109 protein-coding genes and 1 other RNA gene (1 of these 110 cut by a window edge) are annotated in these 113025 nt (G+C 61.3%); 41 read left to right on the top strand and 69 right to left on the bottom strand.

Annotation, left to right across the window (positions count from 1 at the left end; translation table 11 throughout):
- The 6 genes from HJ536_RS08785 to HJ536_RS08760 form a co-directional block, all read left to right on the top strand.
- Nucleotides 1-338 carry the final stretch of an ABC transporter permease gene (locus HJ536_RS08785; RefSeq protein WP_177157448.1) on the top strand. The gene continues 469 nt to the left of window position 1, outside the view, so only the last 338 of its 807 coding nucleotides appear in the window; its start codon lies beyond the left edge, outside the window; it ends in the stop codon at nt 336-338.
- 82 nt (nt 339-420) lie between these two features.
- On the top strand, nt 421-1755 hold the full coding sequence (locus HJ536_RS08780) for a glutamine synthetase family protein (protein ID WP_177157447.1): 1335 nt from the start codon (nt 421-423) through the stop codon (nt 1753-1755).
- 48 nt (nt 1756-1803) lie between these two features.
- Entirely contained in the window at nt 1804-2487 is a 684-nt protein-coding gene (locus HJ536_RS08775; RefSeq protein ID WP_177157446.1) for a type 1 glutamine amidotransferase, read from the top strand.
- Nucleotides 2484-3842: a glutamine synthetase family protein gene (locus tag HJ536_RS08770; protein ID WP_176853488.1), complete on the top strand. Its 1359-nt coding sequence runs from the start codon at nt 2484-2486 to the stop codon at nt 3840-3842. Before HJ536_RS08775 ends, HJ536_RS08770 begins: the two co-directional genes overlap by 4 nt.
- A complete protein-coding gene (locus tag HJ536_RS08765) occupies nt 3839-5140 on the top strand; it encodes an NAD(P)/FAD-dependent oxidoreductase (protein WP_177157445.1) in 1302 nt (433 codons plus the stop codon). The genes HJ536_RS08770 and HJ536_RS08765 overlap by 4 nt, the downstream gene beginning before the upstream one ends.
- A gap of 96 nt (nt 5141-5236) precedes the next feature.
- Entirely contained in the window at nt 5237-6454 is a 1218-nt protein-coding gene (locus tag HJ536_RS08760) for a DegT/DnrJ/EryC1/StrS family aminotransferase (RefSeq protein ID WP_177157444.1), read from the top strand.
- A gap of 75 nt (nt 6455-6529) precedes the next feature.
- On the opposite strand, the gene HJ536_RS08755 is transcribed toward HJ536_RS08760, so the two are convergent.
- From HJ536_RS08755 to HJ536_RS08740, 4 genes are all read right to left on the bottom strand, one after another.
- Nucleotides 6530-7498: a LysR family transcriptional regulator gene (locus HJ536_RS08755; protein ID WP_177157443.1), complete on the bottom strand. Its 969-nt coding sequence runs from the start codon at nt 7496-7498 to the stop codon at nt 6530-6532.
- Between the two features lie 4 nt (nt 7499-7502).
- The gene (gene phaR, locus HJ536_RS08750) at nt 7503-8054 is read right to left on the bottom strand and encodes a polyhydroxyalkanoate synthesis repressor PhaR (RefSeq protein ID WP_176853492.1); all 552 of its coding nucleotides are present in this window, start codon (nt 8052-8054) and stop codon (nt 7503-7505) included.
- Nucleotides 8055-8185: 131 nt separating this feature from the next.
- Nucleotides 8186-8641, bottom strand: coding sequence for a phasin, PhaP (locus tag HJ536_RS08745; RefSeq protein WP_176853493.1), 456 nt, complete (start codon nt 8639-8641; stop codon nt 8186-8188).
- A 130-nt stretch (nt 8642-8771) separates the two neighbouring features.
- On the bottom strand, nt 8772-10565 hold the full coding sequence (locus tag HJ536_RS08740) for a PHA/PHB synthase family protein (RefSeq protein WP_177157442.1): 1794 nt from the start codon (nt 10563-10565) through the stop codon (nt 8772-8774).
- A 102-nt stretch (nt 10566-10667) separates the two neighbouring features.
- Between HJ536_RS08740 and phaZ the strand changes: the two genes are divergently transcribed.
- Entirely contained in the window at nt 10668-11924 is a 1257-nt protein-coding gene (gene phaZ, locus HJ536_RS08735; protein ID WP_176853495.1) for a polyhydroxyalkanoate depolymerase, read from the top strand.
- 64 nt (nt 11925-11988) lie between these two features.
- Here the strand turns inward: phaZ and HJ536_RS08730 are convergent, their stop codons facing one another.
- The 4 genes from HJ536_RS08730 to HJ536_RS08715 all read right to left on the bottom strand — a co-directional run bounded on the left by HJ536_RS08730 (nt 11989) and on the right by HJ536_RS08715 (nt 16312).
- On the bottom strand, nt 11989-13017 hold the full coding sequence (locus HJ536_RS08730; protein WP_177157441.1) for a LysM peptidoglycan-binding domain-containing protein: 1029 nt from the start codon (nt 13015-13017) through the stop codon (nt 11989-11991).
- On the bottom strand, nt 13017-14063 hold the full coding sequence (locus HJ536_RS08725; RefSeq protein WP_177157440.1) for a transporter substrate-binding domain-containing protein: 1047 nt from the start codon (nt 14061-14063) through the stop codon (nt 13017-13019). Before HJ536_RS08725 ends, HJ536_RS08730 begins: the two co-directional genes overlap by 1 nt.
- Before the next feature lie 178 nt (nt 14064-14241).
- Entirely contained in the window at nt 14242-14994 is a 753-nt protein-coding gene (locus tag HJ536_RS08720; RefSeq protein ID WP_177157439.1) for an alpha/beta fold hydrolase, read from the bottom strand.
- Nucleotides 14995-15049: 55 nt separating this feature from the next.
- On the bottom strand, nt 15050-16312 hold the full coding sequence (locus HJ536_RS08715; RefSeq protein ID WP_177157438.1) for an MFS transporter: 1263 nt from the start codon (nt 16310-16312) through the stop codon (nt 15050-15052).
- Nucleotides 16313-16424: 112 nt separating this feature from the next.
- Between HJ536_RS08715 and thrS the strand changes: the two genes are divergently transcribed.
- Both thrS and HJ536_RS08705 read left to right on the top strand, forming a co-directional pair.
- Nucleotides 16425-18371: a threonine--tRNA ligase gene (gene thrS / locus HJ536_RS08710; protein WP_176853500.1), complete on the top strand. Its 1947-nt coding sequence runs from the start codon at nt 16425-16427 to the stop codon at nt 18369-18371.
- 91 nt (nt 18372-18462) lie between these two features.
- Entirely contained in the window at nt 18463-18873 is a 411-nt protein-coding gene (locus HJ536_RS08705) for a hypothetical protein (RefSeq protein WP_176853501.1), read from the top strand.
- A gap of 8 nt (nt 18874-18881) precedes the next feature.
- Here HJ536_RS08705 and HJ536_RS08700 read toward each other — a convergent pair whose 3' ends face one another.
- Nucleotides 18882-19193: an ArsC/Spx/MgsR family protein gene (locus HJ536_RS08700; RefSeq protein WP_177157437.1), complete on the bottom strand. Its 312-nt coding sequence runs from the start codon at nt 19191-19193 to the stop codon at nt 18882-18884.
- A 207-nt stretch (nt 19194-19400) separates the two neighbouring features.
- On the opposite strand from HJ536_RS08700, the gene HJ536_RS08695 reads away from it, so the two are divergent.
- Nucleotides 19401-19607 carry a cold-shock protein gene (locus tag HJ536_RS08695; RefSeq protein WP_176853503.1) on the top strand — a complete coding sequence of 69 codons (207 nt, stop codon included), beginning with the start codon at nt 19401-19403 and terminating at the stop codon, nt 19605-19607.
- An 82-nt stretch (nt 19608-19689) separates the two neighbouring features.
- On the opposite strand, the gene HJ536_RS08690 is transcribed toward HJ536_RS08695, so the two are convergent.
- The 3 genes from HJ536_RS08690 to HJ536_RS08680 form a co-directional block, all read right to left on the bottom strand.
- A complete protein-coding gene (locus HJ536_RS08690) occupies nt 19690-20043 on the bottom strand; it encodes a hypothetical protein (protein WP_177157436.1) in 354 nt (117 codons plus the stop codon).
- Between the two features lie 139 nt (nt 20044-20182).
- The gene (locus tag HJ536_RS08685) at nt 20183-20662 is read right to left on the bottom strand and encodes a dihydrofolate reductase (RefSeq protein ID WP_177157435.1); all 480 of its coding nucleotides are present in this window, start codon (nt 20660-20662) and stop codon (nt 20183-20185) included.
- Nucleotides 20659-21438 carry a thymidylate synthase gene (locus HJ536_RS08680; protein ID WP_177157434.1) on the bottom strand — a complete coding sequence of 260 codons (780 nt, stop codon included), beginning with the start codon at nt 21436-21438 and terminating at the stop codon, nt 20659-20661. Before HJ536_RS08680 ends, HJ536_RS08685 begins: the two co-directional genes overlap by 4 nt.
- A gap of 126 nt (nt 21439-21564) precedes the next feature.
- Between HJ536_RS08680 and HJ536_RS08675 the strand changes: the two genes are divergently transcribed.
- Nucleotides 21565-21993, top strand: a complete 429-nt coding sequence (locus HJ536_RS08675) for a VOC family protein (RefSeq protein ID WP_177157433.1) — start codon at nt 21565-21567, stop codon at nt 21991-21993.
- 84 nt (nt 21994-22077) lie between these two features.
- On the opposite strand, the gene HJ536_RS08670 is transcribed toward HJ536_RS08675, so the two are convergent.
- From HJ536_RS08670 to HJ536_RS08660, 3 genes are all read right to left on the bottom strand, one after another.
- A complete protein-coding gene (locus HJ536_RS08670) occupies nt 22078-22575 on the bottom strand; it encodes a MarR family winged helix-turn-helix transcriptional regulator (RefSeq protein WP_176853508.1) in 498 nt (165 codons plus the stop codon).
- A gap of 96 nt (nt 22576-22671) precedes the next feature.
- Entirely contained in the window at nt 22672-22899 is a 228-nt protein-coding gene (locus tag HJ536_RS08665; protein WP_177157663.1) for a succinate dehydrogenase assembly factor 2, read from the bottom strand.
- Nucleotides 22900-22940: 41 nt separating this feature from the next.
- Complete coding sequence (locus HJ536_RS08660; protein ID WP_176853509.1) at nt 22941-23330, bottom strand: helix-turn-helix domain-containing protein; 390 nt, start codon at nt 23328-23330, stop codon at nt 22941-22943.
- A gap of 88 nt (nt 23331-23418) precedes the next feature.
- Here HJ536_RS08660 and HJ536_RS08655 point away from each other — a divergent pair, with 88 nt between their 5' ends.
- Together HJ536_RS08655 and HJ536_RS08650 are read left to right on the top strand one after the other, a co-directional pair.
- Nucleotides 23419-24621: a pyridoxal phosphate-dependent aminotransferase gene (locus tag HJ536_RS08655; protein WP_177157432.1), complete on the top strand. Its 1203-nt coding sequence runs from the start codon at nt 23419-23421 to the stop codon at nt 24619-24621.
- 12 nt (nt 24622-24633) lie between these two features.
- On the top strand, nt 24634-25068 hold the full coding sequence (locus tag HJ536_RS08650) for a hypothetical protein (RefSeq protein ID WP_177157431.1): 435 nt from the start codon (nt 24634-24636) through the stop codon (nt 25066-25068).
- A gap of 3 nt (nt 25069-25071) precedes the next feature.
- On the opposite strand, the gene HJ536_RS08645 is transcribed toward HJ536_RS08650, so the two are convergent.
- Together HJ536_RS08645 and ppk2 are read right to left on the bottom strand one after the other, a co-directional pair.
- Nucleotides 25072-26472 carry an MATE family efflux transporter gene (locus tag HJ536_RS08645; RefSeq protein WP_177157430.1) on the bottom strand — a complete coding sequence of 467 codons (1401 nt, stop codon included), beginning with the start codon at nt 26470-26472 and terminating at the stop codon, nt 25072-25074.
- A gap of 96 nt (nt 26473-26568) precedes the next feature.
- Nucleotides 26569-27534, bottom strand: a complete 966-nt coding sequence (gene ppk2 / locus HJ536_RS08640) for a polyphosphate kinase 2 (RefSeq protein WP_176853513.1) — start codon at nt 27532-27534, stop codon at nt 26569-26571.
- A gap of 193 nt (nt 27535-27727) precedes the next feature.
- Between ppk2 and HJ536_RS08635 the strand changes: the two genes are divergently transcribed.
- The 3 genes from HJ536_RS08635 to HJ536_RS08625 all read left to right on the top strand — a co-directional run bounded on the left by HJ536_RS08635 (nt 27728) and on the right by HJ536_RS08625 (nt 30920).
- Nucleotides 27728-28156 carry an EamA family transporter gene (locus tag HJ536_RS08635; protein WP_228028678.1) on the top strand — a complete coding sequence of 143 codons (429 nt, stop codon included), beginning with the start codon at nt 27728-27730 and terminating at the stop codon, nt 28154-28156.
- 155 nt (nt 28157-28311) lie between these two features.
- On the top strand, nt 28312-30270 hold the full coding sequence (gene parE, locus HJ536_RS08630) for a DNA topoisomerase IV subunit B (RefSeq protein ID WP_177157428.1): 1959 nt from the start codon (nt 28312-28314) through the stop codon (nt 30268-30270).
- A complete protein-coding gene (locus HJ536_RS08625) occupies nt 30270-30920 on the top strand; it encodes a hypothetical protein (RefSeq protein WP_177157427.1) in 651 nt (216 codons plus the stop codon). The genes parE and HJ536_RS08625 overlap by 1 nt, the downstream gene beginning before the upstream one ends.
- A gap of 752 nt (nt 30921-31672) precedes the next feature.
- Here HJ536_RS08625 and HJ536_RS08620 read toward each other — a convergent pair.
- The 4 genes from HJ536_RS08620 to proS form a co-directional block, all read right to left on the bottom strand.
- Complete coding sequence (locus tag HJ536_RS08620; RefSeq protein WP_177157426.1) at nt 31673-32347, bottom strand: ABC transporter ATP-binding protein; 675 nt, start codon at nt 32345-32347, stop codon at nt 31673-31675.
- Entirely contained in the window at nt 32340-33626 is a 1287-nt protein-coding gene (locus HJ536_RS08615; protein ID WP_176853518.1) for a lipoprotein-releasing ABC transporter permease subunit, read from the bottom strand. Before HJ536_RS08615 ends, HJ536_RS08620 begins: the two co-directional genes overlap by 8 nt.
- A gap of 54 nt (nt 33627-33680) precedes the next feature.
- Nucleotides 33681-34181, bottom strand: a complete 501-nt coding sequence (locus HJ536_RS08610) for a DUF2937 family protein (RefSeq protein ID WP_177157425.1) — start codon at nt 34179-34181, stop codon at nt 33681-33683.
- A gap of 232 nt (nt 34182-34413) precedes the next feature.
- The gene (proS, locus tag HJ536_RS08605; RefSeq protein WP_176853520.1) at nt 34414-35769 is read right to left on the bottom strand and encodes a proline--tRNA ligase; all 1356 of its coding nucleotides are present in this window, start codon (nt 35767-35769) and stop codon (nt 34414-34416) included.
- Nucleotides 35770-35926: 157 nt separating this feature from the next.
- Between proS and HJ536_RS08600 the strand changes: the two genes are divergently transcribed.
- Genes HJ536_RS08600 through HJ536_RS08585 form a run of 4 tightly spaced genes read left to right on the top strand, consistent with a single transcriptional unit; the run spans nt 35927 to nt 41493 of the window.
- Complete coding sequence (locus tag HJ536_RS08600) at nt 35927-36994, top strand: AI-2E family transporter (protein ID WP_176853521.1); 1068 nt, start codon at nt 35927-35929, stop codon at nt 36992-36994.
- A gap of 3 nt (nt 36995-36997) precedes the next feature.
- The gene (locus HJ536_RS08595) at nt 36998-37675 is read left to right on the top strand and encodes a P-loop NTPase family protein (RefSeq protein ID WP_177157424.1); all 678 of its coding nucleotides are present in this window, start codon (nt 36998-37000) and stop codon (nt 37673-37675) included.
- Nucleotides 37676-37711: 36 nt separating this feature from the next.
- Nucleotides 37712-39886, top strand: coding sequence for an RNA degradosome polyphosphate kinase (locus HJ536_RS08590; protein ID WP_177157423.1), 2175 nt, complete (start codon nt 37712-37714; stop codon nt 39884-39886).
- 59 nt (nt 39887-39945) lie between these two features.
- A complete protein-coding gene (locus HJ536_RS08585) occupies nt 39946-41493 on the top strand; it encodes a Ppx/GppA family phosphatase (protein ID WP_177157422.1) in 1548 nt (515 codons plus the stop codon).
- Here HJ536_RS08585 and HJ536_RS08580 read toward each other — a convergent pair.
- The 4 genes from HJ536_RS08580 to scpA all read right to left on the bottom strand — a co-directional run bounded on the left by HJ536_RS08580 (nt 41490) and on the right by scpA (nt 45379).
- The gene (locus HJ536_RS08580) at nt 41490-41894 is read right to left on the bottom strand and encodes a hypothetical protein (RefSeq protein ID WP_177157421.1); all 405 of its coding nucleotides are present in this window, start codon (nt 41892-41894) and stop codon (nt 41490-41492) included. The genes HJ536_RS08585 and HJ536_RS08580 overlap by 4 nt on opposite strands.
- Nucleotides 41895-41935: 41 nt before the next feature.
- Nucleotides 41936-42619, bottom strand: a complete 684-nt coding sequence (locus tag HJ536_RS08575; protein ID WP_177157420.1) for a tellurite resistance TerB family protein — start codon at nt 42617-42619, stop codon at nt 41936-41938.
- A gap of 43 nt (nt 42620-42662) precedes the next feature.
- A complete protein-coding gene (locus HJ536_RS08570; RefSeq protein WP_177157662.1) occupies nt 42663-43139 on the bottom strand; it encodes a GNAT family N-acetyltransferase in 477 nt (158 codons plus the stop codon).
- A 110-nt stretch (nt 43140-43249) separates the two neighbouring features.
- Complete coding sequence (scpA, locus tag HJ536_RS08565) at nt 43250-45379, bottom strand: methylmalonyl-CoA mutase (RefSeq protein WP_177157419.1); 2130 nt, start codon at nt 45377-45379, stop codon at nt 43250-43252.
- A 108-nt stretch (nt 45380-45487) separates the two neighbouring features.
- Between scpA and HJ536_RS08560 the strand changes: the two genes are divergently transcribed.
- Nucleotides 45488-45925: a DUF4174 domain-containing protein gene (locus tag HJ536_RS08560; RefSeq protein WP_176853529.1), complete on the top strand. Its 438-nt coding sequence runs from the start codon at nt 45488-45490 to the stop codon at nt 45923-45925.
- A gap of 44 nt (nt 45926-45969) precedes the next feature.
- Here HJ536_RS08560 and HJ536_RS08555 read toward each other — a convergent pair whose 3' ends face one another.
- The 7 genes from HJ536_RS08555 to HJ536_RS08525 all read right to left on the bottom strand — a co-directional run bounded on the left by HJ536_RS08555 (nt 45970) and on the right by HJ536_RS08525 (nt 51756).
- Nucleotides 45970-47970, bottom strand: coding sequence for an acetyl-CoA carboxylase biotin carboxylase subunit (locus HJ536_RS08555; protein ID WP_176853530.1), 2001 nt, complete (start codon nt 47968-47970; stop codon nt 45970-45972).
- 141 nt (nt 47971-48111) lie between these two features.
- Nucleotides 48112-48318, bottom strand: coding sequence for a hypothetical protein (locus HJ536_RS08550; protein WP_177157418.1), 207 nt, complete (start codon nt 48316-48318; stop codon nt 48112-48114).
- Nucleotides 48319-48649: 331 nt separating this feature from the next.
- Nucleotides 48650-49015, bottom strand: coding sequence for a hypothetical protein (locus tag HJ536_RS08545; RefSeq protein ID WP_177157417.1), 366 nt, complete (start codon nt 49013-49015; stop codon nt 48650-48652).
- Between the two features lie 87 nt (nt 49016-49102).
- The gene (locus HJ536_RS08540; protein ID WP_176853533.1) at nt 49103-49249 is read right to left on the bottom strand and encodes a hypothetical protein; all 147 of its coding nucleotides are present in this window, start codon (nt 49247-49249) and stop codon (nt 49103-49105) included.
- A 220-nt stretch (nt 49250-49469) separates the two neighbouring features.
- The gene (locus HJ536_RS08535) at nt 49470-49868 is read right to left on the bottom strand and encodes a DUF6497 family protein (protein WP_176853534.1); all 399 of its coding nucleotides are present in this window, start codon (nt 49866-49868) and stop codon (nt 49470-49472) included.
- Nucleotides 49868-50212 carry a hypothetical protein gene (locus HJ536_RS08530; RefSeq protein ID WP_177157416.1) on the bottom strand — a complete coding sequence of 115 codons (345 nt, stop codon included), beginning with the start codon at nt 50210-50212 and terminating at the stop codon, nt 49868-49870. The genes HJ536_RS08535 and HJ536_RS08530 overlap by 1 nt, the downstream gene beginning before the upstream one ends.
- Before the next feature lie 11 nt (nt 50213-50223).
- On the bottom strand, nt 50224-51756 hold the full coding sequence (locus HJ536_RS08525; protein WP_176853536.1) for an acyl-CoA carboxylase subunit beta: 1533 nt from the start codon (nt 51754-51756) through the stop codon (nt 50224-50226).
- A 192-nt stretch (nt 51757-51948) separates the two neighbouring features.
- On the opposite strand from HJ536_RS08525, the gene HJ536_RS08520 reads away from it, so the two are divergent.
- Both HJ536_RS08520 and HJ536_RS08515 read left to right on the top strand, forming a co-directional pair.
- Complete coding sequence (locus HJ536_RS08520) at nt 51949-53139, top strand: multidrug effflux MFS transporter (protein WP_176853537.1); 1191 nt, start codon at nt 51949-51951, stop codon at nt 53137-53139.
- Between the two features lie 55 nt (nt 53140-53194).
- On the top strand, nt 53195-54586 hold the full coding sequence (locus tag HJ536_RS08515; protein ID WP_176853538.1) for a helix-turn-helix domain-containing protein: 1392 nt from the start codon (nt 53195-53197) through the stop codon (nt 54584-54586).
- Between the two features lie 94 nt (nt 54587-54680).
- Here HJ536_RS08515 and HJ536_RS08510 read toward each other — a convergent pair whose 3' ends face one another.
- The 6 genes from HJ536_RS08510 to HJ536_RS08485 form a co-directional block, all read right to left on the bottom strand.
- A complete protein-coding gene (locus tag HJ536_RS08510; RefSeq protein ID WP_176853539.1) occupies nt 54681-54929 on the bottom strand; it encodes an HP1242/YdcH family protein in 249 nt (82 codons plus the stop codon).
- A gap of 107 nt (nt 54930-55036) precedes the next feature.
- Nucleotides 55037-56692, bottom strand: coding sequence for a choline dehydrogenase (gene betA, locus HJ536_RS08505; protein ID WP_177157415.1), 1656 nt, complete (start codon nt 56690-56692; stop codon nt 55037-55039).
- A gap of 10 nt (nt 56693-56702) precedes the next feature.
- Entirely contained in the window at nt 56703-58157 is a 1455-nt protein-coding gene (betB, locus tag HJ536_RS08500) for a betaine-aldehyde dehydrogenase (RefSeq protein WP_177157414.1), read from the bottom strand.
- Nucleotides 58154-58789, bottom strand: coding sequence for a choline-binding transcriptional repressor BetI (gene betI, locus HJ536_RS08495; protein WP_176853542.1), 636 nt, complete (start codon nt 58787-58789; stop codon nt 58154-58156). The genes betB and betI overlap by 4 nt, the downstream gene beginning before the upstream one ends.
- Nucleotides 58790-58966: 177 nt before the next feature.
- Nucleotides 58967-59290 carry a hypothetical protein gene (locus HJ536_RS08490; protein ID WP_177157413.1) on the bottom strand — a complete coding sequence of 108 codons (324 nt, stop codon included), beginning with the start codon at nt 59288-59290 and terminating at the stop codon, nt 58967-58969.
- Nucleotides 59291-59509: 219 nt separating this feature from the next.
- Complete coding sequence (locus tag HJ536_RS08485) at nt 59510-59881, bottom strand: 2Fe-2S iron-sulfur cluster-binding protein (protein ID WP_176853544.1); 372 nt, start codon at nt 59879-59881, stop codon at nt 59510-59512.
- 189 nt (nt 59882-60070) lie between these two features.
- On the opposite strand from HJ536_RS08485, the gene HJ536_RS08480 reads away from it, so the two are divergent.
- From HJ536_RS08480 to HJ536_RS08465, 4 genes are all read left to right on the top strand, one after another.
- Nucleotides 60071-60892 carry a TIGR00282 family metallophosphoesterase gene (locus HJ536_RS08480; protein ID WP_177157412.1) on the top strand — a complete coding sequence of 274 codons (822 nt, stop codon included), beginning with the start codon at nt 60071-60073 and terminating at the stop codon, nt 60890-60892.
- Between the two features lie 131 nt (nt 60893-61023).
- Complete coding sequence (locus tag HJ536_RS08475; RefSeq protein ID WP_338082424.1) at nt 61024-62802, top strand: SLC13 family permease; 1779 nt, start codon at nt 61024-61026, stop codon at nt 62800-62802.
- A 96-nt stretch (nt 62803-62898) separates the two neighbouring features.
- Nucleotides 62899-63639 carry a YebC/PmpR family DNA-binding transcriptional regulator gene (locus tag HJ536_RS08470; RefSeq protein ID WP_177157411.1) on the top strand — a complete coding sequence of 247 codons (741 nt, stop codon included), beginning with the start codon at nt 62899-62901 and terminating at the stop codon, nt 63637-63639.
- 162 nt (nt 63640-63801) lie between these two features.
- Entirely contained in the window at nt 63802-64704 is a 903-nt protein-coding gene (locus tag HJ536_RS08465; protein WP_176853547.1) for a DMT family transporter, read from the top strand.
- Here HJ536_RS08465 and HJ536_RS08460 read toward each other — a convergent pair.
- Nucleotides 64701-65258, bottom strand: coding sequence for a 5-formyltetrahydrofolate cyclo-ligase (locus HJ536_RS08460; protein WP_177157410.1), 558 nt, complete (start codon nt 65256-65258; stop codon nt 64701-64703). The two genes, HJ536_RS08465 and HJ536_RS08460, sit on opposite strands and share 4 nt — an antisense overlap.
- A complete protein-coding gene (mgtE, locus tag HJ536_RS08455) occupies nt 65255-66649 on the bottom strand; it encodes a magnesium transporter (protein ID WP_177157409.1) in 1395 nt (464 codons plus the stop codon). The genes HJ536_RS08460 and mgtE overlap by 4 nt, the downstream gene beginning before the upstream one ends.
- A 123-nt stretch (nt 66650-66772) precedes the next feature.
- Between mgtE and guaD the strand changes: the two genes are divergently transcribed.
- Entirely contained in the window at nt 66773-68065 is a 1293-nt protein-coding gene (gene guaD / locus HJ536_RS08450) for a guanine deaminase (RefSeq protein ID WP_177157408.1), read from the top strand.
- A gap of 78 nt (nt 68066-68143) precedes the next feature.
- Here guaD and HJ536_RS08445 read toward each other — a convergent pair whose 3' ends face one another.
- From HJ536_RS08445 to HJ536_RS08435, 3 genes are all read right to left on the bottom strand, one after another.
- A complete protein-coding gene (locus HJ536_RS08445; RefSeq protein ID WP_177157407.1) occupies nt 68144-69487 on the bottom strand; it encodes an 8-oxoguanine deaminase in 1344 nt (447 codons plus the stop codon).
- A gap of 109 nt (nt 69488-69596) precedes the next feature.
- Nucleotides 69597-70412 (bottom strand): inositol monophosphatase family protein, encoded by an 816-nt coding sequence (locus HJ536_RS08440; protein WP_176853552.1) that lies wholly within the window; start codon nt 70410-70412, stop codon nt 69597-69599.
- Between the two features lie 56 nt (nt 70413-70468).
- Complete coding sequence (locus HJ536_RS08435; protein ID WP_176853553.1) at nt 70469-70843, bottom strand: helix-turn-helix domain-containing protein; 375 nt, start codon at nt 70841-70843, stop codon at nt 70469-70471.
- Nucleotides 70844-71148: 305 nt separating this feature from the next.
- Here HJ536_RS08435 and HJ536_RS08430 point away from each other — a divergent pair, with 305 nt between their 5' ends.
- The gene (locus tag HJ536_RS08430; protein ID WP_177157406.1) at nt 71149-72108 is read left to right on the top strand and encodes a zinc-binding dehydrogenase; all 960 of its coding nucleotides are present in this window, start codon (nt 71149-71151) and stop codon (nt 72106-72108) included.
- Here HJ536_RS08430 and HJ536_RS08425 read toward each other — a convergent pair whose 3' ends face one another.
- A complete protein-coding gene (locus tag HJ536_RS08425; RefSeq protein WP_176853555.1) occupies nt 72109-72963 on the bottom strand; it encodes a LysR family transcriptional regulator in 855 nt (284 codons plus the stop codon).
- Between the two features lie 121 nt (nt 72964-73084).
- Here HJ536_RS08425 and HJ536_RS08420 point away from each other — a divergent pair, with 121 nt between their 5' ends.
- Both HJ536_RS08420 and HJ536_RS08415 read left to right on the top strand, forming a co-directional pair.
- Nucleotides 73085-73303, top strand: coding sequence for a DUF1127 domain-containing protein (locus HJ536_RS08420; RefSeq protein WP_177157405.1), 219 nt, complete (start codon nt 73085-73087; stop codon nt 73301-73303).
- A 129-nt stretch (nt 73304-73432) separates the two neighbouring features.
- Nucleotides 73433-74191 (top strand): Bax inhibitor-1/YccA family protein, encoded by a 759-nt coding sequence (locus HJ536_RS08415; protein ID WP_176853556.1) that lies wholly within the window; start codon nt 73433-73435, stop codon nt 74189-74191.
- A 72-nt stretch (nt 74192-74263) separates the two neighbouring features.
- On the opposite strand, the gene HJ536_RS08410 is transcribed toward HJ536_RS08415, so the two are convergent.
- From HJ536_RS08410 to HJ536_RS08375, 8 genes are all read right to left on the bottom strand, one after another.
- Nucleotides 74264-74779 (bottom strand): GNAT family N-acetyltransferase, encoded by a 516-nt coding sequence (locus tag HJ536_RS08410; RefSeq protein ID WP_177157404.1) that lies wholly within the window; start codon nt 74777-74779, stop codon nt 74264-74266.
- 124 nt (nt 74780-74903) lie between these two features.
- Nucleotides 74904-75071 carry a 50S ribosomal protein L33 gene (rpmG, locus tag HJ536_RS08405; RefSeq protein ID WP_007814563.1) on the bottom strand — a complete coding sequence of 56 codons (168 nt, stop codon included), beginning with the start codon at nt 75069-75071 and terminating at the stop codon, nt 74904-74906.
- Between the two features lie 124 nt (nt 75072-75195).
- Nucleotides 75196-75570: RNase P RNA component class A (rnpB, locus tag HJ536_RS08400), an RNA gene on the bottom strand.
- Nucleotides 75571-75582: 12 nt separating this feature from the next.
- Nucleotides 75583-76218: an N-acetylmuramoyl-L-alanine amidase gene (locus HJ536_RS08395; RefSeq protein ID WP_338082423.1), complete on the bottom strand. Its 636-nt coding sequence runs from the start codon at nt 76216-76218 to the stop codon at nt 75583-75585.
- 35 nt (nt 76219-76253) lie between these two features.
- Complete coding sequence (locus tag HJ536_RS08390; protein WP_176853559.1) at nt 76254-76988, bottom strand: hypothetical protein; 735 nt, start codon at nt 76986-76988, stop codon at nt 76254-76256.
- 32 nt (nt 76989-77020) lie between these two features.
- Entirely contained in the window at nt 77021-78502 is a 1482-nt protein-coding gene (gene gatA, locus HJ536_RS08385; RefSeq protein WP_177157402.1) for an Asp-tRNA(Asn)/Glu-tRNA(Gln) amidotransferase subunit GatA, read from the bottom strand.
- A gap of 4 nt (nt 78503-78506) precedes the next feature.
- The gene (gene gatC / locus HJ536_RS08380) at nt 78507-78794 is read right to left on the bottom strand and encodes an Asp-tRNA(Asn)/Glu-tRNA(Gln) amidotransferase subunit GatC (RefSeq protein WP_176853561.1); all 288 of its coding nucleotides are present in this window, start codon (nt 78792-78794) and stop codon (nt 78507-78509) included.
- A 175-nt stretch (nt 78795-78969) separates the two neighbouring features.
- The gene (locus HJ536_RS08375) at nt 78970-79419 is read right to left on the bottom strand and encodes a nucleoside deaminase (RefSeq protein ID WP_177157401.1); all 450 of its coding nucleotides are present in this window, start codon (nt 79417-79419) and stop codon (nt 78970-78972) included.
- Nucleotides 79420-79482: 63 nt separating this feature from the next.
- On the opposite strand from HJ536_RS08375, the gene HJ536_RS08370 reads away from it, so the two are divergent.
- The 8 genes from HJ536_RS08370 to dtd all read left to right on the top strand — a co-directional run bounded on the left by HJ536_RS08370 (nt 79483) and on the right by dtd (nt 87697).
- Entirely contained in the window at nt 79483-80400 is a 918-nt protein-coding gene (locus HJ536_RS08370) for a pseudouridine synthase (RefSeq protein WP_176853563.1), read from the top strand.
- Between the two features lie 424 nt (nt 80401-80824).
- Nucleotides 80825-81706: a 5-bromo-4-chloroindolyl phosphate hydrolysis family protein gene (locus tag HJ536_RS08365; protein WP_177157400.1), complete on the top strand. Its 882-nt coding sequence runs from the start codon at nt 80825-80827 to the stop codon at nt 81704-81706.
- 32 nt (nt 81707-81738) lie between these two features.
- On the top strand, nt 81739-82935 hold the full coding sequence (locus HJ536_RS08360) for a toxic anion resistance protein (RefSeq protein WP_177157399.1): 1197 nt from the start codon (nt 81739-81741) through the stop codon (nt 82933-82935).
- Nucleotides 82936-82956: 21 nt separating this feature from the next.
- Nucleotides 82957-83940, top strand: a complete 984-nt coding sequence (locus tag HJ536_RS08355; protein ID WP_177157398.1) for a DUF2927 domain-containing protein — start codon at nt 82957-82959, stop codon at nt 83938-83940.
- Between the two features lie 21 nt (nt 83941-83961).
- Entirely contained in the window at nt 83962-85095 is a 1134-nt protein-coding gene (locus HJ536_RS08350) for an SPFH domain-containing protein (protein ID WP_177157397.1), read from the top strand.
- A gap of 80 nt (nt 85096-85175) precedes the next feature.
- Complete coding sequence (locus HJ536_RS08345; protein ID WP_177157396.1) at nt 85176-86276, top strand: TFIIB-type zinc finger domain-containing protein; 1101 nt, start codon at nt 85176-85178, stop codon at nt 86274-86276.
- A gap of 60 nt (nt 86277-86336) precedes the next feature.
- Entirely contained in the window at nt 86337-87257 is a 921-nt protein-coding gene (locus HJ536_RS08340; RefSeq protein ID WP_177157395.1) for a carbohydrate kinase family protein, read from the top strand.
- A complete protein-coding gene (gene dtd, locus HJ536_RS08335; protein ID WP_177157394.1) occupies nt 87254-87697 on the top strand; it encodes a D-aminoacyl-tRNA deacylase in 444 nt (147 codons plus the stop codon). Before HJ536_RS08340 ends, dtd begins: the two co-directional genes overlap by 4 nt.
- A gap of 90 nt (nt 87698-87787) precedes the next feature.
- Here the strand turns inward: dtd and HJ536_RS08330 are convergent, their stop codons facing one another.
- The 6 genes from HJ536_RS08330 to aroQ form a co-directional block, all read right to left on the bottom strand.
- A complete protein-coding gene (locus HJ536_RS08330) occupies nt 87788-88963 on the bottom strand; it encodes an HlyD family type I secretion periplasmic adaptor subunit (RefSeq protein ID WP_176853571.1) in 1176 nt (391 codons plus the stop codon).
- Between the two features lie 4 nt (nt 88964-88967).
- Complete coding sequence (locus HJ536_RS08325; RefSeq protein ID WP_177157393.1) at nt 88968-91250, bottom strand: ATP-binding cassette domain-containing protein; 2283 nt, start codon at nt 91248-91250, stop codon at nt 88968-88970.
- Nucleotides 91247-92542, bottom strand: coding sequence for a TolC family protein (locus HJ536_RS08320; RefSeq protein ID WP_176853573.1), 1296 nt, complete (start codon nt 92540-92542; stop codon nt 91247-91249). Before HJ536_RS08320 ends, HJ536_RS08325 begins: the two co-directional genes overlap by 4 nt.
- 104 nt (nt 92543-92646) lie before the next feature.
- Nucleotides 92647-95076 carry an Ig-like domain-containing protein gene (locus HJ536_RS08315; RefSeq protein WP_177157392.1) on the bottom strand — a complete coding sequence of 810 codons (2430 nt, stop codon included), beginning with the start codon at nt 95074-95076 and terminating at the stop codon, nt 92647-92649.
- A gap of 728 nt (nt 95077-95804) precedes the next feature.
- Nucleotides 95805-96689, bottom strand: coding sequence for a formyltetrahydrofolate deformylase (gene purU, locus HJ536_RS08310; RefSeq protein ID WP_177157391.1), 885 nt, complete (start codon nt 96687-96689; stop codon nt 95805-95807).
- A gap of 390 nt (nt 96690-97079) precedes the next feature.
- Entirely contained in the window at nt 97080-97514 is a 435-nt protein-coding gene (aroQ, locus tag HJ536_RS08305) for a type II 3-dehydroquinate dehydratase (RefSeq protein WP_176853576.1), read from the bottom strand.
- A gap of 235 nt (nt 97515-97749) precedes the next feature.
- Between aroQ and HJ536_RS08300 the strand changes: the two genes are divergently transcribed.
- Nucleotides 97750-99393 (top strand): methyl-accepting chemotaxis protein, encoded by a 1644-nt coding sequence (locus HJ536_RS08300; protein ID WP_177157390.1) that lies wholly within the window; start codon nt 97750-97752, stop codon nt 99391-99393.
- Here the strand turns inward: HJ536_RS08300 and HJ536_RS08295 are convergent, their stop codons facing one another.
- Nucleotides 99394-100509: a THUMP domain-containing class I SAM-dependent RNA methyltransferase gene (locus HJ536_RS08295; RefSeq protein WP_177157389.1), complete on the bottom strand. Its 1116-nt coding sequence runs from the start codon at nt 100507-100509 to the stop codon at nt 99394-99396. It abuts the gene before it with no gap.
- 55 nt (nt 100510-100564) lie between these two features.
- Here HJ536_RS08295 and HJ536_RS08290 point away from each other — a divergent pair, with 55 nt between their 5' ends.
- Nucleotides 100565-100942 (top strand): VOC family protein, encoded by a 378-nt coding sequence (locus HJ536_RS08290; protein ID WP_177157388.1) that lies wholly within the window; start codon nt 100565-100567, stop codon nt 100940-100942.
- A gap of 45 nt (nt 100943-100987) precedes the next feature.
- Here the strand turns inward: HJ536_RS08290 and HJ536_RS08285 are convergent, their stop codons facing one another.
- From HJ536_RS08285 to HJ536_RS08240, 10 genes are all read right to left on the bottom strand, one after another.
- Nucleotides 100988-102235 (bottom strand): saccharopine dehydrogenase family protein, encoded by a 1248-nt coding sequence (locus tag HJ536_RS08285; protein ID WP_177157387.1) that lies wholly within the window; start codon nt 102233-102235, stop codon nt 100988-100990.
- A 62-nt stretch (nt 102236-102297) separates the two neighbouring features.
- Complete coding sequence (locus HJ536_RS08280) at nt 102298-103389, bottom strand: carboxynorspermidine decarboxylase (RefSeq protein ID WP_176853634.1); 1092 nt, start codon at nt 103387-103389, stop codon at nt 102298-102300.
- A 174-nt stretch (nt 103390-103563) separates the two neighbouring features.
- Nucleotides 103564-104754, bottom strand: coding sequence for an acetyl-CoA C-acyltransferase (locus HJ536_RS08275; RefSeq protein ID WP_177157386.1), 1191 nt, complete (start codon nt 104752-104754; stop codon nt 103564-103566).
- A gap of 168 nt (nt 104755-104922) precedes the next feature.
- Nucleotides 104923-106179, bottom strand: coding sequence for a TRAP transporter large permease (locus HJ536_RS08270; RefSeq protein ID WP_176853582.1), 1257 nt, complete (start codon nt 106177-106179; stop codon nt 104923-104925).
- Between the two features lie 11 nt (nt 106180-106190).
- A complete protein-coding gene (locus HJ536_RS08265; protein WP_176853583.1) occupies nt 106191-106763 on the bottom strand; it encodes a TRAP transporter small permease in 573 nt (190 codons plus the stop codon).
- Nucleotides 106763-107722 carry a TRAP transporter substrate-binding protein gene (locus HJ536_RS08260; protein WP_176853584.1) on the bottom strand — a complete coding sequence of 320 codons (960 nt, stop codon included), beginning with the start codon at nt 107720-107722 and terminating at the stop codon, nt 106763-106765. The genes HJ536_RS08265 and HJ536_RS08260 overlap by 1 nt, the downstream gene beginning before the upstream one ends.
- Nucleotides 107723-107794: 72 nt before the next feature.
- Nucleotides 107795-108547 carry an SDR family NAD(P)-dependent oxidoreductase gene (locus HJ536_RS08255; protein WP_176853585.1) on the bottom strand — a complete coding sequence of 251 codons (753 nt, stop codon included), beginning with the start codon at nt 108545-108547 and terminating at the stop codon, nt 107795-107797.
- Between the two features lie 53 nt (nt 108548-108600).
- A complete protein-coding gene (locus HJ536_RS08250; RefSeq protein WP_177157385.1) occupies nt 108601-109638 on the bottom strand; it encodes a transketolase family protein in 1038 nt (345 codons plus the stop codon).
- A complete protein-coding gene (locus tag HJ536_RS08245; RefSeq protein ID WP_177157384.1) occupies nt 109635-110489 on the bottom strand; it encodes a transketolase in 855 nt (284 codons plus the stop codon). The genes HJ536_RS08250 and HJ536_RS08245 overlap by 4 nt, the downstream gene beginning before the upstream one ends.
- A 218-nt stretch (nt 110490-110707) precedes the next feature.
- Complete coding sequence (locus tag HJ536_RS08240; RefSeq protein ID WP_177157383.1) at nt 110708-112783, bottom strand: sensor histidine kinase; 2076 nt, start codon at nt 112781-112783, stop codon at nt 110708-110710.
- Nucleotides 112784-113025 lie beyond the last annotated feature (242 nt).

Raw genomic sequence — 113025 nt, 5'->3', positions numbered from 1 at the left:
GCTGGCCGCGCTTCAAGCGGGTGATCTGGCCGACCATGCTGCGACTGGCGTGGCCCGCCTACACGAACGAAGCGATCTTTCTGTTCCACGCCACCGCACTGGTCTATTTCAGCGGCTTTCCGGCGTTCAAACAGATGGGCGATGCGCTCTACTATGCCAGTTATTTCGCCGACAAAACGTTCAACCCGTTCATCCCCTACCCGATTTTGGCTGGCTACTTTATCCTGCTGACCCTGATCGTTACGGGCATTTTCGGGCTGATTAACAAACGGTTGAACCGACACCTGCCCCAGAACCAGCGCCAGAAGCTGCGTATTCGCCCGCGTTTGATCCGCTAAGAATTTCTCTTGCTTTACGCCTGCGGGCACGGGAGAATGAATTTGATCAAATTCGCCCGACGAACGGGCAGACAGGTGAAGTATGAAGAACTGGCTACGCAAGCACCCGATGGTGCGCACCATCCGTGTGGCCGCGGCAGATTTGAACGGTCAGGCCCGCGGCAAACGGGTGCCTTCCCGATTTGCAGACAAGGTTGTTGAAAGCGGAACGCGTTTTCCCATGTCTGTGATGAACCTCGACATCTGGGGCGAGGATATCGACGACAGCCCACTGGTATTCGAAAGCGGCGACCGCGACGGCGTTCTGCGCCCGACCGAACGCGGCTTCATGCCCATGCCGTGGCTCGAGGCACCGACCGCCCTCCTCCCCCTCTGGATGTTCCACGAAGACGGCCGCCCCTTTGACGGCGATCCCCGTCAGGCCCTGCGCCGCGTGCTGGAACGCTATGAGGAAAAGGGACTGCGCCCCGTCGTCGCCGTGGAACTGGAATTCTATCTGATCGACGACTCGGGCCGAAGCCTGCAAATCCCCGCCAGCCCCCGCTCGGGCAAGCGCCGCAAGGCCGCCGAGATCCTGTCGATCCGTGCGCTCGACCAGTTCGACGCCTTCTTTACCGACCTTTATGACGCGTGCGAGGCGATGGACATTCCCGCCGACACCGCCATTTCGGAATCGGGCCTCGGCCAGTTCGAGATCAACCTTATGCACACCGACGACGCCCTGCGCGCCGCCGATGATGCGTGGCTGTTCAAGATGCTGCTCAAGGGGCTGGCCCGCCGTCACGGCTTTGCCGCCAGCTTCATGGCCAAACCCTACGAGGATTACTCGGGCTCGGGGATGCACACCCACTTCTCGGTGGTGGACAAGAACGGCGCGAATATCTTTGACGATGGTAGCCAGCAAGGCAGCAACTATCTGCGCCATGCGGTCGCCGGATGTCTGGACGCCATGGCCGACAGCACGCTGATCTTTGCGCCCCACGCAAACAGCTATGAGCGTATGATCCCCGGCAACCACGCCCCCACCAGCATCTGCTGGGGCTACGAGAACCGGACCGCCGCTGTGCGCATCCCCTCGGGCGATCATCGCGCCCGCCGGATCGAGCACCGCGTCGCGGGCGGGGACGTGAACCCCTATCTGATGATTGCGGCGATCCTCGGGGCGGCGATGAACGGCATCGACGACCACGCCGAACCGCCCGAACCCATCACCGGCAACGCCTATGATCAGGAACTGCCGCAGGTGCCCAACACGTGGCCCGACGCGGTCGAGGCCTTTGCCGGCAGCGACGTGATGGCCCGCATCTTTGCACCCGATCTGATCCGCAACTACATCGCGACCAAACGTCAGGAGATGTTCTATATGGCGGAACTTGACGCGGCAGAGCAGATGGAAATCTACTTGGATACGGTCTGAGGCGGGCTAACTGCCCCCTCAACCCCTTTAAACTTTACACGGTGCCCTATGAAAATCGGTATCCTGCAGACCGGCCACACTCCGACCGAGATGGCCGACATTGCCGAAGACTATGCGATCCTGTTTCGGACCATGCTGGGAGAAGGCAACTTCGAATACCAGACGTGGAACGTGGTCGACGGCGACTTCCCCGCCAGCGTTGATGCGGCGGACGGCTATATCATCACCGGCTCGCGCCACGGCGCCTACGAGGATCACCCGTGGATCCCGCCGCTGGAGCAACTGATCCGCGACATCCACGCCGCCAAGAAGCCCCTGTTCGGGGCCTGCTTCGGCCACCAGATCATCGCGCAGGCCTTGGGCGGAAGGGTCGAGAAATCCCAGAACGGTTGGGGTGTGGGCCTGCACCACTATGATTTCGACGGCAAAGAGATGAAGCTGAACGCATGGCATCAGGATCAGGTCGTCGACCTGCCCCCCGAGGCCCGCGTTGTGGCCTCCAGCCCCTTTTGCAAATATGCGGCGCTGGCGTGGGGGGATCACATTTTCACGACCCAGGCCCATCCCGAATTTCAATCAGTGTTCATCAAAGGTCTGATAGACTATCGCGGTAAGGGTGTTGTACCGGCTAACCTGCTGGAGACGGCTGAAAATCACCTTGCCGAAGAAAATGACAATGCGCAGCTCGCGGCGACAGTAACCCGTCTGATGCGCGGAGAGGGAATTGCATGACTGCACCGCTGAGCGATCTACCTGCGGCAGTACAATCTTATTTGGGCGATAACCGTCTGGACGAAGTCGAGTGTATCATCTCTGACCTTCCCGGCATCGCCCGCGGCAAGGCTGTGCCTGCCTCGAAATTCGCGCGTCAGAACCATTTCTACCTGCCGGATTCGATCTTTTACCAGACCATCACCGGGGAATGGGCCGATGCCGCCGGAGAAGAGGGCTTTATCGAGCGCGACATGATCCTGCGCCCCGATATGACCACCGCCACCGCCGCGCCCTGGACTGCGGACTTTACCCTTCAGGTGATCCACGACGCGTTCAACCGCGCCGGCGATCCCATCCCCTTTTCGCCCCGCAACGTGCTGAAGCGCGTGTGCGAACTGTATCGCGCCCAAGGCTGGAAACCGGTCATCGCCCCCGAGATGGAGTTCTATCTCGTGGCGCCGAACACCAACCCCTCCAAGCCGATCGAGGCGATGATGGGCCGCTCGGGCCGCCCCGCTGCGGCGCGTCAGGCCTATTCGATGTCGGCGGTGGATGAATACGGCCCCGTGATCGACGACATTTACGATTTCGCCGAAGCGCAGGGTTTTGAAATCGACGGCATCACCCAAGAGGGCGGCGCTGGCCAGCTAGAGATCAACCTGCGCCACGGCAACCCCGTGAAGCTGGCGGACGAAGTGTTCTACTTCAAACGCCTGATCCGCGAGGCCGCTCTGCGCCACAACTGCTATGCCACCTTCATGGCGAAACCGATCGCGGACGAGCCCGGCAGCGCCATGCACATCCACCATTCGGTGATCGATTTAGAGACGGGCGAGAATATCTTCTCTGGTCCCCAAGGGGGCGAGACGGATGCGTTCTTCCACTTTATCGGTGGTCTGCAGAAATACCTGCCTTCGGGGATTGCCGTGCTGGCGCCCTATGTGAACAGCTACCGCCGCTACGTGAAAGATCACGCCGCGCCGATTAACCTTGAGTGGGGCCGTGACAACCGCACCACCGGCATCCGTATCCCGATCTCGGACAGCCAGTCGCGCCGCGTGGAAAACCGCCTCGCTGGGATGGACTGCAACCCCTATCTGGGGATCGCCGTGTCGCTGGCCGCTGGTTACTTGGGTCTGATGGAGAACGTCCGCCCCTCCAAGCAGTTCAAGGGCGATGCCTACGAAGGGGACGGCGACTTTGCCCAGACACTGGGTCAGGCGCTGGACGAATTCGACGACTGCACCAAGCTGCACGACATCCTCGGGCCGGAATTTGCCCGCGTCTATTCGATCGTCAAACGGGCCGAGTATCAGGAATTCCTGCAAGTCATCAGCCCTTGGGAACGTGAACATCTGCTGATCAACGTATGAACCTGCTTTTCGCCAACGACCGCCAAGGGCAGTATCCGCAAAGCTGGTACGCCGATGCTGTAACCCTGCCCGATGCCCGCCCGCCCCTGCGCGGCGAGGCATCCGCAGATGTGTGTATCGTGGGGGCTGGCTATACCGGCCTGTCCGCCGCATGGCAGCTGGCCGCCAAAGGCCTGTCCGTCATCGTGGTCGAAGCACATCGCGCGGGCTGGGGGGCCTCGGGGCGCAATGGCGGTCAGGTTGGCAGCGGGTTCAACAAAGGTCAGGAATGGCTGGAAAACCGCGTGGGCGTGGACAACGCCCGCGCCCTCTGGTCCATCGCCGAAGAGGCCAAGGCGCAAGTGCGCGCTCTGGCGTCCGAGGATGAGACCATCGCCTATCGCCCCGGTGTCGCCCATGCCGAATGGCACGAACGCGATGTGCCGGACACGCAGGCCGACGCCGACTATCTGGCGCAGAACTACGGCTATGATCAGGTCCAGAAGCTGGACCGCGACGAAATGCAGGCCCTGATCGGCAGCCCCTGCTATCAGGGCGGCTCGGTGGATTGGGGCGCGGGTCATGTGAACCCGCTGGCCTTGGCGCTGGCTTTGGCCCGCAAGGCCGAGGCCGCTGGCGCCGTGATCCACGAGAATACCTTGGTCCACCGTGTCGAACCGAGCGCCAACCCCGTGGTCCGCTGTGACAAAGGGTTCGTGCGCGCCAAACACGTGATCCTTGCGGGGAACGGCTATTTGGGGCGGCTGGTGAATGGCGTTGCCTCGCGCGTGATGCCGATCAACAACTTCATCGCCGCGACCGAGCCTTTGGGCGACCGCGTTCCCAGCGTTCTGGCCCGCGACATCGCCGTGGCCGACAGCAAGTTCGTGATCAACTACTTCCGCCTGTCCGCCGATGGGCGTCTGCTGTTCGGGGGCGGCGAGTCCTATGGCTACAAGTTCCCGTCCGACATCCCCGCCACCGTCCGCAAACCGCTGGAAACCGTGTTCCCTCAGCTAAAGGGCGTGAAGATCACTCACGCTTGGGGCGGCACCTTGGGCATCAGCGCGCAGCGCCTGCCCGTGTTCGACCGCCCTGCACAGGGGCTGTGGGCGGCCTCAGGCTATTCGGGGCACGGTGTCGCACTGGCCAGCTTTTCTGGCACGATTCTGGCCGAGGCGATCGCAGGTCAGATGGGGCGGTTCGATGTGCTGAACGCCCTGCCCTCGCCCCGTTTTCCGGGGGGCGGCGCGTTCCGCTCGCCGCTGCTGGTCATGGCGATGAGCTGGTACGCCCTAAGGGACAAGCTGGGTATCTGACGTAGGGATCGGGACCAAAGTCTGAAAAAAGTCTTGGTGCGTGCGCGTAAAACGTTTAGCAATTCCGAAAAGAGTTTTCAGAAAAGCTACAGAATTATGACACAAGCGCCCAACGTCTACGATGCAGAGCCCATCCCCGCCGCAGCCCGCGCTGAAATCGAGCGCCTTCTGACCACCGGCGATCTGTTCCGCTATACCGCCCCCGACAACGCCCCCGTGGCGCTGCTCGAGGCCGAATTCGCGGAACTGCTGGGATCGAAATATGCGCTGGCGGTGTCGTCGTGTTCGGCGGCGCTGTTCCTGTCGCTCAAGGCGCTGGACCTGCCCCGTGACGCCCGCGTTCTGATCCCGGGCTTTACCTTTGCGGCGGTGCCGTCCTCGGTGATCCATGCGGATTGCGTGCCGGTTCTGTGCGAGGTCGGCGAAAACTACCGGATCGACATCAAGGATTTCGAAGCCCGTCTGGACGACAACATCAGCGCCGTCATCATCAGCCACATGCGCGGTCACACCAGCGACATGGACGCGATCATGGCCCTGTGCAACGCCCGCGGCATCCCCGTGATCGAGGACGCGGCCCACTCCTTGGGCACCACCTGGCATGGCAAGAACATCGGCACCATCGGCAAGATCGGCTGCTTCAGCTTCCAGTCCTACAAGCTGGTGAACGCGGGCGAAGGTGGCATCCTGATCACCGACGACGCCGATCTGGTGGCACGCGCCGTGATCATGTCCGGTGCCTACGAGCACAACTGGAAAAAGCACAAATCCCGTGCCGGTGACAACACCACCGAACTGGCCGAGGCCTTTGCCCGTCACCAGAACCAGCTACCCCTCTATAACCTGCGCATGTCGAACCTGTCGGCCGTGATCATCCGCCCGCAGCTGCCCGAAGTGGCCCGCCGTGTGCGCGACGGCCGCGCCAACCACGACTATGTGGCGGATCAGCTGAACCAGTCCCCTTGGCTGGACGTCCCCGCCAAACTGGCCCCCGAAGAGCGCGCGCCGGATTCGATCCAGTTCAACCTGATCGGAATGGACACTGAGGAGGCCAAGGTCTTTGCCCGCCTAGCCAAGGAAAACGGCGTCTCGGTTCAGGTGTTCGGTCAGTCCACAGACAACGCCCGCGCCTACTGGAACTGGCAGTTCATGCCCGAGATGCCTGACCTGCCCCAGACCCGCGCCATGCTCATGAACGCCTGCGACGTGCGCCTGCCTGCCCGATTGAAGAAGGACGAGCTGGACTATATCGCCTCGGCGCTGGTGAATGCCGCTGCGGGCGCCAAGGAAGAGGCGTTGGCCTACGGCACCTGATGGGGCTACGGCTGAACCGTCGGAATTTGAGTATTTTTACAAAGAAGAAAGAGGGTTCGCGCCCTCTTTTTTCGTTCAGGGGCGCAGGGTAAGCGCGCCCGCCAGCCACGGGTAGTCGCGGATCGCGGGGGTCACGATGTGGCTGTCCAACAGGTCTCGTAGGTGAGCGGCCATCTGGGCTGGCATTTCGCCCAACAGTCCGTTTCGCGCGGTCAGCGAGATGTTTCGCGACAGGGGCTCGAACGGCAGGGGCAGTACATCCACGCGGTCCAGCCAGCGGCGGGCGCGCATCAGCGCCAAGGGCGTCAGGATGGACCAGCCCCCCTGCTCTGCGACCAGGGCCAGCACGGAATGGTAGCTGTCGATCTCGAACCGGTGAGAGAGCTTGAGGTTCTGGCGCACCAGATGCGCGGCGATCATCCGCCCCATCGCCAGACGGGCGGAGTACTGGATCAGCGGCATGGTGCGAAGTTGGGCCAGCACATCGCCTGCGGGGTCAACGAGGCCCTTGGGCACCGCGATCACGAAGGGTTCGGTCAGGAGGGGGTGGACCTCCATCCAGTCGGCCTCTGCGCCCATTTCAGCGGCTACGACCACGTCTAGCGCACGATCGTCCAGTTGACCGTAAAGCGCGTGGGACGGCCCTGTTTCCAGCAGGAACTGGCAGCCCGACATATCCGAGGCAAGGCGGGTCAGAAGCGCGGGCGTGACGTCCGATTCCAAATCCTCGATCATCCCAAGACGCAGGCGCGTCAGGGTGGATAGATCCGACATGGCCAGTTCGGCACGGGCCAAGGCGGCCTCGTTCAGGATGGCGCTGGCACGGCGGCGAAAGACTTCTCCGGCGGGGGTCAGGGTGATGGGGCGGGCGTTGCGCACCATAAGGGTCGCACCCAAAGCCGCCTCGAGTGCCGTCAATTGTTGGGACACGGTGGAGGGGCTGGTCGCCAGCCTGCGGGCGGCGGCAGAGATCGCGCCCTCTTCGGCGGTGGCGACGAAGACTTCGATCCCCCAGAGGGTGATCCTTCCGGGGGAATCGACCATATGCTTATTTTCTCATTTTCGAGAGTTTGGTCTGCAGTTCGGCCAGCTGCTTTTTGATCTCGTCCAGATCCTCGTCGCCGCCTTCTTCGCGGGTCGGAGAGCTGCTGCCCCAGTTGCCGGCCAGACCGCCGGTCATCGCCTTGATAAAGGCCTGCTGCTGCGCCTGCATCGCCTCGAACCCGGGCATTTTAGCCAGCGGGTTCATGGCGGACATGTTCTCGACCATCTTGGACTGGCCGTCCTGAAGCATCTCAAAGGACATGGCCAGAAACTGCGGAACGACGCTGGTGGCCTGCGTGGTATAGCTGCGGACCAGATCGTTCAGAACCCCCAAAGGCAGGACGCTTTCGCCCTTGCTTTCGTGCTCGGCAATAATTTGAAGCAAATACTGGCGGGTCAGATCGTCACCGGATTTCAGGTCGACAATCTTTACCTCGCGCCCACCGCGGATGAACCCTGCAATGTCTTCCAGCGTAACGTAATCGCTGGTCTCGGTATTGTACAAACGACGGCTTGCGTAACGTTTGATCAATAGCGGTTTATCGTTATCCGACAAGGACTCCCCTCCCAATGCTGCATCGCTGCAAAAAGCCTAAGTCGGAAAAATAAAAAAAGAAAGGGCAGGCTTTCGCCTGCCCTTAACTTACCGGACCAAGGGCGGGAGGGCACCCTATCTCCGGGCCTTTATTACTTCGCAGCAGCTGCGGTTGCCTTCTTGGCAGTCGCGGTGACGTCTGCGGTTGCTTTCTTAGCAGCAGCAGTCATCTCTTCGCTCATGTCCTTGCCGGCGGCCATCAGCAGCTCAACGGTGTCGGTCTGAACTTTTTTCGCGACTTCAGCGAAAGCAGCCATGTGCTCGGCAGCCATTTCGGCCGATGCGCTTGCGAAATCGGTCATTGCTTTGGCGTAGTCTGCGGGCTCTGCCTTTGCTTTGGTCAGGTCGCTGATTTTCGACAGAGCGTCTTTGGTCCACTTGGTCGAGATCTCGGTCGACTTCTCGGCTGCGTCCAGCGCAACTGCCGACAGTTTCTCCGACAGAGCGGCCTGCGACTTGAACTGGCCTTCCATGGCCGACATGTCCATCGGGAACGCGCCCATCATGTCTTTGATCATTGCGGTGAAATCAGGTGTCTTCGCGGTCATAATCCAAATCCCTTGGCTTGCTGTGTTCGGGCCCACCCCGTTGATCAGCTAAGTTCAATATGAATGCTGCGGTGCAGAAAATCAAGTTATTTTTCTGCACCGCAGCAAAAAGGGAAAAGGTCACGCAGCGTCAAGCACTTGCGCGCATGACCACATAGGTACCGGGCGCATCGGCCAATACAGGATGGGTAGAATCACCGTGTTCGCGGGCCGGAACCTGCTTGCCGGAACGGTTGGCAAGCCACTCGTCCCAACGTGGCCACCACGACCCGGGGGTGAATTCTGCCTCGGCCATCCACTCGTCGGGGCCCATGCTCATCTTGGGGTTCGTGTAGTGCCCATACTTGCCCTTGGAGGGCGGGTTCACGATGCCCGCGATGTGGCCCGACTGGGACACGATGAACGTCTTGGAGCGGCTGCCCATCTGACGCACACCGTTGTAGCTGGATTTCCACGCGGCGATGTGGTCGGTCTCGCAGGCGATGGCGCAGATCGGGACGGTGACGTCCTTGATGTTCAGAACCTCGCCACAGATTTCGATGCCGCCGTCGACGAACTTGTTCTTCTGGCACAGGTCCCGCAGGTACTGGATCGCCATGGCGCCCGGCAGGTTGGTGCTGTCGCCGTTCCAGAACAGCAGGTCGAACGCGGGCGGGGCCTCGCCCTTCATGTAGCGGTTGATGGCCGGACCATAGATCAGGTCGTTCGAGCGCAAGAAGCTGAACGTGCGCGACATGAAGAAGCTGTTCAGGTAGCCCTCGGCCATCGCCTCTTCTTCGATCCCGTCCACGAAGTCGTCCCCGAGGAAAACCGTGAACTCGCCCTGATCCGAGAAGTCGGTCAGCGTGGTGAACAGGGTCGCCGATTTGATCGGTGTCTCACCCCGTTTCTTCAGCAGCGCCATGGTCAGTGACAGCGTGGTCCCTGCAATGCAGTACCCCACCGCGTTCACCTGCTTGACGTTGCAGATGCCCTGAACCTCTTTGATCGCGGTCAGGTAGCCGTCGGTGATATAGTCATCCAACTTCACGTCGCGATAGGACGGGTCCGGGTTGATCCAGCTGACCACGAACACGGTGTAGCCCTGCTCGACCGCCCACTTGATCATCGAGTTCTTGTCCTTGAGGTCGAGGATATAGAACCGGTTGATCCACGGCGGGAAGATCAGCAGCGGGATCTCGTGCACGGTTTCGGTGGTCGGCGTGTACTGGATCAGCTCGAACATGTGGTTGCGGAAGACGACCTTGCCCTCGGTCGTTGCAATATTGCCGCCCACCTCGAATGCTTTTTCGTCGGCCAGAGTCACCAGAAGGCGCCCGTCATTGGCCTCCAGATCGCGCACCAGATTCTCCAGACCATCGACAAGGCTCTGCCCCTCGGTCTCGACCGCGCGCTCCAGCGCGTCGGGGTTGGTGGCCAGAAAGTTGGTCGGCGCCATCAGGTCCACAATCTGCTGCGAGAAATAGCGCAGGCGTTTGCGGTCCACATCATCCAGATCGGCCACATCGTCGATCGCTTTGGTGATTGCTGCCGAATTCAGCTGATATTGCTGTTTGACGTAATTGAAATACGGATGGGTGTCCCACAACGGATTTGCAAAACGCTTGTCCCTGGGGCCGGCACTTTCGCCCGATGCGAGCTCGCCTTTGGTAAGTGCCTTTTGCGCTTCCATGTAATGCTGAAGTGATTTGCCCCAATACTCGACCTGATGCTCCAGTATTTTGGCTGGGTTCTGCACCCATTCGGCCCAATAACCGACCGCCGCTTTCATGTATAAGTCCTGTCCTGGACCCTGTAGCGCCGGATTGATCGCCTTATAATGCGAAAGTGCTGTAACAAGACGCTTGGAAAGTTCTTCAATTTTCGAGATGTTTTCGTTCAAACGGACCAGTTCAGTTCCAGTATCGCCGTCGTGCGTTGTCATGCCTGCGATTCCCCCCTACTCTCCTTGCAGCATAGCGTTGCAGGCCGGAGGGGGCAAAGTGACGATTTGAACCGGCCCGACCGGCAACCGAAGGAGAACTACATGCGCTATATGGCGACATATGATCTGATGGAGACGGTTCGCAACACGAACCAGTGGCTTGGCGCGACCGCCAAAGCCATCGCGGGATATCCTACCGTCGCCATGTGGCCCAACCCCGTTTTCCAGTGGATGGGCGCTTGGGGTGAAGTCACCGAACGCAGCTTTGCACGTATGGTAGCAAAGCCTGACTGGGGTATTCATTCGTATACCTGCGAAGACGGCCGCGACCACATCGTCACTGTGGACACCGTCGTCGAAAAGGCGTTTGGCGACCTGATCCATTTCCACGTTCTGGGCCGCCCCGAAAAGCCGCGCAAAGTGCTGCTGGTCGCGCCCATGTCGGGACATTATGCCACACTGCTGCGCTCGACCGTCGTCAGCCTCCTGCCCGACTGCGAAGTGTACTGCACCGACTGGCACAATGCCCGTGATATCCCTGTTTCTGCAGGGAAATTCGACGTCGAGGATTACACCCTCTACCTCGTGGACTTCATGAAGCACCTTGGCCCCGACACCCACGTGATCGCTGTGTGCCAGCCTGCCCCGCTGACCCTTGCCGCCACCGCCTATCTGGCCGAGGAAGACCCCGCCGCGCAGCCTTCGTCGCTGACCCTGATCGGCGGCCCGATCGACCCCGAGGCAGCCCCCACCGAGGTGACCGATTTCGGCAACCGCGTGACCATGGGCCAGCTCGAGGAAACCATGTGCCAGCGCGTTGGTTTCAAGTATCCGGGCGTGGGCCGTCAGGTCTATCCGGGCCTTCTGCAGCTGACCTCTTTCATGGCGATGAACGCGGAAACCCACTCCAAAGCGTTCATGGACCAGATCCTGCGCGCCGCCAAAGGCGAGGCCCGCGACAACGACCGTCACAACCGTTTCTACGACGAATATCTTGCTGTGATGGACATGCCGGCCGAGTTCTATCTCTCGACCGTTGAGCGCGTGTTCAAGAAATGCGAGATCGCGAAGAACAAATTTGTCGTCGCCGGCAAGCGTGTGGACATCGGCAAGATCACCGATGTGGCCGTGAAAACCGTCGAAGGCGCCAAGGATGACATCTCTGCGCCCGGGCAATGTGTCGCAGCCCTGCGTCTCTGCACCGGCCTGCCGGACAGCATGAAAGCCTCACATCTGGAGCCCGATGCAGGCCACTACGGCATCTTCGCGGGCAAGAGCTGGCGCAACAATATCCGCCCGCTGGTGCTGGAATTCATCGACGCGAACCAGCGCACCAAGGCCAAAGCCGCCGCGGAATAACGTCCAAAACCGTTAGCGAATCATACAGGTCAGGCACCCTCGGGCGCCTGACTTTTTTGTTGGGTCAGTTGAGCTGCGCCCAAAAAAACGCCAACTGACTTTGCAAAATCGCCTCATACTCGCCTGATGCGTGTATTTTCTCTAGGCCGGCGTTCACTCGATAGAGTTGCGCCGTCGCCCGCCAGTGCTGTTTCGGGATCGCCACCCGCAAGGATTCCGAGGATGTGGGCGTCGCAACCGCCCCGATCCGGTCCTCGAACCCGCCGCGATACACCGCCAGCCAGCCCGAAAACTCGTCCACGGACACCGCATCCACCTGCGCCATCATCAACAGTTCCAAGCAGTCAGACAGCAGCCGCGGCTGCACCAAGCGCACCCCGCCCGCACTCATCAACGGGCGTTCGGGGCGCTCCAGATCGGTGATCGGCAGGCCCTTGGGACGGCACAGGATGCGGCCCTCCAGATCCTCATCGGTTTCGTACTCCAGCGGGGCATCCACGCGGGAAAACAGCACCATCGCCACATCGAGCACCGGATCGGACCAGTGATAGGCCGCACAGCCCCCCTCGGCCCCGGCGCTCTGGCAATCGGGGCGGAACCCGGCCAGCCCGAAATCCGCCTGTGCCATCGACAGCTGCGCCCGCCAACTGTCCCGATCCGGCGCCCACGCCAGATCATAGGGCTCGGGCTTGGGCGCATTCTCCAGAGCGGCGGTCACCAGTTCGGTCACCATTCCGCCCCCCAGCCACCCTTCGGCGCTGTAGGGGGCGTTGTCGGCCATCGCCAGCACCGTCACCCCTGCCCCCGCCTGATGCAGCGGGGTGGGTCGGGCCTCCAGCCCCTCGACCTGTTTCAGCACGGTCTTTTCGGCGGCCAGACAGGGGATGAACAGCTCCGTCCCCTCGGCCAAGGTCTGATCCGCGCCGATCTTGGGCAGGTTGGCATAGTAAATGGCCTGCCAATTCCCGTCGCCCTCGTAATACTGCTCGGCCAGAGTGCGCAGCGTGTCCCCCGCATGAACGCGGTGGGTCACATCGCACTCTGCCGCCGCCATCCCGCCCCACAGGCACAGCACCGCAATCAATGCCCGCATCACTGCCCCTCCCAGAACAGGGCGAGGTGCTGCCCGACGATCCGCTGATAGGTCCCGTCTTGGCGAATACGGGCCAGCCCTTCGTTCAAGGCGGCGATCATCTGCTCGCCCTGCGGATGGCTGCGCGCCACCACCGCGTGCAGGGTGACCAGCGACACCGGCCGCGCCTCCTCGACCCTGATCCGGTCGGCCAGCCCCATTTCGCGCAGCGCCGCACGGCCGGTAAATTCGTTCACCGCGACCGCGTCCACCATCCCCTCGGACAGCAGTTGAAAGCAGTCCTGCACACTGCGCGGACGGATCAGGCTGATCTTGTGATCGCGGATCCAGTTGCGCCCGCCCTCGTCCAGATCATGGGTCGCAAAACCGGCGGGACGGCAGATCGACCGCCCCTCAAGATCGCCGTCATGGCGGAACGGCACCGGCCGGTCATTGCGCGAAAACAGCAGGACCAGCATCTCGAACAAGGGATCAGAGAACAGGAATGTCGCGCATCGCCCCGCATCAGGGTCCGCATCGCAGTCGGGTTTCTCCCACGGAAATCCCATATCCAGCAGAGCGTTAGACAGCAGCGGGTCCAGATGGGCGGCCCAGTCGTTCACCCAGATCATCTGATAATTGGTGACCTGCGGCGACACCGACAGCGCCCGCAGCACCACATCGGTCACCATCCCGCCATTCAACCCGTCCCGATCCGCAAATGGCGCATAGTCGTCCCCCGACAGCACATTGATCGACAGCCCCGAGCCGCCGCTCAGGGGCGCGCGGGGCAGCGCGGCGGTCGCGGGCTCTAGCCCAACAGGTTTGCCATCAACGCAGGGCGCCAGCAGGGTCTGCCCCAGCTTCAGCCGCCCCGGATCGATCCCGATACGGTCCAGATTGGCGTCGTGCAGCACCGTCCAATAGCCGAAATCACCGTACAGACGCTCGGCCACCACGGTCAGGGTATCGCCGGACTTGACCCGATACAGCCCGCCGCAAGCCGACGCCGCATTCGTTAGCAAAACGAACATCGCCAGACAGGCGGGCAAAAGTTTTCCCAACATGCGCGTTAACCGAACCGGACATTAACCCCAAGGTTCAGCCAGTATATCCACCGATCCACAGGGGAAAAACCACTAAATACCGATGAACCAATAGAGTTTTATCGATCCGGTTAAGGATTTCCAAAATCCATGCACCGAGTTATCCACAGGTGCGGATAACCTCAATCCACGCAAAGACTTACAGGTTTGCCCGCGCCAGAACCTCGAGGATCGAGGTCCCCACCAGCTCCAGACAGTCCGCGTCCGAGAAGGAATGGTTCGCCCCGTCCACCAGCGTCAGACGCATATCCGCCCCCTCCGCGTGGTTCAGCAGACGAATAGCCGTGTCGACCGAGACCGAGGTATCCGCCGTCCCCTGCAGGAACCGCACGGGGAACGGCAGAGGCAGCGGCCTGCGCAGGACCAACTGTTTGCGGCCATCCTCGATCAGGCGCTGGGTGATGATGTACGGCTCGTCGTAATCCGAGGGCAGCGCGACCTGCCCGTCCGCCTCCAGCGTGGCCTTTTGCGCTTCGGTAAAGCTGGCCCAAAAGCCGTCCTCAGTGAAATCGGGGGCGGCGGCGATGGTCACCAGACCGCACACCCGCGCCGCGATCCGCTGGGTCATCAGAAGGCTGATCCACCCGCCCATGCTCGAGCCCACCAACACCAGCGGGCCGTCCGTCAGGGTCTCGATCGCCTCTTGGGCGTCAGCGGCCCAATCCCCGATGCAGCCATCCACGAACGCCTCGGACGACTGGCCGTGACCGGAATAGTCGAACCGCAAGAACGCCCGCCCCTGCGCCTTGGCCCATGCCTCCAGCCAGACGGCCTTGGTCCCTTCCATGTCGGACTTAAAGCCCCCAAGGAACACCACCGCCGGCGTTGCGCCTTGGGTCAGGTGATAGGCGATGCGGCGGCCGGTCGAGGTCTCGAGGTAACGGGCGGTCATGGGGCTCTCCTTGAACTTGCGGGGCTACCATAGGCAGGCCCGCAAGAGGCGGCAACTACTCGACTTCGTCCAGGGTATAGGCCGCCACGGCCCCGCCTACAGACATCGCCCCGAACACCGCCAAAGCCGCCTGCGCCGAAATAAGCGACGCCAGCCCCCCACCGATCCCCGCGATCAGCAAAAGCGTCCCGATCACCGTATTGGCCAGCGCGGCATAGGCCGCTTTCTGGTCCTTGGGCGCCATATCCACCAGATAGGTGGACCGCCCCTGCCGCACCCCGTGATAGGCGATCATCAGGATGAACAGCACCGCAGGCATCACATAGGGCACCCCGCCATAGCCCGCCTGCGCCAGCCCGATCCCCGCGAACAGCGCCACCGCCGCGACGATCCCCGCCAGCATCAGCACCTTGCGGCTGGACCGGTCCGACATCCGCCCCCAGACATAGGAACTCAGCAAACTGGCCGCCGCGCTGGCCACGATCAGGGCGCCCAACTGGTCCAACTCGGCCCGCTCTGAAATCACCACCAGATAGGGCGGCGCCAGCGCCGTGCCGACCAACAGCCCCCGCGTGATGATAAAGCGCAAGAAATTGCGGTCCTCCCACAATAGGCTCAGCCGAGGCATCCCCCCGCGATCATCCGTCTCGCTCGGTTCCTCGTTCAGCGTGGCAAACAGGCCCGCCGCGCAAATCCACAGCACCGCCGCCAGACCGATCGCCCCGATCACCAAAGGCTGACTGCTACCCTGCCAGATCAGGATGCCCGCAAACACCAACACCGCCGCCGAACTGGCCGACCCCGCCGTGCCTGTCACAGCCCCCCGCCGCGATTTGCCGACGGTTTTGCCCAGAATTTCCTTGAAGCTCACAGAGCACGCCGCCCGCGACACCGCCAGCACCGCCAAGGCCGCACAGATCAGCCCACCGGCCAAGCCGCCCTCCATCGTCAGCGCGACCAAGGCGATCACCGCCGCCGCGCTCCCCTGCCCCAGACTGCCCACGACCCAAGCCCATTTCTTGTGCCGCAGACGCCCGACCCACGCCGCCAGACCCAATTGCGGCAGCAGCGCCCCTGCCTCGCGGATCGGGACCAGCATCCCCACCAGCACCGCAGGCGCGCCCAAGGCCTGCATCAGCCAGCTAAGCACCAGTTTGGGGTCGATCAGCCCGTCCGCCACCTTGGTCATGCTCAGGCTGGCGGTGTGGCGCAGGCCATTCGCCCCTTCGGCGCGGGCGGCCGTTTCGGACAGATCCGCCGCTGGACCGTCCGCCCCTGCCAGTGTCCGGAAGACACCCTCTGAAAATTCGTTTCGCATCAATCCTAAACCGCGCTTGACTAAAAACCTACAGGGGGTCACATAGCCCGCGAACCATAACCCGCAACCGGGCGTCCCGTAGGCGCCAAACCGACGAGGAGCATCAAGGCCCATGGCCCAGATTTCCCTGACCTTCCCCGATGGAAACTCTCGCGATTACGACGCAGGTGTCACGCCCGCGCAAGTCGCTGAATCGATCTCCAAGTCACTGCAGAAAAAAGCAATCAGCGCGACCGTCAATGGCGCGCACTGGGATATGCAGTGGCCTATCAATGAAAACGCACAGATCGCCATCCACACCATGCAGGATGACGAACAGGCTCTGGAACTGATCCGCCACGATCTGGCGCACATCATGGCCCGCGCCGTGCAGGAAATCTGGCCCGACGTCAAAGTCACCATCGGCCCCGTGCGCGACAACGGCTGGTTCTACGACTTTGACCGCGCCGAGCCCTTCACCCCCGAGGACCTTGGCCAGATCGAAGCCAAGATGAAGGACATCATCAACGCCCGTGACGACGTGAAAACCGAAGTCTGGGACCGCGAGCGCGCGATCAAGTACTACGAAGACCGCGGCGAGCCCTTCAAGATCGAGCTGATCAACCGCATCCCCGGCAACGAAGACCTGCGCATGTACTGGCACGGCGACTGGCAGGACCTTTGCCGCGGCCCGCACCTGCAAAGCACCGGTCAGGTTCCCGCAGATGCCTTCAAGCTGACCCACGTGGCCGGCGCCTACTGGCTGGGTGACAGCACCCGCCCGATGCTGCAGCGCATCTACGGCGTGGCGTTCAAGAACCGTCAGGACCTCAAGGCATGGGAAACCATGATGGAAGAGGCCGCCAAGCGCGATCACCGCAAGCTTGGCAAGGACATGGACCTGTTCCACCTGCAAGAAGAGGCCCCCGGCCAGATCTTCTGGCACCCGAACGGCTGGCGCATCTACACCACCCTGCAGGACTACATGCGTCGTCAGCAGGACCGCGATGGCTACGTCGAGGTGAACACCCCGCAGGTCGTGGACCGCAAGCTGTGGGAAAAATCCGGCCACTGGGAAAACTATCAGGAAAACATGTTCATCGTCGAAGTGGACGAAGACCATGCCCGCGAAAAGGCGATCAACGCCCTCAAACCCATGAACTGCCCCTGCCACGTGCAGGTGTTCAATCAGGGTCTGAAATCCTATCGCGACCTTCCCCTGCGCATGGCCGAGTTCGGCTCGTGCAACCGTTATGAACCCTCGGGCGCTCTGCACGGGATCATGCGCGTGCGCGGCTTTACTCAGGACGACGCGCACATCTTCTGCACCGACGACCAGATCGAATCGGAAACCAAGAAGTTCATCAAGTTCCTGTCGAAAATCTACGCGGACCTCGGCTTCGAAGGTTGGACCATCAAGCTGTCCACCCGCCCCGAAAAGCGGATCGGTTCCGATGAATCGTGGGATCGCGTCGAAGCGGCCTTGGGCAACGCCTGCCGCGCCGCCGGTCATGACTACGAGATCCAAGAAGGCGAAGGCGCGTTCTACGGCCCGAAACTGGAGTTCACCCTGACCGACGCGATCGGCCGTGAATGGCAGTGCGGCACCCTGCAGGTTGACCCCAACCTGCCGAACCGTCTGGACGCGAACTACATCGGTCAGGACGGCGCAAAACACCGCCCCGTCATGCTGCACCGCGCAGTTCTGGGCTCGTTCGAGCGTTTCATCGGCATCCTGATCGAGAACTCGGCAGGCAAACTGCCCTTCTGGCTGGCCCCGCGCCAAGTGGTCGTGGCGTCCATCGTGTCGGACGCGGACGGCTACGTACAGGAAGTGGTTGATGCGCTCAAAGCCAAAGGCGTCCGCGCCGAGGCCGACTTCCGCAACGAGAAGATCAACTACAAGGTCCGCGAGCACTCGCTCGGCAAGGTCCCTGTGATCATCGCGGTCGGCATGAAAGAAGTCGAAGAGCGCACCGTCTCGGTCCGCCGCTTGGGCGAAAAGCAAACCTCGATGGCCACCTTGGACGAGATCGTCGTCCAGCTGTCGGGCGAAGCTACCCCGCCGGACCTGAAGTAAGCTTCAAAACGTCAAAGGCCGCCCCACTCGGGCGGCCTTTTCGTTTAAACAACGATCCATTTCAATTCTATGAGTTTCTTTTGGAAATCCGATGCTCAGAAAACTATCGCATCAACTGGCCGGTGATCTCGGTGAGCAACTTGCACTCGCAAAGTTCATTTCCCTGGGGTTCGCTGCATATATCAGCCCCCCTGGTGCTCCTGGCCATGACTTAATGATCGCAACACCTGACGGAGCAAAATCCATCGAGGTCAAAACGCGGCAATATCTCAGTCGGCCAAGTGAAATTGGGCGGTGGCCTGTCGACATGCGCACAAAGGGAGATGCAGACTACTTTCTCTTTGTAGAATTGAACCTGAGCACTTTGGCGCCAACCTTCTATTTGCTGACGAACTCCCAAGCCCATGAGATCCACAAGGACTATAATGGAACGGGAAACTGCCCGCCCCATTTGGTCAGAGAGACTTCAGTCGCAAATGACTTCAGCGCATTGTCGCGTTGAAGTTGGAATTAAGCCAGTTCTGCCTGCACATCCTTGGTCCAACCCAGCCACATCTGGCCGTCCCGTGTAATCAGCGGGCGCTTCATCAGGGTCGGATGCTCTGCCAGCAGCTCGAGCGCAGGGCGGGCACGCTCTGCCTCGTCCAATCCGCGCCATGTGGTGCTGGATTTGTTCACCAGCTTGTCACCGAACACGTCGTAGGCTGCGGACAGCACTTCGGCGGGCACGCCATCCTTGCGGACGTCGATGTAGTTCGCATCCGGCAATGCCTTGGCCGCCTTCCGGCAGGTGTCACAGGTCTTGAGGCCATAGAGGTTCATCACGTTCTCCTGTTTTTTGGCCACTGTCGTGATTGTGAGTCTGATTACAACTGTGTTTTGCTTGATTTTTACAGTAGTCATGCAACGCTGGAGTTGTGACCACCTCGAAGCAGCCGAAACCTCGGAGCGAGTCGTTTGACTGTCGCGTGGAACGTTACGCAAAGGCCCTGCGCAGGCAGGAAAGACGACTAGAAGGAGTAAGGGGCAATGCCCACAGGAACCGTCAAGTGGTTCAACACCACCAAAGGATATGGCTTCATCGCACCTGATGGGGGCGGCAAAGACGTATTCGTACACATCTCTGCAGTAGAGCGGTCGGGGCTGACCGGTCTGGCTGACAACCAGAAAGTGGGTTACGAACTGAAAGAAGGCCGTGACGGCCGTCAGATGGCCAGCGACCTCACGCTGATCTGATCTTTTCAGGCATGGCATTGCCACCCGAAGAATTTTAGCCGAGGCGTCGTTTCGCCTCGGTTTTGTTTTTTGTAGCGGGCGCTTAACTGGCGGGGGTCGCCAGACGCACGCAGTTTTTCGACAGCTGGACCTGACGGATGGTGGCCACCTGCCCCTTGTGCAGGGCGACCTCTTCGTGGGCGTCGCCGGTGAATTTCGACACCGGAATAAAGGCCAGTCCGACCCCAACCGCATCCGCCGCCACGGCCTTGTTCTGGCGCTTTTCGGCGTCGGCCAGTTTGGTGGCGGCCTCGTCGTATTGGGCGGTCAGTTGCGGGCAGGTCAGCTGGGTGTAGGCGTCTGCCAGAACGGGCGTCGGCTCGATCTTGGCGGGCGGGGTCGCACAGGCGGCCAGCAGGCTCAGAGGGATCAGAAGGGCGGAAATCTGTTTGGGCATGGTCAACTCATGGATGAATGGTGGATGGGGCACCGATGGGCCAATCGTGACAGGCGATATGCAAACGGGCGGCCATTTGGTGGGCCGCCCGCAATTTATTGGGTATTTTTGCCAAGATGAAAAGGCTGATGGTTGCGCCCTATCCCCGACGCAACAGTTCGCGCACGGCGCAGCGGGGCGCCTCGGTCCTCAGGAGGGTCGTGCCGATCAGCCGCCAATCGTCCGCGGACACTTCGGGGAAGAACGTGTCAGGGTCGGTGACCTCGGTGTCCACCTCGGTGATCAGCAGGCGGTCGGCGTGGGCCAGCATCTCGCGGTAGATGCCCGCGCCACCGATGCCGTAGACGCGGCGGTGGCCCGCAGCGTGGGCCATATCGAGCGCGTCCTTGACCGATGTGGCGGTGTGTTCTGCGCTGACCTCTTGCGAGGTCACGACGATGTTCAGCCGGTTTTTCAAGGGCTTGAACGGCAGGCTTTCCCACGTGTTGCGGCCCATGATGACCGCAGCGCCATTAGTTTCGCGCTGAAAGAACTTCAGATCCTCGGGGGCTTCCCACGGGATGGTGTTGTCCTTGCCAATGGCGCCGTTTTTGTCGCGGGCAACGATCAGAGTAATCATACGGCCACCGGTGCTTTGATTGCGGGATCAGGGTCATAGCCGACGACTTCGAAATCCTCGAATTTGAAGTCGAACAGCGAGGTCACATCGCGGGCGATGTTCAGCTGCGGCAGCGCCTTGGGCGTGCGAGAGAGCTGCAATTTCACCTGCTCCATGTGGTTGGAATAGATATGCGCGTCGCCGATGGTGTGAACGAAATCACCGGCCTCGTAGCCCGTGACATGGGCCAGCATCTTCAGCAGCATCGCATAAGACGCGATGTTGAACGGCACCCCAAGGAACATGTCCGCCGAGCGCTGGTAGAGTTGCAGGTGCATTTTGCGGCCAATCACGCGGACCTGCCACATGGTGTGGCACGGGGGCAGCGCCATGTTCGGTACGTCCACGGGGTTCCACGCGGACACGATCAGGCGGCGGCTGTCGGGGCTGGTTTTGATCATCTGAACCAGGTTCTCGATCTGGTCCACACCGCCGAAATCGCGCCACTGCTTGCCATAGACCGGGCCCAGATCGCCCTGTTCGTCCGCCCATTCGTCCCAGATCGAAACACCATTGTCCTTCAGGTACTTGATGTTCGTATCGCCCGCCAGAAACCACAGAAGTTCATGGATAATCGACTTCAGGTGCAGCTTCTTTGTAGTGACCAAGGGAAACCCGTCGGCCAGCGAATAGCGCTGCTGCATCCCGAAATAGCTGATGGTTCCGGTGCCGGTGCGGTCCGACGATTCCTCGCCCTGATCCAGAATGGTCTGCAGGGCCTCAAGATACTGGCGCACGGGGGCCTCCCATTTCGCTGCGTGTTTGCGGTGTGTTGTATCGGCGCAAATCGGGAAATGCCAGTTAAGGCTTTGATCCCGGCTGCCCCCACCCTACGTTAGCGCCCAAAGACATCAGGAGTTATTATGGCTGTCCGTTATTTGCACACCATGGTCCGCGTTCTGGATCTGGAAAAAACCATGGCGTTCTTTGCCCTGCTCGGGCTGAAAGAGACCCGCCGCATCGACAATGAAAAAGGCCGCTTCAGCCTTGTTTTCATGGCTCCCGAGGGGCAAGAGGAATGCCCCGTCGAGCTGACCTATAACTGGGATGGCGACGAAGGGCTCCCTTCGGACAGCCGCCATTTCGGGCATCTGGCCTACCGCGTGCCCAATATCTACGAGATGTGCCAGCACCTGATGGACAACGGCGTCACCATCAACCGTCCGCCCCGTGACGGGCACATGGCCTTTGTCCGCTCGCCCGACAATGTGTCCATCGAGCTGCTCCAAGAGGGCGACGCCCTGCCCCCCGCCGAGCCGTGGGTCAGCATGGAAAACACCGGCCATTGGTAACAAAGGAAAAGGGCCTCGGGGAAATCCCCGAAGTCCTTTTCCATTTGGCAGACAAAACATCCCCCCGGCGTTTGTCGGTCGATTTCAGTAGATGTAGCGGATCTGGTCGGTCCAGTACCGTTCCACGCGCTTCAGCGCGCCCGCGATGGTGTCCACACCGTCCATGTCCAGCACGGCCTTGGTTTGCAGACCGTCCGCATGGCGCAAGAACAGGTCCGACACCACATCGCGCACATTACGCCCCCGCTCTGTCAGACGCACCCGCACCGAGCGGCGATCCATCGCGCAGCGTTCGTGGTGCATGTAGCCCATGTCCACCAGCTTTTTCAGGTTATAGCTGACGTTGCTGCCCTGATAATATCCGCGGGATTTGAGTTCGCCCGCCGTGACCTCGTGTTCGCCGATATTGAACAGCAACAGGCCCTGAACGGCGTTGATTTCCAGAACGCCCACACGCTCGAACTCGTCCTTGATGACGTCCAACAGCAGGCGATGAAGGCGCTCCACCAGCGACAGGGTGTCCAGGTAGCGCGCCATGAAGTTCTGATCGGCCGTACGGGCCGGAGGCGAGTGCATAACCATCGATTTCAGTCTCCGCAGTATTTTCTTCAAAACGGAGACTGAAGGGATAATGCCGAATATTCGGTTAAATGCCCAAGAAGATGGCTAAAATCTGCCTTATTTTGTGAACTGGGTCAGACCGCGCGCGATGTCGGTCACCAGATCCAGATACCGGGCGGGGGTTGCCCCCTGTCCGCTGACCCACTGATACAGGTCGTGGTCGTTCTCCTCGAGCAGGTCCTCATAGAGGTCCAGCTCGTCCGCCGACATCTCGGTCAGGCGGCGATCGGCATAGCCTTTCAGGATCAGATCCATTTCCTTGATCCCCCGATAGTTGGAGCGCATGATCAGGCGCTTCAGTCGGGTTTCGTGGGTCTCGGTCTGGGTCACTGTTCGATCTCCTTCAGGGTCAAACGCAGCTTTTTCTCAAGGCGGGCCAGCCGTTCGGCCCCTTGGGTCATCTGCGTCTTCAGGTCCCGCATCTCGGCCAGAATGTCGTTGATGGCCGTGGGGACGTTGCTTTCCTCTACGGGGCCTTCTACGCCATCCCCCTCGCCATTCAAGAGCCACATGATGGATACGTTCAGCAAACCCGCCATCATCTGCAATTTGTTGGCGCGCGGCTCTTTGGTGTCTTCTTCCCAGCCCTGCAAGGTGCCCAGTTTGATCCCCAACCGTTTGGCCAGCTGGATCTGGCTCATGCCTGCCTTTTCACGGGCGGCGGCGACGCGATCGCCAAAAGTTGCGGCTTCGGGGCTATACCAGTTGTCTGCCATCAGACTCCCTTTCTCGGATGTGTCTTGATTGGTCATCGCGCCAAGACTAGGACAAGCGGAACCGCTTTTCAAATGACCGAGGTTAATGATGTCCTTTCTGTCGAACGCCCTGGCGCGCGTGAAACCTTCTCCGACCCTCGCCGTCACACAAAAAGCACGGGAACTGGCCGCACAGGGGCGCGACGTCATCGGACTTGGCGCCGGAGAGCCCGACTTTGACACCCCGCAGAACATCAAGGACGCAGCAAAAGCGGCGATTGATGCGGGAAAAACGAAGTACACCGCCCCCGATGGCATCCCCGAACTGAAGCAGGCCATCTGCGCCAAGTTCGCCCGCGACAACAATCTGGGCTACACGCCCGCGCAGGTCATCGTCGGCACCGGCGGCAAGCAGGTTCTGTATAACGCCCTGATGGCGACCCTGAATCCGGGCGACGAGGTGGTGATTCCCGCTCCCTACTGGGTCAGCTACCCCGACATGGTGCGTCTGGCGGGCGGCACCCCCGTCACCATCGAATGCGGCATTGAAAACGGCTTCAAACTGACGCCAGAACAACTGGACGCCGCCATCACCCCGAACACCAAGTGGTTCATCTTCAACTCGCCCTCGAACCCCACCGGCGCGGGCTACACCCATGACGAGCTGAAGGCCCTGACCGACGTGCTGCTGCGCCACCCCCATGTCTGGGTGATGTCCGACGACATGTACGAGCACCTTGTCTTCGACGATTACACCTTCTGCACCCCTGCGCAGGTGGAACCCCAGCTTTATGATCGCACCCTGACCGTGAACGGCGTGTCGAAGGCTTATGCCATGACCGGCTGGCGCATCGGCTATGCCGCTGGCCCCGAGATCGTGATCAACGCCATGCGCAAGATCCAGGGCCAGTCCACCACGAACCCCTGCTCGATCAGCCAGTACGCCGCGCTAGAGGCCCTGAACGGCCCGCAGGACTTCATCGCCCCGAACAACGAGATGTTCAAACGTCGCCGCGATCTGGTTGTGGCCGGCCTGAACGCCGCTCAGGGCATCACCTGCCCCGTTCCCGATGGGGCGTTCTACGTCTATCCGAACATCGCGGGCTGCATCGGCAAAACCACCGCAGCGGGCACCAAGATCGAGAATGACGAGGATTTCGCCACCGCTCTGCTCGAGGAAGAGAACGTTGCGGTTGTGTTTGGTGCAGCCTTCGGGTTGTCTCCGAACTTCCGGATCAGTTACGCTACCTCCGACGAGGCGCTGGCCGAAGCCTGCACCCGTATCCAGCGTTTCTGCGCCACCCTGAAGTAAGAGCGATTATCCATGTCCACCGAACTGCCCCCCTATTTCTTTCGGATTCGTGAAAACGGGGCTTTCGTGTTTCGCGTGGACACGGAAAACCGGATGCGCCGGATCGAGATGGACCAGATCGCCGCTGTGAACATCCGCAACGGCGAAATCAAACCTCACGGCGATCGCGACCTGACCCCCGAGGATCTGGCCGCCATCGCCGACTGGATGCGCGAGCGGAACGAAACTCTGGCACAACGCCAGATCGACGACATCCTGCGCACGGTGGATCACCTGAACCTGACCGCACATTGGGCCCAGACCAAGGCCACCGACGAGCAGCTCGAACAAATCTCGGACTCGCTGCTATTGGCCATGCACGACCTGCGCAGCGTCCTGACCCGCAAGAAAGCCGACCGTCTGCTGGCCTCCCAAGGCGGCGCGGCCGCAGACGACAGCGACGACTGATCCTCAGGCCGCTTCGGTGGCCTCAAGGGGCAGCGCGGCCTCTTCTTCGCGGATGCGCGGCAGACTGAACAGCCAGAACCGCCCCATCAGCAGCACCGCCGCGCTGGCCAGCCCCAGCACCAAGCCCATCCACACGCCCTGCGCGCCCCAGCCCATCTGCATGCTCAGCAGCAGGCCCATCGGCGCGCCCACAATCCAATAGCTGAAGCCCGCGAACCACATCGGTTTCGTGGTGTCCTGCAATCCGCGCAACAGGCCAATCGCCAGCACCTGCGTGGCGTCCACAAATTGGAACAGCGCCGCCATCCCCATCAGGGTCACCCCCACGGTCAGGATGGCCTGAATCTGGACCTCGTCCTCGCGCATGAACAGCATGATCAGCTCTTCGGGGTAGATCAGCATCGCCAGCACGGCCACCACGGACACGCAGAACGACAGGCTCATCGCTGCAATCGCCGCCCGCTTCAGGTTGGCGCTGTCCTTGCGGCCAAAGGACGTCCCCGCCCGCACGGTCGCCGCATTCGACAGCCCCATGTGGATCATAAACGTCGCCGTCGCCACCTGCAGCACGATCCCGTGCGCGGCCAAGGGCACCGCCCCCAACCAGCCCATCACCACCGCCGCAAAAGCGAACAAAGCCACCTCGCTCAGCGCCGTAAAACCAATCGGCACACCCAGCTTGAACACGGTCAGGAACACATCCCAATCGGGCCGCCACATCCGCTGGAACAGAGCGTGCTGGGGCAGAACCACCCGCGCATACCACACGCACCCGATCAGCGACACGACCTGCACCAGAACCGAGGCCACAGCCGCCCCGCGCACGCCCATCTCGGGCGCGCCCCAGTGGCCGAATATCAGCGCATAGTTCACCACCGCATTGGTGAGCGCCGCCGCCACCGTGATCCACAAAACCACCGCCGTGCGCTCCAGCGCGGCCAGATAGCTTTTCATGACGTTCACGAAAAGGCCTGGCAGAATGCCCCAGCCCGCGATCCGCAGATAATCCTGCGCCAGCGCCGCTAGGTCAGGCTCCTGCCCGATCGCCACCAGAATGGGCTTCGACCAGATCAGCGCAGGCAAACAAGCCAGCCCGAACAGGGTGCTCAGCCACAGACCCATCCGCGTCTGCCGCCGCACCGCCACATCGTCCCCCTCGGCCTGAGAGGCCGCCACCAGCGGCATCACCGCCCACGCAAACCCCGACCCGAAAATGAATAGCGTCATCATCAGGGACGTGGCCAGCACCACAGCCGCCAGTTCCTCGACCCCGTAGCGCCCGACCATCAGCGTATCGGTCGCCCACACGGCAAACTGTGCCAGATGCCCCCCGATCAAGGGCAAGCCCAGCAGCAAAGTGGCCCGGAAATGGGTGGAATACGGAAGTGCAGGATTTTTGATCATATGGTCGGAATAGAGCGCCCCACCCCATCGGGCAAGGGATTTCCCCTGCCCGACCGCACACCCTTTCTTGCGTTTTTACAGGGGCGTTATTCCGCCTTACCCGTCCTCGGCCACCCGCCGGTGATCGGGATGCAAGGCCGTGCCCAGAATATGCTCGGACCGGTGGATCACATGACTGGCCCCGCCCACGATCAAGGGATCGGGCGCCTTGACGATCTTCCGGTCTTTGTCCGGATAATCGATGGTGCTCAGGAAGTGGCGCATACAGTTGATCCGTGCGCGCTTCTTGTCGTCGGATTTCACGATCGTCCAAGGCGCATCGGCCGTGTCCGTGTAAAAGAACATTGCCTCCTTGGCCTCGGTATAGTCGTCCCACTTGTCCAGACTGGCCTTGTCGATGGGTGACAGTTTCCACCGCTTCAACGGGTCCGTCTCGCGCTGCTTGAACCGGCGGCGCTGCTCTTCTTGCGTGACCGAGAACCAGTATTTGTAGAGCCGGATCCCCGATCGCACCAGCATCCGCTCCAGATCGGGGGCCTGCCGCATGAACTCCAGATAGTCGTTGGGCTCGCAGAACCCCATAACCCGCTCGACGCCCGCACGGTTGTACCAACTGCGGTCATAGAACACCATTTCCCCCACGGTCGGCAGCTCGCGCACATAGCGCTGGAAATACCACTGTCCCTGCTCCTCCCACGTGGGCTTGTTCAAGGCCACAACGCGGGCCGCCCTCGGGTTCAGATGCTCCATAAAGCGTTTGATCGTGCCGCCCTTGCCCGCGGCATCGCGCCCCTCGAACAGCACCACGAACCGCTGGCCGGTCTCTTGGGCCCACAGCTGCACCTTCAGCAGTTCTGCCTGCAATTTGGCCTTCTCGTGCTCATAGGACACCCGCGACATCTTGGTGTCATAGGGGTACTCGCCGGTCTCAAAGGCCCGCCGCACCTCCTCGGTTGTCGCCACATGAGGCCGCCGCACCACCGGGGCCACCGGCTCGGACACCACATCCACCGGCGCCACCTCGGCCGAAGTTTCAACAATATCGATCTGGCTCTCGGTCATGCGGCTCTCCTTTTTTGGTTCGGACAAATCCTGAACCCGCAGGGCACCGCACACCTTGCGCTACGTCAAAGAGCGCGGCCCATTCTAACACGACCACCCGTGCAAAAATGCAGCGCCCCGCAATTCGGCCCCCTCTGGCCCCCATTTGCGGAAACCGCCTGCCCTGCGCCCCAGAAATGTAAGTTTCAGGGTCATGGTTTCCCGACCCTTGGCCCTTTGCATAACAAACCCGTCATGGGGTCGTGCTAGGGTATCCCCATCAATCACAAGCAATTTCAGGCCTCCTATGACCATGTTCTGGGGATATTTCCTGTGTGCGATGGCGACCTGCGTCATCATCGCCGGAGATTACTATTTCAAACTCGCCATCGAAGACGGCGACACGCTTCTGTCCGGCAGGGCCCTCCTCGGCGTCGCCCTTTACGCCGCGTCCGCCGCGCTGTGGTTCGCCTCCATGCGCTTCATCACCCTTGCCCAAGTGGGCGTGGCGGCCTCGATCTTTACACTGCTGGCACTGACCGCCCTCGGCCACGTCTTCTTTCAGGAAAAGATCGCCCACCGCGACGTCATCGGCATCAGCCTCGCCATCGGTGCGGTGCTCGTCATGGCCCGCGCCGTCTGACCCTGCCGCCTCATTCTTTCTGCTTTGCCTAAATACTCACGGCACCACGCCTCGGCCTGTGGTCCCTATCCATTTCCCCGTGCGCCCTCCGCTTGCAGCAGACCCACAAGCTGCTGTATCTCTAGCCCCCAAAGCTACCAAAGAAAGCGAGCAGCATGGCCGACGATCTTCTCAACGGGACCGAAGCGGAAACCTATGACGCCTCCTCCATCGAGGTTCTCGAAGGTCTGGAGCCCGTGCGCAAGCGCCCCGGCATGTATATCGGCGGCACCGACGAACGCGCGCTGCACCACATGGTGGCTGAAATCCTCGACAACTCGATGGACGAAGCGGTGGCCGGTCACGCCAACCGCATCGAAGTCGAGCTGCACCAGGACTTCTCGATCACCGTCCGCGACAACGGCCGCGGCATCCCGATCGACCCCCACCCCAAATTCCCGGGCAAATCCGCGCTCGAGGTCATCCTCTGCACCCTCCACGCGGGCGGCAAATTCTCGAACAAGGCCTACTCGACCTCCGGCGGTCTGAACGGCGTGGGCTCGTCCGTGGTGAACGCCCTCTCGGACCTGATGGTCGTGCAGGTCGCCAAAAACAAAGAGCTTTACGAACAGCGTTTCTCGCGCGGCGTCCCCCAAGGGCCTGTCGCCAAAATCGGCGCCGCCCCCAACCGCCGCGGCACCACCGTGACCTTCCACGCGGACCCCGAAATCTTTGGCTCGCTCAAACTCAAACCCGCCCGCCTCTTCAAGATGGTCCGCTCCAAGGCCTACCTCTTTTCGGGCGTCGAAATCCGCTGGAAATCCGCTGTCAACGACGGCGAGACCCCGACCGAATCCACCTTCCACTTCCCCAACGGCCTCTCGGACTTCCTGAACGAGACCCTGACCAACGCCTCCACCTACGCCGACCGCCCCTTCGCGGGCAAAGTCTCCTTCGTCGAGAAATTCAACGTCCCCGGCTCTGTGGAATGGGCGATCAACTGGACCCCCAGCCGCGACGGCTTCATCCAGTCCTACACCAACACCGTTCCCACCCCCGAGGGCGGCACCCACGAAACCGGCTTCTGGGCCGCGATCCTCAAGGGCATCCGCGCCTACGGCGAACTGGTGAACAACAAAAAAGCCGCCCAAATCACCCGCGAAGACCTGACCACCGGCGGCTGCGCCCTCCTGTCGATCTTCATCCGCGAACCCTCCTTCGTCGGCCAGACCAAAGACCGCCTCTCCACCGAGGAAGCCGCCAAATGGGTGGAAAACTCGGTCCGCGACCACTTCGACAACTGGCTCGCCGCTGACACCAAATCCGCGGGCGCCATCCTCGACTACCTCGTCCTGCGCGCCGAAGAACGTCTCCGCCGCCGTCAGGAAAAGGAAACCGCCCGCAAAACCGCCACCAAGAAACTCCGCCTCCCCGGCAAGCTGGTGGACTGCTCCGCCTCGAACCGCGAAGGCACCGAACTCTTTCTGGTCGAGGGCGACTCGGCAGGCGGCTCGGCCAAAATGGCCCGCGACCGCAAGACCCAGGCCCTCCTGCCCCTGCGCGGTAAAATCCTGAACGTCCTTGGCGCCGCCAGCTCCAAACTGGGCTCCAACCAGGAAATCAACGACCTGTCCCAAGCCCTCGGCGTCGGCCTCGGCTCGCGTTTCCGCGTGGACGACCTGCGCTACGACAAAGTCATCATCATGACCGATGCGGACGTGGACGGCGCGCACATCGCCGCCCTCCTGATGACCTTCTTCTTCACCCAGATGCGCCCGATGATCGACCACGGCCACCTCTATCTGGCCTGCCCGCCCCTCTACCGCCTGACCCAAGGCGCCAAGCGCGTCTACTGTCAGGACGAGGTCGAGCGCGACATGTGGCTGAAGAAAGGCCTCGGCGGCCGCGGCAAGATCGACGTCAGCCGCTTCAAAGGCCTAGGCGAGATGGACGCCAAAGACCTCAAGGACACCACCATGAACCCCGCGACGCGCCAACTGATCCGCGTGTCGATCGACGAGGACACCCCCGGCGAAACCGGCGATCTGGTCGAGCGCCTCATGGGCAAAAAGCCCGAACTGCGCTTTGAATACATTCAGGAGAACGCCAAGTTCGTCGAGGATGTGGATGTTTGATGCTACCGTTATTTCTTGATCACAGCGATTTAAAGTCTGCTAGGAAAGCACTCCTGCTTTCTTCTTTCCTCACCCTTTCATTGAGTTTTATTTCTATAAAAGGGGAAGGGCTGGAGCTTTTAGGGATCACCATTAGTTTCTCTAGCGAAGACCCCTTTGGCTTAGCGATACTCATAACACTTTACTTTCTCATAATTTTTGTCTGCTTTTCCTTCTTAAGAATTTTCGACGACTTTAAGCTTTTTATTTCCCAAAGAAGTAAGAACATTAAGGAAATTTCTGCAGCAGCCATGCGCGAAATTGATGTACGTGAGGGTGTATACGGAAACCCAGACAGACATCCTGAAGAGGATCCTTGGTGGCGTGATCACGCAAAGCTCGTCGCCAAACTAGACAGGAATGAAAGACTAATAGATGCTTCCAGAAATTTTTCTGCGTATCTCCTTTCTTTCCTTGTGGAAATAGCAATACCCGTCTCGTTTGCGGTGTTAGTGATATTTGCACCAAATAAAGCACACAACTTAATTCCGCCTTATAGCTTTCACGCAGACGCAGACGCAGACGCAGACGCAGACGCAGACGCAGACGCAGACGCAGACGCAGACGCAGACGCAGACGCTAATTCGCCGTTGCAGCCCGTCAATCAATAAGGTCGCGCCCGTACCCGAGGGAGGGCGCAAATGCGCCCGCCCTGGGGGGCGGGTCGGGCGCAGCGTTCGGGCAGGCCCGAACGCAGGGTTTGACCACCGCACTCAGCGCCCCACAGGCATCAAGCCACCTCAGTGCAAACCCCAAGCCGCGGCCACCCACACCACCCCCACCATTCTTCTTTGTAAAAATACTCACATCCCACCACCTGCCACCGCAGCGCGGCCAGCCGAACGCGGCCCCCTCCCCCAAGGGAACAAAATCCCCCAAAGGTCCGGCCACACCCCCACCCCACACCACCCCTGCTTCTTTTTGCAAAAAATACTCATCGGCCCGCCGCCAACCACGGGGCGCAGGGCTCCCCCTGTCAGCACCCCCCGCCGCACCGTCCGCAAATTTCAGCAAATAACGTCAGGCCCCAACGTCATGACGTAAGCCATACGTCAACCAGACGCCTTCCAGACCCAACATTTCTGCAACCCTCCCCACCAATGGATGCGAAATTCGCAACCTGCAAAAAAATACCCAAGGCCGAAGCCCTGGGTGTAAGGTCGAGTTCTGGAGGCGAAACACACCGTGTTTCGCAAGACTGCCACCGCCACCACTACCGGGATAGAATGTGGTATCCGGCGATTGCTTTCCTGATTTAGGTGTACCAATCCGAACTACAAGCCGCCACGTCTCGAAGGGCCAAAACAAACTCTCTTTGGACGCCCCACCTACCCGTCAGGATATGCGCGCCCAGAGCACCTTCTCAAACCAGCAGCCCATCCCGCAACGTCACCACCCGATCCATTTTCCCTGCCAAATCAGGGTTATGAGTGGCAATCAGCGCCGCCAGACCCGTGGTCCGCACCAGCTCCATCAACGCAGCAAAAACGCGATCACTCGTTGCAGGATCAAGGTTCCCCGTCGGCTCGTCCGCCAAGAGCACCCTCGGCCCGTTCGCCAGTGCACGCGCAATCGCCACCCGCTGCTGCTCGCCCCCCGACAGGGCCGCAGGACGGTGCGTCATCCGCCCGCCCAGCCCCATATGCCCCAAGAGTTCCTCAGCCCGCTGAGTGGCCTCCTTGGCGTTCACACCATTGGCCAGCTGCGGCAGCACCACATTCTCGATAGCAGTAAATTCCGGCAGCAAATGATGGAACTGGTACACAAACCCCAGATCATCCCGCCGCACCACCGTCCGCCGCCGATCGCTCTCACCGGTGACATCCTGCCCCCCGATCAGAACCTGCCCCGCGTCCGGCGTATCCAAAAGCCCCGCTATATGCAAAAGAGTAGACTTCCCGGCCCCCGACGGCGCCACCAAAGCCACAACCTCTCCCGCCTCCAAAATCAGCTCCGCCCCCCGCAAAACGGCCACTTCGCCGGGTTCGCCGCGTTTGTAGACCTTCTCGATCCCCCGCAATTCCAATGCCTTACTCATAGCGCAGCGCCTCCACAGGGTTCATCCGCGCCGCTCGGCGGGCCGGAAAGATCGTCACAACAAAACTCAGCCCCAAGGACAGGAACACGGCACTCAGCACATCCGCCAGCTCCAGCTTGGCCGGCAGGTTATACAGGCCACGGATTTGAGGATCCCATACCCCACCGCCCGCAATGTAGTTGACCAGTGAAAAGATGGGGTCGATGTAGATGGCAAACAGGCATCCCAGCACAACGCCCATCAGCGTCCCCAGCACGCCCGTAAACGCCCCACACAGGAAGAATACGCGCAGGACAGCGCCCTCGGTCAGGCCCATGGTGCGCAGGATCCCGATATCGCGACCCTTGTTCTTGACCAGCATGATCAGGCCGCTGGTGATGTTCATCGAGGCAATCAGCACGAGGATCGATAGGATCACAAACATCACGTTGTCCTCGACCTCGAGCGCGCGCAGGAAGGCACCGCTGGCGTCGCGCCATGTCCAGACCATCGCGCGATCACCGGCCGCTTTGAAGACCGGCAGCACCATGTCCTCGACCTTGTCGGGATCGTCCAGCATGACCTCGATCTCGTCGGCGGTGCCGGTCGAGTTGAAGTAAGCCTGCGCCTCGGCAAAGGGCAGATAGGCGCGGGTGCGGTCCACGTCGTAACGGCCTGCGGTAAAGATATAGACGACCTCATAGGCCTTGACCCGCGGGCTGGTGCCGAACGCGGTTTTCACGCCGTTGGGGGAAATCAGCTGCACCTTGTCGCCAACGAAAACCCCCAGTTCACGGGCCACGCCGGAGCCGATGGCAATGCCATTGTCGAAGTTTTCAAGGCTGCCCATGGCCTCTTCGGGGGTCGCGATCCGGGGGATGCTTTTCAGGTCATCCAGGGTGATGCCAAAAACCTCGACCCCGGCATTGCGGCTGTTGGCGCTGGCCATCACCTGCCCTTTGACCAAGGGCGAGGCGTGGCTGACACCGGGCACAGCGGCGATGCGCGCGGCCATCTCGGTGTAGTCGCTGATCTTGCGGCTGGCGGCCGCATTCGCCGAAAATTCCAGATCCTGATAGACGGTCAGGTGCGCATTCGCTCCCAGAATGGTGTCCACGAACTCTTCGCGGAAACCGGACCGTACGGCCAGCGTTGCGATCAGCGCGAACACCGCCAGCGTGATCCCGACCAGCGAAATCCAGGTCATCACACTGACCCCGCCCTCGGCACGTTTGGCACGCAAATAGCGCCAGGCAATCATGAATTCGAACGGGGCAAAGGGCGGTGTTGTTTTGGCCATCGGGCTTCCTCGACTGTCGGGCGTAGATGCGCAAATCACACCCCCGGGGTCAAGTCACGCGGCCGTGGGTTTGTTCCGTCTGCGTCCGGGCCGGAAAAGTTTCGCCACCGTCTTCATGACGCCGTACCCCGCCCCGAACCCGAAAAGAGCAAAGAACAGCCCCTCGAAGGTCAGCGGTAGCGCCGGTTGGAAATCATCCCAAGTGCCCTGCAGGATTTGCGGGTCTTGCAGGTGCTCGATCTCGTAGAAACGGGTAAAGGGGCCGCCCGAACGCAAAGCGGTATAAGCGTTCAAAAGCTCCTCGTAGCGCAGGATGGTCCGGCGCAAGTCCGCCTGTCTGCGCTGCAAAAAGGGAGAGCCGTTCATCTCGTCCAGCGCCTTGTGGCGGCTCAGGCCGACGGCGGCGGCGGAATGGTCGAAATCAGAGACGACCTGCTCTAGCGCATCAACAGCGCCGCCAAGTCGCTGCAGATACTGCTGCGAGAATTCGGGGAATTGCGATAGCCCCGCCCCCGTAAGCAAACTGACACTGACAACCACGACCCTGAGAAACATTTGCCTTGCCGACAACCTCTAGTTGGCGGGCAGGAATAGCGGATCGCGAAATGAAAAGCGATATTTGTCGCGCCAAAACCGTCCCGATCCACGCGGCAGATCAGCACATTCGCTGCAGAAAAGGACAATTTCCTGCCAGTCGCCCGCCCCAACTGGTCAGTTGATTCGCGCAACCAAAGAAAAAGGGCCCCGACCGGTTGGTCGAGGCCCCTGATCAATGCGCCAGTACCGCTTACAGACCCTTAGGGTGCGGGTGCTTGGCGTAGATTTCCTTGATGCGGGCGATGGTGTCTTCCATCGACAACTCGACGCTTTCGCCGGTGCGGCGGCAGGTCAGTTCCAGCACGCCTTTCTCCAGACCGCGGGGGCCAACCGTCACGCGCCAGGGCAGACCGATCAGGTCCATGGTCGCGAACTTTGCACCTGCGCGGTCTTTGCGGTCGTCATACAGGGGCTCGAAACCTTCGGCCTCGAGCGCGGCATAGAGCTGCTCACAGGCGCCGTCGGTCGCTTCGTCGCCCTGCTTGAGGTTCACGATACCCACGTGGAAGGGGGTCACGCCCTCGGGCCAGATGATGCCGTTGTCGTCGTGGTTCGCTTCGATGATCGCCCCTAGCAGACGGCTGACGCCGATGCCGTGGCTGCCCATGTGAACCGGAACCTTGTTGCCTTCGGCGTCCTGCACGGTGGCGTTCATCGCGTCCGAATACTTGGTGCCGAAATAGAAGATCTGGCCAACCTCGATCCCCCGAGCCACACGGCGGCGCTCTTCGGGAACTTCGTTAAAGATCGCCTCGTCGTGGGTTTCGTCGGTGCGGGCGTAGCGGCTGGTGAACTCTTCCAGCACGGCCTGACACTGGGCCTTGTCCGCGAAATCGATCTCGCGGTCGCCAAAGGTCAGATCGGTGATTTCCGAATCGTAGAACACTTCGGATTCGCCGGTGTCCGCCAGCACGAGGAATTCATGGGTGTCGTCGCCGCCGATCGGGCCGGAATCGGCGCGCATCGGGATCGCCTGCAGGCCCATACGCTCATACGTGCGCAGGTAGCTGACGAGGTGACGGTTATAGGCGTGCAGCGCGTCCTCTTTGGTGAGGTCGAAGTTGTAGCCGTCTTTCATGTAGAATTCGCGGCCACGCATCACGCCGAAACGGGGGCGGATTTCGTCGCGGAATTTCCACTGGATTTGATAGAGGGTTAGCGGCAGGTCTTTGTAGCTGCGCACGTAGCTGCGGAAGATGTCGGTGAACAGTTCCTCGGCAGTCGGCGAGAACAGCATGTCACGCTCGTGACGGTCCTGCATCCGCAGCATTTCCTGACCGTAGCCGTCATAGCGGCCGGACTCGCGCCACAGGTCTGCCGATTGCAGGGTCGGCATCTGCATGGGGATGTGGCCGGCTTTGATCTGCTCGTCGTGGACGATGTTTTCGATCTTGCGCAGGACTTTGAAGCCCAGCGGCAGCCAGGCGTAGATACCGGCGCTGGTTTGCTTGATCATACCGGCCCGCAGCATCAGTCGGTGGCTGACGATCTGCGCGTCGGCAGGTGTCTCCTTGAGAACGGGCAGGAAGTAGCGGGACAGGCGCATGGAACCCTCGGATCAGTGATTACGTTTGGCAGCGGTTTAAAGCGCAACCGCCCCCTTGAAAACAGCTAAGTCGGGGCTTTGCTGGCAAAGGGGCGCCGCGCTTGCATAATGAGGCCCGTTCAGCGACAACCAAACTGACCTATCCGGAGGATTGCCCATGTCCCTACCTGCACAACAACAGGCGAAATACTGGGGAATCGCCGCCGCGGTGTTCTTCATCACGCTCTGGTATCTGGGAAATACCCTGCTGCCCTTCTTTGTGGGCGCCGCAGTGGCCTATTTTCTGGACCCTGTCGCAGACTGGCTCGAGGCGCACGGCCTCAGCCGCGTGATGGCGACGGTGGTGATTACCCTCTGTGCGGTGCTGGTGTTCGTGGTGGCCGCGCTGATCATCGTGCCGACCATGGCCGAACAGGCGGTGAACCTGTTCAAGACCGCTCCCGACATCATGGAAAAGCTGAAAACCAGCTTGACCAGCCGCTTCCCCGAGATGGTGGCCTCTGGCAGCCCGGTGCATAACGCGCTGACTTCGGCCGGTCAGACCATTCAGGAAAAGGGCGGCGAACTGCTCCAAGGGGTGCTGTCCTCGGCCGCGTCCCTGCTGAACATCGCGATGTTCTTTGTGGTGGTGCCGGTGGTGTCTTTCTACCTGCTGCTGGACTGGGACAACATGATCGCCAAGATTGACGAGCTGCTGCCCCGCGACCACGCCCCTGTCATCCGCAAGATTTTCGGCGATATTGATGCCACTTTGGCCAGCTTTGTGCGCGGTCAGGGTACCGTCTGTCTGATCCTTGGCACCTATTACGCGGTGTCGCTGATGATCGTGGGGCTGAACTTTGGCCTCGTCGTCGGGTTCATCGCGGGACTGGTTAGCTTTATCCCCTATGTGGGCGCGATTGTGGGCGGCGTGCTGTCCATCGGTCTGGCGCTGTTCCAGTTCTGGGGCGACTGGTGGATGATTGCCGCAGTCTTTGCCGTGTTCCAGGTCGGCCAGATTCTGGAAGGCAACGTCCTGACCCCAATGCTCATTGGCAATTCGGTCGGTCTGCATCCGGTCTGGCTGATCCTGGCCTTGTCGGTCTTTGGATCGATTTTCGGTTTCATCGGCCTTCTGGTTGCTGTACCGCTGGCGGCCTCTCTGGGGGTTGTGATCCGTTACATCGCCTCGCAATACAAAGACAGCCGGCTGTACAAAGGCCTGACCGGCAGGGACGCACCGTAAACCATGGCACGCCAGCTAAGCTTTGATCTGCCTGTACGACCTGCCTTGGGCCGCGAGGATTTCTTTGTCTCGCCGGGCAACGCAATGGCCGTGGCGCTGCTGGATGGCTGGCGCAATTGGGCGGGCGGCAAGCTGGTGCTCTATGGCCCCGAGGGCGCGGGCAAAACCCATCTGGCCCATGTGTGGGCGGGCAGCACCCACGCGACGATTCTGAACGCCGCCGATCTGGAGGGGGCCGACATCCCCGCGCTGGCCAAAAACCACGTCGCGATCGAGGATATCTCTGCCATCGCGGGCAACCGTCCGCTGGAAGAGACGATGTTCCACCTGCACAATCTGGTGCTGGCCGAAGGCAACCGCCTGCTGCTGACCGATGTGCGCCCCGCTCAGGTCTGGGGGCTGACCCTGCCCGATCTGCAAAGCCGGATGCAGGGGGCCCAGTCCATCGGTCTCAAGGCCCCAGATGACGCGCTACTATCGGCGGTTCTGACCAAGCTGTTCGCGGATCGCCAACTGTTTCCCAGTCCGGACACGATCTCTTACCTCCTGCGGCACATGGACCGATCGTTCTCGAGCGCGATCAAAGTCGTTGCAGCCATTGATAAAACTGGCCTCGAACAGAGCCGCGCAGTGAACCGAAAGCTTGCTTCCGAGGTGCTAGACAAGCTACGAAGTGCCTAAAATTCCATCCGTTGTTACGGAAAAGGTCTTGTGCACATGGATATCGTTGATTTTCTCCACTCCGGATTTACCGAAGCCGTCGAACTCCCCCCCGAGGAGATCGAAGGTCCCAAACGTCTTTACAACCGCGAACTCAGCTGGCTGGGCTTTAACATGCGCGTTCTCGAAGAGGCCGAGAACACCCGCGTCCCTCTGCTGGAACGTCTGCGCTTTCTGTCGATTTCGGCAACAAACCTCGATGAATTCTACACCGTCCGCGTGGCCGGTCTGCGCGAACTGAAGCGCGAAGGGAACACCACTCCCTCGCAGGATGGCCTGAGCCCCAGCCAGCAGCTACGCTTGATCGACGCCGACGCCCGCGAACTGATGGAACGTCAGCAGGTTGTCTGGCGCAGCCTGCGCAAGGAGATGGAAGATCAGGGCATCACCCTGCATGGCCGCAACTCTCTGACCCCCGAGGATCAGAAGCATCTGGCGGATGTGTTCCTGAATCAGGTCTTTGCGGTTCTGTCCCCGCTGGCGATCGACCCTGCGCACCCCTTCCCGTTTATCCCGAACACCGGCTTCTCGCTGGCACTGCAGCTGGAGCGCACCCGCGACGGCAAGACCCTGCACGCCCTGCTGCCCATTCCCGCGCAGGTCCCGCGCTTTACCCGCCTACCCTCCGAGCCCGAGCAATTCCGCTATATCCCGCTCGAAGAGCTGCTGCTTTTGCACCTGAACCAGCTGTTCCCGGGCTACAAGCTGAAGGGTCACTGCACCTTCCGCGTGCTGCGCGACAGCGATCTGGAGGTCGAGGAAGAGGCCGAAGATCTGGTGCGCGAATTCGAAAGCGCCCTGAAACGCCGCCGCCGTGGTGAAGTGATCCGGATGAAAATCTCCTCCGGTGCGCCCAAGAACCTGCTCGACATCATCATGCGCGAACTCCACCTGAGCGACGAAGAGGTCATTGAGGTGGATGGCGTGATCGGTGTGGCCGACCTCAAGGAACTGGTGATCGACGATCTGCCGCATCTCTTGTGGCCCAGTTTCACCCCCCGCGTGCCTGAGCGCGTGACCGACCACGACGGCGATATCTTCAAGGCGATCCGCCAGAAGGACATGCTGCTGCACCACCCCTACGAGACCTTCGACATGGTGGTGCGCTTCCTGCAGCAGGCCGCCCGTGACCCGAATGTGGTGGCGATTAAGCAGACCCTCTATCGCACGTCCAAAGACAGCCCCATCGTTGAAGCCCTGTGCGAAGCCGCCGAGGATGGCAAATCCGTTACCGCGCTGGTCGAACTTAAAGCCCGCTTTGACGAGGCCGCCAACATCCGCCAGTCGCGCCGGTTGGAGCGCGCGGGGGCCCATGTGGTCTACGGCTTTGTGGACCAGAAAACCCACGCCAAGATCAGCACCGTGGTCCGCCGCGAAGGCGATCAGCTGGTGACCTACAGCCACTTTGGCACCGGCAACTACCACCCCATCACGGCCAAGATTTACACCGACCTCAGCCTCTTTACCTGCAACCCGTCCATCGGGCGCGATGCGGTCAAGGTGTTCAACTACCTGTCGGGCTATGCGATGCCCGAGCATCTGGAAAACCTGTCGATCAGCCCCACCAACATGAAGGCCGACCTGATCCGCATGATCGGCGAGGAAGCAGAGAACGCCCGTGCCGGACGTCCTTCGGGTATTTGGGCCAAGATGAATTCACTGATCGAGCCTGATGTCATCGACGCCCTGTATGGCGCCTCGCAGGCGGGTGTGCCGATCTCTCTGGTGATCCGCGGGATTTGCGGTTTGCGCCCCGGCATCAAGGGCCTGTCCGAGAATATCCGCGTGAAATCGATCGTGGGCCGGTTCCTTGAGCATTCGCGGATCGCGTGTTTCGGGAACGGCCATGCCCTGCCCTCGCGTCAGGCGAGGGTGTTCATGTCGTCCGCCGACTGGATGGGCCGCAACCTGAACCGCCGTGTGGAAACCCTGATCGAGATCGAGAACCCCACGGTGAAGGCGCAGATCGTTGACCAGATCATGGCCGCCAACATGGCCGATATAGCCCAAAGCTGGGTGATGTCCCCCGATGGCAAGTTCAAGCGCGCCCAACTCGAAGAAGGCCGTTTCGCCTTTAGCTGCCACCGCTTCTTCATGGAAAACCCGTCGCTGTCGGGCCGTGGATCGGCGGGCGCGGCTGACGTGCCGAAACTGACGCATACCGAAGATTGACCTCGGGCGGCACTTTCCCCAAAAGTGTCTGATAGCTTGGTAAAAAACAGGTCTGGCTGATGAACACCGCCGCGTCCCCCTTTGGCAGCGATCATGCGCATTTCGCGCGTCCGCTGATTGTCGATCCGCAAGCGCGGGCACTGTCCAAAGTGGGGGTCGTGGATATCGGGTCGAACTCTGTCCGACTGGTGATCTTTGACGGGGCCGCGCGCAGCCCCGCCTATTTCTTTAACGAAAAGGTCATGTGTAGCCTCGGCAAAGGCCTGCTGGAAACCGGCATGCTGAACCCCGAAGGCAAGCTCAAAGCCCGCGCGACTCTGCACCGGTTTCAGGCCTTGGCCGAGGGAATCGGCTGCGCGCCCCTGCATGTGGTTGCCACCGCTGCCATGCGCGAAGCCTCGGACGGGCCCGCATTCAAAGAGCAGATCGAATCGGAAACCGGCATGACGATCCACGTGATCGAAGGCACCGAAGAGGCTCGCCTGTCCGCCCAAGGGGTGCTGCTGGGGTGGCCCGGTGCCTATGGTCTGGTTTGCGATGTTGGTGGCTCGTCGATGGAACTGGCGGAAATCCGGCGCGGTCAGGTGGGGAAATGCATGACCTCGCCCCTCGCCCCGCTGAAGCTGCAAGCCATCGAAGGGGGCGCTGCCGCCCGCCGCGCCCATATCGAAAAAACCGTCGATGAGTTGATCGAGGTGATGGGCCCCCAGAACGACCGCCTGTTCCTTGTGGGCGGTTCGTGGCGCGCCATCGGCCGCATCGACATGGAGCGTCAGGGCTATCCCCTGCACGTTCTGCACGAATACCAGATGAGCTGCGAGGACCTGCTGGACACCTTGGAGTTCATCCAAAAACACGACGATCTGGAAGGTCTGCGCAAGGCTTGCGGCATTTCCTCGGCGCGTATGGCGCTGGTGCCGCTGGCCTCCGAGGTGCTGGAATGCGTGGTCAAACGCTTCAAGCCTCATGACATCGCGATCTCGAGCTACGGTATCCGCGAGGGACTGCTCTACGAACAGATGCCGCAGGAACTGCGCGACCGCGACCCGCTGATCGAGGCCTGCCGTTTCTCGGAAATCAAGGACGCCCGTATGCCCGGTTTCGGCAAGGGTCTGTTCAACTTTGTCCTGCCGCTGTTCCCCCGCATCAGCCTGGAACGCGCCCGGATCATCAAGGCCGCGTGCCTGCTGCACGACGTGACATGGCGTGCACACCCCGATTACCGCGCCGATGCGTGCTTCGACAACGCGACCCGCGCGAACCTTGGCGGGCTGTCCCACCGCGAGCGTGTGTTCCTGGGTCTTGCCCTGCTCTATCGCTACAAGAACAAGCCCACGACGCCCCAGTTCCAGCCGCTGGCCCCCCTGCTATCCCCCGAAGAAACCCGCGAGGCCGAAGTTCTGGGCAAGGCGATGCGCTTCGGCGCGATGCTCTGGATGCGCAAGGATCAGACCCCCGGCCGCTTCGAATGGCACGAGGAACGCAAGCATCTGGAACTGCGCCTGAACGCCGCCGCCTCAGAGCTTTATTCAGAGGTCGCGGAATCCCGTCTGGATTCCTTGGCCAAGGCGCTGGACTCGACCTACGAAGTCATCATCGAAGGCTAAAGCTCGATCTGCCCCTCGGGCAGGTCGGTTTCCGCGGGCTGCTCGGGGTCCAGCGGGACCTTGCGGCGCAGGATAATGTCACCATTGGGCAACTTCTCGGGCGCTTGATAGTCGTTCAGATCGCCCACCTTGGCCGCCAGATCGCGCAGAGCAGGCCCCATGCTGACCACCCAATCGCGCAGCTCGGGCCCGACCTCATAGGCTTTGTCCTTGAGCGTGCCTGCCTTGTCCTTCAGCCCGTCGATGGCCGGATCAACCTCGTCTTTCAGGCCATCGAAAATCATGCCGAACCCGCGCTTGATCGCGCCAAAGCCGGTCTCGGGTTCGGTCTGGGTGGTGTCTTGGGCGGCGGCCATCACAGGCAGCAGCGCCACAGGGATCATCAGCAAAATCTTTTTCATGACCGAACACATAGGCACCCCGGCGGGGCTTGCCTAGTGGGTCAAAGGGCGCGTTCCATGCGGATGCTTTCCCACGCGCGGTTGATCGCCTGCATCCGGCGCTCGGCCAGTTTGATCGCCTCGGGCGGCACGCCCCGTGCGATCATCCGGTCAGGGTGGGATTCCCGCACCGCCGCCCGCCACGCAGCCCGCACCGCCGCATCATCGGCATCCGCATCGATATCCAGAACCTCATAGGGGTCAGCCTCGGCCCCCGGCACAAACCGCGCTTTGAGCGAGGCAAACCGCCGTTCCCCCAGTTCGAAAATCTCGGCCACACGGCGCAGGAACGCATCTTCGGCAGGGTGATAGGTGCCGTCCGCCATAGCGATGTGAAACAGCCCCTCCATCAGATCGCACAGGGCATGGGATTCGGCGTCGAACATCCCCCTGATCCGGCGAGCATATTCCTCAAAACCGGCCACATCCTGACGGGCCAGATTGAACAGCCGCGCGGCATTGGCCTCCTCGGCGGGGTCGATATGGAATATCTCGCGAAAGGCCATGACCTCGTCCCGCGTCACCAATCCATCCGCTTTGGCCATCTTGGCCGACAACGCAATCACAGCAATGGTAAAGCCCACAGACCGCTCCGGCGGCGTGCGCAGGCGCTCGAACAAGGCGGACAGCCCCTCGCCTTTGGCAAGAGCGGCTAGGGCCTCTGATATACGGGTCCAGATTGACATGGCGCGCAGACTATCCTCGGGGGCTTCACTTGTCAGGCAGCAATCACAAGAATTTCTGCATCAGCACCAAATCCATCCAGCGCCCGAATTTGAAGCCCACTTCGGGCAGCCTCACCATTTCTTGAAAACCGATGGCGGCGTGAAAGGCCACAGCATCAGGGTTCTCGCCGCTCACCCCCGCGAACAGGGAATGTACCCCCTCGGCCCGCGCCGCGTCACACAGCGCCTCCATCAGCGCCCGCCCGACGCCCCTGCCCCGCGCGCCCTCGGCCAGCATCACCGAATGCTCCTTGGTCCGCGCATAGCCCGGCCCGCCCCGAAACGCGGAATAGGTCGCAAAACCCAGCAATGTGCCGCCAGAAACGGCCACCAGAAAACCGGCCCCGTGCGCATCAATATCCGCAGCGATCCCATCGCAGGTCTTTTCAAGGGTGGTAAAGGTTACGGCCGTATCGCGAACAAATCCGTTCCACAGCTCTACAATCGCGGGGGCATCCGCCACACCCGCCTGCCGCACCATAAAATCCATACCACCAAACCCACTTCTTCTTGTCCGAAATACTCTCGGGGGTGAATTGGCGCAGGATGCGCCAAGAGGGGGCAGACAGCCCCCTCCCGGCCAAGCTAGCCTTAGGCGCGCGCTTCTTCAATCAGGCGCAGGATGTCCTGAGCCGCGTTCGGGATGTTGGTGCCGGGGCCAAAGATCGCCTTCACGCCCGCCGCCTTCAGGAACTCGTAGTCCTGCTGGGGGATCACACCGCCGCAGATGACGATGATGTCACCAGCACCCTGCTCTTCGAGCACCTTGATCAGCGCGGGCGCCAGCGTCTTGTGACCCGCCGCCTGCGAGGAAATCCCGATCACGTGCACGTCGTTGTCGATCGCGTCCTGAGCGGCCTCCTCGGGGGTCTGGAACAGCGGACCCACGTCCACGTCGAACCCGATATCGGCAAAGGCAGTTGCGATGACCTTGGCACCACGGTCGTGACCGTCCTGCCCCATCTTGACCACCAGCATACGGGGACGGCGGCCTTCCTTCTCGGCGAAATCTTCGACCGATTTCTGGATGGCTGCGAAGCCTTCGTCACCCTCATAGGCCGCGCCATAAACGCCAGCCAAGGTTTTTACTTCGGCGCGGTGGCGTCCGAATTCTTTCTCCATTGCCATGCTGATCTCTCCGACCGAGGCACGAGCGCGGGCTGCTTCGACAGCCGCCTCGAGCAGGTTACCGCCTTCTTGCGTCCGGCGGGTCAGTTCTTCCAGCGCGGCTTGGCAAGCTGCCTCGTCACGCGATGCGCGGATGCGCTCAAGGCGTGCGACCTGAGCTTCGCGTACCTTGGTGTTGTCGATCTCCAGAATGTCGATCGGGTCTTCTTTGTCCTTGCGGTACTTGTTCACGCCGACGATCACCTCGTCGCCGCGGTCGATGGCTGCCTGACGGCGGGCTGCGGTCTCTTCAATGCGCAGCTTGGGCATGCCAGAGGCAACCGCCTTGGTCATACCGCCCATCTCTTCGACTTCCTCGATCAGCGCCCAAGCCTTCTCGGCCAGTTCGTTGGTCAGGGCCTCGACGTAATAGCTGCCTGCCAGCGGATCGACGACGTTGGTCACGCCAGTCTCTTCCTGAAGGATCAGCTGGGTGTTCCGCGCGATGCGGGCGCTGAATTCGGTGGGCAGCGCGATCGCTTCGTCCAGCGCGTTGGTGTGCAGCGACTGGGTGCCCCCCAGAACCGCGGACATCGCTTCGTAGGCGGTGCGGATCACGTTGTTATAGGGGTCCTGCTCTTGCAGCGACACGCCAGAGGTCTGGCAGTGGGTCCGCAGCATTTTGGAACGGGGATCTTTGGGGTCGAATTCATCCATGATGCGCGACCACAGCAGACGCGCGGCACGCAGCTTGGCGGCCTCCATGAAGAAGTTCATGCCGATCGCAAAGAAGAACGACAGGCGGCCTGCGAACTTGTCCACGTTCATGCCGCGCGCAATCGCTGCGCGCACATATTCACGACCATCGGCCAGCGTGTAGGCCAGTTCCTGCACGAGGTTCGCGCCCGCTTCCTGCATGTGGTAGCCGGAGATCGAGATGCTGTTGAACTTGGGCATCTCGTTCGAGGTGTACTCAATGATATCCGCAATGATCCGCATCGAAGGCTCGGGCGGATAGATGTAGGTGTTGCGGACCATGAATTCCTTCAGAATGTCGTTCTGAATGGTGCCCGACAGCACGGCCTTGTCGTGGCCCTGCTCCTGACCTGCAACGATAAAGTTCGCGAGGATCGGGATCACCGCGCCGTTCATGGTCATCGACACCGATACCTTGTCCAGCGGGATGCCGTCGAACAGGATCTTCATGTCCTCGACGCTGTCGATGGCGACACCGGCCTTGCCGACGTCACCGATCACACGAGGGTGGTCGCTGTCATAGCCGCGGTGGGTGGCCAGGTCGAACGCAACCGACACGCCCTGCTGACCCGCAGCAAGGTTCTTGCGGTAAAAGGCGTTCGATTCCTCGGCGGTCGAGAAACCCGCGTACTGGCGGATGGTCCAGGGGCGGCCTGCATACATGGTCGCCTTCACCCCGCGGGTAAAGGGCGCCATGCCCGGCATGTTGCCCATGTGGGGCAGCGCCGCTGTATCCTCTTCGGTGTACAGGGGCTTTACCTCGATCCCTTCCAGCGTCTGCCAGTTCAGGCTATCGACGGGTTTGCCGCGCAATTCCTTTTCGGCCAGTGCGCGCCAGGCGTCTTTGTCTTGGGTCATCTGGTCGTTCCTCCAATCGACGCGGGCCTGCCACAGTCAGGACATTTCCGCGGGAAAAAGCTTCGAATTCGGGGGCATCGCCCCTATCTGTAAGCGACAGGAGGAGCCATGACCCGACTTGCCGCAATGTTCGCAATGTTCCTGTCGCTGACCGCCCCCCACGCGTGGGCCGAAGGGACCGACATGACAGAGGCCGTGATCATCGACGGGCTGACCGCCAATCTGGCCGAGTTCAAATGGACGCACCGCCCGCTGATCGTGTTCGCCGACAGCCCGTATGACCCCGCCTTTGTCCGCCAGATGGAGCTGATCGAGGATGATCTGCCCGCGCTGGTCGAACGCGATGTGGTCGTGCTGACCGATACCGATCCGTCGGCCCGCTCTGCCCTGCGCAGCGCCTTGCACCCTCGGGGCTTCGGCTTTGTGCTGGTGGGCAAGGACGGTGGCATCAAGCTGCGCAAACCGTCCCCATGGACCGTGCGGGAAATCTCTCGGACGATCGACAAAATGCCGATGCGCCAACAAGAGATCCGCGAGAGCCGCTGACCATCCCGCATTCCGCGCGATATGCCAGCGGCTAACGCCATGGCCTATTCGAACTCCATGATCACTTCGTCGACCGCAAGGCTGTCGCCCGCGCCGGCGTTGATCTTGGTGACGACTGCCTTCTTCTCGGCGCGAAGGATGTTTTCCATCTTCATCGCCTCGATGGTGCACAGCGCCTGACCTTCCTGAACCTCGTCACCGACGGCGACGTTCATCTTCACGACAACGCCGGGCATCGGGCAAAGCAGCATCTTCGAGGTATCGGGCGGCAGCTTCTCGGGCATGAGCAGCGCCATTTCCGCCTGACGGGGGGTGTAGACGTGCACCTTCAGGTCCGCGCCGCGGCTGCGGATGCGGAAGCCGTTGGTGATCTTGCCGGTCTTCAGCACCAAGGGGGTGCCGCCAACCATCAGGTTCGCCAGCTGGTCGCCGGGGGTCCAATCGCTTTCGACGCGCAGAACAGTGCCATCGGCAAAGCTGACGTCCGACCCTTTGGGGTCCGCAGCGATGGTCACCGGGAATTCCGCACCACCCAGACGCACGACCCAGTCGTCACCAACCTTGCGCTCGTGGTTGTCCATGGTGCCCGAGATACGGGTGCGGCGGATTTCGGCAACGCGGTTCATCGCGGCACAGGCGGCAGCGATGCGGCGCAGCGCGGGTTCGGGCAGATCAACGCCAGCGAAACCTTCGGGGTATTCTTCGGCGATGAAGGCGGTGGTCATGTCACCATCGACGAACTTCTTGTGGTCCATCACGGCCGACAGGAACGGCAGGTTGTGACCGATGCCCTCGACCTCGAAGCTGTCGAGCGCGTTGCGCATCTCTTCGATGGCTTCCAGACGGGTCGGAGCCCAGGTACACAGCTTGGCGATCATGGGGTCGTAGTACATGCTGATCTCGCCGCCCTCGAACACGCCGGTGTCGTTGCGGACAGCGCGGGTGTCTTCGGCCACCTCGACGGGGGGACGATAGCGGGTCAGACGGCCGATCGACGGCAGGAAGTTCCGATAGGGATCTTCTGCATAGAGGCGGCTTTCCATCGCCCAACCGTTCAGCTTCACGTCTTCTTGCTTGATCGACAGCTCTTCGCCGTTGGCCACGCGGATCATCTGTTCAACCAGGTCAACGCCGGTGATCAGTTCGGTCACAGGGTGTTCCACCTGCAGACGGGTGTTCATCTCGAGGAAGTAGAAGTTGCGCTGACCGTCAACGATGAATTCCACGGTACCGGCGCTGGCGTAACCCACGGCCTTGGCCAGTGCACAAGCCTGTTCGCCCATCGCCTTGCGGGTGGCTTCGTCCAGGAACGGCGACGGCGCCTCTTCGATGACCTTCTGGTTCCGGCGCTGGATCGAACACTCGCGTTCACCAAGGTAGATGCAGTTGCCGTGCTTGTCGGCCAGCACCTGAATTTCGATGTGGCGGGGCTGGGTGACGAACTTTTCGATAAAGATCCGGTCGTCGCCAAAGCTGTTGGCCGCTTCGTTCTTGGACGATTCAAAGCCTTCACGGGCCTCGGTGTCGTTCCACGCGATCCGCATGCCCTTGCCGCCGCCGCCAGCAGAGGCCTTGATCATGACGGGGTAGCCGATGTCGTTGCTGATCTTCACAGCTTCTTCGGCGTCCGCGATCAGGCCCATGTAGCCGGGAACGGTCGACACGCCTGCCTCTTGGGCGATTTTCTTCGAGGTGATCTTGTCACCCATTGCCTCGATCGCGCCTTTGGGGGGCCCGACGAACAGCACACCTTCGGCTTCCAGAGCCTCGGCGAATTTCGAGTTTTCCGACAAGAAGCCGTAGCCCGGGTGAACGCCGTTGGCGCCGGTCTGGCGGATCGCATCCATCACCTTGTCGATGACGATATACGACTGGTTCGCGGGCGGAGGGCCGATGTGAACCGACTCATCGGCCATTTTCACATGCAGCGCGTTCTTGTCTGCGTCCGAATAGATGGCCACCGTTTTGATGCCCATCTTGCGTGCCGTCTTGATCACGCGGCAAGCGATCTCGCCACGGTTGGCAATGAGGATCTTGTCGATCATTTGTCTCCGTCCCTTTCGTCTTATCCGGTTGTGCCGCGGCCGGTCACACCGGCCATCGGGCAAAAGAAAAGGCCACCGGACTGACGAGGTCCGGTAGCCTGAAAGCCATAAGAATGGATGTGCGCGTTGCCGCGCGGCTGCTTAGTTACAGCGCGAGGGGTAAGTACGGCAGTACGCGACGTTGCCGGCTGCGCCAACAACGGCGCCGGTGACAACATCACCGCCGGTGACTGCGCCAGCAGCGGCGCCTGCGCCACCACCCAGCAGAGCCTGTTCGCCAAGCGTGTCACCACACGCGGCCAGACCAAGCAGGGCAACCGAAGCAACGATCCAAGTTTTCTTAAGCATTGTGCAATCCTTTCAACAATCCCGTGTCCACCCGCACGGGTGCGACGTTCTGATGTGTAAGCAACGTCACCCCCCTTTTCCGGGTTCCCGCAATTGTTAGACTCGGACCACACGAAACCGTGAAGTAATCCGAAAAAATGCGCGCTCAGGCCGTTTTGGCCCAGCGCGCAAGTCGGGGAAGGGGTCTCGGTGAGAGACATCGTCTGCCGAGCATTGCTCGACTTACACAGCCATAGATTGGCAGCCTGTCCAACGCTTGCAAGCGGCACGGAGGACGCACGGAAACCATGCGCCACAATCCGCTTAACTGCTTGCTTGCATTGGGCAAAGCTCAGCCGATCCATTCCGAGCTCCCGTCAAAAATCTGCGGGAAGGTGCGCTCGGCCTCTTCCACGTTGATGCGCAGGAGCGCCCCGTAATCCTCGGGATCGAAGTCGCCGTCGACTGCGATGACCTCGCGGCCGAACAGCCAGCTCAGACGGCCAGCGTCCAGATTTCCCCGTTCAAAGGTTTCTTCACCAAAGTGCATCCAAAGCGCCGCGAGGAAGCATTCGTCAGCCCGCTTGTCCGCAGATTTGCGGTCGGGGAAACGACGCAGCGCCTTCAGCGGCGTCACACCGCGCGGATTGGCACGGCGAATCACGAATTGGTAATCAGTGCCGGGCATACGGCCCGGAAAGCCACGATGTTTCAGCATACAAGCCCCCATGGGTTATTGGGGCGATGCACGACGTGGCCAACATGAGCGGGCCCGACGGCCCGCCCCGGTATCGTCAGAGTACGATTACTTGTACTTGCCGGTGTAAGTGGGTTCCACCGAAATGGGTTCGGGCTGAACGACCACGAATTCTTCTTCTTTGGGCTTCTTCGCGCAGCCTGCAACCGATGCGGCAACTGCGAATGCAGCGAGGGTGATGATGACTTTCGACATGCTTGTCTCCTGTATGTACTTGTATCGTTGTTCGTCGGGTCGGCATCTGTGCCGTTGCCCGAACACTGCTTCGAGGTTTGGGTGTCTTGGGATACGCCCATTTCAACGATAACGCGAATCTGACCCGTTGGATACGGGCCAAATTCTGCGATTGCGCGATGTGGCGCAAAATCACCAATCGCCAATGTACAAAGGGAAAAACGAGCCTGAGCGGTGGTCATCAGAACACCTCCCAGACGCAGGCGCCCTGATCCACGCGGAAGCTCTCTACGAACTGGACAGCCTCGGGGGCAGCCTCGCCAAAAGGAATCGGGCGGTCGGCATAGGTCAGGACGATAATGGCGGGATGGGCCCCCTGAATCTCCAGCTGCGGCAAGGCATAGGCGGCGCAAATCTCGGGGAAGTCCCCGGACACGCGGTCATAGTCGTCTTGCTTCAGATCCGGGGCCACGAAACGATACCGGGCCCAGACCTGACCGTCGGGCTGATCCTCGAGGATCATCTCGTACAAGGTCAGGTCCAGGCCCGATGGCACGGTGGGGGCCCCCTCCTGCCCCGCAACCGTGGTCGCACCTCCGAAGAGGGCGACGAAACCTGTGATTACGCGAAACGACAACATCAGAAGCGCCCCGCGTGCATGATCCAACGCGCGCGGCGAACCGGATCATGAAGAATTTGTAACAACAAACCCTGAACGTGCACCAAAGGCAAGGGTCCGTTAACGGAACCACCGGCTCGAATACGGCAATGGTTGCCATCTTTAACGATTTCTACCACAGGCAGAAATCCACGCAACCCCTGCAATGCACGCCACATATCCTGACGGACCTGCTGGGCCAATAAAACGGCATTGCACGCGGGCACCGTCGCTTCGACCGCAAAGTCGAAGCGGGCGGGCAGCTTGCGAGAGACGGTAACGCCCCCCTGCCCGTCCTTGACGATATGCCAGCGTGCTTTTGCCATTTCCTGTTTCCTTAGAGCGGAATGTTGTCGTGTTTCTTCCAGGGCATGCTGCGCTTTTTGTTACGCAGCGATGCAAAGGCGCGGGACACACGACGACGGGTGCTGTGCGGCATGATCACTTCGTCAATGAAGCCACGCTCGGCGGCGACGAAGGGGTTTGCAAAGCGGTCTTCGTAGTTCTTGGTGCGCTCGGCGATCTTGGCGGGGTCACCCAGTTCGCTGCGGTACAGGATCTCGGTCGCGCCCTTGGCACCCATCACCGCGATCTCTGCGGTCGGCCATGCGTAGTTGAAATCCGAACGCAGGTGCTTGGACGCCATAACGTCATACGCGCCGCCATAGGCCTTGCGGGTGATGACGGTGACTTTGGGAACGGTCGCTTCGCCGTAAGCGAACAGCAGCTTCGCACCGTGCTTGATAACGCCGTTATATTCCTGAGAAGTACCGGGCAGGAAGCCGGGCACGTCCACCAGAGTCAGGATCGGAATTTCGAAGCAGTCGCAGAAGCGCACAAACCGAGCGGCTTTACGGCTGGAGTCGATATCCAGACAGCCCGCCAGAATCATCGGCTGGTTCGCAACAACACCAACGGTCTGACCCTCGAGGCGGATGAAGCCGGTGATCATGTTCTTGGCGTATTCGGCCTGAATTTCGTAGAAATCACCCTCGTCCGCGATCTTGTTGATCAGCTCTTTCATGTCGTAGGGCGTGTTCGCGTTCTCGGGGATCAGCGTATCAAGGCTGTTCTCCACGCGGTCCGGCGCGTCAAAGAAGGGACGCACGGGCGCCTTCTCGCGGTTCGACAGCGGCAGGAAGTCCACCAGACGGCGCACTTCGGTCAGAGCCTCGACGTCGTTCTCGAACGCGCCATCGGCAACCGAGCTTTTCTTGGTGTGGGTGATCGCGCCACCCAGCTCTTCTGCGGTGACGACCTCGTTGGTGACGGTCTTAACCACGTCGGGGCCGGTCACGAACATGTACGAGCTGTCCTTCACCATAAAGATGAAGTCGGTCATTGCGGGCGAATACACTGCGCCGCCGGCGCAGGGGCCCATGATCACGCTGATCTGGGGGATAACGCCCGATGCTTCGATGTTGCGCTGGAACACTTCGGCATAACCGGCGAGCGAGGCAACGCCTTCTTGGATACGTGCACCGCCCGAGTCGTTGATGCCGATCACAGGCGCGCCGTTCTGCATCGCCATATCCATGATCTTGCAGATCTTCTGTGCGTGGGTTTCCGACAGCGAGCCGCCGAACACGGTGAAGTCCTGAGAGAACACATAGACCATGCGGCCGTTGATGGTGCCCCAACCGGTCACAACGCCGTCACCATAGGGACGGTTTTCCTGCATCCCGAATTCGGTGCAGCGATGTGCCACGAACATGTCGAACTCTTCGAAGCTGCCTTCGTCGAGCAACAGTTCGATGCGCTCGCGCGCGGTCAGCTTGCCTTTGGCATGCTGCGAGTCGATGCGTTTCTGACCACCACCGGCGCGTGCCTGTTCGCGGCGATCTTCGAGTTCTTGCAGGATATCTTTCATCTGTGCCCTCCGCTTTGACGCGACCATAGGATGCGTTGCTGCGCCCGCAAAGCAATCATTGGCAAATTTGCAAATTGTTGGCAGCAACCTTGCTTCAAAATGCAAATCTGTAAATTCACCGTAATCAATTGGACACGAGCCCGCCCTTCCCCGTAGCGTTCGACCAAAGTCGGAACCCCGTGTGGCCATAAAATGCTGAACAAAAACACTCCGCCGCATATTGCGACGCTGATTATGCTGGCGGGCCTTGCGGCCCTGTCGATGAATATTTTCCTACCATCGCTGCCGGGCATGACGGCATATTTTCAGACGGACTACCGTCTGATGCAGCTATCGGTCGCACTCTATTTAGGCGTGAATGCTGTGCTGCAGCTATTCATCGGGCCGATTGCGGATCGCTACGGGCGCAGGCCCGTGCTGTTGTGGGGGATCTCGCTGTTTCTGGTGGCGACTCTGGGGTGCCTGTTCGCGCCGACCGCAGGGATTTTCCTGATTTTCCGGATGTCCCAAGCAGTTATCGTCACCGGCATGGTCCTGTCCCGCGCCATCGTGCGCGACATCCATGACCAGGATTCCGCCGCCAGCATGATCGGCTACGTCACCATGGGCATGGCCTTGGTGCCGATGATCAGCCCTGCGGTGGGCGGGCTGCTGGACGCGGCCTTCGGTTGGAAAGCGAACTTCTGGAGCCTGCTTATTCTGGGCTGCCTGATGCTGTGGCTGACCTGGAGCGATCTGGGGGAAACGGGCCGTCCGCGCGACATTTCCCTGTTCCAGCAATTCGCCGAATACCCCCTGATCCTGCGGTCGCGCCGGTTCTGGGCCTATGCCCTTGCGGCGGCGGCCGCATCAGGGGCGTTCTTTGCCTATCTCGGCGGGGCTCCCTTTATCGGCAGCGAAATCTACCGCCTGCCGCCGGAAACGCTGGGCTTCTACTTTAGTGCCCCTGCCATCGGGTACTTTGCGGGGAACTTCATTTCGGGGAAATTCTCGCGCCGGTGGGGAATCAACCGGATGATCCTGTGGGGGTCGGTGATCAACTCGGTCGGGATCGGGATATCACTACTGCTTCACATGGCGGGCATGGGGTCGGTCGGGGTGTTCTTCGGCTTTATGACAGCGGTGGGATTGGGCAACGGGATGGTGATCCCGAACGCCACCTCGGGGTCGCTGTCCGTCATCCCCCATCTGGCGGGCACGGCCTCGGGCCTTGGCGGGGCGATCATGATTGGCGGCGGCGCGGCCCTGTCGGCGCTAGCCGGATCAATGCTGTCTCTGGAAACCGGTGCCACGCCGCTGCTGCTGATCATGCTGCTCAGTGCGCTGGCTGCGATTGGCGCTGTCCTCTACATCTATCGTCGGGAGCGACATCTGGTCCGTTGAGCGGTACATTTGCAAATGCTAGAATTTGCATTAGCAAACCCGCAAAGGCACCTCGATGGCACCCCAGAAACTCTATGCCGGCGTCAAGCTGCGTGAACTGCGTTCGCGCCTGAGCCTGACCCAAAAGGAATTCGCGACCAAGCTCGGGGTCTCGCTGCCCTATCTGAACCAGATGGAGAACAACAACCGTCCGGTCAGTACCTCGGTCGTGCTGGCCTTGGCGTCCGAGTTCGGGTTCGACGTGACCGAACTGTCCGCAGGCGACAGCGAGCGTCTGGTCAGCGATATGCGAGAGGCCCTCGCCGACCCCGTGTTCACCGACCAGCCACCGCCTTTGGCCGACCTGCGGCTGGCGGCCAGCAATGCGCCCGCGCTAGCCCGTGCGTTCCTGCATCTGCACCGCGCCTATCGGCAGTCTCATGAACGGCTGGCATCGCTGGACGAAGCCTTGGGCCGCGAGGACGCCCGCGTGCAGCCATCCCCGTGGGAAGAGGTGCGGGACTTCTTTCATTACTGCGACAACTATATCGACGCCGTGGACCGCGCGGCCGAGCATTTCGCCGACAAATACGCAGGCCCCGTGGGCGCCGAGCAGGCCCTGATTGACAAGGGCATCACCCTGCGCCTGACCGAAGGCGCGCGCATCCGCCATTTCGACGCCGAAACGCGGGTTCTGTCGATTTCCAACCGCGCGGCCCCCGAAACCCGCCGCTTCCAGATTCTGCTGCAACTGGCGCTGATCACGCAGGACAAACTGCTAGAGGCCACGCTGGACCTTGCCCGCTTTCATTCCAACGAGGCGCGCTCCATCGCCAAGATCGGTCTGGCCAACTATTTCGCCGGTGCAGCCCTGATGCCCTACACCCGCTTTCTGGAGGCCGCGCAGAAATACCGCCACGATCTGGAGCTGCTGGCCACCAGATTCGGAGCTTCGATCGAACAAGTCGCCCACCGCCTGTCCACCCTGCAAAGGCCAGGGAACAAGGGCATTCCGTTCTTCTTTGTGCGGGTCGATCAGGCGGGAACCATCACCAAGCGCCACTCGGCCACCCGTCTGCAATTCGCGCGGTTCGGCGGGGCCTGCCCCTTGTGGAACGTCCACCGCGCCTTTGAGACCCCCGCGCAGTTCCTGCGGCAGCTGGCGGAAACGCCCGACGGTGTGCGCTACTTGTGTCTGGCGCGGGACGTGTCGAAACCGGGCGGAGCGTTCGGCGCGCCCACCCGCCGCTACGCCATCTGTCTGGGGTGCGAGGTCCGCCATGCAGGCGATCTGGTCTATGCGGACAGTCTGGACGTGACGAACTCCGCCGCGTTTGAACCTATCGGGATTTCCTGCCGGATTTGCGAACGGACGGACTGCCATCAACGCTCGGTCCCCCCGCTGGAACGCCGCCTGTCGATCAAGCCGGACGAGCGCGGGGTCCTGCCCTATCAGGTGGAAAAATAACCCTGAAAACAGAAAAGACCGGATGCCCCCTACAGACACCCGGTCCCTTCGGAAAAGCCCGCCCCTCCGCAGGCTTTCCGACGCTACGCTTTGATCAGACCGCAGCTGCCTTGGACAGGATCGCGTAGATCTCGTCCTTCAGCTTGGTCCGTTCCTTGCGCAGCTGTTCCTCGGCAAGTTGCTCCATCGGCTGGACATTGGTCTCGGCCAGATGGACCTGCTGGTTCACCTCGTTATATGCCTCGACCAGTTTGGCAAAATGCGCGTCCGAGGTTTTCAGAGCGGAAATCGCTTCTGCGTGCTCGGGGAATTCTTGGGCCAGTTGGTGCGGAGTGTGGGACATCTGCGTCTCCTATTCATTAAACACAAAACAACCCTAGAGCGCATCAAAAAAGGCGACATTGATACGCATCAAATGCCGCCTTTTTCCTAAGCTTTTTTGTCAAAAATCTAGCGCTGCGAGGATTCCCAGTTCGGGTTGATCCACGGGTTGCTTTCATCGCGCGGCAGGCTGCGGCCCAGAATGTGATCGGCGGCCTTTTCGCCGGTCATGATCGAGGGGCCGTTCAGGTTGCCATTGGTGATCCGCGGGAAGATCGAGCTGTCCGCCACGCGCAGGCCCTGCACCCCGATCACGCGGCACTGCTCATCAACGACTGCCATCGGATCGTTCCGGTCGCCCATCTTGCACGACCCGCAGGGGTGATAGGCGCTTTCGACGTGCTCTTTGATAAAGCCGTTCAGCTCGTCGTCGGTCTGCACATCCGCACCGGGCTGGATTTCGTGCTTGTAATAGGGCTTGAACGCATCCTGCGCGAAAATCTCGCGGGTCAGGCGGATACAGGTGCGGAAATCCTCCCAGTCCTGCTCGGTGGACATGTAGTTGAACAGGATTTTCGGGGCCTGCTTGGGGTCCGCCGACGCCAAAGTGATATGCCCGCGCGAGGGGCTGCGCATCGGGCCGGTATGCGCCTGAAAGCCGTGCCCTTCGGCAGCGGCCTGACCGTCATAGCGCACGGCGATGGGCAGGAAGTGGTACTGGATATCGGGATATTCGACCCCGGCTTTGGACCGGATAAAGGCCGCGCTTTCAAACTGGTTCGAGGCGCCAAGACCCTTTTTTGTGAACAGCCACTGGGCCCCGATGATCGCCTTGCCCAACAGGTTCCAGTATTTATAGAGGGTGATCGGCTGCTTGCAGGCGACCTGCATGTAGAGTTCCAGATGGTCCTGCAGGTTTTGCCCCACACCCGGACGGTCAGCCACCACATCGATGCCATGCTCGGCCAGATGCTCGGCAGGGCCAATGCCCGACAGCATCAGCAGCTTGGGCGAGTTGATCGAGGACGCCGAGATCACCACCTCGTGGTTCGCGTGGATCACCTGCTTCACGCCGCCTTTCTCGATCTCGACCCCGCGGGCGCGGCCTTCTTCGATGACAACGCGGCAGGCCAGACCTTTGACGACCTCGACCTTGCCGGTCTTGATCGCGGGCTTCAGATAGGCGTTCGCGGCGGACCAGCGGCGGCCCTGCCAGACGGTTTGCTCCATGGGGCCAAAGCCCTCTTGCTGCTCGCCGTTATAGTCGCCGGTCACGGGATAGCCCGCTTGCTTGCCCGCCTCGACAAAGGCGTGGAACAGCGGGTTCGCGCGGGGACCACGGGTCACGTGTAGGGGGCCATCCTTGCCGCGCCATTCGGTGTCGCCGCCGTGGCCACCGTCGTGCCAATGCTCCATCCGCTTGAAATAGGGCAGAACGTCCGCATAGCTCCAGCCACGGGCACCGGACTGGGCCCAGTGATCATAGTCCCGCGCGTGGCCGCGCACATAAACCATCCCGTTGATCGAGGAAGACCCCCCGATCACCTTGCCCCGCGGGGTCGCCAGACGGCGGCCACCCAAGTGGGGCTCGGGCTCGGACTGGAAGCCCCAGTCGTAAATCCCCATGTTCATCGGGTAGCTCAGCGCGGCGGGCATCTGGATGAACGGACCCGCATCGGTGCCACCATGTTCGATCACAGCGACGGTTTTACCGGCCTCGGCCAGACGAAAGGCAATGGCGCATCCGGCGCTGCCTGCGCCTACGATGACGTAATCGGCTTGCATCGGGCTCTCCTTAGAACGGGGCTTCGGTGTCACCCATGGCGACGTAAACGGTTTTCAACTCGCTATAGTGTTCGATGGCGGCGCGGCCATTTTCGCGACCCACACCCGACATTTTCGACCCGCCAAAGGGCACTTCGACCGGCGTCAGGTTGTAGGTGTTGATCCAGGTGGTGCCGGCCTTGAACTGCGCGACAACGCGGTGCGCGCGGGCCAGATTGTTGGTGAACACACCGGCGGCCAGACCAAAGTCCGTGGCGTTGGCGCGGGCGATCACCTCTTCTTCGGTGTCGAAATCCAGCACGGACATCACGGGGCCAAAGATTTCCTCTTCGGCGATGGTCATGGTGTCGGTCACGTCGGCGAACACGGTCGGCTCCATCCAGAAGCCAGCCCCTTCGCGGCGCTGACCGCCCGCGACCAGACGCGCGCCCTCGGCCAGACCTTTGGCGATGTAGCCCTCGACGATCTGGACCTGACGTTCGCTGACCATAGGGCCAAAGTTCACGGCCTCATCGCGGGGATCGCCCATGTTGACGCCCTTCAGGCGCTCGGCCAAACGGGTCAGGAAGGCCTCTTTGATGCCCTTCTGGACAAAGACGCGGGTGCCGTTGGAACAAATCTGGCCAGAGCTATAGAAGTTCCCGTTGATCGCAGCACTGACGGCATTCTCGACATTGGCGTCATCAAAGATCACCAGCGGAGACTTGCCCCCGAGTTCCATCGTGACATGACGCAGACCTTCGGCGGCGGCGGCGTATACCTTGCGACCCGTCGGGACGGACCCTGTAAGAGACACCTTTGCCACATCAGGATGCGTGACCAGACGGGCGCCCACGGCCCCTGCCCCCTGCACCACGTTAAACACACCGGCAGGCGCGCCCGCTTCGATCAGGATTTCCGCCAGTTTCAGCGCCGACAGGGGCGTGGTTTCCGACGGTTTGAACACCATGGTGTTGCCGCAGGCCAGCGCGGGCGCGGCCTTCCAGCTGGCGATCTGGATGGGGTAGTTCCACGCACCGATACCAACACAAACGCCCAAAGCCTCGCGGCGGGTATAGGCGAAATCGGCCCCCAGCTGGATGTGCTCACCGCCCAAGGTTGCGGCCAAACCACCGAAATATTCCAGCGCATCCGCGCCGCTGGCCGCATCCGCGATCAGGGTTTCCTGCAGGGGTTTGCCGGTGTCGATGGTTTCCAGCTCGGACAGTTCGCGGTTGCGCTCGCGCATGATCTCGGCGGCGCGGCGCAGGATGCGGCCACGCTCCACACCCGACAGGGCGGCCCATGCGGGCTGCGCGGCCTTGGCTGCGGCGATCGCCTGATCCACCAGCGCCTCGTCGGCCAACTTCAGGGTCGCGACAACTTCGCCGGTCGCCGGAAACACAACAGGGAGATCCTCTGAACCTCCCTCTACATACGCACCGTTGATGAAATGGCTGGCGGTCGGCTGAACAGCGATCGTCATTCGGAGGGTTCCTTTTTCGTAAATTGGTAGATCCGCGCGGCGGGTTCGAGGGCACCAGCGCGGGCGAGTTCCATTTCCAGACAGCCCAGAACCAAAGTGGACGCGAGCTCGGGATCGGGCCGGTCCTGACGCAGGCTCTGGCGCAGGTAGACACCGTCAATCAACGCCTCGAGGCGGCGGGCAGCCTCGGGGGCGCCCTCGCCCATCAGCGGGCGCAGTTCATGCAAGAGGTTAGTGTGCAGACGGCGGTAATAGACGTTCAGAAGACGTCGCGCCTCTTCCTCGTTCTGGGCCAGAACGTAGAAGTTCATCCATGCGCTGATCACCTCTTCGCGGAAGTTCGAGGGCGCAAAGTTCGCGTCGATCAGGGCGCGCAGGCGTTCCTCGGGGGACTTGGCCTTTTTCAGGCGGCGGCGCACCTCGACCCCGTATTGGGACAGGATGTGGCGCATCGCGGCCATAAAAATCTGGGTTTTCCCGCCGAAATAGTGGTGCGCCAAGGCGCTCGACATCCCTGCCCGCTTGGCGATCTGGCTGACCGTCACGTCAAGCGTACCTGCCCGACCGATCTCGTGGATCGTGGCTTCGACAAGCGCTTTGCGGCGCACGGGTTCCATTCCGACTTTGGGCATACCTGACCTCTTGGTTCAAAAATCAGGTTAGGTTGTTTTTTATTGACTCGTCAATCAACAAAAGCCGCAGGCAAAGGTATCGGGCGGTCGGGTCGCCCTGACCCGCCCAAAATCTGCGCAGAATTTACCGGGAAAAATCAAAGGGGCGGCCCGTGATGTCGCGCCGCCCTACCCGCGTCAGAACCGCGGCATGTGGATCATGGTCCAATGGTGGATATAGCCGACAACCTCGCCGCCCTCGGCCACGCGGTCGTCGATGGCGCCTTGCTCGGTCTTGGGGCAGCCCACCAGCAGCTTGGAGTCGTCATAGAAATCTCGCGACACCATGTTGTAGCCGATCTCTTGGCAGATGCTATTCTGATAGGGATAGGGCCGGATCGCCTTGAGGCCCGACTGCCACGGCGGGGAATAATAGCCCATCACGGCGCGCTCTTCAGGGTTGGTACTGCTGCACCCTGCGACGAGCAAGGCGATTACGAGCGCCTTTATGCCTGTGTTCATGAGAAGCGTCCTGTTGTTATGTGCACTGCCAGATCGGCTCATTCTAACCGATCCATTTGCGCGTACAGCCACGATTTAGTGAACAGGCGACGATCCGCACTTTGTCGGGTTTCGCACTTTCGAGGCGAAACACGCCATTAGTCCGCAGGCTTCTGACCAGCAGAAGACCCCGTCCTCTCGGGCGGGGCCATGATGTGATTGATTGAAGGAAGCCCTAGGTCAGAAGGACCCGCCGGGCGTGCCGGGAAAGCGGACGACGACATCCTCGTCACGGGCAATGAACTGGCAGGCCAGACGGTAGCGCGGCGGCGTGTCGTTGACTTCGGCGTTCTGGATTTCCGCGTCGGACAGCTTTTGCAGCTCTTTCAGACGCGCCTTTTCCTTTTCTGTCAAAGCCATGCTCATGCGCGGCTTCTCTTCCAGTGACTTCACCTCGATCAGGCAAGAGCCGCAGTTGCCGTCGCCACATTCAAAGGGGATCGGAATGCTGAACTCTTTGGCGAGGGCAAGGATCGTGCGGGTGTTGCCAGCGACCGCGTAGACGGTTTTATCGCGGGTCATGATGGGGGATTGAAAGGTAATATTGGCCATAATCGTTCTCCTAGGGATGCGCGTTCACCCAGTGCGCAGCAACCCATGGGCCATCGGCCTGATTGGGGTGCGAAAGACGGTCAAAAGTTACGTCAGTCACGCAACCGCTGGCGAAAAATTGCGATTTCACATAGGCTGCGGCGGCATTGCGCCTTGCTCTTGAACGGGGATCGCCCTACGGACAGCGCCATGAAACTGATGTTCCTAGGCGATGTTGTTGGCCGCGCAGGACGCGTAGCCATCCAAGAGCACCTGCCCCGCTTGAAAAAAGAGTGGGCGCTGGATTTTGTTGTCGTGAATGGCGAGAACGCCTCGAACGGCATGGGTCTGACCGCAGAGCACGCGAACCTGATCTTTCAGGCTGGTGCGGATTGCGTGACATTGGGCGATCATGCCTTCGATCAGAAGGACATGCTGCAACATATCGACAGCGACAGCCGCATCGTCCGCCCCATCAACTTTGCCAAGGCCGCACCGGGCCGCGGCTTCCGCATCTTCAACGCCTCGGGTGGCCGCAAGGTGCTGGTCGCGCAGGTGTTGGGTCAGGTGTTCATGAAGCGCCCGTTCGACGACCCGTTCTCGGCGGTCGATCAGGTGCTGCGGACCCACCGTTTGGGCGCGACCGTGAATGCCACGATTGTGGACGTCCACGCCGAAGCCACGAGCGAGAAGATGGGTCTGGGTCACTGGATGGACGGCAAGGCCAGCCTTGTGGTCGGCACCCACACCCACGTTCCCACTGGCGACGCACAGATCATGAACGGCGGCACCGCCTATTTGACCGATGCAGGCATGTGCGGCGACTACAACAGCGTGATTGGCATGGACAAAGCCGAACCCCTGCGCCGCTTTGTGACCGGCATGTCCAAGGGCCGCTACTCCCCCGCCGAGGGCGAAGCGACCCTGTCCGGCGTCTATGTGGAAACCGACGACCGCACCGGCTTGGCCAAGACCGTCTGCATGGTGCGCCAAGGCGGCCGTCTGCAGCAATCCGGCCCCGTCGCGGGCTGATGCCGCGCGATTAACCGACCGGTAAGGCAGGCTGTAATGGCCTACCTTGGCGGGCAAAAGTGTGCTTGCCCTGCCCAACCAGTTGCGGAAGAATACCGCTGCTGTGCCCTAGCGAGCGGAGAATAGTCCACGTGTTTGCATTACCCGACGCCTACGAGGCGATTCTCGCGCTGGTCATTGTGGTGGGCATGTTTGTCCTGTTCATGCGCGAGTCCTATCCCACAGAAGTTGTGGGCATTTCGGGCGCGGCACTGATGATGGCATTGGGGATCCTGCCCTATGAGGGGGCGCTGGACATCCTTTCGAACTCTGCCCCTTGGACGATTGGCGCGCTGTTCATCGTGATGGGCGCGCTGGTGCGGACGGGCGCGTTGGCCGCGTTCACCCAGTTTGCAGACAACAAAGCCAAACAGAACCCCAAGATGGCCCTGATCGGGCTGATGCTGGCGGTTGTGGTGTTCTCGGCCTTTGTGTCGAACACGCCGGTAGTTGTCGTGATGATCCCTGTGTTCATCCAGCTGTCGCGCACCATGAACATGATGCCCTCGCAACTGCTGATCCCGCTGAGCTATGCCACCATTCTGGGGGGCACCACGACGCTGATCGGCACCTCGACAAACCTTCTGGTGGATGGTGTGGCGCGGCATCAGGGCCTTGAACCCTTTACCATTTTCGAGGTCACGCCGCTGGGGATCATCCTGATCGTCTGGGGCGCGATCTACATGACCTTTATCGGCAGCCGTCTGCTGCCCAAGCGGGACAGTCTGGCCGGTATGGTCGGCAACCGCACCAAGATGAAGTTCTTTACCGAGGTCGCGGTCCCCGAAGACAGCGCCCTGATCGGCCGCGACGTGATCGACATTGACCTCTTCAAGCGTGACGGCGTGCGTCTGATCGACGTGCTGCGCGGGGATGCGTCCTTGCGCCGGGATCTGACGACCGTTGTCCTGCAGGCCGGTGACCGCGTGGTTCTGCGCACCGAGATGACCGAGCTCTTGGGCCTGCAACAGTCCAAAGACCTGAAGATGGTGGACAAGCTGTCCTCGGTCGAAACGCAGACCGTCGAGGTTCTGATCACCCCCGGCTGCAAGATGGTGGGCCGCAGCCTTGGCGCGATGCGTCTGCGCCGCCGCTATGGCGTGTACCCGCTGGCCGTTCACCGCCGGAACCAGAACATCGGACGCCAGCTGGACGATCTAGTTGTGCGCGTCGGTGACACCCTGCTGCTGGAAGGCGCCCCCGCCGACATCCAGCGCCTGGCCCAGGACATGGAGCTGGTGGACATCGCGCAGCCGACCGAACGCGCCTATCGCCGCAAGCAAGCCCCCATCGCGATTGGTGCCCTGTTCGGCATCGTGATCCTGTCGGCCATCGGCGTTGCCCCCATTCTGATGCTGTCGGTCTTTGCCGTGGCGCTGGTGCTGGTCACCCGCTGCATCGACGCGGACGAGGCCTTTGGCTTTGTCGAAGGGCGGCTGCTGGCGCTGATCTTCTCGATGTTGGCGATTGGCTCGGGGCTGCAAAATTCGGGCGCGGTGGATCTGATCGTGTCCAGTGTCGCGCCGGTTCTGGAAACCCTGCCCGCGTTCTTTATTATCTGGGCCATTTTCCTGCTGACCTCGGTGCTGACCGAGCTGGTGACCAACAACGCGGTAGCCGTGGTGGTGACGCCGATTGCGATCGGGCTGGCCTCGGCCATCGGGGCGGACCCGCGTCCGCTGGTTGTGGCGGTGATGGTGGCGGCCTCTGCCAGCTTCTCGACCCCCATCGGATACCAGACCAACACACTGGTCTACGGCCCCGGCGGGTACAAGTTCACCGACTTCATGCGGGTGGGTATTCCCCTGAACCTGACCATCGGGCTCATCGCTTCGGCGCTGATTCCGGTGATTTGGCCCCTTTATAACTAATTCCTGTCGGCAAAGTGCACACGGGGGCGCTTGCAGGCCCCCATGCGCCTCCTTTATAGAGGCCCAAAGCTGAGAATTAGGTAATCGGAGGCACCCATGGCCGGCCATTCTAAATGGGCTAACATCCAGCACCGCAAAGGTCGTCAGGACGCAATTCGCTCGAAGATGTTTTCCAAGTTCGCGAAGGAAATCACCGTCGCCGCGAAAATGGGCGACCCTGATCCCGAAAAGAACCCCCGTCTGCGTCTGGCGGTAAAAGAAGCCAAGTCGAACTCGTGCCCCAAGGACGTGATCGAACGCGCGATCAAGAAGTCGATCGCAGGCGAAGGCGACGAATACGAAGAAATCCGCTACGAGGGCTACGGCCCGAACGGCGTGGCTGTCATCGTCGAAGCGATGACCGATAACCGCAACCGCACCGCATCGAACGTGCGCTCGCTGTTCAGCAAGAACGGCGGCAACCTTGGTGAAACCGGCTCGGTCGGCTTCATGTTCGAGCGCAAGGGCGAGATCATCTACCCCGTCAAGGCGGGTGATGCGGATGACATCATGATGGCCGCCATCGAAGCCGGCGCCGAGGACGTGGAATCGAGCGAGGAAGGTCACGTGATCTACACCGCCGACACTGATCTGTCCGAAGTGTCGACCGCGCTGGAGGCTACCTTGGGCGAGTCGGAATCGACCAAGCTGGTCTGGAAGCCGACCACCACCGCCGAGCTGGATCTGGAAGGCATGCAGAAGCTGATGAAGCTGGTGGATGCTCTGGAAGATGACGATGACGTGCAGCGCGTCACCACCAACTTCGAAGCCAGCGACGAGGTTATGGCGCAGCTCTGATCTGCCGCTATCTCGACAAAGCATTCAGGGGCGCGACCGGTCTGACCGGCGCGCCCTTTTGAATATTTGGGGAAAAAAGAAACCTGATTTGTTTCTTGCTGCAGATCGGGGGCTGCGTTTCTGCGGGGTTGCAAGTGGAGCCGGATCGGGTCTGATAGCGCCATGGAAGACACACGTGTACAGCGCCCCGGGCGGGGCATTTTCTGGATGGTTCTGACGGGGTTCCAGTTTGTCGGGATGACGGCACTGGTCAAAGCTGTCGGGACATCGCTGCCTGTGTATCAGACCTCTTTTCTGAGGTTCGCGTTGGGGCTGGTGTTTTTCATTCCGCTGATGCCCTCGTTGATCCGGACGCTGCCGACGGCGCAGCAGGCCAAGCTGATCGCGTTGCGCGGGCTGGCTCATACGATCGGCGTTTCCCTGTGGTTTTATGCGATGGTGCGCATCCCTTTGGCGGATGTGACCGCGCTGAATTACCTGAACCCGATCTACGTCACGCTGGGGGCGAGCCTGTTTCTGGGGGAAAAGCTGGCGCTGCGGCGGCTGATTGCGGTGGGGGTTGCCTTGCTGGGGGCGGGCATCATTCTGCGGCCCGGCTTTCGCGAGTTGGACCCGGGCCATATCGCCATGCTGGGGACGTCCCTCGGGCTGGCGACCGGCTATTTGATCGCCAAACGCCTGAGCGCCGAGATGTCATCGGCCCATGTGGTGGCGTGGTTGTCGATTGCCGTGACCATCGGGCTGATGCCGATGGCGGTCACCCACTGGGTTCATCCAACGTGGGAACAATTGGCGGTGCTGCTGGCCGTGGCAGCCCTAGCGACCGGGGCGCATTACACCATGACGCTGGCCTTCAAGGAGGCGCCGGTGGCTGTGACCCAGCCCGCCACGTTCTTGCAACTGGTGTGGGCGGTGGCCTTGGGCGCGCTGGTGTTTGGCGAAGGGATTGATCCCTATACCGTGCTGGGGGGCGGCGTCATTATTGCGTCGGTCAGCTATATCACTTGGCGCGAGGCGATGCTGAAGCGGCGGATCACACCGCCTTCGGTCGCGACCAAAACCTAGAAGGTCAGAACACCCTGTTCGGTGATGATCATGTCGAGCGGCTGATCCGTGGGCTCTAGCGGCAGGCTGTCCGCCTCTTGGGCGGCATAGGCAAAGCCGACGGCCAGCACGGGACCGTTGGCGCGTAGCAATTCAAGAGTGCGGTCATAGAAACCGCCGCCATACCCCAGACGCCCGCCTCGGCGGTCAAAGGCCACCAGCGGCACAATGACGATCTGGGGGGTGATCCACTCGCCAGTCGCGGGGATTTGCGCGCCGAAGGGGCCGTCGATCAGGGGGCAGTCAGGCTCCCATGCGCGGAACTTCAGGGGCTTGCCCTCGGCCTCGATCACGGGAACGGCGACGGGGCCGTAGGCAGAGGCTTCGGCCATTGCGGGCAGCGGGTCGATCTCGGTCCGGATGGGCATATAGCCCGCCACCGGCACGCCGCGATGCCCCGCCAGAAACGACGACAACTCCCCTGCCCGGCCCGGACGATGGTTGGCGTGTGCCTCTTTGCGGCGGGCAAAGGCGGCCTTGCGGGCCTCTGCCTTAACTTGGGTCAGGTCGGTCATAGCATCACTGAAGAAGCAAGCCCGAGGAAGGCAAAGAAGCCCACCACATCGGTCACGGTTGTCACAAAGGTGCCGGAGGCCAGCGCAGGGTCCACTCCGACACGCTCCATGATAATCGGGATCACGGTGCCTGCCAGCGCGGCAACGACGAGGTTCACCACCATTGCGACAGCGATCACACCGCCAAGCACGGGACTGCCGAACCAGACCATCCCCACAATCGCCATGATCAACGCAAAGGTCACGCCGTTGATCACGCCGACCAAGGCTTCGCGTCGGATCACGCGCCAGACGTTCGATCCGGTAAGGTCCTTGGTTGCCAAGGCCCGCACGGCCACGGTCAGAGACTGGGTGCCTGCATTGCCGCCCATAGAGGCCACAATCGGCATCAGAACGGCCAAGGCGACCACGGTGCCGATCGCATCCTCGAACTGTGCAATCACGAGGCTGGCAAGGATCGCGGTCAGCAGGTTCACGGCCAGCCACGGCAGGCGCTGCTTGGTCGTCTCGACCACGCGGTCCGAGAGGCTGCCCTCGCCCACACCTGCCAGCAGCAGGATGTCTTCTTCGTGTTCTTCGTCCAGCACGATCATCGCGTCGTCGATGGTGATCATCCCGACCAGACGCCCGTCATCGTCCACAACAGGGGCCGAGATCAGGTGGTACTGGTTGAACGCATAGGCCACGTCGCCCTGTTCGGTCGTCGCGGGGATCGTGCGGAAGGTGTCTTCCTGAATGTCGGCCAAGAGGGTCGCGCGGGGGCTGCCCATCAGACGGCCAAGGGTCACGTTCCCCACAGGGCGCATCCGCGGATCCACCAGTGTGACGTGATAGAACTGCTCGGGCAGATATTCGGCGGCCCGCAGGAAATCGATGGCCTGCCCCACAGTCCAATGCTCGGGCGCCGAGACGACCTCGCGCTGCATCAGACGGCCGGCCGAGTATTCCGGATAGCTCAGCGATTGCTCGACCGCCGCACGGTCCGCCCCGTCCAGAGCCTGAAGTATGACGTTCTGCTGCGCATCCTCGAGGTCCTCGATCAGGTCGACCACGTCGTCCGATTCCAGATCGCGAACGGCCTCTTTCAGGAACTTGCTCGGAAGAAACTCGATCACATCCTCGCGGATGGATTCATCCAGTTCGGTCAGAACCTCGCCGTCGAAACAGGCGGGGGTCAGCAGCAGGATTTCGCGCCGCTCGCCCGCATCGATCTGTTCCAGAAAGTCGGCGATGTCGGCGGCGTGCAAAGGCTCCAGCAGGCGTGCAACACGCACCGCGTCCCCTGCGGCCAAAGCCAGCCGAACAGCCGAAACGCGGCGATTGTCCAGAACGGCTTCTTCTTCGGTAGAAAGAAGGTCGTGCACTTCGGATTCGTCGTGATCGTCCAACATGTCGCCCTCCGTTCTGATTTGTGGGCACCTTAGCGAGGCCATTTGGAAAGTGACAGAGGCAAGCCACCTTTTCCTTTGCATCCACGTTACTTATGGTCTGATCCGTTAAAAAGGAGCCCTCTCATGAACCAGCAGACCTTGTTGATCGGCCAAACCATCTGGTTCGAAGGCGATGCCATGCAATCCGGCCCCGATGCGGCGCGGATCAGCACCCGTGGCGGCATCGTCATCGAACAACGCAAGGTTGTTGCACGGGGCGAAGCTGACCTCATGCGCGAAAGTTATCCACAGGCAAAAATCGTGGACTACGGGAACAGTCTTATCCTGCCCGGTTTCGTGGATGCGCATATGCATTACCCCCAGACCCGCATGATTGCGAGTTGGGGCAAGCGCCTGATCGATTGGCTGAATACCTATACCTTCCCCGAAGAAATGACCCTGGCCGACCCCGCCGAGGCGCGGGCCCGTGCTGACCTGACCTTGGACCTAGCGCTGTCCCACGGGACGACAACCCAGGTCAGTTACTGCACCATTCATCCGTGCAGTGTGTATGCGTTTTTCGATGCTGCGGCGGCACGCGGGATGCGGGTTTTCGCGGGCAAGACCTGCATGGATCGCAACGCCCCCGACGGTCTGCGCGACACGCCGCAAACCGCCTATGACGACAGCAAAGCGTTGTTGCAGCGCTGGCACGGTGTCGGACGCGCGGAATACGTGATCACGCCACGGTTTTCGCCGACTTCGACACCCGAGCAGCTCGAGGCTTTGGGCGCCCTCTGGGCCGAGCATCCCGAGGTCCTGATGCAAACCCACCTGAGCGAGCAGACCGATGAGATTGAATGGGTCAAGTCCCTGTTTCCAAAAGCGAAAGACTACTTGGATACCTATGAGCAGTTCGGCCTGCTGGGGGAACGCGCGCTCTATGGGCACGTGATCCATCTGGAGCCGCGCGAGACGGATCGACTGGCCGAAACCGGTGCGGCGGTGGTGCATTGCCCGACCTCCAACACCTTTATTGGCTCTGGGATTTTCGAGGCGGCCAAGCTTGCCTCTCGGGGCATCCGCATCGGTCTGGCGACGGATACGGGCGGGGGTTCCAGTTTCTCGATGCTGCGGACGATGGCGGCGGCCTATGAGATCGGCCAATTGGCAGGCACCGCTCTGCACCCTGCGCAGTTGATCTGGCTGGCCACCGAAGGGTCCGCCCGCGCCCTGTTCGCCCAAGACCGGATCGGCACTTTGGCCGTTGGTTCCGAGGCAGACATCACCGTTCTGAACCTGACTTCGACCCCCGCGATCGCGCAGCGCCACGCCCGCGCGACCGATCTGTGGGAGGCCGTGTTCCCCACCATCATGATGGGCGACGACCGCGCGGTGCAGGCGGTGTGGGTTGCAGGGCGGCAGGTGCGCGGCTGATTTTATCCCGAGATATCCCCGAAACCGCGCACCTTCGCACACAGAGTTATCCACAGGCGTTAAGGGTTTGTTAACACTTTACGCCCGTTCGGCCAGCGCCCGCGCCAACCGGTTCTGTTTTTCCACAAGCTGTCCCATGTCTAGTGTGGATAGCTGCCCCTCGGCCACCACGCGGCGGCCTTCGACGATCAGGTCGCGCACCCGCACCGGCCCCGCCAGCAGGATCGCGGCGGGGTCCCAGCTGCCTGCGCTCTCAACGCCGCGGGTGTCCCAGATCGCGATGTCGGCGCGCTTGCCCACCGCGAGGCGGCCGCAGTCGGGGCGCCCCAGCACGTCGGCGCCGCCACGGGTCGCGATCTCGAGCGCCTCGCGTGGGCTCATGGCGTCAGCGCCGTTCAGGACCCGTTGCAGTAGCATGGTCTGACGGGCCTCGAGCACCAGATTTCCGGCATCATTGCTGGCCGAGCCATCGACCCCCAGCCCCACCGGAACGCCCGCATCCCGCATCGCCCGAACCGGCGCGATCCCCGATCCCAGACGGCAGTTCGAACAGGGGCAATGGGCGACGCCAGTGCGGGTGCGTGCGAAGAGATCAATCTCGGCCCCGTCCAGCTTCACGCAGTGGGCGTGCCACACATCGGGGCCGGTCCATCCCAGATCCTCGGCGTATTGGCCGGGGCGGCAACCGAATTTGGCAAGGCTATAGGCGATATCCTCGTCATTCTCAGCCAAGTGGGTGTGCAGCATCACGCCCTTGTCCCGCGCCAGCAGGGCCGCATCGCGCATCAATTCCCGGCTGACCGAAAAGGGCGAACACGGCGCGATACCCACGCGCACCATCGACCCTTCGGCCGCGTCATGGTGGACGTCGATCACGCGGATACAGTCGTTCAGGATCGCCTCTTCGCGTTCGACCAGCGCATCGGGGGGCAGGCCTCCGTCGCTCTCGCCGATGCTCATGGCCCCGCGGGTCGGGTGGAACCGCAGGCCGATCTCTTTGGCGGCGTGAATGGTGTCATCCAGCCGCGCGCCGTTGGGATAGAGGTACAGGTGATCCGAACTCAGCGTGCAGCCCGACAGCGCCAGTTCCGCCAGCCCGACTTGGGCGGACACGAACATCTCTTCGGGGCCCATCATCGACCAGATGGGATAGAGCTTTTGCAGCCAGCCGAAGAGCAGCGCGTCCTGCGCACCGGGCACCGCGCGGGTCATGGACTGATACAGGTGGTGGTGCGTGTTGACCAAACCGGGGGTCACAACGCAGCCCTTCGCATTCAGGGTCTCGGCCCCGTTCACGGCCAGCCCCTGCCCGATTTCGGCAATCACGCCGCCACGGACGCGGATATCCACGCCGGACAATTCGCGGCGGTCGTCGTCCATGGTGATAAGGGTGTCGATGTTCTGGATCAGCAAGTCGGACACGGCAGAGTCCCCCTTCTAGGGTTTGGCGCCATGTCCCCTCAGATCAGAAAAAACCGCGATGCCAGAGAAGGACAAAGGTTACATCGCGGTTCATATTTAGCGGCTTGCGTCAGATGTTCGCAAGACCTTCCTCTAGCAGGCGCATCGCTTCGGCATGGTGCGCCTCGGAGGCGGCAGCGATCACGCGGCCCCCGTTGTGGGCCGGACCGCCATGCCAGTCGGTGACGATGCCACCTGCGGCCTCGACCACGGCTTGGGGACCCTGAATGTCGTAAGCCTTGAGCCCTGCCTCGACCACCAGATCGATCTGGCCAGCCGCGAGCAGCGCGTAGGCATAGCAATCCATGCCATAGCGCACCAGCTGGGTGCGGCCGCCAAGGTGATGGAACGCGCGGCGCTCATCCTGCGTGCCGACCTCGGGGAAGGTGGTGAACAGGATCGATTCGCCCAAGGGACGCGGGCCACGGACCTTTAGGCTATGGCGGCCATGGGGGCCATCGACCCACGCCTGATTGAACCCTCCAAAGAAGCGTTCTTGAATATAGGGCTGGTCGATGATGCCCATGACGGGGCCGTTTTCATCGGACAGCGCGATCAACACCCCCCAAGTGGGCGTGCCGCTCAGGAAACCGCGAGTGCCGTCGATCGGGTCGATCACCCAGGTCAGACCGCTGGTGCCGTCCTGCTTGCCCATTTCCTCGCCAAAGATGCCGTCCTCGGGGCGGCGGCGTTCCAGCACGCGGCGCATCGCCTCTTCGGCGGCGCGGTCAGCTTCGGTCACGGGGTCGAAACCGCCCTCTTCCTTGTTGTCGGCCATCAACTCGGGGTTGCGGAAGAACGGCAAAATGGCCGAACGCGCGGCGTCGGCCATTTCGGATGCCACCTCGATCAGGGTGGTTTGGGTCTCGGAAGAAATACGCGACATAGGGGCGGCCCTCAGATGAGTGGATAAGAGGGCGCTACCCCGTAGGGCGCGTCAAATCAAGCCACGTCGCTGAGAACGCGTGCCAGATCAAACAGACGTCGGCGCTGATTCTCGGGGATCGCATAGTAGGAGCGGATCAGGTCCAGCGCCTCTTTGTCGCCAAGAATATCAGCAGGCAGTGCGGGTGCCTTGTCGGAAACGGGGGCATCCTGACCCTCGAGACCTTCGAAAAAGAAGCTGACCGGCACTTCGAGCGTCTGGGCAATATCCCATAAGCGAGAAGCACTTACACGGTTAGCACCGGTTTCGTATTTTTGTATCTGCTGAAACTTGATTCCAACACGTTCTGCCAGTTGCTGCTGGGTCATTCCGATCATCCAGCGGCGGTGACGGATGCGCTTGCCAACGTGGACGTCCACAGGGTGCGTCATTCTTTGCTCCATTGTCCCCGAATTTGGGCGTAACCGAACCCAAAATCGGAATTGTTTCTTTTGTCACCCGAACAAACCCGACGTTCGCACCCCCAATGGCGACGTCTTTGTCTTCAGGCCATACAACCAGAACGATTTCAAGCCCAGCCGTATCCTTGTAAGACAATATGTAATTAAACCTATGCGGAAAAACCAAGATAGCCATATGATCTTTAGGGGTATTCCTAAGGATAATTCGGGGCCAATGTCGCATTGACAGGTCGGGGTCCTGACCGTGTTCTACCGCCAAACGGAGGAACCAAAGCGTGAAAGCCTATCATATTCATACCGCAGGAGATGAACCAAAGCTGGTGGACCTACCCATGCCCGCCCCCGCGGCTGGCGAAATCCGGCTGCGGATCACGGCCTGCGGTTTGAACTTTGCCGATCTTTTGATGATCAAGGGCAAGTATCAGGACACCCCCGCCGCGCCCTTTACCATGGGAATGGAAGTGGCCGGCGTGGTTGATGCCCACGGCGAAGGGGTCACAGAGCCCGCAATCGGCACACGGGTGGCGCTGTTCTCGGGTCAGGGCGGGCTGGCAGAGTACGGCTGCTTTCCGGCCAATCGCGCGATTCCCCTGCCCGACAACATTACCGACGTAGAGGCGGCGGGCTTCCAGATCGCCTACGGGACGTCGCATCTAGCTCTGGACTACAAGGCACGCCTGCAACCGGGCGAGACGCTGTTGGTGCTGGGGGCTGCGGGCGGCGTTGGCCTGACCGCGGTCGAGATCGGCAAAGCCATGGGTGCCCGCGTCATCGCTTGCGCCCGCGGCACCGACAAGCTGGAGATTGCCGAGGCCTATGGCGCGGACCACCTGATCGACGCCAAGACCGAGGATATCCGAGAGGTCGTCAAATCCCTTGGCGGTGCGGATGTGGTCTATGACCCTGTGGGGGGTGAACAGTTCACCGCTGCCTTCCGTGCGACCAACCCTGACGGGCGCCTGCTGGCGATCGGCTTTGCCAGCGGAGAGGTGCCGCCCATCCCCGCCAACCACATGCTAGTCAAGAACCTGACCGTGATCGGGATGTACTGGGGCGGTTACCTGAAGTTCAAACCCAAGGCGCTGACCGACAGCATGGCCACCCTGTTCGGCTGGCTGTCCGAGGGGCGGATCAAGCCCCACGTCAGCGAAACCTACCCCTTGGACCGCGTGGCCGAGGGGCTGACCCTGCTGCGCGAACGCAAATCCACCGGCAAGGTCGTGATCACCATCTGATCACATCTGGGCATAGCCCTGACGCAAGAGGTCGGCCAGACGGCGGCCGGCCTCTCCTCGCATGTTATCCGACAGGTACATGTTAATCTTTTTGCTCGCCAGTTCGGGCAGTGTGCCCTTGTGCTGGACGCGCTCCAGATGTGGGGGTTCGGTCCCTTCGAGCATGGCGTTCAGGGCCAGATCGGCGCTGACGGTCGCCTCGATCGCGCGGTCCATTTCCGATTCGACCGCCAGTTCCCACGGGATGCCAGCCTCTTCGACGCGGCGGATCACACCAGCGCGGAAGATACAGTGCCGCCCGAAAGCCAGCCGCAACGGCCGCTGCCGCCAAGCCGCCCCACCCGGCGCCCCGATCCAGAGCAGAGGCAGAGTCTTTAACGTCTCGCCTCCGTCGGACACGCCGTCCTCGGTGGTCAGGATCAGGTCGCATTCGCCACGGCTGAACGACACCTTGAGCCCCTTGGTATAAAGAGAGATCAGCTGCACCCGCATCCGCGGGTATTCCACGTTGAACTGCTGCAACACGCGGGGAATCGCGGGGTACACGATGTCATGGGGCACCCCGAGGACAATCTCGCCCTCGTACACATCGTCGGTCAGACGCGACCAGACCTCGTCGTTCAGCTCCAGCATCCGGCGGGCGTATCCCAGCAGCTTTTCACCGGCGGGGGTCAACGCGATCTGGCGGGCGCTGCGGTCCAACAGATTGGCGTCCAGCGATTCCTCCAGACGTTTCAACTGCATCGAGACTGCCGACTGGGTCAGGTTCAGGAACCCTGCGGCCCGCGTGACCCCGCCCGAATCCGCAACCGCCACAAATGACCGCAGCGCAGTCAGATCCAGATTTCGCGCCATATCAAAACCTCTGATGGAAAACCCAACATTCATTCATTTCCCATATGAAACAGAAACTGGCACATACATCAAGCGAGTTGATGTGACTCGCTCCAACCATCAAATCTACACGGTGAATATTATGGCTACCCAGATCAGCAGACTTGCTCTGGCGACGCGGCCTTTCTGGTCATTGTCGCTGTTCAGTTCGATTTCCGCATACATTGCGGTCGCACGTCAACGCCACGCGCTGTCCCAATTGGATGACCACCTGCTGCAGGATATCGGCCTGACCAAGCATCAGGCAAATTCCGAGGCAGAGCGCGCCCCTTGGGACGTTCCCGCGCACTGGCGCCTCTAATTGACAGAAGATCGTCCAAAAACCCGATCGCATCGTCTTGAAATCACGCGTACCCTTGCCGATATCTAGTCGCAAAGGTGCGCGTTTTTCTTTGCGCGTTCCACAGTTTCGGATTTTTGGAGGATCGAAATGGCTGAATTCCGCACGACGCACGCTGGCACTAGCGCCGCTGCGGCCCGCATCGACGAGGGCCTGCGCGCCCACATGAACAAGGTCTACGGCACGATGTCGGTCGGTATGCTTATTACCGCCGCGGCTTCGTGGGCGATCTCGGGCCTTGCGACCACCGTTGATCCGGCTACTGGCACCACCGTTCTGACCGGCCTCGGTCAGGCGATCTACGCCTCGCCGCTGAAATGGGTGATCATGTTCCTGCCGCTGGTCATGGTGTTCGCGTTTAGCGCGGCCCTGAACCGTATGTCGGCCGCCGCTGCGCAGCTGTTCTTCTATGTCTATGCTGCCGCGATGGGTGTGTCGCTGAGCTGGATCTTCATGGTCTTTACCGGTGTGTCGATCATCCAGACCTTCCTTGTGACGGCGATCTCGTTCGCGGGTCTGTCGCTGTACGGCTACACCACTAAGAAAGACCTGTCGGGCTTTGGCACCTTCCTGATGATGGGTGTGATCGGTCTGGTCGTGGCGTCGATCGTCAACATCTTCCTGGCGTCCAGCGCGCTGCAGTTCGCAATCTCGGTGATCGGTGTTCTGATCTTTGCGGGTCTGACCGCGTATGACACCCAGAACATCAAGACCACCTACATCCAGATGGCCCACAGCGGCGACCGCGAGTGGTTGGGCAAGTCGGCAATCATGGGCGCTCTGCAGCTCTATCTCGACTTCATCAACCTGTTCATGTTCCTGCTGCAGTTCATGGGCAACCGCGAATAAGCGCAGGCAACAGCCAGAAATGAATAGGGCCGGTCATGACGACCGGCCCTTTTTTATTACGTCGGGTACGGGTCATAGGGTCGTTGTCATCTGGATGGTGGGGAAACGGACATCAAGTCCCAGCGAGAGTTCGATCTCGGCTAGGGCAGTCAGTCCAAGGGCTTCGTAGAACGGCACAGCGGTCCGCGTACTCAGGCATTCCAGCCGTCTGACGCCCTCTTCTGCGGCGTGATCCATAGCGCGCTCCATGATGGCCCGAGCGACGCCCCGACGGGTGTAGTCGGGCAAGGTCACCACATGACGCACATGGGCCATTCCTGCGGGCGTAGAGGCGCTGATGGGGCTGGCCCAACTCCAGCCGCCAGCGGCGACCAGTTGGCCTTGAGGGGTCTCTGCGACGTAATACGTCCCTGCCCGCAGCAATTCGGGGCGGGCCACGCTGATCCGTGGCAAGGCGCGGCGCAGCAGTTCAGAGGGGTAATCGCGTTCCAGCAGCACCGGATAGGACAGCTGCAACAGCGCGGTCACACGGTCCGCATCGTGGATCGTGGCGGGTCTTATACTATAGATTAAGGGTAAAAGTGGCATGGTCTCTCTCCGATTTGCCGGTTGAAATCCTTTGGGGGGAATTCCGGCGCGACCATGCTTTTTAAAAGAAAAGAGCCGCGCCAGTGTTCGCTGGTGCGGCTCTTTTGTCTGGTGTCCAGAAGGCTTACTTGATTTTGCCTTCTTTGTACTCGACATGCTTGCGCACCACCGGATCGTACTTACGTACGACCATTTTCTCGGTCATAGTGCGTGCGTTCTTCTTGGTCACGTAGAAGTGGCCCGTGCCAGCGGTCGAGTTCAGACGGATTTTGATAGTGGTAGGCTTCGCCATAGTACTCTCGTCTTTCGCTAGGTCGGGCGGTGTTTGCGGCCACCCGCAGGTAATCTCTTGAACCCCGCCTTTTACGGACGCGCGAAGAAGAGTCAACACCGTACAAGCAGAAAAAGCAGGTATTTTGCGCGGAGGGCCTATAAGCCGGATTCTGTCCAAGCGTAAACGCTCTGGATGACCATTCATCTTGGCGCGCAGTTACCTGCGTGCCTCTAGCTGCCAACCCGAACCTCCGGGCCAAGACGACCCTGCGGACATGCCGCGCGAGGTTCCTATTCGGCATTGCTCCAGGTGGGGCTTGCCATGCGGGGCCTGTTACCATTCCCCCGGTGGTCTCTTACACCGCCGTTTCACCCTTACCCCGATGTACGGGGCGGTCTGTTCTCTGTGGCGCTTTCCCTCGGGTTACCCCGGCCGGGCGTTACCCGGCACCTTTGCCTTGTGGAGTCCGGACTTTCCTCGGACGACCGAAGCCGCCCGCGGCCATCCAGCCCTCCGCGCAACGTGTAGATTATTGGGTGTCGGGCGTGCGGTCAACGGCAAAGCGATCTGCCAGATCGACAGCCGCCGCCACATCGGCCCCAGAGAGGCCCCCACGCCCCCATGGGCGGAAGTGCATCCGGAACGCATCCAGCAGCACCTCAGGCTCCGCCTGAGCCGTATAGCCATAGTCCCGCAAAGCCGTGGCAAAGGTGTGCCAGCAGGCGTCCCCCTGCCCTGTGAGGCGCGGCCAGACGCCGTGTCCACGCAGCGATAGCCCCTGCCAGTCGAACCGCCGACCGGGGTCTACCTTGCGCCCCGGGGCCACGTCGGAATGCCCGACGATGCGGTGATCGGGAATTTCCCAGCGGCTGCGAATCTGTGTCAGCAGCGCGGCCAAGGCATCCATCTGCGGCACGGGAAAGGGGCTGGAGCCATCATTCACGATCTCGATCCCGATGGACCGTGAATTCACATCCGCCTCTCCGCCCCAGTTGGACAGGCCCGCGTGCCATGCCCGCCGCCCCTCCTCCACCAAAGGAAAAACGCCCCCTGTCGGACAGAGGGCGTAATGGGCCGAAACCTCGTATTCAGGGTCACACAGGCGATCCAGCGTGCCGTCCAGATCCAGCACAGTGTAGTGCAGCACGATCATGTCGGGCTGCACATCCCCTTTGCGGGGTCCGTGATTGGGCGAGCGGCTCAACGCACCGCGTTGCGGAAGGGCTGCGGATCCCAGGTGCAGGCGAAACCGTCACCATCGGGGTCCACACCCAGCTTGTCCTTGTCAGGACCACCTTTGGCCAGGAACGCCGCTTGCGCCAGATCGGGCGAAGCGTATTCGGCACAGGCACGCGCATACTTGGCCTCGGCGCGGAAGCTGCTGCGTTTGTACAGCTGCTGGCCCACGCGGTTGTTGGTCGCCAGAGCATAGGCCACAACGTTCACGCTGCCATCCGGACGGGTCGGCAGAGCCTCGGGCTGGATGACAGTGTAAAGGCTGCGGTTGCGCTCGATCAGGGCTTTGTCGTCCTGAATGGTGCGCTCGGTGCTGACCGCTTTGAAGTCGTTCTCGCTCGAGATACCGGCAGTGCTGCCCGTCGCCAATTCAGGCGCGGGGTTCGACGGGCTGGCCTGCAGCGGCACGGCGCCGCTGTTGGCCGCAGCCAGACGCGCGGTGTTCTGCGCTTCGGTGCTGTCGATCGCCAGCTCGGCCGAGGCGCGAACCTCTGCCAAGGTGCGCGCACGCGCGGGGGCACCGGGCGTCAGCGTTTCGGACGATACGACCGGCGCGGTCGGGATAGCGCCCTGCAACTGGGCCTCACGCGCAGAGCGATAGCTGTTCGACGTCACCCCTGCTGCGCTGTCAGGCACAGAGGGCGCGCAGGCCGCAAGACCTGCGAGAGCGAACAGAGCAATACCGGTTTGACGCAGCATTATTTCACCTCAAAGTTGTGCTTTAGCAGCACTTACCACCACTTGGCCGGTTTGGAAACAAAACCTGCGGCTTGCTCCAGCGCGTAAGCGGTATTCAACAGATCGCCTTCCTCGAACGGGCGGCCGATCAGCTGCAGACCCATCGGCAGACCTTTGGAGTCCAGACCCGTGGGCACAGCGATCCCCGGCAGACCGGCAAGGTTCAGCGTCACAGTAAACACGTCGTTCAGGTACATCTCGACGGGGTCCGCGCTCTTCATCTCACCCAGACCAAAGGCCGAGGTCGGAGTCGCAGGCGCCAGAATCGCATCCACACCAGCGGCAAACGCGTTCTCGAAGTCACGCTTGATCAGGGTGCGGACCTTGCGAGCCTTGTTGTAGTAGGCGTCGTAGAAACCCGCGGACAGCACATAGGTGCCAACCATGATCCGGCGCTTCACCTCGGGGCCAAAGCCCTCGGCGCGGGTCTTTTCGTACATCTCGTTGATGCCGTCGCCCGAGCCCAGTTTCGCGCGGTGGCCGTAGCGCACGCCGTCATAGCGCGCCAGGTTCGACGACGCCTCGGCAGGGGCGATCACGTAATAGGTCGGCAGCGCGTATTTGGTGTGCGGCAGGCTAATCTCGCGAATTTCGGCACCGGCAGCTTTCAGCATCGCCGCGCCTTCGTCCCACAGCTTGGCAATCTCTTCGGACATACCCTCGGGGCGGTACTCTTTGGGAATACCGATGACCTTGCCGCGGATATCACCGGTCAGCATGGCCTCGAAGTTCGGAACTGGCAGATCGGCGCTGGTCGAATCCTTCATGTCGTGACCGGCCATCGCTTCGAGCATGATCGCCGCATCGCGCACGGTTTTGGTCATCGGACCGGCCTGATCGAGCGAGCTTGCATAGGCAATGATGCCCCAACGCGAGCAACGGCCATAGGTCGGCTTGATGCCCACGGTGCCGGTGAACGCAGCAGGCTGACGGATCGAGCCGCCAGTGTCGGTGCCGGTTGCCGCCAGACACAGGTCCGCCGCCACAGCCGCCGCCGAGCCACCCGAAGACCCGCCGGGGGTCAGCTTGCGGTCGTCAATCTTCCAGGGGTTGACCGAGTCGCCATAAACCGAGGTCTCGTTCGAGCTGCCCATGGCGAACTCGTCCATGTTCAGTTTCCCCAGCATGACAGCGCCGGCGTCCTGCAGCTTCTGGCTGACGGTCGACTCATACTCGGGCACAAAGCCCTCCAGAATGCCGCTCGCCGCTTGGCTCGCCACACCCTTGGTGCAGTACAGATCCTTCATGCCGATCGGCAGACCGCACATGGCAGGCGCATCGCCAGCCTTGATCCGCTCATCCGCCGCCTTCGCACGCTCCAGCGCCAGCTCGGGGGTCTTGTGAACGAACGCGTTCAGCGCATCCGCACCGTCAATGGCGGTCAAGCAGGCTTGGGTCAGCTCGACAGAGGTCACATCACCCTTGCGCAGCGCGTCACGCGCCTCGGCCAGCGTCAGTTTGTTCAACTCGGTCATCGGATCACTCCACCACTTTCGGCACGGCAAAGAAGCCCTCGCGGGCGTCGGGCGCATTCGACAGGACCTTGTCCTGATAGCCGCCATCAGTGACCACATCCTCGCGGCGCTTGAGGCGCTGGGGCGCGACCGACGTCATCGGCTCCACGCCCTCGACATCCACTTCACCAAGCTGCTCGATGAAGCCCAGAATGCGGTTGAACTCTTCGGCCAGCGCAGGAAGCTGGTCGTCCTCGACCTTGATCCGGGCCAGTTTCGCCACTTTTGCGGCAGTGCCAGTGTCAATCGACATGGGCCATCTCCGTCTGTCTCGTATTTCCCACGGGCTTTACCGCCCAAAGCCCGCGCCCGCAAGCATCAGACCACGCCCGATCACGCGGAAACGCACCCAATCCTTCATCTTGGCGAAAATACTCCCGCCGGAGGCCACGGGCGTCAGCCCGCACAAACCTGCGCGCCGCAGGCGCTCATTTTCGCAGGCCCGCAAAGAATTCCGCCAGCAACGCCCCAGAGCGCGCCTCGTCGATCCCGTCATAGACCTCGGGCACGTGATGGCACTGGGGGTGACTGAAGACCCGCGGCCCCTGCCCGATCCCGCCGGATTTCGGGTCAGACGCACCATAATACAGCCGCCCGATCCGCGCATTGGAAATGGCCGCCGCGCACATGGGGCAGGGCTCTAGCGTCACATACAGATCGCACCCCGTCAGCCGCTCCTGCCCCAGCAGGCGGCAGGCTTCTCGGATCGCCAGAATTTCCGCGTGCGCAGTGGGGTCGTTCAGCTCTCGCGTCCGGTTGCCAGCCTGCGCAATCACCTCGCCCCCCCGCAGAACGACAGCGCCCACGGGGATCTCTCCTCGGGCGGCGGCGGCTTCGGCTTCGGTCAGGGCGATTTGCATATGCGAACGGAATGTCATGGGTTAGGCTTATCTGCAGCGTTCCCCCTTTCGCAATCCACAGAGTTTCGCTAGACGCGCCCAATGACCCAGAAAACACCGCAAAACCGTCCCCGGCCCGGCAAGCCCGCGCCCAAGGCCAACGCCAAACCGCGCCCCAAGGCCAAGCCCGCCCCCGCCCCTCAGGCGAAACCGCAGGCTGGCACCCCCGAAGGCGACCGCATCGCCAAGGTTCTGGCACGCGCCGGCGTCGCCTCGCGCCGCGAGGCCGAGAAGCTGATCCTGGCTGGCGTTGTCACGGTAAACGGCAAGGTCATCGACAGCCCCGCGCTGAACGTCACGTCCCGCGACCGCATCACCGTGGACGGCAACCCCCTGACGGCGGCCGAGCCCATGCGCCTGTGGCTCTATCACAAGCCCACCGGCCTTGTGACCACCCACAAGGATGAACAGGGCCGCCCGACCATCTACGACAACCTCCCCGAGGATATGCCGCGGGTGATGTCTGTGGGCCGCCTCGACCTGAACTCCGAAGGGCTGCTGCTGCTGACCAACGATGGCGAACTCAAGCGCAAGCTGGAACTGCCCTCGACCGGCTGGCTGCGCAAATACCGCGTCCGCGTGAACGGCAAACCCACCGACGCGATGCTCGCCCCCCTGCGCGAGGGCATCGAGGCCGATGGCGAACAGTTCCAGCCCATGATGGTCAACATTGACCGTCAGCAGGGTGCGAACGCGTGGCTGACCGTCGGCCTGCGCGAAGGCAAGAACCGCGAAATCCGCCGTGCGATGCAGGAAATCGGTCTGACCGTGAACCGCCTCTTGCGCGTCAGCTATGGCCCCTTCCAGCTGGGTCAATTGAAGGAAGGCGAAGTTCAGGAAATCCGCCCCCGCGTGCTGCGCGACCAGCTGGGAATGGAGCCGGAACCCGAAGTCGAAGAACCGGCGAAAAAACCGGCCCCCAAGCGCCGTCCGCCCCGCGTTCCGCGTAAAAAGCCCTGATTTTACGAACTCCTTCGTATCTTTTTCACAGAACCTGAGGTAATCATCCGAAGGGTGTGAAAGTGGGGCGGAGGTATCGCTATGCTGGCAGCCGTTTCATCCGGCGTCAGACCGGGGGCGCATCTGGCGCCCCTGCCCCAGCGCTTTGTCGCTCATTCCTCGTCCAGATGGTCCGGTTTTCCGCCCTTCGGGTTTTTATCCGCAGGGGCAATACCTATGTTCATGGATGTGAAACAGAACCACAGACCAGATGATCACCGTTTCCCGCAGCCGCAATCCGGCCGCGATGTACGGGGCTGCGTCTGCCGAACCGCCAATCCAGCAGTCAAAAGAGGTAGAAGGTGACGGGAACGACCTTGCAGAAAATCGCATTCATTCTGTTGTTCACCCTGATCATGCGTGTCGCAATTTCGGGGGGCGTGTGATGGCCCAGAAATACGGCGGGCAATACAGCCCCGACGGCACCTCTGCCCCGATTGATGCCAAACCCATGAAGCACGCCAAGCGCAAGCGCGCGGGCGGTCGGGCCAACCTGCTGTTCATCGCGCCCTTGCCCATGCTTGGTTCGGTCTTTGGCGCCGGTCCGGTCGAGATGGTGTTCAAGCTGTCGGCCTTGGGGGCGTTCTTTCTGGCCGCGTGGCTGACCCGCGAAGGGCTGATCGCCGAAGAGGCCTATAACGCCCGCAAAGTCGCCCGCCGCCCCGCCATCCCGCGCAAGATTTTTGGCGCTGGCCTGATCGGGATCGGTCTGGCGCTGGCCTCGTTCCTGAGCGCGGCGAATATGCTCGAACCCCTGCTCTATGCGGCAGTCGGCGTGGTGCTGCACCTCTTTGCGTTCGGCCTTGACCCGCTGAAAGACAAAGTCGCCGAGGGCATCGACACCTTCCAGACCGACCGCGTGGCCAAAGCCGTCGAAGAGGCCGAAGCCCATCTGGCCGCCATGACCGATGCTGCGAACCGCACCAATGACCGCCAGATCGAGCAGCGCGTGAACGGCTTTGCCAACACCGCCCGCGACCTGTTCCGCACCGTGGAATCCGACCCGCGCGACCTGACGTCGGTGCGCAAATATCTGGGGGTCTATCTGCTGGGGGCCCGCGACGCGACGACCAAGTACGCCGATCTGGCCGAACGCGCGCCCAACCCTGCGGCGCGCACCGATTACCTGTCTTTGCTGGACGATCTGCAACAGAACTTTGCCGATCGCACCCGCAAGCTTATGGTCAACGACAAGGCTGATCTGGATGTCGAGATCGGTGTGCTGCGTGACCGTCTGGCCCAAGAGGGCATCCGCCATACTGAGTGATTTTATTTAATAGTATTTAAAAGGACTGAACCATGACCACTCCGCCGAAAGCATACGTTCAAGCCGCCCAAGACCTGGCTCAGGTCGAACAACTGAACGCGGCAATCCTGCCCGTTCCAACACAAGAGGTTGTCCCCTTGGAAAATGCCCCTGCTCCCGCAGCCGAGGAAATCACCCGCCGCATGGCCGAACTGGACATGAGCGACACCAACTCGATCGTGACCTTTGGCTCGGCTGCACAGGCCGAATTGCAGGAAATCTCGCAGCAGATGCTGGACGGGGTCCGCAACAAGGACGTCGGCCCCGCCGGTGACAGCCTGCGCGACATCGTCACCACCATCCGCGGCTTCTCGATCACCGAGCTGGACATCCGCCGCGACCGCAGCTGGTTCGAAAAGCTGCTGGGTCGCGCCGCCCCCGCCGCCAAATTCGCCGCTCGTTACGAGACCGTCCAAGGCCAGATCGACAAGATCACAGAGAACCTTCTGGGCCACGAGCACAAGCTGATGAAGGACATCAAGTCCCTCGATCTGCTGTATACCAAGACGCTGGAATTCTACGACGAACTGGCCCTCTATATCGCCGCAGGCGAGGCCAAGATCGCCGAACTGGACAATGTAACCATCCCCGCCAAAGAGGCAGAGGTTCAGGCCGCCCCCGAGAATGACCAGATCATCAAGGCGCAAGAACTGCGCGACCTGCGCGCCGCCCGCGACGATCTGGAGCGCCGCGTCCACGACCTGAAGCTGACCCGTCAGGTCACCATGCAGTCGCTGCCCTCGATCCGTCTGGTTCAGGAAAACGACAAATCGCTGGTCACCAAGATCAACTCGACCCTCGTGAACACCGTGCCTCTGTGGGAAACCCAGCTGGCGCAGGCCGTCACGATCCAGCGCAGCGCCGAGGCCGCCGATGCCATCCGCGGTGCCAATGATCTGACCAACGAGCTGCTGACCGCAAACGCCGCTAACCTGCGCGAGACCAACCGCAAGGTCCGTCAGGAAATGGAGCGCGGCGTCTTTGACATCGAGGCGATCAAGACCGCGAATGCCGACCTGATCGCCACCATCGAGGAAAGCCTGCAAATCGCCGACGAAGGCAAAGCCAAGCGCGCCGCCGCCGAGGCCGATCTCAAGAAGATGGAGTCGGATCTGCGCGACACACTTGCCGCCGCCAAGGCCCGCAAAACGGGTCTGGGAGACACCGCCGGCACCGCAGTTCCCTCCTGATAAAGAAAGGCTCTGGCTGTTTTGACCTGTTTGTTCCGCCGCATCCGTTTCGTTCTACCCACCTGCCTTGCTGGCGTTTTGCTAGCGGGGTGTGCGCCGAACCCCGAGATTGCGACGGTCACCGTGCCCCGCGCGGCCCAACACGTGTCCCCTGCGGCCAGAGCCCTCCTGCCTGATCCCAACCCGCCCTACACCCCCGCAAGCTACCAGAGCCGGTCCTTGGCGGCCTATTACGGGCATATGCAGGACAAACTGCTGGCCTCGGGCAAGTTGCGGCAGGATACCGGTCAGGGCGTTGCAATCACCGCCGATCAACTGACCAAAGACTTCATCGATATCGCGATGAAGGACGAATACATGCGCGGCGGCTCGGGGACGATGCACCGCAGTATGGACAGCGTGCTGCGCCGCTGGGAAAAGCCCATTCGTGTCTTCACCGTCTTTGGCGCAACCGTTCCGCCGACCGAACGGGAACGGGCAAATGCGCTGGTGGCCTCTTACGTGAACCGTCTGGCCCGCGTGACCGGCCACGACATCCAGATGACCACCCGCGAGAATGCGAACTACTACGTCATGTTCATGGGCGAGGATGACCGTATGCCCTTTGGCGAAACGCTCAAGGCCGCGATCCCCGAAATCGACCCCGCAACCATGAACGTGTTCAAGCACACCCCCCGCAACCAGCTGTGTGTGGCGCTGACCTTCCGCGAACAGAACGGCAGCCCCGTGATGGGCAAGGCTCTGGCCATGATCCGCTCGGAGCATCCGCAAATCCTGCGCCTGTCCTGCCTGCACGAAGAAATGGCCCAAGCACTGGGTTTACCCAACGACAGCCCTACGGCGCGTCCCTCGATCTTTAATGATGATGAGGAGTTCGCGCTGCTGACCACCCATGACGAGCTCTTGCTGCGGATCCTTTATGACCGCAGACTGAAGCCCGGCATGACTCAGGAACAGGCCCTGCCCATCGTCCGCCAGATCGCGGGCGAACTGGTGGGGCGGTAATTTTCAGAAGGACATCGCACCATGGGAATTTTCGATTTCCTCAAAGGTGAATTTATCGACGTCATCCATTGGACCGATGACACCCGCGACACGATGGTCTGGCGTTTTGAACGCGAAGGCCACGAGATCAAGTACGGCGCCAAGCTGACCGTGCGCGAAGGGCAGACCGCCGTTTTCATCCACGAAGGCCAACTGGCAGACGTGTTCACCCCCGGCCTCTATATGCTGGAAACGAACAACATGCCGATCATGACCAAGCTCCAGCATTGGGATCATGGTTTCCGCTCGCCCTTTAAGTCCGAGATTTACTACGTCGCGACCACGCGGTTCACCGACTTCAAATGGGGCACCAAGAACCCGATCATGGTGCGCGATCCCGAATTCGGCCCCGTACGCCTGCGGGCCTTTGGCACCTATGCGATCCGCGTGATCGACGCCGCCCGTTTCATGACCGAGATCGTCGGCACCGACGGCGAATTCACCAGCGACGAGATCAGCTTCCAGATCCGCAACATCATCGTGGCCCGTGCCTCGCAGGCGCTGGCGGCCAGCGGCATTCCCCTGCTGGATATGGCCGCGAACACCGATGATCTGGGCAAGGTAATCGCCGCGCAGGTATCCCCGACGCTGGCCGAATACGGGCTCGAGATGCCCGAATTCTATGTCGAGAATATCTCGCTCCCCCCCGAGGTCGAAAAGGCGCTAGACGCCCGCACGTCGCGTGGCATCGCCGGCAACCTGGACGACCACATGAAATGGCGCGCCGCCGAGGCGATGAATGCACCCGCCTCTGCCGCTGGCGCTGCGATGGCCACCGGCATGGGGGCCGCGATGGGCATGGCGATGGGTCACCAGCAGATGGGCCCGTGGGGCGCAATGCCCGCCGCCGCAGCACCTGCCCCGCAGGCCGCCCCCATGGCTCCGCCCCCGCCCCCTGTCGAGCATGTCTGGCACATCGCGGAAAACGGCACGACCACTGGCCCCTACTCCAAGGCGCGCTTGGGCCGCATGGCAGTCGAAGGGCAACTGACCCGCGCCTCCCTGGTCTGGACGGCTGGTCAGGACGGCTGGAAACGGGCCGAGGACGTAATGGAACTGGCGCAGCTGTTCACCGTAATGCCGCCGCCCCCGCCTCCTCCGCCGCCCGCAGGCTGATGACCTTTTGCCCGCCCCTGCGCGACAGCTCGGGCGGGCCACTTTATTTCCAGAACGAACCAGAATTCAGGTCCCCATAAATGGCGCCCACCCTTCCCGACCGCCAAGAGCACCGCTTTCCCTGTGACCAATGCGGAGCGGATTTCCGATTCTCGCCAGAAAAGGGGATGCTGGTCTGCGACCACTGCGGCAACACCGCCCCCATGGTGGACCACCCCAAGGCCCCCGCGATCGCCGAGCTGGACTTTAACGCAGCCCTCAACCAGCGCCTGCCCGAAGCCGAGACCGAGGTGATCCGCGTCCTGAACTGCCCGAACTGCGGCGCTCAGGTCGAGTTTGACGATGTCACCCACTCCAAGGAATGTCCTTTCTGCGCGACACCAGTGGTGACCGACACCGGCACCCACCGCCATATCAAGCCGCGGGGTCTGCTGCCCTTTGGCCTAGATGAAAAGGGCGCGCGCGAGGCGATGAACAAATGGCTCGGCAGCCTGTGGTTCGCGCCCAACGGCCTGCAAGAATACGCCCGCAAGGGGCGCAAGATGCAGGGCGTCTATGTCCCCTACTGGACCTATGACGCGGACACGAACACTCGCTACACCGGCGCCCGCGGGACGGTTTACTATGAAACCCATCGGGTCATGGTGAACGGCAAATCCGAAACCCGCACGGTGCAAAAGGTGCGCTGGACGCCCGTTTCCGGCCGTGTGGCGCGCTGGTTTGATGACGTGCTGGTGCTGGCCTCGAAATCCTTGCCGCAGAAATACACCGACGCTTTGGAGCCGTGGGATCTGTCTGCGCTAGAGCCCTATTCCCCCGAATTCCTCGCCGGTTTCCGCGCCGAGGGGTACACCGTTGCCCTCGACGAAGGGTTCGAGACCGCCCGCATCAAGATGTCCCGCGTGATCGAGCGCGATGTGAAGTTCGACATCGGCGGCGACCGTCAGCAGATCTCCAAGATGGACACGCAGGTCAGCAACGTGACCTTCAAGCACGTCCTGCTGCCCGTCTGGGTTGCGGCCTACAAATATCGCGGGAGAACTTTCCGGTTTGTGGTGAACGGGCGCACGGGCCGTGTTCAGGGGGAGCGCCCCTATTCCGCATGGAAGATCGCTTTGGCGGTCATCGCTGGCTTGATCGTGGCGGCAGGCGTGGGATACTTCATCGCAATAAATCAATAAACTTGAAGAATTCCGATCTTCGAGTATTGGTAGCGCAAACATGAATAAATGAGGCCCCCCATGATCCTGTGCTGCGGAGAATCCCTGATCGACATGCTGCCCCGTCAGGCCACGACGGGCGAGAATGCCTTTGCCCCCCACGCAGGCGGCGCCGTGTTCAACACGGCGATTGCTTTGGGGCGTCTTGGGGCACCTGTGGCGATGTTCACCGGTCTGGCCACCGACTTCTTTGGCGACCTGCTGGCGGAAACGCTGGAGTCCTCCAAGGTGTCCACCCAGTACGTCCATCGCGCCGATGCCCCCTGCACCGTGGCGTTCGTCAAGCTGGTGGACGGTCACGCGACCTATGCCTTCTACGACGAGAATACCGCAGGCCGGATGCTGTCCACCGACGCTCTGCCCGATCTGGCCGGCGACGTGAACGCGCTGTTCTTTGGCGGCATCTCCCTGGTGGTAGAGCCTTGCGGCGCGACCTACGAGGCGCTGATGACCCGCGAGGCGGCGAACCGCGTCACGATGATCGACCCGAACATCCGCCCCGGCTTCATCAAGGACGAGGCCGCATACCGCGCACGCATCGACCGCATGATGGGCATGGCCGACATCGTGAAGCTCTCGGACGAGGATCTGGCGTGGCTCATGGGCGGCGAGGATATCGACGCCAACGCCGCGCAGGTTCTGGCGATGGGCCCCAAGCTGGTCTGCGTCACTCGTGGCAAGGACGGCGCATCGGGCTACACCGCGAATGGCCATGTGGACGTGGCTGCAACCGCTGTGACCGTGGTCGATACCGTGGGCGCAGGCGATACCTTTAACGCGGGTGTTCTGGCGTCCTTGGAGGAAGCTGGCGTTTTGTCCAAAGAAGGGGTCGCAAACCTGTCCGACGAGGTCATCGCGAACGCGCTAAGCCTTGGGGCACGGTCGGCGGCCATCACGGTCAGCCGGGCCGGAGCCAACCCGCCCTGGACCCACGAGCTATGAGAGCACTTTTACAACGCGTTTCCGAAGCCCGCGTCGATATCGCGGGCGAGACCGTCGGCAAAATCGACGCCGGTCTGATGATCCTGATCTGTGCCATGCAAGGCGACACCGAAGCGGACGCCGACAAGCTGGCCGCCAAGATCACCAAGATGCGCATCTTCGAAGATGACGCAGGCAAGATGAACCTGTCCCTAATGGACACTCACAAGGCCGCGCTGGTGGTCAGCCAGTTCACCCTGTCCGCTGATACCAGCCGCGGCAACCGCCCCGGCTTTTCCACCGCGTGCCGCCCCGACGAGGGGAACGCGCTCTACGAATACTTCAGCGAGGCGTTGCGCAAGCTGGGTGTTCATGTGGAAAACGGCCAGTTCGGCGCCGATATGCAGGTGCATCTGTGCAATGACGGGCCGGTGACCATCTGGGTCGACACCGCCGCCTAAGACGCCCCCTACCCCCCAAAAAATACGCAAGGCCCGGGACTGGAAAACCCGGGCCTTGAGAGTCCGTCTACGAGGTAAGTGGACGGGTAATCAGGGTTCGCGCAGCGCCTCTTTGGATTTGTAGAGGGGCTTGAGCATGTATTGCAGCACGGTCTTTTCGCCGGTGTAGAGCTCGACAACCGCGATCATACCGGGGCGCATTTCGATCTCGCGCTGGCGTTCGGTCAGGTTGTTCATGTCCACGCGGACGGTCACCTTGTAGTGCGGGTCACCTTCGGGATCGCGCGAGCGTTCGTCTTTGAACGTGTCGGCGGACACCAGATGCACCTCGCCCTGAAGCGAGCCATAGATCGTGTAGTCATAGGAGCTGAGCTTGATCGTCGCCTTCTGGCCAACGCGCACCTGCGCGATGTCCTTGGGCTTGATCTTGGCTTCGACGAACAGCTCGTCATCCAGCGGGATGATCTGCATGATCTCTTCGCCCGGACGCACAACGCCGCCGATGGTGGTAACGGCCAGATTGTTCACCACACCGCGCATGGGGCTGATCAGACCGGTCCGGTCCAGCTGGTCGCGGCTGGCCTTCAGGTTCTGTTTCAGGGTGCCCAACTCTTTCAGCGTTTCCGAGTATTTCTCGGCGCGTTCCAGATCGGACTGAGTGACGATCTCGTCATAGCGTTTCTGGGCATCCGCGGTGGCCTTGCGGGCGCGGGTGACCTCGATCAGCGCGACGATTTTGCGTTCCAGCAGCTTTTCCAGCAGGGCCTGCTCTTCGCTGGCCTGATCCAGAACCTGCTGTGCGCCATCGCGGCTTTTGACATAGTCGGACTGGCGGGCCTCAAGCAGCTGACGCTCGGACGCGACGATTTCGGGGGCAGCGGCGGCCATCTCGGCGGGCACTTCGAAGGTGTACTCGCCGGCCAGCTCGGCCTCGAGGCGCATCCGGCGGATTTCCAGCGCAGTCACCTGCGCGGCGATGTCATCCACCTCGGATTTAAATTTGGTGCTGTGCAGGCGGGCCAGCATCTGGCCGCGTTCGACCTGATCGCCCTCTTTGACGTAGAGCTCGGCAAGGATACCGCCCTCGAGGTTCTGGATGATCTGCGGGCGAGACGAGGAAATCATCTCGCCTTCGCCGCGCACGATCACGTCCAGCTTAGCGAACCCTGCCCACACCAGAAAGACCACGACGACCAAGCCCGTCATCCAGATGATCCGGCTAGAGCCTTTGATCCGACCTTCCATTTCTGTGGCTAGGGTACTCATCAGCTTACCTCGTAATCTTACCTGCCGCGTTGGCAGTCAGATGGGCAACCACTTCTTCGCGCGGACCATCCACTGCCATGCGGCCGTTTTGGAAGATCAGCGTACGTTTGGTCAAGGACAGGATTGGCAGGCGGTGCGTTGCAACAATCGTGGTCCGCCCCTGCAGCCAGCTTTCCAGACGGCTGACCAGAGTGGCTTCCAGCGTTTGGTCCAGCGACGCGGTGGGTTCGTCCAGCAGCACGATCGGAGGGTTCTGCAGCCAGATGCGCGCCCAACCGATGGACTGACGCTGACCGACGGACAGACCCTGACCACCATCGGTGATCTCCAGATCCAGACCCTTGTGGTGGCCTTTGACGAACGGGCCAAGGCCAGCGAAATCAAGGGCTTCGAACAGGCGTTCGTCGTCCCGTTCCAGCTGGTGCAGGTTCAGGTTTTCGCGCAGGGTGCCCGCGAAAAGGCGCACGTCCTGACCCAGATAGCCGATGTTGCGACGCAGGTCGCGGGGAGCGATCTGGCCCATGTCGACGCCGTCAATCATGATGCGGCCTTCGGTCGGCGCATAAAGACCCGACAGCAGTTTCAGGAAGGTCGATTTACCCGAACCGTTCACACCCAGAACCGCGACAGATTCACCCTTGCCGATGGCAAGCGCGCGGATGTCCAGAATCGGAGCCCCGTCACGGTCGTATTTGAACTGCACGTTGCGGAACTCGAACCGGCCTTCCAGCTTGTCGCGGCGCAGATAGGTGCGGCCCTCGGCCAGATCCTGTTCGGCTTCGGCAATCGCGTCCAGTGCGTCCAGCGCACCGCGAACGTTCGACCAACGGGCCAAGGTACCGGCCAGCTGGGTCAGCGGGGCCAAGGTACGGCTGGTCAGAATACCGACGGCAATGATCGAACCCACAGTGAACTCACCGACGAACACCAGATAGGTGCCGGTCACCACAGCGGCGATATAGGTCGCCTGCTGGATGCCTTGGCTCCAGTAAGTCAGTGCGGTCGCCATGCGGCGCTGCTCGCTCGACTTGATCGAGGACAGGCCGGTCAGTTCACCCCACAGGCGGCGGATACGGTCTTCGCCACGTTGGGTTTTAACGGTGTCGAGTTCGAAAATGGTTTCGTGCAGCAGGCGGGCCGAACGGGTCGAGGCGCCTTGGCTTTCGCGGGTCAGGCGGATCATCTTCTTTTGCAGGAAGAAGCCGGGGATGACCATCAGCACACCGCCAAGGATCAGAACCCAAACCACGCTACCCGCGATCGAGGCGACCAGCAGCAGGAACACCAAAATGAACGGCAGGTCCGCCAGCGAACCGATCGACGCGGCGGTAAAGAATTCGCGCACAGCGCCGAATTCCCGCATCGCCCCGAACAGTTGCGAGGACGACACCCCACGGCGGTCCGAACGCATCCCCAGCAGCTTTTCCATCAGCATACGCTGGATGTTCAGCTCGATCTGGCGACCGGCCGAGTCCATCAGTCGGGCGCGGGCCAGCTTCATCATGGCTTCCAGACCCAGCGCCACCAAGGCACCGATGGCCAGAACCCAGAGGGTTGCCTCGGACTGGTGGGGGATCACGCGGTCATAAACCTGCAGCGAGAACAGAGCGACCGACACCGCCAGAATGTTGGCGATCAGCGAGCCCAGAGCGATCTCACCGATCTGGCGCTTGAACTTGGGGAACTCGCCCCAGAACCAGTGCGAGGCGTCCTGCTCGGGGGTGTGAATCTTTTTGATCTGCTCGACGGTGACTTCGGCGCGGATCAGAACCCCAGCAAAGAAGGGTTCGAATTCGGTCAGGGGCACATAGGCGCGGTTGTCGATGCAAGAGGTGTCATAGATCACCACTTCGCTACCGATCTGGTCCAGCACCAGAATGGACTGACCGCTGACCATCTGCGCAATCGCGGGCCAGTGTGCGGGCGTCAGGGCGCCCACGGTCATGATCTTGGTGTGCAGACCCGCAGCTTGCAGACCGGCGGCCAAAGCTTTGGGCTGGGTCGCATCGGCGCCCCCGGCCCGCATCATGGCGTCCAGCACATCGCGCGGCGGCACGTTCAGGCCCAGATAGCCCGCATAGACCGACGCCAGTTCAGCGCGCGCTTTGGCGCGGCCTTCGGGGTCAGCCTTGGGCTTGGTCGCCCATTTGGTCGCGATTTGTGCGATGCCCAGAATGGGGTTCGCCGATTTTTTGGGCGGCGTGACGTCGGGCGGCAGAACCGCTTTGGCTTTGCCGGCGTCTTTGCCGCCGGGTGTTACGGTCAGAGCGATCGGTGCCTTGCTCATACGTCATCCCCGTTTACCAGTAGACCGAATTCCTCGGCCATCTGCAGCTTTGTCAGGATGGCATCGTATTTCAGCCCGACATGCTCGAGCCGACGCGCCACCATGGTTTCGTAAACGCTCACCACATCCATCACCTGACGCTGGCCTGCCTCGTACTGCTCCTGGAAGGTGCGGTAGTTGGAGACCGACTGGGACGCCAGAGTACTGGTATTCGCGCTCTGACGGTCCAAAGAGGCCAGGTTTTCACGCAGACGCGCAATCTTGCGGTCTGAATCTTCTTGGGCCTGCTTGATGCGGGCCGCAGCTGCCTGCTTTTCGGCCTCGATCGCGCCAAGGGCCGCGCCGGTGCCAAGGCCGATCATGTTGTCGGTCTCGATCGCGAGACCCAGATCGGTGCTGGCACTGCTGGCGGTGCCGCCAGCGGTCAGCTTGGGCAAGAAGCCTGCGCGTTCGATCTTGGTCTGAGCTACGTCGCGGTCCAGTTCGGCGCGGGCGTTCAGAACGTCCAGCGGCTCGACCCCATTGGGGAACAGCGGCACGTCAGACACGCCGGTCACGCTGTCCAGCGGGAAAGCGGACATGGCGGCCAGTTCGGCCAGCGCGGTACGCTCGCCCTCTAGGTCGGCATTCAGGGTTTCGCGGGCTTCGTCCAGCTTCAGGCGCAGAACCTGCTCGTCCGAGGTATCCGACACACCACCGGCCACGCGGGCCTCCATGATGCGCATGAATTCGGTCATGTCTGCGGCGGCCTGACGGGTGATCGCCACGCGGGCGCGAGCCTTTTCGGCGCGCAGATACAGCTCGAGCGCGGTCATCACGCGAGCGTTGCTGTTCGCGGACAGGGCAACGGCAGCAACCTCGACGTCGGCGCGGGCCAGTTCACGTTCTGCCTTGCGCTTGCCGTTGTCGAACAGGACCTGTTCGATGAAGAGGCTGGCCACAAAGTCGCTCATGCTGGTGAGCGAGATCGACGGACCCAGTTGGGGAAGCCAGTTTTTATCCGCTGCTTTGGAACGCAGCAGGGCAGCGCGCAACTCGGCCTCGGCGGCGCGGGCGTTGGCGGCCATAACGGCATCAGCCACAGTGTCGAACGGCGACCCCTGCGGCAGCAGGCTCTGACGAGACTGCAGAATTTCAATGATTTCGGAACGCTGCTCCTGAGTCGCCAAAGCCCCCTGCTTGGGGGGAGTGGCCGCGAATTGAGCCCCTGTGGTCTCTTCGTAACTCTTGCCGAAACAGCCAGCCAGCGCAAAAACCGCAACGCCGGCAGCAAGTGTCGCTGCCCGTCTCATGTATTCAGAACTCCGCTCGGTGCACCGTGTTGTTTTTTGTATCGGTGCGGGCCTCAAAGGGCGGCGCATTGTCTGCGCCGCCCTCTATTTATTCAGTGCTCAGCTCAGGTGTTGAACTGGATGTCGTCGTCGATCGCGATGGTCGCGCCATCGTCGCCGATGGTGTAGAGGCTGTAGGTCTGGCCATCCACAGTTTCGTTCGCGCCGGTGTCGGTTGCGCCGGTGATGGTCACCGTGTCATCCGAGTCACCCGAGATGGTTACCTTGTCGCCGTTGTCCGACAGACCGATGATCTGCTCTTCGGTCAGGGTCAGGGTCGCATCGGGCAGGAACGACAAGTCGATCGAGTCGATGTTGAACTCGTCCAGATTGCTCCAGTCGACGTCAACTGCGGTGCTGTCGTTGTCCAGCAGAGCCACATAGACCGAGGACGAGTTGCCTGCATCGTCCGAGTTGGTCAGGATCGCATCGTAACCGTCGGTACCCGAGATGCCCTCATCCAGCGAGATGATGGTGTAGCTCGAGGTTTCTACAGTTTCGAAACCGATTTCAGTGGTCGCGCCGTTCTCGTTCACCGAGTGGATCGAGACAGTCTCGACATCGCTGTTCGAGTTGAAGCCCTGGGTCACAACGTCCGTACGGTCGTAGGTGATCTGCGCAGCAGTCAGGGTTTCGGGAACAACGTTGTCGATGGTGATGGTGGTGTCATCGCCGTAGTCGTCACCAATGCCGTCGTCGTTGCCCGCGATGTCGGTCACGTCCAGCTGAACATCCAGCTCGCCGTTGTCGATTGCCGGAACAACCGAAGGATCGAAGGTCACGGTCCATTCGCCGGTCGCCGTATCAACGGTTGCCAGAGTACGGGTGCTGTCGTCGCCGTTGATGGTGACATAGACTTCGGTCGCGCCGATTTCGGCGGTACCGGTCAGGGTCAGGCCATCTTTGGTGTCCGCATAGTTGAACACGGTGCCGGTCGGGGTCAGATCGTCGATCGACAAGTTGGTCACGACGGTGTCGACGTAAACGGTGCCGGTCGCGCTGACGGTGCCATCGTTGACTTCGGCGTCGGGGTTGCCCTCGACCGCGGTGTTGCCCTGCTCGTCCTCTGCCCAGATGTACAGCGGAACGTCATAGCGGTCACCGGTTTCGACTTCGTCCTCGGGAACAACCAGAGTCCAGTTGCCGTCCGCGTCGGCGGTGGTGGTGTACTCGGTGGTGCCCTGCTCGCCGCCGACACGGATGTGTACGGTTGCGCCAGCTTCGGCGGTGCCGGTCAGAGTGACGCCGTCGTCAGCAACTTCTTCCGCGTTTGCGGTGAAGTCGTCGTCGTAGGCAGTGCCTTCGTTCGCGAACGATTCATAGTCTGCGGTGACCCAAGTCTCGGTATCCAGCGACAGGGTGTCGGTGTGGGTTTCCTCAACGTTGCCGTATTCGTCTACGGCATAGTAGGTCACTTCGGTTTCACGCACGCCATCGGGATCAGTGTCGCCGTCGGCAACTTCGTCCGAGGTGAACGCGATCTCAAAGGTGCCATCGTCAGCAACAACCGCGCTGTGGGTCACGCCATCGATGGTCATATATACGGTCGAACCGGGCTCGCCTTCGCCTTTGATCAGAACGCCGTCCTGATCATCGTACTCGGCTTCGTTCCAGATATCGTCGGTCGACACAACGCCGTCGGTCAGGCTGGTTTCCGGCGGAATGGTGTCCACGAAGAAGGTCGGGCCTTCCAATTCGGTGACGGTTCCATCGGGATCTTCGATGGTGACTTCGGCAATGTTGCTTCCCTCTTCGGGGATATTGCCCGGCGAGGTGGTCACTTCCCAGTCGCCATTGTCGTCGGCGGTGGTGGTCAGGGTCAGGTCGCCGATAACAACTTCAACGGTCGAGCCAGCAGGCGCGGTACCGGTTACGGCAACGGTCTGGGTGTCTTCGTCCGAAGTGATGGTGTGCGTGCCCGGATCGACGGTCGGGATGACAGTCTCTTCTTCGCCGCCACTCGAGTCGCTACCGCCCGAACCGTTGTCATCATCGCCACCGGCCAGTGCGGCCAGACCCAGCAGAGCAGCCGCAGCAGCACCTGCCGGCCCAAGGCCTGCCAGCGCAGCGGGAGCAAGCATTGCAACAGCTTCGTCATCGGGAACAACGGCCATAACTTCGTCGCCGTCGACAAAGATCAGGTCGTCCGAGGGGCTCCATTTGCCCCAAGTTGCCACGTCTGCGTAACCGCCAAAGGTCGCGACGCCATCTTCGCCGGTGATCACAACTTGCGACAGCTCGCCATCGGCCGAGACGTACAGCTTGCTTTCTGCGCCGTTAAAGAAATCTTCCAGAACGATCACACGACCGTCCGCCAGTGCGATCTGGAGGTTCGAACCTTCACGGACGTAGTTCATCACCGAACTACGTGCGAGGTTCAGAGAGATCTCCTGACCACCTGTAACTTGAAGAACTGTTTGTCCGCCTTCTCCGGCCAGACCGCCACGATAAACGGCACCCGTGCCGTCCTTGACGACATAGTCAACTGACTGCATTGCTCTGCTCCGCCTCAAATAGGCCCGTCTTCTTGCGTGGCCTTATTACCATTGGGTACCAAGCTACCTTCTTTCGGACACAATCTCCAGTATTTTTAGGTAGGCTTGGTCCTATGTGGCCGAAATCACGCGCGATCGGACAATTCCCGTCAATTCCGGACCATAAATTGCCCATTCACAGGGTAGTGATCCTATATTTTTGCAACAATGTTGAATGATGAGCGACTAATGTGCAAAATTAGGCAGGTTACCCGGCCTGCCAGATTCACGAGAACTTCGCCCCCTAACCAAGCCAAGTCCCGAGCAGATTCCCGGTTATCCACAGAGCACAGGAATCGCGATTCCGGCTCAGAGCGCCGCCTTAAGGCACCCCGACAAAAAGCGCCAGCCCCCTCGAATCTCGCTATTTTCCAGAGCTATCCACAGGCAATCGCAGTCGGACTAACGGACGCAACCGTCACTTGTGTAACCTGTGATTTCAATTCATCCAGAGCCCTGCCCACAGGCCCTACTCTGTCGATCTGATAGGGAAACCACCGGTCTGTGCTTTGGTATATGGCTTTCAAACAGTGCGGCCCGCCAAAAAATGCCGTCTCAATTTTGTATTTTTGCAAGAGATCGCCCTCGGGATTAGTCAGCGCCACCCGATTCCCTTTTTCCAATTCGGGCAAAAAGAAGGCCCCCGGTTTTCACCGAGGGCCGTAGATTCTCGAATTGTGGCGCGAGGCTCAGCCCATACGCTCCGAGGCGTAGGAACCGGGGCTTGCGGGGAAGACCACGGTCTTGTTGCCGTTCAGGAAGACGCGGCGGTGGATGTGGGCGTGGATCGCACGGGCCAGAACCTGCGCTTCGACGTCACGGCCCAGCGAAACATAGTCGTCGGGGCTTTGGGCGTGGGTCACGCGTATGGTGTCCTGCTCGATGATCGGACCCTCGTCCAGATCGGCGGTGACATAGTGCGAGGTCGCGCCAATCAGCTTCACACCGCGCTCATAGGCCTGTTTGTAGGGATTTGCGCCCTTGAACGACGGCAGGAACGAGTGGTGGATGTTGATGATGCGGCCGGACATCTTCTGGCACATCTCGTCCGACAGGATCTGCATGTAGCGCGCCAGAACGATCAGATCGGCGCCGGTGTCCGTGACAACCTGCATGATCGCGGCCTCGGCCTGAGGCTTGTTCTCTTTGGTGACCTTGATGCAGTGGAAGGGGATGTCGTGGTTCACGACGACCTTCTGATAGTCCATGTGGTTCGAGATCACCGCCACGATGTCGATCGGCAGCGCGCCAATACGCCAACGGTACAGCAGGTCGTTCAGGCAGTGGCCAAAGCGCGAAACCATGATGACGACTTTCATCTTCTCGGTTTCGTCATGGAAGGCAAACTCCATCTCGAACTCGGTGGCTACGCCGGCAAAGCCCTGCTCCAGCTCGGCGACATCTTTGCCCTGCTCGCTTGTGAAGCTCACACGCATAAAGAATTTGCCGGTTTCCTTGTCGTCGAACTGCGAGCTGTCGGTGATATTGCAGCCGGTGTCAGCGAGGTAGTTTGCGATGGCGGCCACGATCCCGCGGGTCGAGGGACAGGTGACGGTCAGGGCATACTTGGTCATTCGTGTGATCCTTGAACGGTCGGTCTAATGCTAGAAGTCTGATTGCGGCGTTACTGCGCCTCGGCCCGCGTGGTTTCCCCTTTGGTGACGCAGTGCAGCCTGCCTGACGGAATCTGTAGCGCGTCGCAAACGGGAAGATGTGTCGGAAAACGCCAGATCACCCGCTATTCGCGTCTTGCGCCATGTCGCTGGGTTGCGGCGGATGGAACCGGTCATGAGGGGCCTGTCGTCTGGAGTTTCCCGCACCTTGTGGCGGTGCTTGGGGGCAGTATCCAGATCAAGGCGCGGGCCGGAATAGAAAAACGCCCGTTTCGCGGGGAAACGGGCGCCTTGAATGGACATCAGGGGAACCGGCGTTTCCTATGGTGAACGCACGCCCCCGATTTTGGATCAGACCAGCTGCACCAGACGGCGGATGGCGGCCAGATAACCCTCGATCCCCAGACCGGCGATCACAGCGGTCGCGATGTCGGACACATAGGAATGATGGCGGAACGCCTCGCGCGCGTGGACGTTCGAGATGTGGACCTCGAACTTGGGCATGTCGCAGGTCACCAGCGCATCGCGGATCGCGACCGAGGTGTGGGTATAGGCGGCGGGGTTGATCACGATACCGCAGGCCTCAAGCCGGGCGCGCTGGATCAGTTCGACGATCTCGCCTTCGTGGTTGCTCTGGGCAAAGACGACCTCGAACCCGTAGTCGGCGGCCACTGCGCGGCACTTGGCCTCGACATCGGCCAGCGTGTCATAGCCATAGACCTCGGGCTGGCGGGTGCCCAACATGTTCAGGTTCGGTCCGTTCAGGACAAAAATCGGCTTGGCCATAAGATGTGCTCCGCAAAGAATTCGGCCAATGGGTCGCAAATTCCGGTGCTGCGGTCAATCGGCCTGTGATGGCGTTGAATCCCATTCGACGCGCCGACCATCCTAATTCGCGCCTGACCTAGCCTCTTGAACGATCCCGTCTGCCAGCCACAGCCGCTAAACTTTGGGGAACGCTCGCGCGCCCGCCCGACGTGTGGGCGCGGCGCAAGACACCCCTATTCCAGTTGGATGCGCCATGAAATTTTCCATCAAGTTCAGGCTTGCTGCCACCTTTCTGATCCAGCTCGTGCTGCTGGCCTGCATGGGTGGGCTGGTCGTCTATGAACTCGAAGAGATGCAGGATCGCAGCGAAGCCATCGTAAACGAGAACTTTGCCCATATCCGCACCTTTGACGAGCTGGCTGAACAGCAGAACACCATCCAGCGGATCATGCGCGACTACATCATGCTGGATAACAAAGAGCAGCGCCGCCAGTTCAAGGCAGAGCTGCGCGCCCTTGGCGACAATCAGCAGGCCGCCATCGACAAAGCCCGTGTCGGCGCGACCGAGGAAACCCTTGGCCAGTTGGATAACTATGTGTCCCTGCGCGACGAGCTGAACACCCTGAACAAGAAGGTGATGCAGGTGCTGACCTTTGGCGGCGCGGCCAAGGCCGGCGAGCTGCTATATGTGAACAGCTCTTTGGTGGATGCCGAGATGGCCACGCTGATCGCCACCGTCCAGAACAACGAAGAAGGCCGGATGGCGCAGGCACTGGCAGACTCGCGCGCGGCCTTTGACCATTCCCGCAAGATCGCGCTGGGGCTTTTGGGGGTCGCAGCGGCGCTGTCGCTGTTTGCGTCCTACCGGATCATCAGCGCCCTCTCGCGCGGGTTTGCCAAGGCCAATGACCTGAGCGCCCGCGTGGCGGATGGGGACCTGACCCTAACCGCCACCCACAAGGAAAAGAACGAGATCGGCGATCTGCTGGACAACCTGAACCGCATGGTCACCAGCCTGCGCAGCATCGTCGGCGAGGTTTCTACAGGTGCGAACAACGTGGCCATCGGCTCCAGCCAGATGGCGGAGACATCGGACAGCCTCAGCACTTCGGCAACCCGTCAGGCCGCCTCGTCCGAGCGCGTTTCCACTGCGATCGAACAGATGACCGCCAACATCGCCCAAACCGCCGAGAACGCGATCGAGACCGAGAAGGTGGCCGAAAGCGCCGCCCAAGAGGCCCGTCAGAGTGGCGCAGCGGTCAAACAGGCCATGTCCGCAATGAAGGACATTCTGGAAAAGATCGCCGTGGTGCAGGAAATCGCCCGCCAGACCGACCTCTTGGCCCTGAACGCCGCGGTCGAGGCCGCCCGCGCAGGCGAGCATGGCCGTGGTTTCGCCGTGGTCGCCTCCGAAGTGCGCAAGCTGGCCGAACGCAGCCAGACCGCCGCGCGGGAAATCGGCGACATCTCGAAGAACACCGTGTCCGAAGCCCAGATCGCCGGTGAAATGCTGAACAAACTGGTCGACGAGATCGAGCGCACTTCGACGCTGGTCAGTGACATCTCGCGGGCGAACTCGGAAATCTCTCTGGGGGCGCAAGAGGTCCGCACGACGATCATCGAGCTGGACGGCGCGACCCAATCCAACGAGGCCGCCTCCGAGGAAATGTCTGCGACAGCCGAGGAACTGTCGGCTCAGGCGGCAACCCTGCGGGATTCGATCCGCATCTTCCGCCTGTCCGAGGACGCCACTGAAACCACCGATGCCGAGCATATCGCCGATCTGGTGGACGTGCCCATGCCAGAGCCGAAGCCCGTCTTCGACCTGAGCATGGATGATGCAGGGGACGCCGCGGACTTTGTCCCCGATCGCAGCAAAACGACCGAACCGGCCTGATCAGGCCAGCGGATTGGTCTGGTGAAGAGTGATCCGCATCCCACCATGAGGCACAGGCGGGGTTGTCGGCAGGAACGGCAGCCCCGTTGCTTTTGCCAGACCGCCGTCCGTGGTGATGATCCCCACACGCCAGCCCTTGAACTGCGCCATCAGGGTTTTCCCCAGCGCGCCGTATAGGGCAAATAGCTGCTTCTTGTTGCCGATCCGGCCGCCATAGGGCGGGTTCACGATCACAATGCCGGGCGCGCAGTCAGGACGCTGCAAATCACTGACCGCCGCGTGGGCAAAGGCCGTCAGCCCCCCTACCCCCGCTTTCTCGGCGTTGATGGTGCTCATGCGGATCGCGCCCGTGTCACGGTCAGAGCCGTAAAACTGCGCGGGCACCTCGCGGGGCTGAACGCCCGCTTTCAATGCGTCAAACACCTTGGCGTCATAGTTCCGCAAGGTCTGGAAGGCAAAGCTGCGGCTGCGACCGGGATAGAGACCCACCGCCATCTCCGCTGCCTCGATCACAAAGGTGCCAGAGCCACACATCGGGTCCAGCACCGCCTGCGTGCCGTCATAGCCCATCTGGCGCAGGAACGCGGCGGCAAGGTTTTCGCGCATGGGCGCCTTGTTCACCAGTTCCTTGTGGCCGCGTTTGTGCAGGCTCTCGCCGCTGGTATCGATGCTGAACGTGCAGAGGTCATCCTCGATCCGCAGCTTGATCACCAGCTCGGCCTCTTGGTCGATCACGGCGCCCACGGTGTCCTTTAGCGCGGTTTTCACGCGGTCGGCGGCGGCGCGGTCATGGTAGATCTTGGACTTGCGGCAGGTGGCCTCGACCTTGAGCGTCACGCCTTGGGGCAAGAGCGCGGCCCAGTCGATCTTGCGGGCGCGTTTGTCCAGCTGCGCCAAGTGCATCGCGCGGAAGCTGGCGAAACGGGCCAGAACGCGCACGGGGGTCCGCAGTTGCAGGTTGGCGCGCCAGACCTCGGGCCAGTCGCCGCGCACTGTCACGCCGCCCGGCTGCTGGGTCACGCCCGCAAAGCCACGCTCGCGGGCCTCATCGGCGACCACGTTTTCTAGACCCGGAGGGGCCACCAAGAAGATGTCGAAGGTGTTTTCAGATTCCATTGCGCCCGTTTATCTGCAAACCAATCCCCAAGCGACAGTTATTTCAGAGGCCCACATGCAGATCACCCGCATCGACCATTTCGTCCTGACCGTGGCCTCGATCCCCGAAACCTGCGCGTTTTATGAGGCCTTGGGGATGACTGTGGAAACCTTTGGCGCGGGCCGCAAGGCGCTGCGATTTGGCGCGCAGAAGATCAACCTGCATCAGGTCGGGCGCGAATTCGAACCCAAGGCCATGCATCCAACCGCCGGATCGGGGGACTTCTGCCTGATCACCGAAACGCCGCTAGAGGACGTGATCGCCCACCTGACCGCGCACGGTTTGCAGATCGAAGAAGGGCCCGTGGATCGCACTGGCGCGACGGGGCCGATCACCTCGGTCTATCTGCGCGATCCGGACAACAATCTGGTCGAGATCGCGAACTACAAATGAAAAAGGGCGGGGAAATCCCCGCCCTTTGACCGTCTGATAGACGGATTATTCGTTCCACGCCTTGTCGGTGCCACCAAGGCCACCAACCTGCACACGGGTCGGCAGACCGATGGTGTCGAGGATGGTGAAGAACGGCTTGGGGTCCAGCTCTTCGACGTTTTTCATGGTCTTGGCATCCCACTCGCCGGTCGCAACCAGCATCGCGGCAGCAACGGGCGGCACACCGGCGGTGTAGCTGATGCCCTGAGAGCCAACCTCTTCGTAGGCTTCCTTGTGGTCGGCCACGTTGTAGACGAACACCTCGACGTCCTGACCGTCTTTGGTGCCTTTGACCAGATCGCCGATGCAGGTCTTGCCAGTATAGTTCGGCGCCAGCGAGGAGGGGTCGGGCAGCACTGCTTTCACCACTTTCAGCGGAACAACTTCCAGACCTTCGGCGGTTTTCACGGGCTGCTCGGACAGAAGGCCAAGGTTCTTCAGCACGGTGAAGACGTTGATGTAGTGGTCGCCAAAGCCCATCCAGAAACGCACGTCGGCGTTCGGATAGTTGGCCGCCAGCGAGTGCACTTCGTCGTGGCCCGACTGATAGGCGCGGCAGGTGCCAACGGTCGGCAGATCCCAGTCACGGCCCGAGGCGAACATGGTGGTCTCTTTCCACTGCTGGTCTTCCCAGTAGTAGACGACGCCAGTGAATTCGCGGAAGTTGATCTCGGGGTCGAAGTTGGTGGCAAAGTACTTGCCGTGCGAGCCTGCGTTGATGTCCACGATGTCGATGGACTTCACTTCGTCCATGTATTCGTCGATCGCATAGCGCGCGAAGGCGTTCACAACACCGGGGTCAAAGCCTGCCCCCAGAATAGCGGTCACGCCCTTTTCGGCGCACAGCTCGCGCTTCTTCCACTCGTAGTTGGCGTACCACGGCGGAGTTTCGCAAATCTTGGCGGGGTCTTCGTGAATGGCGGTGTCGATATAGGCAACGCCGGTCTCGATGCACGCGTCCAGCACGTACATGTTCACAAAGGCCGAGCCCACGTTGATCACAATCTCTGCTCCGGTGGTCCGGATCAGGTTGGCCACTGCGGCGGTATCCATCGCATTGACCTGGTGCGCTTCAAGAACGCCCTCTTGCTTCATCGCGCCCTTTTCACGGACCGACTCAAGGATGGCCTCGCACTTGGCGAGGGTCCGGCTGGCGATATGGATATCACCAAGCACATCGTTATTCTGCGCACATTTGTGCGCCACGACCTGAGCGACGCCACCAGCGCCGATGATGAGTACGTTCTTTTTCAACGTAGGGAACCCCCTTTGGTTTACAGGTTAAGTTCGATACATGACGCCCTTGGGCGACAAATTCACGACAGTGCTGCCGAGAAATCTTCGTAGGTAAAGTCGCGGACCAGACGCTCGGTGCCATCCAGTTCGCGGATCGCAATAGCGGGCATCTTCACGCCGTTGAACCAGTTCTTTTTGACCATAGTGTAACCGGCAGCATCCTGAATGCTGATGCGGTCACCGGCCTGCAGAGCCTTGGGGAACTTGAATTCCCCGAAAATATCGCCTGCCAGACAGGATTTGCCGCAGACCATCCATTCCTGATCGCCCGACTGCTCCATCCGTGCGCTTTCGCGATAGATCAGCAGGTCCAGCATGTGCGCTTCGATGCTGCTGTCCACAATGGCCAGGTTCTTGCCGTTGAACAGGGTGTCCAGAACGGTCACTTCGAGCGTGGTCGATTTGGTGATCGCTGCCTCGCCGGGCTCCAGATAAACCTGCACTTCGTTCTGTTCGCTAAAGCGTTTCAGACGCTCGGCCAGCTTGTCCAGCGGATAGCCTTCGCCAGTGAAGTGGATGCCGCCGCCAAGGCTGATCCACTTCATCTGGCGGATCAGATAGCCGAACCGCTGCTCGATGCTGTTCAGCATGGCGTCGAAACGGTCGAAATCCGCGTTCTCGCAGTTGTTGTGGAACATGAAGCCACTGATCTGGTCCAGAACGGGCTCGATATTCTTGGGGTCGTGTTCGCCAAGGCGGCTGAAGGGACGCGCAGGGTCCGCCAGATCAAAGCCGCTGGTCGACACACCGGGGTTCACGCGCAGGCCACGGGTGTGGTTGCGGCTGGCTTCCTCGAAGCGGGACAGCTGACCCACGGTGTTGAAAATGATCTTGTCCGAGCTGGCCAGAACTTCGTCGATCTCGTGGTCCGACCACGCGACCGAATAGGCATGGGTTTCGCCAGGAAACTTCTCGCGGCCCAGTTTGACCTCGAACAGCGAGCTGGAGGTCGTGCCGTCCATATACTCGCTCATCATGTCAAAGACGGACCAAGTGGCAAAGCATTTCAGCGCCAGCAGAGCCTTGGCGCCCGAATGCTCGCGCAGCCACGCGATCTTTTCCATGTTCGGCAAAAGGCGCGATTTGTCGATCAGGTAATAGGGCGTCTGGATCATGTCTCTGCCTTCCGGTTGGCGATCAGCACAGGACATCGGCGTATATGAGAACTGCCAGTCAGCCACAAGCCACGGCACGCCGATTTACGCGGGATTCGCATCCCGCGCTGTACTTAGCCCTTTTGATCAAAAAACCAAAGGCCGAAAGGGTCACAACATTCTTATGACCACTTAGTTGACACGTTCGATGGCGATGGCGGTGGCTTCTCCTCCTCCGATGCAAAGGGACGCCATGCCGCGCCGCAAATCATAGGTCTCTAACGCGGCCAGTAGGGTCACCATTACGCGGGCACCCGATGCCCCGATGGGGTGGCCAAGCGCGCAGGCCCCGCCGTGGACGTTCACCTTGTCATGGGGCAGTCCCAGATCATGCATGGCGGCCATAGCGACCACGGCGAAGGCCTCGTTGATCTCGAACAGATCCACGTCGTTCAGGTTCCAGCCAGTTTTCTCGGACAGCTTGCGCATGGATCCGATGGGGGCAGTGGGGAACAGGTTCGGCTCGTGGGCATGGGTGGCGTGGCCGCGGATAATGGCGCGGGGTGTGAGGCCACGGCGCTCGGCCTCTGACAGGCGCATCAGCACCATCGCCGCCGCCCCGTCACTGATCGAAGAACTGTTGGCTGCCGTCACCGTGCCCCCTTCGCGGAAGGCTGGGCGCAGGGTCGGGATTTTGTCGGGGCGCGCGTTGCCGGGCTGTTCGTCGGTATCCACAGTGGTTTCGCTGCGGCCTGCGCGGACGGTCATCGGGGTGATCTCGGACACGAATTTGCCGTTTGCGATGGCCTGTTGTGCGCGATCCAAGGAGGTCAGCGCATAGGTGTCCTGAGCCTCTCGGGTGAAACCGTAGCTACCCGCGCAATCCTCAGCAAAGGTGCCCATCAGGCGGTCGCGATCATAAGCATCCTCGAGCCCGTCCAGGAACATGTGGTCGATCACCTGCCCGTGCCCCATCCGGTAGCCGCCCCGCGCCTTGGGCAGCAGATAGGGGGCGTTCGACATGCTTTCCATCCCGCCAGCGACCATGACATCGGCACTGCCCGCCAGCAGCAGATCATGGGCCAGCATCGCGGCCTTCATCCCCGATCCGCACATCTTGTTCACGGTGGTCGCCCCCGCAGACAGGGGCAACCCTGCGCCCAAAGCCGCCTGACGCGCCGGAGCCTGCCCCTGCCCCGCTGGCAGAACGCAGCCCATGATCACCTCTTGCACCGCATCCGCAGACAGGCCCGCCCCGACCAGAGCACCGGAAATGGCGCAGGCCCCCAACTCGGCTGCAGTGGCGCCGGACAGCGCCCCCTGAAACCCGCCCATAGCGGTGCGCGAGGCTCCGACGATGACAATAGGATCGGATGTGGACATGAAACTCTCCCCTTTTTCAGTCCGCGGCGCTCTCCCCTGCGCCACTTAGGCGGCATGGTGGGGGGCGCGGTGCAGCCTGTCCAGACGGGGCGGAAATCACGCTACGTCACTCAAACGAAAACGCGGGCCCGAATGGACCCGCGTTCGAAATTTGCGATGTGCCGTTGATCAGTAGATCGTCAGGAACGGCACATAAGAGATCAGCAGCAGAACCAGCAGCGCCACACCATAGAAGGGCAGCAGGGCTTTGACCGTTTCCCCCAGCTTGGCATCAGCAATCCCCATCGAGATAAACAAGGTGGTGCCAACGGGCGGGGTATAAAGGCCGATCGCAAGGTTCACGACCATCATCAGACCCAACTGCACCAGATCCAGACCAATGGACTGACCGATGGTCACGAACAGCGGCCCCAGCAGCAGCACCGCCGCCGGAAGGTCAAGGAACGCGCCCACAATCAGCATCACCACGTTCAGCATCAGGATGACCATCCACGGCTCGGCAAAGGTGGCAGCCACCCACGAGGCCAGCTCTTGGGGCACGCGCTCGGCGGTCATGACCCACTGGAGGGTCGAGGACGCCATGATGATCAGCATCACCGCGCCGGTCATGGTGGCGGTGTCCACCAAGGCATTCCAGATATCACGCAGGCCAAGGTCACGGTACACAGCGCCCGAGATCAGCAGCGCATAGGCCACGGCCATGACCGAAACTTCGGTCGGGGTCGCAATGCCAAAGCGCAGGGTGCCGATCACGAAGAGCGGCATGATCAGTGCGGGGATGGCGGCAACCAGCTGCCCTTTGAAGGCCTGAAAGCCCCCTTCGAGCGGCGAGCGCGGCAGGTTGTTCTTGCGGGCGCTCCACCAGACGGTGGTGAACATGCCGACACCCAGCAGGACGCCCGGCAGAATGCCCGCAACGAACAGGTCCACGATCGACACGTTCGACACAAGGCCGAACAGGATCAGCGGGATCGACGGCGGGATCAGAACCGCCACGGTCGAGGACGCCGAGTTTATCGCCGCCGCAAAGCCCGCAGGATAGCCCTGCTGCTTTTGCACGGGGATCAGTGCGTTCCCCATCGCCGAAGCATCCGCCACCGCAGAGCCCGACACCCCGCCGAACATCACGGAGCCGATGATCGACACCTGCCCCAGACCGCCCTTCATGTTGCCCACGAACAGGCGCGCGATGTTCACCAGATACTGACCGAACCGGCCCGACATCATCAGGTTGCCCGCCAGAATAAAGAACGGGATCGCAAGCATCGGAAAGCTTTGGGTCGGGGTGTAAAGACGCTGCGCAATCACAGCCAGCGGTTTGCCGTCCAGCCATAGGGCGGCGGCCACGCCCCCCAGCATCGCCTGCCCGATCGGCACGGCAAACGCCAGAAGGATCAAGAAAACCCAGATCATAGGTCCGGTCATGGTGCTCTCCCTTAACTCAGACTGCGACGCTCGGCGTCACTGTTTGCAACGGATGCACCGGTCAGCAGGCGCACCACCTCGAGAACCGAGATGCAGGCCATGCCGGCAAAGGCATACACAAGGCTGAGGTAGCCCCAGTACTGTTTGATCCCCAAGGTCGAGAGCGTCTGGAATTTGGACGCCATCAGGATGGGCTTGCTGGATTGCAGAACAGTCACGCAAATAATGACAAGAACGACTTCGATGACGACCAGCAGACCGCGGCGCAGCTCGGGCGCCAGCATGTCGGGCAGGATCGTGATCGCGATATTCGTGCCGCGTGCAGCGGCGATGACCACACCCGCGCCAACCAGCCAGGGCAGCAGCAGAGCATGGATTTCATAGGCCCAGGAAATCCCCGACCCGAAGGCATACCGCAGGACCACGTTGGCCAGCAGCGCAAAGAACATAAATACAATCGTAGCGACCGCGATCACTTTACCCGAAAAGGCGATCAAGCGGATGATTTGCGTGACGATACGGTGGAAGGGGTGCTGATGCACCCCCTCCGCTTCGCTCGGGTTCACGCCGATGCCAGCGTTCATTACTGGGCCGTCGCGTCTTGCAGAGCCTTGACTAGCTCGGGGTAGGTTTCAGCGTATTTCGCATAGACCGACGCGGTTGCCTCTTTGTAGGCGGCCTTGTCAGCTTCGGCGAAGATCGCGCCTTCGGCTTCCATCTTTGCGGGCAGGGTCACGTCGCCGTCCTGGCTCAGCTCGCGCTGCAGTTTGCCTGCTTCTGCAGTGGCCTGCAGAGCGCAATCCTGATGCGCCTGATCCAGAGTTGCCCACCATGCCAGACCAGCAACCACGGGGGTCGACTCGTACTTGTGACCGGTCAGGGTGACATAGGGGGTGATCTCGTGGATCTTGGCCGAGTAGATGTTGGTCAGCGGGTTTTCCTGACCGTCGAATACGCCCGACTGAAGCGCGGTCGGCAGTTCCGACCATGCCAGCGGTGCGGGCGACGCGCCAAGTGCTTCGAAGATGTCGACGGTCATCTGATCCGGGGGAGTGCGGATCTTCATGCCTTTCAGGTCTTCGGGCGACGAGACGTTCTTGGAAAGGTGGGTTACGTTACGGATGCCGTTATCCCAGAAACCAAGGATCTTCAGACCGGAATTCTGAGCGCGCTCGTCCAGCATCTGGCCGACTTCGCCGTCCAGAACTTTCCATGCGCTGGGAAGATCGTTGAACAGGAAGGGCAGACCCAGAAGACCGATCTCGGGGACGATCTGGCTCATGGCGCCTTGGCTGTTGGCAGTAACCTGAATAACACCTGCGGTTGCAGAGGTCAGCATCTCGACGTCATCGCCCATGGTGCCCGAAGGCGCATGGTTTACGGTATCGCCAGAGCACTGTGCATAAAGCTCGGACCACTTTTCAGCGGCGACAAAACGGGGGTTGCCGGGGTTTGCACCGTGGGCAAAAATTACTTCGGCTGCATTTGCAGTTCCCGCCACCATGGTGGTCACGGCAAGTGCTGCGTAAACAACGGATTTCATTAGTCTCTCCTCGTTACTAACTAGGTGTGAAGGCCGCAGCGCGAACTCCTCCGGACGCGCTGCGGAGGAGCTTTAGTGGATGAGCGAGCCGCCGTTCACATCAACCTCGGTGCCGGTGCAATATGCCGACAGATCCGAAGCCAGGAACAGAGCGCAGCCTGCTACATCCGATGCCTCGCCAGCGCGGCCCATGGGGATGCCTTCGAGGATCATTACTTTCATCTCAGGGGTGAGTTTACCACCCGTAATATCGGTCGCGATGAAGCCCGGGCAGATTGCGTTGAAGCGAACCTGATCGGGTGCGAATTCGCGCGCCATTGCTTTGGTCAGACCCAGAATGCCTGCCTTGGCCGCCGAGTAGTGCGGGCCACCAAAGATGCCGCCGCCGCGCTGTGCCGAAACCGACGACAGGTTAACAACGCTACCGGATTTTTGCGCCTGCATGACGGGTACACAAACCTGCGACATGTACAGGGTGCCGCGCAGGTTGACGTCCATAACGGCGTCATAGTTGCCGGGCTCGATCTGCAGCGACTTCAGCGGCTGGGTGATGCCTGCGTTGTTCACCAGAATGTCGATGCGGCCCCACTTGGCGACCAGCTCGTCGACGGCTGCCTGACAGGCGGCTTTGTCTGTGACGTTGCATGCCAGACCGATGTGCTGCTCGCCGATGTCGGCTGCTGCGGCTTTGGCTGCGTCCAGATCCAGGTCCAGGATCGCGACGGTTGCGCCGTGCTCGGCGAACAGTTTTGCGGTCGCTTTACCAAGGCCGCGTGCCGAAGCTGCGCCGGTGACGATTGCGAATTTACCTTCCAGTAGGCCCATGAGCCTCTCCTCCGAAGTAGTGTGTTAGTGGTTCTTGTTTTCGCGGGGGGCCCTTAGAGCCACCCCTTGATCTGTTCGACGACCTTCGAAACCGAAAGGCCGTACATGTCGTGCAGGGTCGGCAGTGCGCCCGCCTCGAGGAACTCGTCCGGCAAGCCGATCATGCGGAACTTGGGCGCAACGCCGTTGGTCAGCAGGGCACCGGCGACTGCCTCTCCCAGACCGCCGACCTTGGTGTGGTTCTCGGCGGTGATGACCAGACGCCCACCCTTGGACGCTTCGGCGACGATGGTCTCGACGTCCAGCGGCTTGATGGTCGGGCAGTGCAGCACGGCCACATCGACGTTGTCCTTGGCCAGCTGTTCGGCCGCATCCAGCGCGCGCATGGTCATGAAACCGGTCGAGATCACCAGCGCGTCCTTGCCCTCGCGGATCATCTGCGCCTTGCCCAGTTCGAACTTGTAGTCCGGCTTGTGGCGGGTCAGCACCGAGGGCACCTTGCCGCGCAGCAGGCGCGAATAGACGGGGCCGTTGTGTGCGATCATCGCGGGGACCATGCCCATGATGTCATCGGCGCAGCAGGGGTCGATGATGGTCATGTTGGGCAACCCGCGGAAGATCGCTAGATCCTCGGTCGCTTGGTGGCTGGGGCCGTAGCCGGTGGTCAGACCGGGCAGCGCACAGCAGATTTTCACCGGCAGGTTCTCCTCGGCGATGGCCATGGCAATAAAGTCATAGGCGCGGCGCGAGGCGAACACGGCATAGGTGGTGGCAAAGGGGATGAACCCTTCGCGGGCCATACCGGCGGCGGCGGACATCAGGATCTGCTCGGCCATGCCCATCTGGTAGAACCGGTCGGGCATCTCGTTGCCCAGGATGTGCAGGTCGGTGTATTTGCCAAGGTCCGCAGTCAGGCCAACGATACGCTCGTCCGCCTTGGCCGCCTGAACCAGAGCCTGACCAAAGGGCGCCGAAACGGTGTCGTACCCTTCGGCGGCCAGCGATGCGATCATTGCGCTGGTGGCTTGACGTTCTTCTTTGGGGGTGACTTTGCGCGCCTCGTACTTGCGCGCCATCGATGCCATGGTCATGCGGGCTTTCCTTCTTCGAGAACGTCCAGAGCCTTGCCCCATTCATCAGCATCCACGCGGACAAAGTGGGTGATCTCGCGCTGCTCAAGGAACGGCACGCCCTTGCACATGGTGGTGTCGAAAATGATCACGCGGGGGCCGTTGTGATCGCTGTTACGGGCCGCATCCATCGCCGCAACGACGGCGTCCAGATCGTTGCCGTCGACGCGCTGGGTGAACCAACCGAACGCCGACCACTTGTCGCCCAAAGGCTCCGAGCACAACATCTCGGTCGATTTACCGTCAGCCTGCTGGTCGTTGAAGTCCACGAGGCAGATCAGGTTGTCCAGCTTATGGTGCGCGCCGGACATGGCGGCTTCCCAGGTGGAGCCTTCGCCAAGTTCGCCGTCCGACATCAGGTTATAGATGAACGCGGGGTTTTTCTTGCGCTTGAGACCCATCGCCATCCCAACTGCGATGCCCAAGCCATGACCCAGCGAACCGCCGGTGATTTCCATCCCGGGGGTGTAGGACGCCATGCCCGACATCGGCATACGGCTGTCATCCATCCCGTAGGTTTCCAGCTCCTCTTCGGGCAGAATGCCCGCTTCCATCAGAACGGCATAAAGCGCGATCGCGTAATGGCCGATCGACAGAAGAAAACGGTCGCGGCCTTCCCACTCGGGTTCGTCCGCGCGATAATCCAATGCGTGAAAATAAGAAGCTGCCAAGACATCCGCGATGCCGAGCGCCTGCCCGATGTAGCCTTGGCCTTGCACTTCACCCATTTGCAGGGCTTTGCGCCGGATGTTCCATGCACGGCGTGCCAACGAAACGTTGGAACGCGCAGGTGCGCGGTCATCTACTGTCATGCTGTCCTCCCACAACGCTATGCAGCTTGTCGCGGGGATGTAGCAGGGCTTTCAGGGAGAGTATTTTAAGATTATTTCACAACATGTGTAGCTGAGGTTAAGTTAGCGCAAACTAGGCCTTGTTTTCGGGGGTGTGCGGCGCCCCTTCAAACAGTTGTGAAAGGCAAACCCCGCCCGAAGGACCGGACGGGGTGCGCTGAGTCTGAGGTGTCATACACTTACGGGCGCGGCACCTGCACCGAGAAGATCGAGCCTTTGCCCACCTCGCTGGTCAGGGTCAGGTGGCCGCGTATCATCTCGATCAGGCGGCGGGTGATAGACAGGCCGACCCCTGCCCCCGACACGCTGCTATTCTCGTGGCCGATGCGTTCGAACGGGGTAAAGACGTCTTGCTGGCGCTCCTCGGGGATGCCGACTCCGGTGTCCTGAATATCGATCCAGAGGGTGTCATCCTCGGACACCCGCAGGCGCGCAGTCACCTTGCCGCCATCGCGGTTGTACTTGATGGCGTTCGAGATCAGCTGCGACAGGATGCGTTTCAATGCGCCTGCGTCGGTCAGGGCCAAGGTCTCGCCACCATGGGGCACGTCGAGGTCAAACGTCACGCCCTTGGCATCAGCCAGCGGTTTCAGCGCGACAAAGGCGTGGCGGATCAGCGGCACCACATCCACCGCCTCAAAGGACGTGTCGAGGGTCCCCTGCTCGATCCGGCTCAGGTCCATGACCCCTTCGACCAGCAGCAGGAGTTCGGTGGAAGAGCGCGAGATTTGCTCCAGATCGGCCATCTTGGTGGCGTCGATCTTTTGCCCTTCGGCCATTTGCAGCAGCTGCGTGTAGCCAAGGATCGCGTTCAGGGGCGTGCGCAATTCGTGGCTCATGGCGGACAAGAAAGCCGATTTGGCGCGCGAGGCCGCAGAAAGCTTGGCGCTCATCTTCACCAGATGGCGGTTCACGTTCTGCAATTCCTCGACCGAGTGGACGCGCTGCGCGGCCAGCGTGCCGCCTGCGGAAATCTCGGCCATGTCGGATTCGAGTTCGGCCAGCGGCTGCGCGACCGAGGCGCTCATCTTGGAGGCCCGCCCCCACAGCACCGCAAAGTAGATCGAGTAGAAGATGACCAGCGCCGCCAACATGATCTTGCTGACCGTCCCAAGGGTCGTGCGCAGGGTGTTCGACGGCTGCAGCAGCACGTCAGAGTTGGCGATGGCGATCAGCTTCCACCCCGGCCCCGCAACCGTGGACCAAGAGGCCATGACCGGATGCTCGAGTTGCAGGTCCATGACGCCACTCTCGGCATCCTGCATCGCCAGCGCCAGCCCCCCCAGATCGCTGCGGCGAAAGATGTTGAATTCGGACGGTTTAAAAGTGTCGTCCAGAATGGCCTCGTCATAGCGGTGATCCAGTAATTCGGTCAGGCCCAGATCCTTTTCGCCCTGCGGGGGCAAGGCCAGAATGGTCCCGTCGCGCCCCACCAGCATCGCGTAGCCTTCGCCCGCCAAGGACACGTCGAGAACCTGCTCGACGATGTTCGAAATGGTTATGTCGATCCCGACCACGGCCTCGAGCCGCTCGGCGGATTTCACCGGCGCGATAGAGGACACCATCCACCCTGCCCCCGCCGGATCGATATAAGCGTCGGTCCAGACGACCTTGCCCTCGGGGTTATGAACCTCGTCGGCCTCGTAATAAAAGTTATAGCTGGGGATATCCATTTTCGGCGGAAAGATTTCCAGCACATCTAAATAGGGATAAATCCGGTTCAGGCTGTCATAGGTATTCAGGTAAATCTGCGCGATCAGGGGATCGGCCTCGACGATAGATTTCATCAAGGGGTCCAGATGGGCGGTGCGCCAGACCTTGTCCTGCTTTTCCAGAGTGACGGGCACAATCCCGCTGAAATAGACCGCCGAGCCCCCGTTATTTTCGGTCGTGTAAAACACCCCGTCCGGCCCATAGGCATAGCGGGCCTTTTCGGCGTCACTGGCATCGGGGGCACGCTCCAGCGACTGGCCGGTGGCATCGGCGTAAACCTTGGTTAGTGCCTCGACCGTGGCAAGGCGGCGCGAAATCGTCTGCGCCTCGCGGCCAGCGGCATCGGACAGGGCGTCGCGGGACATCTCGGTGACCGCTTGGGCGCCCTTGTCATAGACGAACTCGCCCGTACCCCAGTAAATCCCCAGAAAGGTCAATTCGATCAGCAAAAGCGGGATAAGCGCCGCGCTGATATAGGAATTCCAAAGCCATTTCTTGAGTGGAATAACTTTGTGGCCGATAGCCCCACCGGACTCTGTCATGAACTCGCCCTCGATCAAATCGAGCAAACGCTAGCAAATCCGTCAGGTCAGGATATACCGCCTTTCCTATATATACTTTTTATAGTTCAGCTGGAATGTATCTTTATCCGCGCAAATTGCCGAATTGCTGAGGGAATTTACGCAACGGCCCCCAATCCAAGGGGGTCCAAGGGAAATTCGCGAAATCCCGCCGGTTACATATTCGCGTATGATGCGGCAATACGCGCAGGGCCCACGCAAAA

This window comes from Donghicola mangrovi (assembly GCF_013377535.1).
Taxonomy (GTDB): domain Bacteria; phylum Pseudomonadota; class Alphaproteobacteria; order Rhodobacterales; family Rhodobacteraceae; genus Donghicola; species Donghicola mangrovi.
Note: the sequence above shows the minus strand (reverse complement) of the source record. Positions and strands in the feature narration are given on the sequence as shown.

Coding starts and splice junctions, on each gene's coding strand:
- HJ536_RS08780 (WP_177157447.1), top strand. CDS start 421: ATGAAGAACTGGCTACGCAAGCACCCGATGGTGCGCACCATCCGTGTG.
- HJ536_RS08775 (WP_177157446.1), top strand. CDS start 1,804: ATGAAAATCGGTATCCTGCAGACCGGCCACACTCCGACCGAGATGGCC.
- HJ536_RS08770 (WP_176853488.1), top strand. CDS start 2,484: ATGACTGCACCGCTGAGCGATCTACCTGCGGCAGTACAATCTTATTTG.
- HJ536_RS08765 (WP_177157445.1), top strand. CDS start 3,839: ATGAACCTGCTTTTCGCCAACGACCGCCAAGGGCAGTATCCGCAAAGC.
- HJ536_RS08760 (WP_177157444.1), top strand. CDS start 5,237: ATGACACAAGCGCCCAACGTCTACGATGCAGAGCCCATCCCCGCCGCA.
- HJ536_RS08755 (WP_177157443.1), bottom strand. CDS start 7,498: ATGGTCGATTCCCCCGGAAGGATCACCCTCTGGGGGATCGAAGTCTTC.
- HJ536_RS08745 (WP_176853493.1), bottom strand. CDS start 8,641: ATGACCGCGAAGACACCTGATTTCACCGCAATGATCAAAGACATGATG.
- HJ536_RS08740 (WP_177157442.1), bottom strand. CDS start 10,565: ATGACAACGCACGACGGCGATACTGGAACTGAACTGGTCCGTTTGAAC.
- phaZ (WP_176853495.1), top strand. CDS start 10,668: ATGCGCTATATGGCGACATATGATCTGATGGAGACGGTTCGCAACACG.
- HJ536_RS08730 (WP_177157441.1), bottom strand. CDS start 13,017: ATGCGGGCATTGATTGCGGTGCTGTGCCTGTGGGGCGGGATGGCGGCG.
- HJ536_RS08725 (WP_177157440.1), bottom strand. CDS start 14,063: ATGTTGGGAAAACTTTTGCCCGCCTGTCTGGCGATGTTCGTTTTGCTA.
- HJ536_RS08720 (WP_177157439.1), bottom strand. CDS start 14,994: ATGACCGCCCGTTACCTCGAGACCTCGACCGGCCGCCGCATCGCCTAT.
- HJ536_RS08715 (WP_177157438.1), bottom strand. CDS start 16,312: ATGCGAAACGAATTTTCAGAGGGTGTCTTCCGGACACTGGCAGGGGCG.
- thrS (WP_176853500.1), top strand. CDS start 16,425: ATGGCCCAGATTTCCCTGACCTTCCCCGATGGAAACTCTCGCGATTAC.
- HJ536_RS08705 (WP_176853501.1), top strand. CDS start 18,463: ATGCTCAGAAAACTATCGCATCAACTGGCCGGTGATCTCGGTGAGCAA.
- HJ536_RS08700 (WP_177157437.1), bottom strand. CDS start 19,193: ATGAACCTCTATGGCCTCAAGACCTGTGACACCTGCCGGAAGGCGGCC.
- HJ536_RS08695 (WP_176853503.1), top strand. CDS start 19,401: ATGCCCACAGGAACCGTCAAGTGGTTCAACACCACCAAAGGATATGGC.
- HJ536_RS08690 (WP_177157436.1), bottom strand. CDS start 20,043: ATGCCCAAACAGATTTCCGCCCTTCTGATCCCTCTGAGCCTGCTGGCC.
- HJ536_RS08685 (WP_177157435.1), bottom strand. CDS start 20,662: ATGATTACTCTGATCGTTGCCCGCGACAAAAACGGCGCCATTGGCAAG.
- HJ536_RS08675 (WP_177157433.1), top strand. CDS start 21,565: ATGGCTGTCCGTTATTTGCACACCATGGTCCGCGTTCTGGATCTGGAA.
- HJ536_RS08670 (WP_176853508.1), bottom strand. CDS start 22,575: ATGGTTATGCACTCGCCTCCGGCCCGTACGGCCGATCAGAACTTCATG.
- HJ536_RS08665 (WP_177157663.1), bottom strand. CDS start 22,899: ATGCGCTCCAACTATCGGGGGATCAAGGAAATGGATCTGATCCTGAAA.
- HJ536_RS08660 (WP_176853509.1), bottom strand. CDS start 23,330: ATGGCAGACAACTGGTATAGCCCCGAAGCCGCAACTTTTGGCGATCGC.
- HJ536_RS08655 (WP_177157432.1), top strand. CDS start 23,419: ATGTCCTTTCTGTCGAACGCCCTGGCGCGCGTGAAACCTTCTCCGACC.
- HJ536_RS08650 (WP_177157431.1), top strand. CDS start 24,634: ATGTCCACCGAACTGCCCCCCTATTTCTTTCGGATTCGTGAAAACGGG.
- HJ536_RS08645 (WP_177157430.1), bottom strand. CDS start 26,472: ATGATCAAAAATCCTGCACTTCCGTATTCCACCCATTTCCGGGCCACT.
- ppk2 (WP_176853513.1), bottom strand. CDS start 27,534: ATGACCGAGAGCCAGATCGATATTGTTGAAACTTCGGCCGAGGTGGCG.
- HJ536_RS08635 (WP_228028678.1), top strand. CDS start 27,728: ATGGTTTCCCGACCCTTGGCCCTTTGCATAACAAACCCGTCATGGGGT.
- parE (WP_177157428.1), top strand. CDS start 28,312: ATGGCCGACGATCTTCTCAACGGGACCGAAGCGGAAACCTATGACGCC.
- HJ536_RS08625 (WP_177157427.1), top strand. CDS start 30,270: ATGCTACCGTTATTTCTTGATCACAGCGATTTAAAGTCTGCTAGGAAA.
- HJ536_RS08620 (WP_177157426.1), bottom strand. CDS start 32,347: ATGAGTAAGGCATTGGAATTGCGGGGGATCGAGAAGGTCTACAAACGC.
- HJ536_RS08615 (WP_176853518.1), bottom strand. CDS start 33,626: ATGGCCAAAACAACACCGCCCTTTGCCCCGTTCGAATTCATGATTGCC.
- HJ536_RS08610 (WP_177157425.1), bottom strand. CDS start 34,181: ATGTTTCTCAGGGTCGTGGTTGTCAGTGTCAGTTTGCTTACGGGGGCG.
- proS (WP_176853520.1), bottom strand. CDS start 35,769: ATGCGCCTGTCCCGCTACTTCCTGCCCGTTCTCAAGGAGACACCTGCC.
- HJ536_RS08600 (WP_176853521.1), top strand. CDS start 35,927: ATGTCCCTACCTGCACAACAACAGGCGAAATACTGGGGAATCGCCGCC.
- HJ536_RS08595 (WP_177157424.1), top strand. CDS start 36,998: ATGGCACGCCAGCTAAGCTTTGATCTGCCTGTACGACCTGCCTTGGGC.
- HJ536_RS08590 (WP_177157423.1), top strand. CDS start 37,712: ATGGATATCGTTGATTTTCTCCACTCCGGATTTACCGAAGCCGTCGAA.
- HJ536_RS08585 (WP_177157422.1), top strand. CDS start 39,946: ATGAACACCGCCGCGTCCCCCTTTGGCAGCGATCATGCGCATTTCGCG.
- HJ536_RS08580 (WP_177157421.1), bottom strand. CDS start 41,894: ATGAAAAAGATTTTGCTGATGATCCCTGTGGCGCTGCTGCCTGTGATG.
- HJ536_RS08575 (WP_177157420.1), bottom strand. CDS start 42,619: ATGTCAATCTGGACCCGTATATCAGAGGCCCTAGCCGCTCTTGCCAAA.
- HJ536_RS08570 (WP_177157662.1), bottom strand. CDS start 43,139: ATGGTGCGGCAGGCGGGTGTGGCGGATGCCCCCGCGATTGTAGAGCTG.
- scpA (WP_177157419.1), bottom strand. CDS start 45,379: ATGACCCAAGACAAAGACGCCTGGCGCGCACTGGCCGAAAAGGAATTG.
- HJ536_RS08560 (WP_176853529.1), top strand. CDS start 45,488: ATGACCCGACTTGCCGCAATGTTCGCAATGTTCCTGTCGCTGACCGCC.
- HJ536_RS08555 (WP_176853530.1), bottom strand. CDS start 47,970: ATGATCGACAAGATCCTCATTGCCAACCGTGGCGAGATCGCTTGCCGC.
- HJ536_RS08550 (WP_177157418.1), bottom strand. CDS start 48,318: ATGCTTAAGAAAACTTGGATCGTTGCTTCGGTTGCCCTGCTTGGTCTG.
- HJ536_RS08545 (WP_177157417.1), bottom strand. CDS start 49,015: ATGCTGAAACATCGTGGCTTTCCGGGCCGTATGCCCGGCACTGATTAC.
- HJ536_RS08540 (WP_176853533.1), bottom strand. CDS start 49,249: ATGTCGAAAGTCATCATCACCCTCGCTGCATTCGCAGTTGCCGCATCG.
- HJ536_RS08535 (WP_176853534.1), bottom strand. CDS start 49,868: ATGTTGTCGTTTCGCGTAATCACAGGTTTCGTCGCCCTCTTCGGAGGT.
- HJ536_RS08530 (WP_177157416.1), bottom strand. CDS start 50,212: ATGGCAAAAGCACGCTGGCATATCGTCAAGGACGGGCAGGGGGGCGTT.
- HJ536_RS08525 (WP_176853536.1), bottom strand. CDS start 51,756: ATGAAAGATATCCTGCAAGAACTCGAAGATCGCCGCGAACAGGCACGC.
- HJ536_RS08520 (WP_176853537.1), top strand. CDS start 51,949: ATGCTGAACAAAAACACTCCGCCGCATATTGCGACGCTGATTATGCTG.
- HJ536_RS08515 (WP_176853538.1), top strand. CDS start 53,195: ATGGCACCCCAGAAACTCTATGCCGGCGTCAAGCTGCGTGAACTGCGT.
- HJ536_RS08510 (WP_176853539.1), bottom strand. CDS start 54,929: ATGTCCCACACTCCGCACCAACTGGCCCAAGAATTCCCCGAGCACGCA.
- betA (WP_177157415.1), bottom strand. CDS start 56,692: ATGCAAGCCGATTACGTCATCGTAGGCGCAGGCAGCGCCGGATGCGCC.
- betB (WP_177157414.1), bottom strand. CDS start 58,157: ATGACGATCGCTGTTCAGCCGACCGCCAGCCATTTCATCAACGGTGCG.
- betI (WP_176853542.1), bottom strand. CDS start 58,789: ATGCCCAAAGTCGGAATGGAACCCGTGCGCCGCAAAGCGCTTGTCGAA.
- HJ536_RS08490 (WP_177157413.1), bottom strand. CDS start 59,290: ATGAACACAGGCATAAAGGCGCTCGTAATCGCCTTGCTCGTCGCAGGG.
- HJ536_RS08485 (WP_176853544.1), bottom strand. CDS start 59,881: ATGGCCAATATTACCTTTCAATCCCCCATCATGACCCGCGATAAAACC.
- HJ536_RS08480 (WP_177157412.1), top strand. CDS start 60,071: ATGAAACTGATGTTCCTAGGCGATGTTGTTGGCCGCGCAGGACGCGTA.
- HJ536_RS08470 (WP_177157411.1), top strand. CDS start 62,899: ATGGCCGGCCATTCTAAATGGGCTAACATCCAGCACCGCAAAGGTCGT.
- HJ536_RS08465 (WP_176853547.1), top strand. CDS start 63,802: ATGGAAGACACACGTGTACAGCGCCCCGGGCGGGGCATTTTCTGGATG.
- HJ536_RS08460 (WP_177157410.1), bottom strand. CDS start 65,258: ATGACCGACCTGACCCAAGTTAAGGCAGAGGCCCGCAAGGCCGCCTTT.
- mgtE (WP_177157409.1), bottom strand. CDS start 66,649: ATGTTGGACGATCACGACGAATCCGAAGTGCACGACCTTCTTTCTACC.
- guaD (WP_177157408.1), top strand. CDS start 66,773: ATGAACCAGCAGACCTTGTTGATCGGCCAAACCATCTGGTTCGAAGGC.
- HJ536_RS08440 (WP_176853552.1), bottom strand. CDS start 70,412: ATGTCGCGTATTTCTTCCGAGACCCAAACCACCCTGATCGAGGTGGCA.
- HJ536_RS08435 (WP_176853553.1), bottom strand. CDS start 70,843: ATGACGCACCCTGTGGACGTCCACGTTGGCAAGCGCATCCGTCACCGC.
- HJ536_RS08425 (WP_176853555.1), bottom strand. CDS start 72,963: ATGGCGCGAAATCTGGATCTGACTGCGCTGCGGTCATTTGTGGCGGTT.
- HJ536_RS08420 (WP_177157405.1), top strand. CDS start 73,085: ATGGCTACCCAGATCAGCAGACTTGCTCTGGCGACGCGGCCTTTCTGG.
- HJ536_RS08415 (WP_176853556.1), top strand. CDS start 73,433: ATGGCTGAATTCCGCACGACGCACGCTGGCACTAGCGCCGCTGCGGCC.
- HJ536_RS08410 (WP_177157404.1), bottom strand. CDS start 74,779: ATGCCACTTTTACCCTTAATCTATAGTATAAGACCCGCCACGATCCAC.
- rpmG (WP_007814563.1), bottom strand. CDS start 75,071: ATGGCGAAGCCTACCACTATCAAAATCCGTCTGAACTCGACCGCTGGC.
- HJ536_RS08390 (WP_176853559.1), bottom strand. CDS start 76,988: ATGCTGCGTCAAACCGGTATTGCTCTGTTCGCTCTCGCAGGTCTTGCG.
- gatA (WP_177157402.1), bottom strand. CDS start 78,502: ATGACCGAGTTGAACAAACTGACGCTGGCCGAGGCGCGTGACGCGCTG.
- gatC (WP_176853561.1), bottom strand. CDS start 78,794: ATGTCGATTGACACTGGCACTGCCGCAAAAGTGGCGAAACTGGCCCGG.
- HJ536_RS08375 (WP_177157401.1), bottom strand. CDS start 79,419: ATGACATTCCGTTCGCATATGCAAATCGCCCTGACCGAAGCCGAAGCC.
- HJ536_RS08370 (WP_176853563.1), top strand. CDS start 79,483: ATGACCCAGAAAACACCGCAAAACCGTCCCCGGCCCGGCAAGCCCGCG.
- HJ536_RS08365 (WP_177157400.1), top strand. CDS start 80,825: ATGGCCCAGAAATACGGCGGGCAATACAGCCCCGACGGCACCTCTGCC.
- HJ536_RS08360 (WP_177157399.1), top strand. CDS start 81,739: ATGACCACTCCGCCGAAAGCATACGTTCAAGCCGCCCAAGACCTGGCT.
- HJ536_RS08350 (WP_177157397.1), top strand. CDS start 83,962: ATGGGAATTTTCGATTTCCTCAAAGGTGAATTTATCGACGTCATCCAT.
- HJ536_RS08345 (WP_177157396.1), top strand. CDS start 85,176: ATGGCGCCCACCCTTCCCGACCGCCAAGAGCACCGCTTTCCCTGTGAC.
- HJ536_RS08340 (WP_177157395.1), top strand. CDS start 86,337: ATGATCCTGTGCTGCGGAGAATCCCTGATCGACATGCTGCCCCGTCAG.
- dtd (WP_177157394.1), top strand. CDS start 87,254: ATGAGAGCACTTTTACAACGCGTTTCCGAAGCCCGCGTCGATATCGCG.
- HJ536_RS08330 (WP_176853571.1), bottom strand. CDS start 88,963: ATGAGTACCCTAGCCACAGAAATGGAAGGTCGGATCAAAGGCTCTAGC.
- HJ536_RS08325 (WP_177157393.1), bottom strand. CDS start 91,250: ATGAGCAAGGCACCGATCGCTCTGACCGTAACACCCGGCGGCAAAGAC.
- HJ536_RS08320 (WP_176853573.1), bottom strand. CDS start 92,542: ATGAGACGGGCAGCGACACTTGCTGCCGGCGTTGCGGTTTTTGCGCTG.
- HJ536_RS08315 (WP_177157392.1), bottom strand. CDS start 95,076: ATGCAGTCAGTTGACTATGTCGTCAAGGACGGCACGGGTGCCGTTTAT.
- purU (WP_177157391.1), bottom strand. CDS start 96,689: ATGACCAAGTATGCCCTGACCGTCACCTGTCCCTCGACCCGCGGGATC.
- aroQ (WP_176853576.1), bottom strand. CDS start 97,514: ATGGCCAAGCCGATTTTTGTCCTGAACGGACCGAACCTGAACATGTTG.
- HJ536_RS08300 (WP_177157390.1), top strand. CDS start 97,750: ATGAAATTTTCCATCAAGTTCAGGCTTGCTGCCACCTTTCTGATCCAG.
- HJ536_RS08295 (WP_177157389.1), bottom strand. CDS start 100,509: ATGGAATCTGAAAACACCTTCGACATCTTCTTGGTGGCCCCTCCGGGT.
- HJ536_RS08290 (WP_177157388.1), top strand. CDS start 100,565: ATGCAGATCACCCGCATCGACCATTTCGTCCTGACCGTGGCCTCGATC.
- HJ536_RS08275 (WP_177157386.1), bottom strand. CDS start 104,754: ATGTCCACATCCGATCCTATTGTCATCGTCGGAGCCTCGCGCACCGCT.
- HJ536_RS08270 (WP_176853582.1), bottom strand. CDS start 106,179: ATGACCGGACCTATGATCTGGGTTTTCTTGATCCTTCTGGCGTTTGCC.
- HJ536_RS08265 (WP_176853583.1), bottom strand. CDS start 106,763: ATGAACGCTGGCATCGGCGTGAACCCGAGCGAAGCGGAGGGGGTGCAT.
- HJ536_RS08260 (WP_176853584.1), bottom strand. CDS start 107,722: ATGAAATCCGTTGTTTACGCAGCACTTGCCGTGACCACCATGGTGGCG.
- HJ536_RS08255 (WP_176853585.1), bottom strand. CDS start 108,547: ATGGGCCTACTGGAAGGTAAATTCGCAATCGTCACCGGCGCAGCTTCG.
- HJ536_RS08250 (WP_177157385.1), bottom strand. CDS start 109,638: ATGACCATGGCATCGATGGCGCGCAAGTACGAGGCGCGCAAAGTCACC.
- HJ536_RS08245 (WP_177157384.1), bottom strand. CDS start 110,489: ATGACAGTAGATGACCGCGCACCTGCGCGTTCCAACGTTTCGTTGGCA.
- HJ536_RS08240 (WP_177157383.1), bottom strand. CDS start 112,783: ATGACAGAGTCCGGTGGGGCTATCGGCCACAAAGTTATTCCACTCAAG.